The sequence below is a fragment of the Lysobacter sp. Root916 genome, assembly GCF_001429785.1.
GTDB lineage: Bacteria > Pseudomonadota > Gammaproteobacteria > Xanthomonadales > Xanthomonadaceae > Lysobacter.
The window spans coordinates 509,821-623,474 of the sequence record NZ_LMJF01000012.1; the positions used below are offsets into that span (position 1 = coordinate 509,821).

The following is a 113,654-nucleotide window of genomic DNA, read 5'->3' on the forward strand; positions in this document are numbered from 1 at the left end:
TGACCCTGGAGGGCGGCGATCAGCCGGCCCGCCTGCGCGCGCATGCGTTCGCGCGCGAGCTGCACGCACGCTACAACCTGCCGGTGGTGCTGGTGGACGAGCGCTTGAGTTCGATCGAGGCCGCGCAGCGTTTCGCCGCCGACCGCGCCGAGGGCCGCAAGCGCCGGCGCGACGCCGAGGCGCTGGACGCGGTCGCCGCGGCGGTGATCGTCGAGCGCTACCTGGCCGCCCCCGACGACGCTCTCGACCTGAACCAACTGCCCGCCGCATGAACTCGACGTTTTCGCATACGCCGCCGGCCGCTGCGCCGCGCCATCTGTTGACCCTGGACGGAATCTCGCACGAGGCTCTGACCGCGCTGCTAATCCGCGCCCAGGCCTTCGCCGAAGGCCACTACGACCGCCGCGCGCTGGACGGGCTGGCGGTGTGCACGCTGTTCTTCGAGCCGTCCACGCGCACGCGCATGAGCTTCCAGCTCGCGGCCCAGCGCCTGGGCGCGCACACGATCAACTTCGATGCCTCGACCTCGTCCACGCGCAAGGGCGAGACCGCGCTGGACACGCTCAAGAATCTGGAAGCCATGGGCGTGCGCGGCTTCGTGATCCGCCATCACGAGGACGGCGCGGTCGCGGCGCTGGCCGGGCACGCCAACCCCGGCACCAGCCTGGTCAACGCCGGCGACGGCCGCAGCGCGCACCCGACCCAGGGCCTGCTCGACATGCTGACCCTGCGCCAGGCCAAGGGCACCGATTTCTCCGGCCTGCGCGTGCTGATCGTCGGCGACCTGCGCCATTCGCGGGTCGCGCGCTCGGACCTGCACGCGCTGCGCGCGCTGGGCACCGGCGAAATCCGCGTCTGCGGCCCGGCCGCGCTGCTGCCCGACGCGGCGACCCTGCAGGGCTGCACGGTGTCGCACGATCTGGACGCCGCGCTGGAAGGCGTGGACGCGGTGATGATGCTGCGCCTGCAGCGCGAGCGCATGGAGGAGGGCCTGGTGGCGTCGCTGGAGGACTACCACCGCGATTACGGCCTCACCGCCGCGCGCCTCCAGCGCGCCGCCGCGGACGCGATCGTGATGCACCCCGGCCCGATCAATCGCGGCGTCGAAATCACCGACGAGGTCGCCGACGGCCCGCAGTCGCTGATCCTGACCCAGGTCGCCAACGGCGTCGCCGCGCGCATGGCCGTACTCGAAGCCCTGCTCAAGGGTTGAACCCATCACCAGCCGCGACGCCCTCGGCGCCGGCTAAGGACACCGACGCATGATCGTGAAAGACAGCAATGGCACCGCGCTCGCCGACGGCGACTCGGTGTTGGTGATCAAGGACCTGAAGGTCAAGGGCACCTCGGTGACGCTCAAGCGCGGCACCCTGTGCAAGAACATTCGCCTCACCGACGACGAAGAGCTGATCGAGTGCAACGTCGAGAAGGTCAAGGGACTGGTGCTGCGCACCGAGTTTCTGAAGAAGGCTTGAGCGGGTAGAAGCGAATCCCGCCTAATAGCGGGTAGAGCAAATCCCCCTCAATCCCCCTTTTTCAAAGGGGGAGGAAGCGTATGGCTGACCGGTCCCAGCGTACGCTTGTCTTCTTTTTTGAATAAGGAAGCAAGCTCAACAAGGCGCATCGCGCCCCGCTTGTCTTCCCCCTTTGAAAGGGGGATTGAGGGGGATTTGCTGTTGCTGTTGCTCCGAGCCTTCCGCCTCAGTGCCGCCGCTGCTGCCACAGCCAAGACCACAGCGCGTCGCCGGCATACGCCGGATCCCAGGCGTTATGCGCGACGCCCGCGAACTCGGTGTAGCGCACGTCGCCGCCGGCCTGCTTGAGCGCCTCGGCCATGCGCCGCGACTGCTGCACCGGTACCGACTCGTCGCGGTCGCCGTGGAAGATCCAGGTCGGCAGGCGGTGCAGGCGCTGGGCCGCGATCGCGAACGGGTCGTCGTCGGTGGCCACGCCGCGCACGTACAGATCGCCCAGTGCGCCGGGTGCGGTCACGCCGCCGCAGATCGGCACCAGCGCGGCGAAGCGGTCGGGTTGCAGCAGCGCCAGTTCGTAGACGCCGTAGCCGCCGCGCGACAGCCCGGTCAGCGCGACCCGGTCCGGGTCGCCGTCGAACTCGCGCATCGCCGCATCCAGCGCCGCCAGCGCCATGCGCGCGGTGCCGTCGGTCCAGGATTCGTCGGCGGGCGACTGCGGGAACACCGCGATCGCGGGGAACTCGTCCTGGACGCGGCGGATGTGCGGCGCCAGGCCCACCGCGAGCTGACGCTGGTTGTCGTCGCCGCGCTCGCCCGAGCCGTGCAGGAACAGCAGCACCGGCGGATGCCGGCCGCCGGCCGCGCGCGCGGGCACGAACACTTGATAGCGATAGGTCTTGCCGTCCAGGTCCAGGCTGCGTTCGACGAAGGCCCCGTGTTCGCGGGCCGCGGGCGTGTGCGTGCAGGAGGCCGCGATCATCACGGCCAACGGCAGCAGGATCGCCCACAGGCGAACGGTAACGGGTCGCAGCATCGTGCTGTCCACGGCATCCTTGTTGATCGCATCATTCCGTGCGATTTCAGCGCTGTCCATGCGCGATCCTGCGATTTGTCGCGACCGCCACATTGGGAAAAGTCGTTGTTCACGTTCGTGGATCCCGTTCAGCGAGCGCGGTGATGCGCAGCACGATCCACGTGTGCGCCGCTGCGTCCGGGCGCGCTCAGCGCAGCAGGATCAACGTGGCCAGGCCGAGGAAGCTCAGGAAGCCCATCACGTCGGTCAGCGTGGTCAACACCACGCCGCCGGCCAGGGCCGGGTCGAAGCCCAGGCGCTTGAGCGTGACCGGCACCAGCACGCCGCCGGCCGCGGCGGTGAGCAGGTTGATCGTGAGCGCGGCGCCGATCACCAGCGACAGACCGGGCTGGCGGAACCACAGCAGCACGATCAGGCCCAGGCCGATGCCCAGCACCACGCCGTTGATCAGCGCGACCGACAGCTCCTTGCGCAGCAGCACGCCGACGTTGGACGCGCCGATCTGGCCCAGGGCCAGGCCGCGGATCATCAGCGCCAGCACCTGGGTACCGGCGTTGCCGCCCATGCCGGCGACGATCGGCATCAGCGCCGCCAACGCGACCAGCTTGGCGATGGAGTCCTCGAACTGGCCGACCACGCTGGCGGCCAGGAAGGCGGTGCACAGGTTCACGCTGAGCCAGATCAGGCGGCGCCGGAACGCGCGCCGGACCGGGCTGAACAAGTCCTCGTCCTCGTCCAGGCCGGCCGCGCTCAAGGCCTGGTGCTCGGCCTGGTCGCGGATGATGTCGACCACGTCGTCGATGGTGATGCGGCCGAGCAGGATGTTGTTGTCGTCAACGACCGGGGCGCTGATCCAGTCGTGGTCGGAGAACTGGCGCGCGACTTCGCTGTCGGTCTCGGTCACGTCGATCGCCGGCTGCTCGTCGTCGATCAGCTCGTTGATCGGCGTGCCGGGCTCGTGGGTGAGCAGGGCGGCCAGGGCGATCCGGCCCAGATACTGGTGGCGGCGGCTGACCACGTACAGGTGGTCGGTGTGTTCGGGCAGCTCGCCGCGCAGGCGCAGGTAGCGCAGCACCACGTCGATGGTGGTGTCGGCGCGCACCGTCACCACGTCCGGATTCATCAGGCGGCCGGCGGTGTCCTCCGCGTACGACAGCACCTGCTCCAGGCGCTCGCGGTTCTCGCGATCCATCGACTTGAGGACTTCGTCGATGACCGTGTCGGGCAGATCCTCGACCAGATCGGCGAGGTCGTCGATGTCGAGGTCCTCGACCGCGGCTACGATCTCGTCGGTGTCCATGTCCGCCAGCAGGCTTTCGCGCACTTCGTCGCCGACGTGGACCAGCACCTCGCCGTCGTCCTCGGGATCGACCAGGCCCCAGACCACGACGCGCTTGCCGGGCGGCAGCGATTCGAGCAGGTTGCCGATCTCGGCGGGCGAAAGGGTGTTGACCAGACGCCGGACCGGCCCCAGACGACCGCTGTCGAGCGCGTCGGAAAGCAGTCGCAGCTGACGTGCGGTCTTGTCGTGGCGGACGGCTTCGGCCATGCGGTACTTCCGTTGGCGCGTCGCGGCCACGAGGGCGGCGACTGGGTTAGGCGTTCATGCGGTCATTATCGCCCGCGGCGGCGGCAAAGCCCAGAGAAATCGGCTTGCCGACGCGACAGCGTGGCCTACGCCGTATCGCCGGACGCATCCAGGCACGCGCATGCCTGCGCGTGCGCGACCGGCCCGCCGCAAATTCGGCGGACAGTCCGGTGGCGCATTCGAACGGCGCGCGCGTGCCGGCGACAATGGCGGGGCGCGCACTCGCGTATTCGACGCGAGTGCGGACCGCAGCGGGCCAGCCCGGGGGAAACGAAGATGAACATCAGAACGTGGGCCCTGATCGGCCTGCTGCTGGCCGCCGGCGGCGCGCGCGCCGAGCAGGGCTGCCCGGACGGACTCTATCCCGGCGGCAGTTCGGCCGGACAGTTGTGCATCCCGCTGCCGGGCTACGGCATCAACGGCGGCAACAAACCCGCGCAGTCGGCCCCCGACGGCGATCCGCAGGCGATCAAACACGAGTACAAGGCCTGGGCCGCGATCGCCCACGATCCGGTCAAGCGCAGCCTGGGCATGGCCGGACAGGACAACGGCATCAGCGAACGCAAGGAAGCCGAGCGGGGCGCGATCGAGGCCTGCCGCGCCAACGGCGGCGGCGCCGACTGCAAGGTCCTGCTCGCCTATCGCGCCGAGTGCGCGGCGATCGCGGTGGGCATGGGGCCGGACGGCAACGCCAGCCTGTTCGCCGACAAGGGCCGCAGCGAGGAGCAGGCGCTGGCGACGGCGCTGGCGCGCTGCGGCAAGGGCGCGCAGATGTGTCAGAAGATCAGCAGCAACTGCGTGACCGGCAGCTTCTACTTCGACGGCTGGAAGTAGACCGGCCGTCGCCGCCGCGCTTCAGTTCGCGCGCAACCAGGCCTCGATCGCCTTGCGGTCGCGCGCACGCAGCAACGCCGGCGCGCGCGCGCGCAGCGCACCCAGGTCCATGCCGCGGATCGCGCGCCGCAGCTCCAGCAGGGTCGCCGGGTGCAGGCTGAATTCCTCCAGCCCCAGGGCCAGCAGCAGCGGCGCGAAGGCCGGGTCGCCGGCCATCTCGCCGCACACCGCCACCGATTTTCCGCGCGCGCGCGCCAGCCGGATCACGTCGCGGATCAGGCGTAGCACGGCCGGGTGCAGCGGCGTATAGAGCTCGCCCAGGGCCTCGTTGTTGCGATCGGCGGCGAGCAGGTACTGGATCAGGTCGTTGGTGCCGATCGACAGGAAGTCGATCGCGCCGATGAAGCTGGGCAGGGCGATCGCGGCCGCGGGCACTTCGATCATCGCGCCCAGGGGCACGTGTTCGGCGATCTCATGGCCCTCGTGGCGCAGATCGGCGGCGACCTGGTCGAGCATGCGCTTGACCCGCCGGATCTCCTCGCGCGAGCTCACCATCGGCACCAGCACGCGCAGCGGACCGTAGCCGGAGGCGCGCAGCAGCGCGCGCAACTGGGTTTCGAGCAGGCCGTCGCGCGCCAGCGACAGGCGCACGCCGCGCAGGCCCAGGGCCGGATTGGGTTCGTCGCGCAAGGCCAGGCCGGTGCGATCGGCCTTGTCCGCGCCCAGATCCAGGGTGCGGATGGTGACCGAACGGCCGGTCATGCCCAGCACCACGTCGCGGTAGGCGCGGAATTGTTCTTCCTCGGTCGGCAGTTCGTTGCGCTGCAGGAACAGGAATTCGGTGCGGTACAGGCCGACGCCGGCCGCGCCCAGGGCATGCGCCTCGGCCACGTCCTCGCGCGATTCGGCGTTGGCGTAGAGCTTGATGTCGACGCCGTCGGTCGTGCGTGTGGGCTCGCGGCGCAGGCGGTGCAGCTGCTTGCGCTCGCGCGCGTGCTCGCGCACCCGGCTGCGGTGCGCGCGCAGGTCGTCGGCGTTGGGTTCCAGGATCACCGTGCCGCTGCTGCCGTCCACGGTCAGCGCGTCGCCGTCGTTGATCTTGAGCAGGGCCTGCGCGGCGCCGACCACCAGCGGCAGGTGCAGGCTGCGCGCCAGGATGGCGCTGTGCGAGAGCGCGCTGCCGGCGGAGGTCACGATCGCCAGCACGCCCTGGGTCTGCAGCTGCGCCAGTTCGGCCGGGGCGACGTTGTCGGTGATCAGGATCTCGCCGGCCACGCCCTGCATCTCGCCGGCGCGGCGGTGCAGGGCGGCGTGGATGCGGCCGATGACCTGGTCGATGTCGTCGACGCGGCTGCGGAAGTAGGCGTCGTCCATGGCCTCGAACACCGAGGCGATGCGGTCGCGCTGCAGGCGCAGGGCGTAGTCGGCGGCGTAGCGGCCGGTGCGGATCAGCTCGTCCAGGCCGTGCAGCAGTTCGGGGTCGTCCAGCAGCAGGGTGTGCAGGTCGAGGAACTCGCCGACCTCGTGCGCGAGCGCGCCGTGCAGGCGTTCGCGCAGGGCATGCATTTCCCCGCGCACGGTCTCGATGGCGGCGTGCAGGCGCGCCAGTTCGGCCTCGACCTGTGCCGGCGAGATCCGTTCCTCGGCGACTTCCAGCGCGTGCGGCAGGCGGACCCGGGCACGGCCCAGCGCGCTGCCCCGCGATGCGCCATGTCCGAAGAACGCTTGCCTCATCGAGTCTCTCTCATGGACGCGCCCTCAACTCAGCTGTCTTCGTCGAAGCGGCGATCGAACAAGGCGATCACGGCATCGACCGCGGAGGTTTCGTCCTCGCCGTCCACGCGCAGCTTGACCGATGTGCCTTGGCCGGCGGCGAGCAGCATCACGCCCATGATGCTCTTGGCGTTGACCTCGCGGCCCTTGGCGGTGAGGGTGGCGCTGCTGCGGAAGCCGGACAGCACCTGCACCAGCTTGGCGGTGGCGCGGGCGTGCAAGCCCAGTCGGTTGGAGACGGTCAGTTCGCGTTCGATCATTGCGGGTTCCTCAAAATCCGTCTCGGTGTTGCGGTGTCGCGTTGCGGTCTGGGGTTGGACATCAGGCCTCGTCGATGATCACGCCGTTGCGCGCTCCGGCCGCGGCGACCGCGGGGAGTTCGTCCAGGTCGAGGTCGGAATAGTTCAACACCCGCAGCAGCATCGGCAGGCTCAGCGCCGACACGCGGCGCACCGGCGTGCCCAGACGGGCGACGCGGGCGGCGAGGTTGCTGGGCGAGGCGCCATACAGATCGGTCAGCACCAGCACGCCCTGGCCGCCGTCGACGCGGCGCAGCGCGGCGCTGGCCATCGGCAGCAGCAGGTCGTGGTCGGCGTCGAACGGCACTTCCAGCGCTTCCAGTTTCAGCGGCAACGGCCGCATCAACCGGCTCGCGACCGCGACCAGCGCATTGCCGATGCCTTCGTGGGTGATGAGGAGGATGCCGACGCTCATGCGGCCAACTTAACAGACCGCGGTGACAGCCCGGAAGCGCCGGAAGCGCCGCGTTTGCGATTTTGCGAGGGCGGTTGGCGACGCTCGCGGCAAGGGCGGCCCGGAGGCCGCCCTTGCGGGATCGAGGGGCGGGCCCTCAGTGCGCCGGTGGCTGCTTGGCGTCGGTCTTGGCCTGGTCCGGCGGGGTCTGGTTGGAGCGGCCTTCGACCGGCGGCGGCACGCCGGTGTCGGTCGCCGGCGGCGCGGTATCGGCCGGCGGCGGTGCCGTGTCCGCGGGCGCTGCCGGCTCGGTGGTCGGCGGCGGCATTTCCCCGGCCGGCGGCTCGGGTTTGCTGCAGGCGGTCAACGCGGCGCCGGCCAGCAGGGCGCTCAAGGCCAGGGCCAGCGGGCGGTGGGCATGGGTGTTCATGACGGTCTCCTAATGTCTGGGCCGGTTCGCGATCGCGCCGCGCGGCGCCGCGGTCGCGGCGTCCGGCTTACTTGCGCTTGTCGGTCTCGCGCTCGGCGGCGCCGGCTTGGTATTCGACCTCGCTCAGCGCGCCGTCGCGGTTTTCATCGCGCGTGGCGAAGTGGCGGCTGAGTGGGCTGTCGATCGCGGCTTCGGCCTGGCGGATCTGGCCGTCGCCGTCGACATCGAATCCGGCGAAGGCGGGCGTCGCGCGGGTGGCGGCCGGGCTCGTCGGCTCAGCATCGCCGCCGGTCGTCGGCGACGGATCCTGCGGCATGGACGGGGATTGCGCGAACGCCAGCGGTACCGCCAGCGCGGCGGTCAGTGCGAGCAGGACGGGCAGCGGATTGCGTATGCGATGGGTCATCGTCGGTGCTCCGGAGGGTGCGGAGTGCGCCGGAGAGCGCGTATCCACCGTAGCGGCGCCGACGTAGAGCAGCGGTACGAATGCGCAAAAGTTTCGTAAGACGCGCGCGAAGTCGGCGGCGATTCGCCGCCACGACGCGGCGATGGATGCGACAGGCGGAAGTCGCGACCGCGCGCTCAGTCCAGCTCGCGATGGTGCACGGCGACTTCGTTCCAGCCGCGTTCGCGCGCATGCTCGGCCAGACGCTCGGCCAGATAGACCGAGCGATGGCGGCCGCCGGTGCAGCCGAAGGCGATGGTCGCGTAACTGCGCGTGCTGTCGGCCTGCAGGCGCGGCAGCCAGGTGTCCAGGAATTCGCCGATCTGGCCTACGAACTGCTGCACATAGGGCTGCGCCTGCAGGTAGTCGCGCACGCCCGCGTCGCGGCCCGACAGCGGGCGCAGCGAGGGGTCCCAATGCGGGTTGGGCAGCGCGCGCGCATCGAACACGAAATCGGCGTCGGCGGGCACGCCGCGGCGGTAGGCGAAGGACTCGAACAGCAACGACATCCCGGTCTCGCCGCCCATGCCGAACTCGGTGATCACGTACCGGCGCAGCTGATGCACGTTGAGGTCGCTGGTGTCGACCACTGCGTCGGCGATCTGACGCAGCGGGCGCAGCACCTGGTGTTCCAGCGCGATCGCGTCGGCCAGGGCCAGGCCGAGCTGGCTGAGCGGATGGCGGCGGCGGGTGTCGGCGTAGCGCTTGAGCAGGACCTCGTCGCGCGCGTCGAAGAACACCAGCTTGGGGTCCACGCCCAGTGCGCCCACGGTCGATAGCCAACCCGGGATATTGGCCAGGTCGCTATGGCGGTTGCGCACGTCGATGCTGACCGCGAGCTTGGCCGGCGCGCCGTCGTCGGCCTGGACCACGCTGCGCACGAACTCGGGCAGCAGCTCGGCCGGCAGGTTGTCGACGCAGTAGTAGCCCAGGTCCTCGAAGGTGTGCAGGGCCACCGACTTGCCCGATCCGGATAGGCCGCTGACGATGATCAGGACCGGTTCCACGCTCTGATTCATGATTCGCCGCGCTCGAGGAAATTGCTGTGGCGCGCGATGAAGGCCGCGGCCGGATCCAGCCCCTTCATGCGCAGGCTGTGCAGACGCGTCGCGGCCTCGGTGAGCACCGCCAGGTTGCGGCCGGGCATCACCGGCAGGGTGATCATGGGCACGTCCAGATCCAGCACCCGGCGCAGGCCGGTGTCGCCGGTGAGGCGTTCGATGCCCGAAGGCAGCGGCTCGGTCATGGGCTTGGTCAGGTGCACGATCAGGCGCAGGTACTTGTTGTTCTTGACCGCGGTGTCGCCGAACATCTGGCGAATGTTGAGCACGCCCAGGCCGCGCACTTCCAGCAGGTCCTGCAGCATTTCCGGGCAGGTGCCGTCGAGCACGTCGGGCGCGATCTGGGTGAACTCGGGCGCGTCGTCGGCGACCAGGCGGTGGCCGCGGGTGACCAGCTCCAGCGCTAGCTCGCTCTTGCCCGAGCCGGATTCGCCGGTGATCAGCACGCCGATCGAATAGATCTCCATGAACACGCCGTGCATGGTGATGCGCGGCGCGAGCGTGCGCGCGAGGTGGTACTGCAGGTGGTTGAGCAGTTCGTGGCCGCGACGCGGCGAGACCCACAGCGCGGTGCCGCTTTCCTCGGCGGCCTGGCGCAGGTCCTCGGGGCAGGCCTGGTTCTTGCTGATCACCAGCGCCAACGGGCGGAACTGGATGATCTTCTCGATGGTTTCCCAACGCAGGCGCGAGTCCAGCCCATCCAGCCAGGACAGTTCCTCGCTGCCCAGGATCTGCACCTTGTTGGGATAGATCGCGTTGAGGTAGCCGGCCAGGGACGGGCGCCGGGCGACCGTTTCCACCGCCGCGACCACGCGGTCGTCGCCGCGCTGGCCGGCCAGCCAGCGCAGGTCCAGGCGTTCGCGCTGCTGCTCGAACAGCTCGCCGGCGCTGATGCTGGTGGTCATGCGCGCGCTCCGCTGCGCAGGGCGGTGCCGCCGAGCAGGCGCCAGCCGAGTTCGTCGACGTCGGCCGCGCCGCGCAGGGCGGCGCGGAAATCGGCGTCGCCGAAGCGTTCGGCCAGTTCGGCCAGCAGCTGCAGATGCTGTTGCACGTAATGTTCGGGCACGGTCATGGCGAGCACCAGATCGACTTTTTCACCGTCGGCGGCGCCGAAGTCTACCGGTTGTTCGAGGCGCAGGAAGGCGCCGCGGCTGTCGTCGAACAGGGCGCTGCGCCCGTGCGGAATGGCCACGCCGTGGCCGATGGCGGTGCTGGCCAGGCGTTCGCGTTCGCGCAGGCTGTCGCCGATGGCGCGGATCGCCGCCGGCGTGCCGTCGCCCAGCAGGCGCGCGGCGGCGTCCAAAACGGCGTCGCGATCGCCGGATTCCTCCAGGATCGCGACCCGTTGCGCGCTCAGCAGTTCATGAAGCGGCATCGTTCAACACAGCGTCGGGAGGCGCCGCATTATCCCCGAACGATCAGCCGAATTCGCCGTTCCGGGCGAGACTTTCTCCGCGGTGATGGTCGACGAGCTTGCTCTTGTGCTTCATCAGCAGGCGGTCCAGCTTGTCGGCCAGCAGGTCGATGGCCGCGTACATGTCGACGGCGGCGGCGTCGCAGTGGAGGGTGCGGCCGGCGAGGTTCACGGTCGCTTCGGCGCGATGGTCGGGCTTGTCGAGGCTGAGTTGGGTGCGGATGTCGAAAGGCTGTTCGTAATGACGTTGCAGCCGCGCCAGCTTGGTTTCGACGTAGTCACGCAGGGCGGTGGTGACTTCGATCTGCTGGCTGTGGGTTTCGATACGCATCGGAGGCCTCCTTACACGTTGCAGGGAATGCGGCTCCGTAGCCGGAGCCACGAACCCAGCATCGCACGCTGAGGCGTGGGCGCAAGGGGTGGACGACACGAAATCTGGCGGCTGGGGTGAAAAGCGTTGATCCGATGGGGGTTTCGCGTGGACTGCGACCAAAGTCGGGTGGGCGGGTGAAAACGAAGTTAATAAATCGCTGCGAAAATGTTCCACGCGCGGCGGCGATGCTCCACGCGCGAGCGGGAGAGGGGCCAAAGCGAGGCGCGCTTGATCTCCCTTCTCCCGCCTGCGAGAGAGGGGTGAGGTGAGGCGCACTTGATCTTCCTTCTCCCGCCTGCGGGAGAAGGTGCCCGAAGGGCGGATGAGGGTGACGAGTGAGGTGGGAGCTTGCGGCTTGCGGCGCGCCCTCACCCCAACCCCTCTCCCGCGAGCGGGAGAGGGGCTACAGCGAGGTGCTCTTGATCTCCCTTCTCCCGCCTGCGGGAGAAGGTGCCCGAAGGGCGGATGAGGGCGACGGGCGAGGCGGGAGCTTGCGGCCTGCGGTGCGCCCTCACCCCAACCCCTCTCCCGCGAGCGGGAGAGGGGCTAAGGCGAGGCGCACTTGATCTCCCTTCTCCCGCCTGCGGGAGAAGGTGCCCGAAGGGCGGATGAGGGCGACGGGTGAGGTGGGAGCTTGCGGCCTGCGGCGCGCCCTCACCCCAACACCTCTCCCGCGAGCGGGAGAGGGGCTAARGCGAGGYGCACTTGATCTCCCTTCTCCCGCCTGCGGGAGAAGGTGCCCGAAGGGCGGATGAGGGCGACGGGTGAGGTGGGAGCTTGCGGCCTGCGGCGCGCCCTCACCCCAACCCCTCTCCCGCAAGCGGGAGAGGGGCTAAAGCGACGCGCACTTGATCTCCCTTCTCCCGCCTGCGGGAGAAGGTGCCCGAAGGGCGGATGAGGGCGGCCTGAGGGGCTTCGGGCTAGGCCCAAGCCACAACCTGGCCCTCAGGCCATCCGCACCCGATCCTGCGACGACGGGATGCTCATCGCCTCGCGGTACTTGGCTACCGTACGGCGCGCCACCGGCACGCCGGTGGCCTTGAGGGTTTCGGCCAGGCGCGCGTCGGACAGCGGCTTGCGCGGGTTCTCGGCCTCGATCAGGCGCCGGATCATGGCCTGGATCGCGGTGCTGGAGGCCTCGCCGCCGGAACCGGTGTCGATGCCGGAGGCGAAGAAGGCGCGCAGCGGCACGGTGCCGCGCGGGGTGCGCGCGTACTTGCGCGAGATCGCGCGCGAGACCGTGGATTCGTGCAGGCCGATCTCGTTGGCGACCTCGCGCAGGGTCAGCGGGCGCAGGGCGCTGTCGCCGAATTCCAGGAACGCGGCCTGCTGCTTGAGCAGGCAGCGGGTGACCTTGAGCAGGGTGTCGCCGCGCGCTTCCAGGCTCTTGAGCAGCCAGCGCGCCTCCTGCAGGTGGCCGCGCAGATAACTGGCGTCGGCCGCGCTGGCGTGGCGGATCATGCCCTCGTAGCCGCGGTGGATCGACACCCGTGGGCGCATGCCGTCGGCCAGGGCGACCCGCCACAGCCCGTGCTGGCGCCAGATCACCACGTCGGGAGCGACATAGGTGTCGGCCGCGATCGCGCCGATCTGGGCGCCCGGGCGCGGGTCCAGCGAGCGCAGCAGTTGCACCGCGGTCTCGACCTCGGCGACCTCGAGCTTGAGTTCGGCCGCCAGCCCGGCCACGCCGACCTTGGGCAGGCGCTCCAGCGGCCCGTTGGCCAGGCTGTTGGCGAGCTCGCGTCCGGGCGTCTCGGCGGGCAGCTGGCTCAGCTGCAGGCGCAGGCACTCGCCCAGCGAGCGCGCGCCGACCCCGACTGGGTCGTAGCGCTGGATCTGGTGCAGCACCGTGGTCAGCTCGTCCACGCCGGCGTCGATCGCCGGGCCCAGCGAGGCGGCGATCGCGTCCAGCGGCTCGCGCAGGTAGCCGTCGTCATCGATGGCCTCGATCAGGGATACCCCGATCAGGCGGTCGCGCGCGGTCAGCGGGCTCAGGTGCAGCTGCCACAGCAGGTGGTCGTGCAGGGTGTCGGCGTCGGCGACCTGTTCGGCGACCGGGCCGTCGTCGTCCTGATCGGAGGGGCCGATGCGCTGGTACCAGGGCTCGCCGTCGCTGGTGCCCCAATCGGCCTCCGGCGGCAGGGCGTCGCGGTGGTCCTCGCCGGAGGACTCCGGCGCGCTCTCGCGCTCGTCGCCGACGCTGCCGCCGTCGGCGCCGTTGCTGACGCTGATCGCGGTCTCGGTCCAGTCCAGCAGCGGATTGCTCTCCACCGCGGTGACCAGTTCGGCTTCCAGTTCCACCGCCGATAGCTGCAACAGACGGATGGCCTGACGCAATTGCGGCGTCATCACCAGCTGTTGACCTAGCGAGGCTTGGAGGCGGGGCTTCATGCTCGGTGTCTAACGCGACCTGATAGGGCGGACGGCCGCACGCGTGTTCCAGAATGTGGCGGAAACGCCGACTGGAACCCTGCGCAATCGAGCTAAGGTTACAGGCGGAAGGTTTCGCCCAGGTATACGCGACGGACGTCGGGATTGGCCAGCAGCGCGTCCGGAGCCCCCTGCGCGAGCACGCCGCCTTCGTTGAGGATATACGCCCGGTCGCAAATGCCCAAGGTCTCGCGCACGTTATGGTCGGTGATCAGCACGCCGATGCCGCGATTCTTGAGGTGGCGCACGATTCGCTGGATCTCGCCGACCGAAATCGGGTCGACGCCGGCGAAGGGCTCGTCCAGCAGCATCAGCCGCGGCTTGGCGGCCAGCGCGCGCGCGATTTCGACGCGGCGGCGTTCGCCGCCGGACAGGCTGGCGCCGATCTGCTCGGCGACGTGGCTCACCTGCAGCTCGTCCATCAGGTTGGCCAGCTCGCGCTCGCGGCCGTTGCGGTCCAGGTCCTCGCGCAGTTCCAGCACCAGGCGCAGGTTGTCGGCCACGCTGAGCTTGCGGAACACCGAGGGTTCCTGCGGCAGATAGCCCACGCCGTACTTGGCGCGCGCGTACATCGGCTCGCTGGTGATGTCCTTGCCGTCCAGCACGATCTGGCCGGCGTCGGCCGGGACCAGGCCGACGATCATGTAGAAGCAGGTGGTCTTGCCGGCGCCGTTGGGGCCGAGCAGGCCGACCACTTCGCCGGCGTCCAGCGTCAGGCCGAAATCGCGCACCACTTCGCGCGAACGGTAGGCCTTGCGCAGGCCGCGGGCGACCAGCATCAGCGGCCTCCCTTGGCCGGCGCGGCGGGCTTGCCCTTGGGCTGCAGGCGCAGGTTCACGCGGCCGCCGGTGCCGCCGCTCTCGATCTGGCCGGTCTTCATGTTGTAGACGATGCGCTCGCTCTTGATCGTGTCGCCGGCCTTGTCGACATAGGCGTTGCCGGTGAGGATCACGGTGTCCTTGGGCATGTCGTAGTCGACCTTGTTGGCGCGGCCGTTGAACGGCGAGCCGTCGTCGAGCTGCTGCTTCAAGGTCACCTGCGAGCCGGTCAGGGCGACGTAGCTGATATCGCCGTCGGCGCGCTTGATGTCGGCCTTGGCGGCGTTGATGACCAGGGTGCCCTGGACGATCTTGACGTTGCCGGTGAGCACGCAGGGGCCGGTGTCGCTGGCGACCGAGCAGTTGCTGTGGTCGGCGCCGACGTCCATGGGCTGGTTGCGGTCCGAAGAACGCGCATGCGCCGCGGCGGCCGCCAGCAGGGCGACGATCAGGCACAGCACCTGCTTAGCGGGCTTTCGCTTCATAGCGGACCTTGACGTTGGGGATGTTGACGTTCTTGGTATCGAGATCGGCCTGCAATCCCGAGCCGGTCATTATAGTGCCCGGCTGAACCACCTTAACCGGAACCGCCGAAGTCGCCTTGTTCGTGTCGGGGAACACGTTCAGTTCTTCGGAGGTGATGCTGATCGGCTTGCCGCCGGCATTGGTGCTGTCGGCCTTGACCGCCCCGCGCAGGCGCACCTCGTCGGCCTTGGCGCTGACCCAGGCGGCCTTGGAGCGTACTTCCCAGGCGCCGCCGCCGGCTTCGCCGGTGGGCGGGATCAGGAAGGTCGGGGTGGCGATGTCCATGGTCTTGACGTTGGGATCGCGCGTCAGCTTGGGCGCGCGCAGGGTGAAGGATTCCTTGCCCTGTTTGTCCAGCACCACCACTTCGAAATCGTTGAGCACGTAGTCCGAGCGCCCGCCGGCGGCCGGACCGCCGTGGTCCTTGTTGCGCTGCGACCACAGCGCCCAGCCGCTGGCGAGCGCGCCCAGCACCAGGAAGGCGGTGATCAGGCCGCGCCAGCTCATTCCAGCACCTGCGCCAGCAGGCGCTCGGCGTGGCCCTGCGCGGCCAGCAGCAGGTCGCACAGCTCGCGGCCGGCGCCGCAGCCGCCCAGGGCGCCGGTGCGCCAGTGCACGCGCTCGCGGACCCAGGGGTGGGCGTTGGCGGGCGCGACCGCGAGGCCGACGTGGGCCATCGCGCGCAGATCGGGCAGGTCGTCGCCCATGAAGCTGACCTCGTCCAGGCCCAGGCCCAGGCGCTGCGCGATCTCGCGCACGCAGGCCAGCTTGTCGGCGACGCGGGTATGCGCCTCCAGGCCGAGTTCGGCCGCGCGCTGCTCGGCGATGGTGCTGGCGCGCGCGGTCACGAAGGCCACCGCGATGCCCGCCTTGCGCAGCAGCACCAGGCCCTGGCCGTCGTGGACGTGGAAGGCTTTGAGTTCGCGGCCCTCGCTGTCGAAGATCAGGCGGCCGTCGGTCAGGGTGCCGTCGACGTCGAAGCAGGCCAGCCGGATCCGGGCGGCGCGTTCGCGGATTTCGGCGGGGTAGTCGTTGAGGTGGCTATAGGGCATCAGAGCAGGGATTCGGGATTTGGGATTCGGGATTGGGCGAGCGTCATAGTGGAATGTGATCGGTTGGCGAATCCCGAATCTCGAATCCCCAATCTCAGCCTTTAAACCACTCTAGCGCGCAACAAGTCATGAATATTGAGGGCGCCGACCACGCGTTGTTCAGCGTCCACCACCAGCAGGCCACTGATCTTGTGGGTTTCCATGAGCTGCGCGGCTTCCACCGCCAGGGCCTCGGGGCCGATGGTCTTGGGCGCGCGGGTCATGACTTCGACGATCCGGGTCGAACGCAGGTCCACGCCCGGGTCGTCGAGGGTGCGGCGCAGGTCGCCGTCGGTGTACAGACCGAGCAGGCGTCCGCCGTCGTCGACCACCGCGGTCATGCCCAGGCGCTTGTGGCTCATTTCCACCAGCGCCTCGCTCACGCTGGCGTCGGCTTTGATGCGCGGCACGTCGTCGCCGGCGTGCATGATGTCGGTGATGTGCAGCAGCAGGCGGCGACCGAGCGCGCCGGCCGGATGCGAGCGGGCGAAATCGTCGGCGGTGAAGCCGCGCGCTTCCAGCAGGGCGACCGCGAGCGCGTCGCCCATCGCCAGCGAGGCGGTGGTGCTGGAGGTCGGCGCCAGCGCCAGCGGGCAGGCCTCGGCCGGCACGCTGACGTCCAGGTGCACATCGGACTCGCGCGCCATGGTCGACTGGGCGCGGCCGGTCATCGAGATCAGCTTGTTGCCCTGGCGCTTGAGCACCGGCAGCAGCATCAGCACTTCGTCGCTCTCGCCCGAGTAGGACAGGGCCAGCACGATATCGGCGTCGGTGATCATGCCCAGGTCGCCGTGGCCGGCTTCGCCCGGGTGCACATAGAAGGCCGGGGTGCCGGTGGAGGCCAGGGTGGCGGCGATCTTGCGCGCGACGTGACCGGACTTGCCCATGCCGGTGCAGACCACCCGCCCGCGCGCTTCCAGCATCAAGCGGCAGGCCGCGGTGAAGGCGCCGTCGATGCGCGCGGCGACCGCGGCCAGGGCCTGCCCCTCGATCTCGAACACGCGCCGGCCGCTGGCGGCCAGGCCGGCGTCGGAGACCGGGTGCGGGGCGGGCGCCGCGCTGAGGGGGGAGATCGTCATCGGGACATTCGCTCTGGGGCGGGGCGGCGGGGGCGCTCCGGGTCGGAAAGGGGCCGGCGGGTCGCGGCGCGCAGGCGGGCCTGGCTCGCCGGGGCGCGTGGCCGACAGGTCGGTGGGACGGGCCGTTCCCTTGCCGCCATTCCGGACCGCGGGGCTTTCCGCTAGGCTAATCCGTGAATTCTATGCGGTTCGTCCGCTGAATGCCCGTCTAGCCGGGCGTCGCAAACGCCCAGCTAGCGCGGCCAGGGACTGGCCGCGTCGGCGAAACCCGCGCGCAAGCGCAGGAATCGCCGCGAGCGCGTCCGGGCTGGTCCCGGGCTGGCGACGCGAGGGGCGCCCCGGACGGGCGCGCTTCGACCTCCGACAGGCGGGCCGCCAGCGGCACCCTCACCCCTCCACGGCTCGCCGGGCCGCGCGCAGCATCGCGCCGACCGTCGTGCCGTCGTCCTCCGACCGACCCCAAGGCTGTGCCCCAGACGTGAACGCCGAAACCATCCAATCCTTGATCGAACAGGGCCTGCCCGGCGCCCGCGCCGACGTGCGCGGCGACGACGGCGTGCATTTCGAAGCCACCGTCGTGGCCGAAGCCTTCCGCGGCAAGCTGCCGCTGGCCCGCCACCGTCTGGTCTACGCCACCCTGGGCGAGCGCATGGGCGGAGAAATCCACGCCCTCGCGCTCAAGACCCTGACCCCCGAAGAGGCCGGGAATCGGGAATAGGGAGTCGGGAATCGGGCCGCGCCTGTCGCGCTCCGATTTCGCCGCGACCTTCAATCCTATCGCCCGCTCTTAACCATTCCCGATTCCCCATTCCCGATTCCTGGCGGAAAAACATGCAGAAGATCGTGGTCGAAGGCGGACAACCGCTGAACGGCGAAGTCCAGATTTCCGGCGCCAAGAACGCCGTGCTCCCCATTCTGTGCGCGACCTTGCTGGCCGACGCGCCGGTGACCATCCGCAACGTGCCGCACCTGCACGACGTGGTCACCACCGCCAAGCTGCTGGGCGAGCTCGGCGCCGGCGTGGTCACCGACGGCGCCACCATCACCGTCGATCCGACCACGGTCAACAGCCACGTCGCGCCCTACGAGCTGGTCAAGACCATGCGCGCCTCGGTGCTTGTGCTGGGCCCGTTGCTGGCCAAGTACGGCGAGGCCGAAGTCTCGCTGCCGGGCGGCTGCGCGATCGGTTCGCGTCCGGTCGACCAGCACATCAAGGGTCTGCAGGCCCTGGGCGCGCAGATCTCGGTCGAGAACGGCTACATCAAGGCCCATCGCAACGGCCGCCTCAAGGGCGCGCGCTTCGTCTTCGACGTGGTCAGCGTGACCGGTACCGAGAACGTGCTCATGGCCGCGGTCCTGGCCGAGGGCACCAGCGTGCTCGAAAACGCCGCGATGGAACCGGAAGTGGTCGACCTGGCCGACTGCCTTAATGCGCTGGGCGCGAACATCGAACACGCCGGCAGCGGCCGCATCGTCGTGCACGGCGTCGAACGCCTGCACGGCGGCAGCCACGACGTGCTGCCCGACCGCATCGAGACCGGCACCTTCCTGGTCGCCGCCGCGATGACCGGCGGCCGCGTCACCACCACCCGCAGCCGCGCCGACACCCTCGATGCGGTGCTCGACAAACTGCGCGACGCCGGCGCCGTCATCGAAGTCGACGGCGACCGCATCACCCTGGACATGCAGGGCCGCCGCCCGCGTTCGGTCGACCTCACCACCGCCCCGTACCCGGCGTTCCCGACCGACATGCAGGCGCAGTTCATGGCGCTCAACTGCATCGCCGAAGGCGCGGGCGTGATCAACGAAACCATCTTCGAAAACCGCTTCATGCACGTCAACGAACTGCTGCGCCTGGGCGCCGACATCCGCGTCGATGGCCACACGTCCGTGGTGCGCGGCGTGGCCAAGCTCAGCGGCGCCCCGGTCATGGCCACCGACCTGCGCGCCTCGGCCTCGCTGATCCTGGCCGGGTTGGTTGCTAGCGGTGAGACCACGATCGATCGCATCTACCACCTGGATCGTGGGTACGAGAACATTGAGGCGAAATTGTCGCAGTTGGGGGCGAAGATTCGCCGGATTGGTTAAGCGCTCCGCGCTTGAACATGAGAGGCCCGCTCGATGCGGGCCTTTTCTTTGGCCGCCCTGCGAAAAGCGCCGCGCGCACAAAGAGTCCGCGTGCGCGGAGCCTTTACGATGAGGCACTGGCTAAACTTGAAGCTGCCGATGGTGGTGCTTACGGTGCATTCTGTCCGATATGAACGCTAGAGACGCACTAGATCTGGAACGAGGAGTTGCCAGGCTCGACGGGTTTCTCGCGGGATTGGCCGCCATGAATGGAGGGCTGCGCGACTATTCGTCATTCTGCTACATCGTTCGGATCGATGATGGGCAGTCCATAGATAGGGCTATCAAGGACTATTGCCACTGGTTTCCTCAGCTGCGATTTTCCTCGGTGATACGGTTGGAAAGAGGGGCGCGGGATCTGGAACATTCACTCCGCCCGTATCTGGTCAGGGATGCTCCGAAGACAAGTCAGGGTGACCTGCTCAATCTGCGGCATCACTTGTCGTTCAAGGTCATGGACATGATATCGGCTGTCTTCGAGGGGCCCTGCCAGCTCGAAGTTTTTGAGCTGCATTCGGAGTCAAGGCCTCGTAGTTCGAAATGCGTCTACTACGGCGTTTGCGCGCGAGGCGTAGCGGTTGTTCTGCAGTTCAATGACGATCGCAACTTCGAGAGTGTTACAGGAGACTAGAGAGGCCGAAAACAGGCTGCAGAGTGGGCTTTCTCAGTGGCGGGCGACAACGGCTGCCTACTCCTTCTTTTCGCCCTTGAGCGACGGCGTTGCGGCTCCCGTCCGCTTCCCTCCGCCGTTACTTGCACGCTCACCAACACCACATCGTCAATGCCCTCCAAAATTGGCGGTGGCGATGCCGGTTGCGCGTCGCCTGCCGGCTGATGTGCGGCGGGGTTCGCGCGCTAGGTACACTCCCTGGGCCGATGCCGACGAAGGCTCGCACTTTCAGGTGAGCGGTGCGGCGTTTACGGTAGGGGAACGATCACGGAACGCCATCGCCTGGCCTCGATGCGGCCGGCGCGGCGTATGACGCACGCCTTTTGACGGAGACGATATGGACCTCGATACGCTCGTACGCGGCGGTGCCGGCCGTGGCGATTACAGCCATCTGCTGCCGTTCGCCTGGATGCTGCCCACCTATTACGCGGCGCCGGCGGGCAAGGCGATTCCCTCCTGCGGCGCACCGCTGCTGCAATTGCCCGATCCGGACCTGCAGGCCCGAGCCCAGCGTCTGCTCAACGTGCTGTATTGGACGGCGCAGCGCCATGCCAATCTCGACGGCATGGTCGACGAGCAGACTTTGAAAGTCTTCCTGGCGCCAGAGTTCCTGTTCCGGAAAGGGACGCAAGCCGCCACCGCAGCCACCGATGCCGGTTTCGGCGCCTATCCGGAATCCCTGCGCCACGAGTTGGCCGGAGCCCTGTATAGCGCGATTAATGGGACGCCGTTGTTCAAGAACTGGCTGCTGGTAGCCGGCAGCCTGTGCGCGTCGCTAACGCAGCGAAGGGGCTTGCTCAACACCACCTTTGTGCTGCGCGGCCAGCGCGCGCAGATGGATGCATCGCCGCCGTACGTGCTGCTGGAAAAGCTGTACCGTCCGCGCCTGGACGACGCCGCTGCAGCGCGCCTGGCCGACGCCGACCAGAGCCTGGCCAGCCGCTACGCCTTGGACCCGGAGCAAAGCCTGGACAACCTGATTCGCTGGGACGGAATGATGCTGGGCGTGGAGTTGGGCCTGGACCACGGCCAGCAGACCCTGCGCAACGATATGAACTACTTGGGCCGCGTGCTCGGGCCGGAGGTGCCGGGCCTGGACCTGCAGCTGATCGCATCCTGCGGCACGTCCATCATCGATCCCTCCTGCGCGGTCAAGGACGGCGGGCTAGTCGTTCTGGCCGACGGCCACCACACCGCCAGCCAGGCTTCGATCGAGCCGCGCTTCCAGATCGGCCGCTACGACGCGCAACGCGGCGTGTTGGTTCCCTTGCCGTCCAGCGATATCGTGTTCAGCGAGCTGCCGCGTGGCGACGATTCCCAGATCGATTACATGCGAGGACGCTACGCCCAGCTCGGGCGGCGGCAAGGGGTGTGGTCCTGCAAGGCGAAAATCCCGCTGCAGGGGTGAGGATATTCGCGCCGGCCGCGGAGGACGGCATCGACAGGCCAGTCGAACCTCGTGCGTCCTAAAACGAAGAGCCCCGCGATCGCGGGGCTGTCGTTGTCGTTCATCGGGAGAGAACGGACTTCAGCGCACGCCGCGCACGCGCAGATCGATCGCGTCCTGGCCCTTGTCGCGTTGCAGGATGCGCGCGGGCACCGGCATGCCGTCGACGACCCAGGCGATGGTCTGCTTGTCGCCGTTGCTGCTGATCAGCTTGGTCGCGGTCTGGCTCTTGCCGCCGATGTCGATGCTTTCCTTGCCGACCACGGTGTAGGTCAGTTGCTTGACGCGGCCGTCCTCGACCATGCGGTAGCTGATGGGCTTGCCGGCGCCGGCGTCGCGCACCAGGGCCAGGTTGATCAGCAGCGCGTCCATGTCGCCGGCGAGCAGCGGGATCGGGCCGGCGCGGTTTTCCTTGACGTCGCCGGTCCAGGTGGCCACGCCGCGGTTCCAGTCGTAGTTCGCGTTCTTGACCTGCTTGCGGGTCAGTACCTTGCTCGAGTCGCTGCCCGAGATCGGGCGCCACTGGCCGCCCTTTTCCTCGAACACGGTCGACTGGCTGAGGTTGGCCAGCGGGCTGCTGACTTCCAGGCTGTACTTCCAGCGGCCGGGGCCGGCCGCGGCCAGGGTCATGCGGCCGTTGCCCTGCATGCCCATGTAGCTGGCCGTGTAGTCGGCGCTGAAGGGCTTGATCGCGAGCGCGGGCAGGCTGGTCAGCGCCAGTGCGCCGGCCAGCAGCCAGGGCGACAGACGCGGCGACGGGACCTTGGGGGTAAGGGCCATCAGTTCACTCCTCGGTATTCGACCAGACGCAGGTCGTAGGTATCTTGACCGTTTTCGCGTTGAAGAATGCGAACGGGGGTCGGAACGCCTTCCACGACCCAGATCACGGTCTCTTCGTTGCCGCTTTGGACCCGGTTCACGCGCATGGCGTTGTAGCCCATGTCGGCGACCGACACGCTTTCCAGTTCCTGCGCGACCACGTACTGATGCGGGCGCACGCGGCCGCCATCGACGAAGCGGTAGGCCAGGGTCTTGCCGGGCTGGGCGTCGCGTATGACGGCCAGATTGATCAGCAGGCCGCTCATGTCGCCGTCCTGCAGCGCGATGGGCTTTTGCCGGCTTTCCTTGACGTCGCCGGTCCAGCGCGCGCTGCGCTTGTTCCAGTCGTAGGTGCCGATCACCTGGCGCTTGGAGAACACCACCTTGCGCACCAGCGCCTGGCTGAGCGGGCGGTAGGTGTCGCCGACCAGGTCGAACACCGTGCTCTGCTGCGCGGCCGCGCCGGCCAGGCCCATCATGCCGTGCTCGGCGCGGATATCCAGGTCGATGCGCCAATGGCTGCCGGAGGGCACCACCTGCATGGTCGCGTCGCCCAGCACCTTGCCGCTGTTGTAGACCTGGTAATCGGCCACGAACGGCTCCAGCGCGCAGGCGCGTCCGGGGAGCAGCGCGCCGAGCAGGACGGCGGCGAGCAGGGGCAGCGATGACTTCATGGCGGGAGCGGGGTCCTTGGGGCGCGAGGGCGTCGACGGACGAGTAGGGCGGAAGGGCGCGTATGCGTATTGGACCGGGCGTACGCGCTCGGGTTCAGGGCTGCAGCGTGTGTCCGGCGGAATCTAAACGCAGGGGGGTAAATAGCGGATGACCATCCAGGGTCACGGTTGCGCCCTGTTCAGCAATCCGGCCCGCGACCGCCAGCTGCAGCGTGGCCAGCAGCAGCGGGTGTTCCACCGAAAGTACGCGTGCGGCCAGGGCCTCGGGGTCGTCGCCGTCGGCGATCGGCACCACTGCCTGCGCGATCACCGCGCCGGCGTCGAGTTCGGGGATCACGAAGTGCACGCTGGCGCCGTGTTCGCGGTCGCCGGCCTCGATCGCGCGCGCATGCGTGCGCAGGCCGCGATGAAGCGGCAGCAGCGAGGGGTGGATGTTGAGCAGGCGGCCGCGGAAGCGTTGGACGAAATCGGCGCCGAGGATGCGCAGATAACCCGCGCACAGCACCCAGTCCGGCCGGCTGGCCGCGACCGCGTCGCCTAGCGCGGCGTCGAAGGCCTCGCGCGAGGCATAGCCGCGCGGATCGTCGCTCCAGCGCAGCGCGGCCGGCACCCGTTGCAGTGCCGCCGCCCCAGGCTTGTCGGAACACACCCCAACCACCTCGGCGGCCAGCCGGCCGTCGGCGATCGCGTCCAGCACCGCCTGCAGGTTGCTGCCGCGTCCCGAGGCGAGGACGGCGATGCGGGGAAGCTGGGGCATGCGGGCGGGATTCGGGTGCGGGCCCGCATTTTAGGCGATCCGCTGCGCTGGGCGCGGTTCGGGCCGCGATTGCGCTGTCTCGCGACGGTCGCGCTCAGGCGCCCACGTGCGAGCGCAGGCGCGCGACGTCCGCGCACCAGTCCTCGTAGTCCTCGGTCTCTTCCCAAAGCTCGCGCAGTTCCGATTCCGGGGCCAGGATGCGCTCGAGCGCGCGCAGCGCCTCCGGCACCAGGCTGGGGTCGCCCTGCAACTGCAGCTCCGCCAGCCAGGCCTGGAATTCGGCCTCGTCCTGGATCGCGGCGGTGGGCCGGCCCAGGGTTGCGGCCAGCACTTCGATCGCGGCCAGCGCTTCCACGGCCAGGTCCGAATCCAGGTAGTCGTCCTCCGCCAGCACCTGCGCGATCGCCGCGCGCATCGGCGCGAGATCCTCGCCTTCGATCAGGTCCAGCAGCCAATCGCTGGCGTGGTCGTTGTCGAACGAACCGATGCCCCAAGCGCCCATGCGTCCTCCGTGACGGCGGGCCGAACGCCGTGTGGGTGAGTCGGCGCGGGCGCGGCCAAGCCGCCTGCGAGCGCGCAGTGTCGCAAGAAACCTGGGGTGGCGCGCGTTCTCGGCGCTTTCAGTCCGCGCCGGGCTCCAGCGCCAGCAGGGCTTCGTGGGCGGTGACGGCGTCGGCGCCGCCTTGCGCGGCGATGGCTTCCAGCACCGGGCGCATGGCGCGCGCCTGGCGCGCCAGCTCGGGCGCCAGCGCCTGCTGGTCGCGGTCGGGCTCGAACGACAGCGCCAGGTCGAAGAAGGCCTCCAGCGCCGTGCTGCGCGCCCAGCCCTGGCCGTGGCGCATCAGTTCGCCCAGAAACGGCAGCACCGCCAGCGCGATCGCGTGGTAGGTGCCGGCGTGGTTGTTGCCCACCGCGTACAGCACGGCGTGATAGGCGCGCTCGCTGCTGGTGCGGTCGTGCGCGTGCAGGGCGTCGGCCAGCGCCGCGCGTACCTGCGCGGCGTCGCTCCATTGCGGGCGCTCGTAGGCGTCCCAATCGACCGCGGCGACGCGGCGCTCGAAGTCCTGCAGGGCCGGCGGCAGCGCGACGGCGTTCATGCGCGGGCGCGGCGGCGCGGCCAGGCCGCGAGCGAACCCAGGGTGGCCAGGAACATGTCGGTGTGCGCGTCCCAGACGTCGCCCTGCTGGCCGTTGTAGGACTCGGCGGCTTCCGGCGACATGCCCAGCGCGATCGCCCATTCGATCCATTCGTAGATCAGGCTGGTGCACATGATCGCGGCGACTGCGAGCACGAAGGCCTGGCGCGCGCTCAGCGCCGGCCAGCGCTGGCGGAAGTACTCGCGCGCCGCTGGCGTGAAGCACACGCCGTAGAGGAAATGGATCAAGCGGTCGAAGTGATTGCGTTCGAAGCCCAGCGCGCGATCCAGCGACCAGCCGCCGGTCAACCACTGGATCCAGCGGTCGTAGGGCACGTAGGAATACAGCCAGCGCGCGGCCACGCAGTGGGCGATCATGAACACGCAGATCGCGATGAAGTGGCTATCGCGCATCGGCCAGCGCCGGTTGTGCAGCCACAGCCAGACCAGGCCGACCACGGTCAGCACACTGTGCATGCCCTGCTCGAAAGGGCTGGTCGGCGCGATCCAGCTGATCGCGAACACGGCCAGGACCACGGCCAGCGCCGCCTTCTTGATGGCGTTCATGGCTTGGAGCAAGAAGTGAGCGTGGAGTAGTGAGCAGCGAGCGAAAGCGCCCGCGTCGCAGGGGTATTGCTCCTACTCACTTCTCTCTCCTCTAAGCTCACTCCTGCTTCAACCGATATGCACGCGTTCGCCGTCGGCGTGCGCGACCACCCGGCCGATGCGCCAGTTCGCCAGCGCCATGCGCTCCAGCTCGGCTTCGATCTCGGCGGCGTCTTCCGGCGCCACGATCAGCACGAAGCCGATGCCGCAGTTGAAGGTGCGCCACATTTCTTCCTGGGTCACCGCGCCTTCGCGCTGCAGCCACTGGAACACCGGCGGCAGTTCCCAGGACGCGGCGTCGATGTCCAGGCCTAGGCCGTCGGGCACCACCCGAATGATGTTCTCGGTCAGGCCGCCGCCGGTGACGTGGGCCATGGCGTGGATCTTGTGGGCGCCGTCGTTGGCGCGCAGCAGCTCCAGCACCGGCTTCACGTACAGGCGGGTCGGCGCCATCAGCGCATCGATCAGCTTGACCCCGCCCAGGTCGGTGTCGGCCGGACGGCCGGCGCGGTCGTAGATGCGACGGATCAGCGAATAGCCGTTGGAATGCGGGCCGCTGGAGGCCAGGCCGATCAGCAGATCGCCCTCGCGCACGCGGCTGCCGTCGAGCAACTGCGACTTCTCGACCGCGCCGACGGTGAAGCCGGCTAGGTCGTATTCGCCCGGCGGGTACATGTCGGGCATCTCGGCGGTCTCGCCGCCGATCAGGGCGCAGCCGGACTGCTCGCAGCCGGTGGCGATGCCGCTGACCACGGCCGCGGCGGTGTCCACGTCGAGCTTGCCGGTGGCGAAGTAGTCGAGGAAGAACAACGGCTCGGCGCCCTGCACCAGCACGTCGTTCACGCACATGCCGACCAGATCGATGCCGATGCTGTCGTGGCGGCCGAGCTGCTGGGCCAGCTTCAGCTTGGTGCCCACGCCGTCGGTGCCCGAGACCAGTACCGGCTCGCGGTACTTGCCCGACAGGTCGAACAGCGCGCCGAAACCGCCCAGCCCGCCCATGACTTCGGGACGGAAGCTGCGCTTGACCATCGGCTTGATGCGTTCGACCAGGGCGTTGCCCGCGTCGATATCGACGCCGGCATCGCGGTAGGTCAGGGGAGTGGGAGCGTCGGGGATGGAAGCGGTCACGGCGGCTCCGGCGGGCGCGAGTAAGAGGACAAGCCCGACATTTTACCAGTCGCGGAGCGCGCGAATGGACGTTCCGGCCCCACTACGGCACCATTTCATCCATTACGCACCTATCTAGGGACAGCGATGGTTCGGGCAATCCGCGTTTTACTGGTCGCGACCCTGCTGCTGGCGAGCTCTGCCGCCTGGGCGCAGCGTGTCGAAGGCGATCGTGCCAAGGCCGAGGGCGTTTACGCGGCCGAAGTGCCGGTCAACGGCCAGGGCGAGGCTGAGCGCAACGCGGGCTTCGCGCGCGCGCTGGCGCAGGTGCTGGGCAAGCTGTCCGGCGACCGCGGCGCGGCCGCGCGCCCGGGCGTGGGCCAGGAATTGCGCCGCGCCAAGGACTACGTGGCCGGCTACGACTACCGCCAGGACGAGGGCGTGGGCCCGACCGGGGCGCCCAGCTACCGCACCACCCTGGTGGTCAATTTCGACCAATCCCAGGTCGACAGCCTGGCCTCGGTGCTGGGTTTGCCGGTCTGGCCGACCCCGCGCCCCAAGCCGGTGCTGTGGCTGGCCATCGACGACGGCAGCGGCCCGCGCCTGGTCGGCCTGGCCCAGGCCAACGCCGCTCGCTCGACCCTGAACCGCGCGATCGAGCGCGGCTACCGCCTCGGCCTGCCCACCGGCAACGCGGCTGAACAGGCCGCGGTCGGCGCGATCTGGCGCGGCGACAGCGCCGCGGTCGCGCGCGCCTCGGCCCGCTACAGCCCGCCGATGCAGCTGATCGGCAAGCTCTACCGCTCCAAGGCCGGCTGGAAGGCCGACTGGATCTTCGTCGACAGCGGCAAGGTGCTGTCGACCTGGACCAGCGAAGAGGCCGACGCCCGCCGCGCCTTGTCCGGCGGTGCGGACGGCGCCGCCGACGCCCTGATGCGCCGCTACGCCAAGCGCGGCACCGCCGCCGGCCCGCCGGGCAACTACCGCGTGACCTTCACCGGCATCACCAGCAGCGACGATTTCATCCGCCTGTCCGGCTACCTGCAGCGGCTGGCCGTGGTGCGCCGGATCACCCCGGTACGCGCCAGCCCCAGCGGGGTCGAGTTCGAGCTGGAGCTGATCTCCGGCCTGCAGGGCTTCAAGCGCATGACCGAGGGCGACGACGTGCTCGAGGCGCAGGAAGGCCTGGAAGGCCAGCCGCCGGTCTACCGCCTGCGCTGACCGGCTAGGCTGGGCCCTCATGGCGACGCGCCGTTCACCGGCGCGCCGCCCGCTCGCAACCCATAGGATCCGCGGATGGAAACCACCCCCCTGCACGACATCGCCCAATTCCTGCGCCGCCTGCAATGGGCCGCGCTCGGCCTGGGCGCGTGCTGGCTGCTGTGGCTGCTGGCGCCGATCCTGACTCCGTTCGTGGTCGCCGCCCTGCTGGGCTGGCTGGGCGACCCGCTGGTCGACCGCCTGGAACGCGCCGGGCGCTCGCGCAACGTCGCCGTGACCCTGGTGTTCACCGCCATGGCCTTGCTGGTACTGCTGGTGCTGGTGATCCTGGTGCCGCTGATCGAGCGCCAGATCTCCACCCTGATCGCCTCGCTGCCCAGCTACCGCGACTGGTTCATGAACACCGCGCTGCCGTGGGTGGAAATGCGTACCGGATTCGAGATCACCACCTGGCTGGATCTGGAGCACATCAGTCAGCTGGTGCGCAGCAACTGGGAGCGCGCCGGCGGCGTCGCCAGCACCCTGTTGGGCTATCTGTCGCGCTCGGGCTTCGCCCTGGTCGGCATGGCCGCCAATATCGCGCTGCTGCCGGTCATCACCTTCTTCTTCCTGCGCGATTGGGACCTGATGGTCGCGCGCGTGGCCTCGCTGGTGCCGCGCAACCACCTGAGCACCGTCGGCCGCCTCGCGCGCGAGTCCAGCGACGTGCTCGGCGCCTTCCTGCGCGGCCAGTTCCTGGTGATGCTGATCCTGGGCGTGATGTACGGCCTGGGCCTGTGGGCGGTGGGCCTGGATCTGGGCATCCTGATCGGCCTGATCGCCGGCCTGCTGACCTTCGTGCCCTACCTGGGCCCGGCCAGCGGCATCGTCCTGGGCACCATCGCCGCGCTGGTGCAGTACGGCGACTGGAAATACGTCGCCGGCGTGCTCACCGTGTTCGGCATCGGCCAACTGATCGAAGGCTATTGGCTCACGCCCAAGCTGGTCGGCGACCGCATCGGCCTGCATCCGGTCGCGGTGATCTTCGCCGTGCTCGCCGGCGGCCAGTTGTTCGGCTTCCTGGGCATGTTGCTGGCGCTGCCGGTGGCGGCGGTGGCCAACGTGCTGCTGCGTTACGCGCAGGAGCGCTACACCCGCAGCCGTTTGTACGCGGGCACGCCGTCGTCGATCCTGCTGGAGCCGGGCCCGCTCGTCGTGCCGGCGTCGGCCGAACGCGAACCCGAGTGAGCCGGCTGCGATCCGCGATGAGTCTGCCGCGATGAACCTGCAGCGATGAGCGTGCCGCAGCTCCCTTTGGCGCTGCGCTACCCGCCGGACCAGCGACTCGACACCTTCGTCGCCGCGCCGGCAGGAGCGATCGCGCAACTGCGCGCCTTGGCCGAGCGGGCCGGCGGCGATTGGCTGTACCTGGCCGGCCCCGCGGGCGTCGGCAAGACCCACCTGCTGCTCGCCGCCTGCGCCGCCGCCGAAGCCGGCGGACGCCGCGCCGCCTACCTGCCGCTGGTCGCGGCCGCCGGGCGCCTGCGCGACGCGCTCGAAGCGCTGGAAGGCAACGACCTGCTGGCACTGGACGGCCTGGACGTCATCGCTGGCACGCGCGAGGACGAGATCGCCCTGTTCGACGCCCACAACCGCGCGCGCGCCGCCGGCGCGGCGGTGATCTACGCCGCGCGCGAAGCCCCCGACGGCCTCGCCCTGAGCCTGCCCGACCTGCGCTCGCGCCTGTCGCAATGCGCGCGCATCGCGCTGTCGCCGCTGGACGACGATGGCCGCGCCGAAGTGCTGCGCCAGCGCGCGCAACGCCGCGGCCTGGTCCTGGAAGAGGCCGCGCTGGATTGGATGCTCAAGCGCGTCGACCGCGACCTGGCCGGCCTGACCGCGCTGCTGGACCGCCTCGACCGCGCCTCCCTGGCCGCGCAGCGCCGCATCACCGTGCCGTTTCTGAAGCAGACGCTGGAGCAGCGTTGAGGCGCGGATACCACCCTGACCTGTCCGGACGTCGGTCGGATGGGCGATGCTTAGGACAGGGCTTGAACACGTGCATCGATCATGCGAGATGATCGGGCGGCGAGCGACCTGTTTCGGGAGCTTTGCGTGTCGTATGAATTCTGGAGCTTTGTCGGATATATCCCGGCGTTGGTGTCGGCGGGCTTGACCGTGGCAGCTCGCAAATCCTGGGCTGTGTTCGCAACTGTTGGAGTCGCGTTGCTGATCGCGTCGACCGCACTGGCTATCGTCAAACCTTCTTTGACCGTAGGGCGAGTGAGCCCGATCTGTCTGATTGGCTATGAAACCTGGGCAGTGATCGCGTGCATCGCGGTCAGCGCATGCGTGGTAGGCATCTGGCGCCACATAACCCGTCCCGGCATCGCGACCGCGATCGTTGCGACCGCGCCGTCCTTTATTGCCCTGTACATGGGTGCCTGGATTTCTTAAGGCGATAACAGGAAACGGCGCTCCACCTGGCAAGGTCTGCACGGTTTGCTTCCTGTAGGAGCGGCGCGAGCCGCGACCGCGACACCGGCTTGCGTCGAATGTGTATGTCGCCGCGCTAACGCAATCGCGGCTCACGCCGCTCCCACAGGAAGCAGGGCTGCGCGCGCCTGTGTGCACGATTGTGGTTGTGGTCATCGCAAGTTTCGCCGTAGCGACGCACCCACCACTGTGGGAGCGGCGTAAGCCGCGATCGCGGAACTCGCTTGCGTCGTGAGTGGGGTGCCAAGTGGTGGTCGCGGCCTGCGTCGTTGTCGCAGTGGCGCGGTCGCGGCTTACGCCGCTCCTACCCCAAAGCCTCAGACGGGACGTCGAGCGAATGGCTTAACGCCCGCAGCGCGCATACCCCGGCACGTTCAAGCCCAGCACGATGTCGCGCTGCACGCGCCAGCCACTGCGCGCGTCGCCTTGCGGATGGGCGATGCCGTTGCCGCCGTAGGCCAGTTGCTGGCGCGCGCGGCGGTCAGGCGCGGGTCGTCGTCGAACAGCACGTCGCCCAGGTAGTACGTACAGCGCCCCGGCTCGGGGTTCGGCCGCTCGAGCGCTTGCGAGGGCGCCGCATAGCAGCAAGGCATGCAGGCAGGCGGTGGCGACTCCACGCATGATCCGCTCCCAATGAACGATGCCCGCGGACGCAGGGGTGGGCGGACTCCTCCTAACCGCCGCGAGCCGGGTCCCGATCGGGCTCGCCGGCCAGCAGCGCGCTGCGCAGCGCCGGGTCCTGCACCTCACCGCCCCAGGCGTTGGCATGCACCAGATCCTGCAGCGGCAGGCGCGAGCGCCAACCGCGCGTTTCCAGCTCCGGTCGCTCCAGGAACTGGCTGACATAGCCCAGACACAGGTAAGCGAGCGGTTCGACGCCCTCGGGCAGACCGAGCACGCGCGCCAGTTCGCGGGGTTCCAGGATGCTGACCCAGCCCACGCCGATGCCCTCCGCGCGCGCGGCCAGCCACAAGTTCTGCACCGCCAGGCAGGCGCTGAACAGGTCCGCGTCCAGCATGGTGTTGCGACCCAACACATGTTCGCCGCCGCGGCCGCGGTCGCAGGTGATGCACAGATTGATCGGGCTTTCGACGATCCCTTCCAGCTTGAGCTGCCGATAAAGTTCGGCGCGTTCGTCGCGGTAGTTGTGCGCGGCCTGCGCATTGGCTTGCGCGTGCAGAGCCTTCACTTCGTGCTTGACCGCCGGATCCTCGACGACGATGAAGTCCCAGGGCTGCATGAATCCCACCGACGGTGCATGGTGCGCGGCGCGTAGCAGGCGCTCAAGTACGTCCGCGGGAATCGGGTCGGGCAAGAACTGCGAACGCACGTCGCGGCGCTCGAAGATGGCGCGGTAGACGCCGCCGCGTTCCGCGTCGGAGAAACGGTGCCCGGCGCTCATGCGCCCATGCTCCTGTGGTGGCGTCGCGTTGCGGGCGCCGGCCTCATGTCTGCGCCGGCCATTCGATGAATTCCGCCGGCACCGTATCGGTCAGCCACACGCCGTTGTCGGCGCGGAAGAAGGCGAACCCACGCGCATGCATTTCACCGGCGCGCACGTGCAGCACGACAGGCCGGCCATGACGGCTGCCGACCTTGAGCGCGGTATCGCGATCGGCCGACAGGTGCACGTGCTGGCGGCTCTGCTTGCGCAGGCCCTCGGCGCGGATCGCCTCAGCGTGGCGAGTGGCGGTGCCGTGGTACAGCAAGGCCGGCGGCTCGATCGGGGTCAGGGCCAGATCGATATCGATCGAGTGGCCCTGGTTGGCGCGTATGCGATCGCCGTCGTCGCTGAGCTTGAAGCGCTGCTTGTCGTTGTCGCGCACCAGCTCCCGCAGCAGCTCGCGGTCGTAGCGTTTGCCGTGCGCGGCGGCCTTGGCGATGAGTTCGTCCACGTCGGCCCAGCCTTCCGCGTCCAGTTGCAGGCCGATAGCCTCGGGTTCATGGCGCAGGATCAGGCTGAGGAATTTGCTGAGCGGTTTGTGTCGGTCGGTCATATCGCCGCGCATGCTAGCAGTTCGTCGGACGATGCCTGGCGCTCAGCCCGACAGCGCCGCGTCCAGGTCGGCCAGCCGCTGCGGCGTGCCCACGTCGGTCCAGCGGCCGCGGTGGTGTTCGCCGCGGATGCGGCCGTCGGCCATGTGCGCGCGCAGGATCGGCGCCAGACGGAAGCGCGGCGGAGTGTCGTCGGCGCCGGCATCGCGGCTGTGCGCACGCCACCCGTCCAGCAATTGCGGGCGATACACGCCGAGGCCGGCGTAGGTGAGGCGGTGCGCGCCGTCGCTGCGCACCAGTCCGTCCTCGTCCAGCGCGAAATCGCCCTGGGTGGCCTGCGGCGGCCGATCGACCATCACCAGATGCGCCAGCCCCTCGGGCTCGTGCGGCAGGCGCGCGAAGTCGAAGTCGGTCCAGACGTCGCCGTTGACCAGCAGGAAGGGCGCGTCGCCAAGGAGGGGCAGGGCATGCAGCATGCCGCCACCGGTTTCCAGCGGCGTGGCGCCTTCGTAGGAATAGACGATGCGCAGCCCCCAGCGCGCGCCGTCGCCGAGCGCGCGCGGAAACTGTTCCGCCAGCCAGGAGGTGTTGATCACGACCTCGCGCACGCCGCAGGCCGCCAGTTTCTCCAGATGCCATTCGATCAGCGGCTTGCCGGCGACCGCAAGCAGGGGCTTGGGCGTGGTGTCGGTGAGCGGGCGCATGCGCTCGCCCAGTCCCGCCGCGAAGATCAGCGCCTTCATGCCGCGAGCCTCGCCAGCGCCGGACGGATGCGCGTGTCCAGCAGCTCCGCCAGCGGCTGCAGCTCGGGATAGCGCGGCAGCACTTCGTCCAGATAGGTGATGAAGCGCGGCGCGTCGGGCAGGTACTTGGTCTTGCCGTCGCGGTAGTGCAGGCGCGCGAAGATGCCCAGGATCTTGAGGTGGCGCTGCACGCCCAGCCAGTCGGCGTCGCGACGGAAGCGCGCCAGCACCGGCACCGGCACGCCCGCGGCGACGGCGCGCTGGTGGTAACGCGCCAGCCAGGCGTCGACGCGGTCCAGCGGCCAGCTCAGGAACGCGTCCTTGAACAGACTGATCGCGTCGTAGGCGACCGGGCCGCGCACGCAGTCCTGGAAGTCCAGCACCGCCGGGCCCGGCTGCACCGGCATCAGATTGCGCGGCATGAAATCGCGATGGGTGAGCACCTGCCGCTGCGCGAGCGCGTTGTCCATCAGGCGACGCTGCACCAGCTCCAGACGGTCGGTGTCGTCGCAGTCGAGTTCCAGGCCCAGATGACGGCGCAGGAACCACTCCTCGAACAGGCCGGCGTCGCGCTGCAGCAGGGCCTCGCCGAACTCGCCCATGCCCTCGGGCGGGGCGATCGCCTGCAGCTTCAACAACTGCTCGATCGCGGCATCGAAATAGGCATCGGCGCTGTCGGCGTCGATGATCTGGGCCAGGGTCGGGCCGCCCAGGTCTTCCAGCAGCAGGAAGCCGTGTTCGGTGTCCTCGACCAGCACGCGCGGCACACGGACGCCGCCGCCTTCGAGCAGCGCGCGCATGCGCAGCCAGGGGCGTACGTCCTCCAGCGTCGGCGGCGAGTCCATGACGATGGCGCTAGCGGGCATGCCGGCCGCATCGGGCGCGGCGCGCCAATAGCTGCGGAAGCCAGCGTCGACCGAGGCGCGCTGCAGTTGCAGGCGGCTGTCGCCGGTGGCGCGGCGGGCCCAGGCGAGGCGCTGGTCGGCGCGCTCGTCGGCGTGAAGCTGGGTCATGCGATCTCCGCGCGGCCAACGGGGCCGCGAGCGCACAGGGTAAACGCCCCGGTGCGCGCGGTGAATGGCGGGTCGCGGATTGGGCGCGGGGAGCGCTGTGGGAAGGCGCGAGTAAGGCGATCGCGGCTCACGCCGCTCCCACAGGCAGCGGGGCTCAGGCCGCCACGCTGTCTTCCTGCGCCAGCGCGGCCAGCCATTCGTCGTCGGAGCCTTCGGCCACGCCTTCGAACAGGAAGGTGGAGAGGTAGCGCTCGCCGGTGTCGGGCAGCATCGCCAGCAGCACGCTGCCGGCCGGCGCTTGCTCGGCGACCTGGAGCGCGGCGGCGACGGTGGCGCCGGCGGAGATGCCGACGAACACGCCCTCCTCGGCGGCCAGGCGGCGCGCGGTGTCGCGCGCGAGCACGTCGTCGACCGGACGGATCTCGTCGGCCACGCCGCGGTCCAGCACCGCCGGCACGAAGTCCGGGGTCCAGCCCTGGATCTTGTGCGGCTGCCAGTCCTTGCCGCTCAGCAGCGAGGCGCCGGCGGGTTCGGAGGCGATGATCTTCAGATCCGGACGCGCGAGCTTGAGCACCTGGCCGGCGCCGCTGAGGGTGCCGCCGGTGCCCCAGCCGGTCACGAAATAGTCCAGGCGCTTGCCGGCGAAATCGCGCAGGATCTCCGGGCCGGTGGTGCTGCGGTGGTAGGCCGGGTTGGCCGGGTTCTCGAACTGGCGGGCCAGGAACCAGCCGTGCTGCGCGGCGAGTTCGGCGGCCTTGCGCACCATGCCGCTGCCGCGCTCGGCGGCCGGGGTCAGGATCACCTTGGCGCCGTAGGCGCGCATCAGTTTGCGGCGCTCGACCGAGAAGGTTTCGGTCATCACCGCCACGAAGGGATAGCCGCGCGCGGCCGCGACCATGGCCAGGGCGATGCCGGTGTTGCCGGAGGTCGCCTCGACGATGGTCTGGCCGGGCTGGAGCGCGCCGCTGCGTTCGGCGTCCAGCACGATCGCCAGCGCCAGACGGTCCTTGACCGAACCGCCCGGGTTGAAGGATTCGACCTTGGCGTACAGCGAGACATGCGCCGGCGCGATCCGGTGCAGTTTGACGATGGGCGTGTTGCCGATGGTGTCGAGGATGCTGTCGTAGAGGGCCATGGCGGGTCCTGATTCGGAAAAGAGGGAGGGGCGGACTCAGGCCGCGGCTGCCAGCGCCGGCGCGTGGCGCAGCGGCGCCGCGCCGTACCAGTGCAGGCGTTCGGCCAGGCCCGCGACTTCGCCCAGGATCAGCAACGCCGGCGAGCGCACGTCGTGCGCGAGCGCGGCGTCGGGCAGTTCGGCCAGGGTGCCGACCACGGTGCGCTGGTTCGCGCGCGAGCCGTTCTCGATCAGCGCGAACGGCGTGCCCGGGGCGCGACCGTGGGCGATCAGACGATCGCGCAGGCGCTCCAACCCGGCCACGCCCATGTACACCGCCAAAGTCTGGCGTTCCTGCGCCAACGCGGCCCAGTCCAGTTCGTCCTCCGAGTCCTTGCAGTGCGCGGTCACCAGGCGCACCGACTGGGCGTGCTCGCGATGGGTGAGCGGCACGCCGGCGTAGGCCGCGCAGGCCAGGGCGGCGGTGATGCCGGGCACCACTTCAAAGGCGATGCCGTGCGCGCGCAGCACTTCGATTTCCTCGCCGCCACGCCCGAACACGAACGGGTCGCCGCCCTTGAGCCGGACCACGCGCTTGCCGGCGCGCGCATGTTCCAGCATCAACTCGTGGATGCGGTCCTGGGTGGTGTGATGATCGCCGGCCTGTTTGCCGACTTCGATGCGTTCGGCGTCGCGCCGCGCCAGCCGCAGCACTTCGGCGCTGACCAGACGGTCGTGCAGGATCACGTCGGCTTCGTTGAGCGCACGCAGGCCGCGCAGGGTCAGCAGGCCCGGATCGCCGGGGCCCGCGCCGACCAGCACCACCGAACCGCGCGGGGTGCGCGGTTCGCGCGTTTCCAACGCCTGCGCGAACGCGCGTTCGGCGGCGCGATGGCGGTGTTGGCGCAGCAGCGCCGGCAGCGGGCCGTCGAGCAGGCGGTCGAAGAAGCGCCGTCGCGCGCCCAAGTCGGGGTAATGCGCGCGGATGCGCAGGCGTTCGCGCCCCAATAATTCGGCCAGTTCGCCCAGCGAGGGATCGAGCTGGGTTTCCAGGCGTTCGCGCAGATGGCGCGCCAGCATGGGTGCGCCGCCGCCGCTGGAAATCGCGATCTGCAACGGGCCGCGCTCGATGCGCGCGGGCACGTGGAAGCTGGACGCCTCGGCATCGTCGACGACGTTGACCCAGACCCGCCGCGCTTCGCCGGCGGCGGCGACGGCGCGGTTGACCTGCGCATCGTCGGTGGCCGCGATCGCCAGCCAGACCTCGTCCAGCCAGTGCTCGGCGAACTCGCCGCGCAGATGCCGGATGCGTCCCTGTTCGGCTAACTGGACCAGCGAAGGCTGCAACGCGGGCGCGCCGACCCGGACCTGCGCCCCGGCCTCCAGCAAGGCCTCGACCTTGCGCTGCGCGACCGCGCCGCCGCCCACCACGAGAACGGCGCGGCCGCGCAGGGCGGCGAACAGGGGGAAAAGACCGGTACTCATGTTCAGTGGCGGGGCGCGCAGGGCCGAAGACGTTGAGGCGAACCTACAAACCCCGGCCCGGCGGGGGAAATGACGCCCCCGCCTGTGCCCATGCCCTAACGGCATGAGCGCGGGGCCGCCACCGGGCCGACACTACTGGACAGCGGCCGCGGGCCGGCTTAGGCTATAAATCCTTCTATCCGTATAGAGAGATAAAAGTGGACACGATGTCGTGCCGGATGCCCGGGTGTTGCCGCGCCGTCGCCTGCCGCCGTCCTCTCGTCTCCCTGTTCCGGATTCCGCCGTTATGACTCTCACCCAGTTGCGCTACCTCGTCGCGATCGCCGACTCCGGCCTCAACATCACCCTGGCCGCCGAGCGCGTGCACGCCACTCAGCCCGGTTTGTCCAAGCAGCTCAAACAGCTGGAGGACGAACTGGGCTTCCAGTTGTTCGTGCGCAAGGGCCGCAGCCTGGAAGCGATCGCGCCGGCCGGCGAGCGTGTGCTCGCGCATGCGCGCCGCATCCTCGACGAGGCCGGCAACATCCGCGCCTACGCCGCCAACGAGCGCGGCCAGCACGCCGGCCGCCTGGTCCTGGCCACCACCCACACCCAGGCGCGCTACGTGCTGCCGCCGGTGATCGCCAACGTGAAGCGCGGTTTCCCGCAGGTCAGCGTGCATCTGCAGGCGACCGCCGACGGCGAGGTGCTGGAGCATCTGTCGCACGGCAACGCCGACCTGGCGGTGATCAGCACCGCCGGCGCCGCGCCCGAAGGCGGGCTGGCGGTGCCGCTGTTCCGCTGGCGCCGGGTGGTGCTGGTGCCGCGCACGCATGCGCTGGCCTCGCTCAAGCGTGCGCCCACGCTGGCCGAACTGGCCGCGCATCCGCTGATCAGCTACGAGTCCTCGACGCGCCCGGAATCCTCGCTGCGCCGCGCCTTCGCCGCCGGCGGGGTCGAGCCGCAGTTGGCGATGACCGCGCGCGACGCCGACCTGATCAAGACCTACGTGCGCGCCGGCCTGGGCGTGGGCGTGCTCGCCGAAATGGCGGTGACCGGCCGCGACGAAGACCTCAAGGCGCTGACCGCGCCCGATGCGCTGCCCGAATGCGTGACCTGGGCGGTGATCCCGCGCGCGCGCGTGCTGCGCGACTACGCGCTGGAACTGCTGCACGGCCTGGCCCCGCAGATCGACCGCCGCGATCTGCGGCGCGTGCTCGAGGGCAACCTCGAGGCGCAATGGCCGCGCGCGCCCAGTTGGGAAGAATTGATGCGTACGGCTGCGGTCTGAGCGCAGCGTTCGGGCTGGCTCGCGACACCGTCGCAGGCGCTGTGCATCGGCTTCGTTCGGACGAATGGAGCGAAAAGCAAATCCCCCTCAATCCGTCCGGCCAGCGGGCATAGCCCGCTGGCGTTCAGTCGCGCACGAACCTGCGGTTCGTAAACCGCGCGCCCTCACCCTTTTTCAAAGGGGGAGGCAGCGCGCATGCAAGCGTGGAATTGCGGTGTCCTTCCATCGAAGTTCCCCCTTTCCTTCCGTCGGAGTTCCCCCTTTGAAAAAGGGGGGTAGGGGGGATTTGCTTCTGCGCAAGCGCGCCTTAAGCCGCCTGCTCGGCCGCGCCTTCGTCGTCGAAGTGCAGCCCGCACTCGCGCTTGAGTCCGAAGAAGCGCGTGTCTTCCTCGCGCATGCCGTCCTCGAGTTTGCTGGTGGTGTGGACGTCGCCGATCGACACATAGCCGTCGTGCCACAGCGGGTGATAGGGCAGGTCGTGCGCCTGCAGGTACTGCCAGACGTCGCGGTCGTTCCAATCGGCCAGCGGATGCAGTTTCCAGCGGCCGTCGCGCAGGCTCAGGAAGTCGAGATTGGCGCGGGTACTGGACTGGCTGCGGCGCAGGCCGGCGATCCAGGTGCGCACGCCGAGTTCGTTCAAGGCGCGCTGCATCGGCTCGACCTTGCGCAGGCGGTTGTAGCGTTCGATCCCGTCCACGCCCTGTTCCCAGATCTTGCCCATGCGTGCTTCCATCCAGGCGATGCCGATCTGTGGCCGATAGACCTTGAGGTTCAGATCCAGGCGCGTGCTCATCTCGTCGATGAAGCGGTAGGTCTCCGGGAACAGATAGCCGGTGTCGATCAGGACCACCGGAATTTTCGGCGCCTGGCGCGTGACCATGTGCAGCGAGACCGCGGCCTGCGCGCCGAAGCTGGACGACAGCGCGTGTTCGCCGGCGGTGTTCTCCAAGGCCCAGGCCACACGATCCTGTGCGCTCATACCTTCCAGCCAGCGGTTGAGATCGGCCAGCGCGCGCGGCGATTCGGCGGCGGTGATGGGATCGGGCGGGCTCATGCGCGGACCTCGGTGGCGACGACGGCGATCGGAATGCTGGGACGGATGGCGTGGGGCGGGATGGCGACGGTTTCGCTGCGCAGCAGGTAGTCGCCGAAGCCTTCCTCGGCCTGGCGCTGCGCGGCGTAGTCGGCGAACAGCGGATTCAGCGCGGCCAGGATCTCGGGTTCGGCGATGTTTTCGCGGTACAGGGTGTTGAGGCGCTGGCCGCGGTGATCGGCGCCCAGCATCAGGTTGTAGCGGCCGGGCGCCTTGCCGACCAAGGCGATCTCGCCCAGGTAGGGGCGCGAGCAGCCGTTCGGGCAGCCGCTGATACGCAGGTGGATCGGGGCATCGCCGATGCCGTGGTTCTGAAGCAGGCCTTCGACCTTGCCGATCAGTTCCGGCAGATAGCGTTCGGCCTCGGCCATGGCCAGGCCGCAGGTCGGCAGGGCCACGCAGGCCAGGGCGTTGCGGCGCAGCGGGCTGGCGTCGCGGTAGCCGTCCAGGCCGTATTCCGCGATCAGCGCATCGACGCGCGCGCGCAGCGCCGGCGCGATGCCGGCCACGGTCAGGTTCTGGTTCGGGGTCATGCGGAATTCCGCGCCCGCGCCGTCTTGCTGCGCGCTCAGCAACTGCGCGAGCTCGCGCAGCCCGCTGAGGTGGCGCACCTGCGAACCGTCGGCGGACTCTCCATCGACGATGCGGCCGGCCGGGATGCGCAGGGTCAGATGCGCGCGCCCGTCCTCGCCCTCGACCCAACCGAAGCGGTCGCCGTTGTGGGCGAAGGCGAACGGCCGCGCCGGGGGGAGAGGGAACCCGGCGCGGCGTTCGACTTCGGCCTGGAACCAGTCCAGCCCATGGTCGTCGATGGTGTACTTCAGGCGCGCGCGCTTGCGCACGGCGCGGTTGCCGTGGTCGCGCTGGGCGGTGACCACCGCCTCGCCGACCGCGATCACCTGCTCGGGCGTGACGAAGCCGATCACGTTGCCCAGGCGCGGATAGGTCTCGGGATCGCCATGGGTCGCGCCCATGCCGCCGCCGACGCTGACGTTGTAGCCCAGCAGTTCGCCGGCCTCGTCGAGCACGGCGATGTAGCCCAGGTCCTGGGCGAACACGTCGACGTCGTTGTAGGGCGGCACCGCGAAGCCGATCTTGAACTTGCGCGGCAGGTAGACGTTGCCGTAGATCGGCTCTTCTTCGCCGCCGCTGCCGGCCACGCGTTCTTCGTCCAGCCAGATCTCGTAGTAGGCGCGGGTGTTGGGCAGCAGGTGCTCGGACAGCGCCGCGGCCTGGGCGTACACGGCCGCGTGCGTGTGCGAGCGCAGCGGGTTGGCGGCCACCGCGACGTTGCGGTTGACGTCGCCGCAGGCGGCCAGGGTGTCGATCAGCGTGGCGTTGATCGCCTGCATGGTCGGCTTGAGTTCGGTCTTGATCACGCCGTGGAACTGGAACGCCTGGCGGGTGGTGATGCGCAGGCCACGCTCGGCGTAGGTGGTGGCGATCGCATCCAGCTTCAGCCACTGCGCCGGGGTGACCACGCCGCCCGGGGTGCGGGTGCGGATCATGAAGCTGTAGGCCGGCTCCAGCTTGGCCAGGCGGCGCTCGTCGCGGATGTCGCGATCGTCCTGCTGGTAGCTGCCGTGGTACTTGATCAGGGTCTGATCGTCCTCGCGCAGGCTGCCGGTGACCGGGTCGGCCAGGCTCTCCAGCAGGCTGCCGCGCAGGCGCGCGCTGGAGCGCTTGATGTCTTCGACGGAATGCGCGCTCATCAGTACACGTCCCGCGCGTAGCGGCCCTGCTGCTGCAGGCCGTTGAGATACTCCTCGGCGTCTTCGGCGCTCTTGCCGCCGTGCTCGGCGATCGCCGCCAGCAGCGCGGCGTGCACGTCGCGCGCCATGTGGGTGGCGTCGCCGCAGACGTACAGATGGGCGCCGCCTTCCAGCCAGTCGTAGAGATCGCGACCGGCCTGGCGCAGGCGGTCCTGCACATAGATCTTGTGGGCTTGGTCGCGCGAGAACGCCAGGTCCAGGCGCTGCAGCTGGCCCGCCTTCAGCGCCGCCTGCCATTCGGTCTGGTAGAGGAAGTCGCTGCGGAAATGCGGATTGCCGAACAGCAGCCAGTTGCGGCCGCTGGCGCCGTCGGCGGCGCGCTCCTGGACGAAGCCGCGGAAGGGCGCGACGCCGGTGCCGGGGCCGATCATGATCACGTCGCGGGCGCCGTCGCGCGGCAGGCGGAAGCGCTCGTTGTGTTCGACGAACACCGGCAGGCGCGCGCCTTCCTCGCTGCGCGCGAGCAGGTGCGAGGCCGCGCCCCAGCGCGTGCCGCCGGCGCTGGCGTATTCGACATGGGCGACGGTCAGATGGACTTCGTCGCCGACCAGCTTCTGGCTGGACGCGATCGAGTACAGGCGCGGCGTGAGCGGGCGCAGCGCGGCCACCAGTTCCTCGCCCGACCAGGCGCCGTCGTAGCGCTGCAGCAGGTCGATCACCTGGGTGTCGGCGAGCAGGCGGGTGAACGCGGCCGCGTTGTCCGGCGCGAGCAGGCGATTGAGTTCGTCGCTGCGCGCATGCGCGGCGTGGCTGGCCACGAACGGGCGCGCCAGCTTGGTCAGCTCGCGCTTCTCGCCCAGCCACTGCCGCAACGGCAGGCGCTGGCCGCCGTGCTCGACGTCGCTGTCGCCGTCCAGTTCCAGGGTCTGCAGCACCGCCTCGACCAGGGCCGGCGGGTTGCGCGGCCAGAGGCCGAGCGCATCGCCGGGCGCGTAGCTCAGGCCCGAGCCTTCCAGCGACAGTTCGATATGGCGCACATCCTTGTCGCTGCCGCCCACGGTCAGGCGCTGGTTGACCAGCAGCTCGGCCGCGAACGGGGATTCGCGGGTGTAGGCCGGCGCGGCCGGCAGCGGACGCAGCGGGGTGACGGTGGCCAGCGGCGCGCTCGGCTTGAGCGCGTCCTTGGCCGCGCTCAGGGCCTGCTGCAGCCAAGGCGTGGATACCGTTTCGAAGTCCAGATCGGCGTCGCCGCGCGCGAGCAGGCGGGTCGCGCCGAGTTCGGCCAGGCGCTCGTCGAGCTTGGCTCCGATCGCGCAGAACTGCGGGTAGCTGGAGTCGCCCAGGCCGAGCACGGCGTAGTGCAGCTGCTTTAGCTCGGGCGCGCGCTTGCCGGCGATGAACTCGACCAGGCCGCGGGCGTCGTCGGGCGGGTCGCCGTCGCCTTGGGTGCTCACCACCAGGTAGAGGTGGCGTTCGTTCTTGAGCTCACGGGTGGGGTAGGCGTCGGCGCGCAGCAGGCGCACCGACAGGCCGGCCTGCTCGGCCTGGGCCGCGAGCTGCTCGGCCAGGCGCTTGGCGTTGCCGGTCTGGCTGCCGTAGACCACGGTCAGGCGTTCGCCGCTGCGCGCCTCGGGCGCCAGTGGGACCGGCGCCAGGGCGCCGCCGGCGGTGCGTGCGGCCAGTCCGGCGGCGTAGCCGGACAGCCACCACAGGCCGTCGCGGTCGAGGTCGTCGGTCAGACGCAGCAGCGCGGACAGCCGGTCCTCGGTCAGCGGAGTGGCAAGTAGCGCGGGCGCGGGCATGGCGGAGGGCGGGCTCGGGGCAGGGAACGGCGAGGTTCGGAGCCTGCAGGCTAGGCCCCGCGCGAGGCGCGCGGAAAGGATGCTGCGTTATGCGTTCATGCCCTGCGCTCATTTCCGGGCACGCCGGCCGGGGCGGCCTAATGGCGGCCCGTTCGCAGGTGCGTCGCCGCTGGCATGTCTCCCGATTCCCTTCTGTGGTCAGATAGTCCCGGTCGCGCCGGGCCCCGGCGCGGCGCCTACGCACGCCCCGCAGCCACGAGCCCGACCTTGGACCTGAGCCACCTAGACCGCCTCGAAGCCGAAAGCATTCATATCCTTCGGGAAGTAGCGGCCGAATTCCGTAACCCGGTGATGCTGTACTCGGTGGGCAAGGACAGCTCGGTGCTGCTGCACCTGCTGCTCAAGGCCTTCCATCCGGCGCGCCCGCCGATCCCGCTGCTGCACGTGGACACCGGCTGGAAGTTCCGCGAAATGATCGCCTTCCGCGACCGCCGCGCCGCCGAGACCGGCGTCGACCTGCGCGTGCACACCAACCCCGACGGCCTGGCGCGTGGGATCGGTCCGATCAGCCACGGCGCCAGCGTGCACACCGATGTGATGAAGACCCAGGGCCTGAAGCAGGCGCTGGATGCGGCGCGCCACGACGCCGCGATCGGCGGCGCGCGCCGCGACGAGGAGAAGTCGCGCGCCAAGGAGCGCATCTTCTCGTTCCGCAACGAACAGCACCGCTGGGACCCCAAGAACCAGCGTCCCGAGCTGTGGAATCTCTACAACACCCGCATCCGCAGCGGCGAGAGCGTGCGCGTGTTTCCGATCTCGAACTGGACCGAGCTCGACGTGTGGCTCTACATCTACCGCGAGAAGATCCCGGTGCCGTCGCTGTACTTCGCCGCCGAACGTCCGGTGGTGGAGCGCGACGGCGCCCTGATCCTGGTCGACGACGAGCGTCTGCCGCTGCGGCCGGGCGAAACCCCGCAGCTGCGCAAGGTGCGCTTCCGCACCCTGGGCTGCTATCCGCTGACCGGCGCGATCGAGTCCGAGGCCGAAACGCTGGAGCAGATCATCGCCGAGATGCTGGTGGCGACCACCTCCGAGCGTCAGGGCCGGGTGATCGACCACGACCCCTCCGCCTCGATGGAGAAGAAGAAGCAGGAGGGCTATTTCTGATGAAGCCGGGATTCGAGATTCGGGATTCGGGATTCGGGAAGGCTGGAGCAGGTTCGGATACGGGGACCGCTGTTGCGAATCCCCAATCCCGAATCCCCAACCCCGTCGGCGACAAAGTCGTCGAGTACCTGCGCCTGCACGAATCCAAGGGCCTGCTGCGCTTCATCACCTGCGGCAGCGTCGACGACGGCAAGAGCACCCTGATCGGGCGCCTGCTGCACGACACCCGCCTGCTGTTCGACGACCAGCTCGCCGCGCTCAACGCCGACAGCCGACGCCACGGCACCCAGAACGGCGAGATCGATTACGCCCTGCTGGTCGACGGCCTGGCCGCCGAGCGCGAGCAGGGCATCACCATCGATGTCGCCTACCGCTATTTCGGCACCGAGCGGCGCAAGTTCATCGTCGCCGACTGCCCGGGCCACGAGCAGTACACCCGCAACATGGCCACCGGCGCTTCCACCGCCGACCTGGCCGTGGTGCTGGTGGACGCGCGCAAGGGCCTGCTGACCCAGACCCGTCGCCACACCTACATCGCCGCGCTGCTTGGTATCCGTCACGTGCTGCTGGCGGTCAACAAAATGGACCTGGTCGGCTACGACCAGGCGGTGTTCGAGGCCATCGTCGCCGAGTACCGCGAACTCGCGGCGCAACGCGGCATCGCCCAGGTCACGGCGATTCCGCTGTCGGCGCTGCGTGGCGACAACCTGCTGCAGCGCTCGCAGGCCATGCCCTGGTACGACGGCGTCAGCGTGCTCGAGCATCTGGAAACCGTGGATGTCGCGCGCGACGAGGTCGAGGTCGGCTTCCGTCTGCCGGTGCAATGGGTGAATCGCCCGAATCAGAACTTCCGCGGCTTCGCCGGCACCGTGGCCGCGGGCGTGGTGCGGCCCGGCGACGAGATCGCGGCGCTGCCCTCGGGCCGGCGTTCCAGGGTTGCGCGCATCGTCACGGCCGGTGGCGATCTCGAGGTCGCCGGCGTCGGCCAGGCGGTCACGCTGACCTTGGACGACGAGCTCGACATCAGTCGCGGCGACGTGATCGCCTCCGCGGACGCGCCAGCCCAGGTCGCCGACCAGTTCGCCGCCCACCTGCTGTGGATGGGCGAGAGCCCGCTGCTGCCGGGCCGTCCGTACTGGCTCAAGATCGGCACGCGCACGGTCAGCGCCACCGTCACCGAGATCAAACACAAGATCGACGTGAACACCCAGGCCCAGCTCGCCGCCAAGCATCTGGAACTCAACGAGGTCGCCTACTGCAACCTCAACCTCGATCAGCCGGTCGCGTTCGAGGCCTACCGCGACAATCGCGCGCTCGGCGGTTTCATCCTGATCGACCGCGAGGACAACGCCACCGTCGCCGCCGGCACCCTCGATTTCGCCCTGCGCCGCGCCGGCAACATCCATTGGCAGCACGTCGATGTCGACAAGGCCGCGCGCGCGCGCAGCAAGGCGCAGACGCCGCGCTGCGTGTGGTTCACTGGCTTGTCGGGTTCGGGCAAATCGACCATCGCCAATCTGGTCGAGAAGCGCCTGCACGCACTCGGCCATCACACCTACATCCTCGACGGCGACAACGTGCGCCACGGCCTCAACAAGGACCTGGGCTTCACCGACGAGGACCGCGTCGAGAACATCCGCCGCGTCGCCGAAGTCGCGCGCCTGATGACCGACGCCGGCCTGATCGTGCTGGTCAGCTTCATCTCGCCGTTCCGCGCCGAACGCCGCATGGCGCGCGAATTGTTCGGGCCGGACGAGTTCGTCGAGGTCTACGTCGACACGCCGCTGGCGGTGGCGGAGGGGCGCGACGTGAAGGGGCTGTACGCCAAGGCCCGCGCGGGCAAGATCCCCAACTTCACCGGCATCGATTCGCCCTACGAGGCGCCGGAAGCGCCGGAGCTGGTGTTGAACACGGTGGAGCAGGTCGCCGAGGACCTGGCGCAGCGGGTGATCGATCGCTTGTTGGGCTGACGCGCAGTGCTTCCCGGCCATCGGCCTTCCACGCTTAAGCCCCTCTCCCGCCTGCGGGAGAGGGGTTGGGGTGAGGGCAGCCGCGCCACTCCCACTTGATCCCGCTGCCCTCATCCGCGCTGCGGACACCTACTCGGCGTTGCACTTTGGGCTGACGCGCAGCGCTTGCCGGCCATCGGCCTTTCCCGCTTAAGCCCCTCTCCCGCCTGCGGGAGAGGGGTTGGGGTGAGGGCCGCGCCACTCCCACTTGATCCTGTTGCCCTCATCCGCGCTGCGGACACCTACTCGGCGTTGCACTTTGGGCTGACGCGCAGCGCTTCCCGGCCATCGGCCTTCCACGCTTAAGCCCCTCTCCCGCCTGCGGGAGAGGGGTTGGGGTGAGGGCCGCCGCGTCACTCCCACTTGATCCCGCCGCCTCATCCGTCCCTTGGGCACCTACTCGGCGTTGCACTGCCTGCAGTCGCCGCAAGCGGGAGCAGGGGCATCGAGGATCTGGGTGCTCACCCCCAAACGCAAACGCCCCAGCCGAAGCCGGGGCGTCCTCTCGCACGACCGACGCCGGATCAGCGTTTCGCCGTCTTGCTGCGGATGATCTCGTAGAGGAACAACAGCACGATGGCGCAGATGATCGAGACGATAAAGCCGGTTATTGCGCCACCGAGTCCCAGCATCCCAGAGATGTAACTACCGACATATGCGCCGGCGATGCCCAGCAGGATGGTCAGGATCCACCCCATCGGATCGGCGCCCGGTTTGAAGAAACGAGCCAGCACACCGATGACCGCACCGATGATGATCGTATAAACGATACCGCCCATAGCGTTCCCCTCCTCAGGGTCGTGGTGACGCCCGGGAATCCTAGCAGTCGTGGCGGTGAGCGCCGTGTCGCGGCGCAGCAGGGGCGCTGCGGAGGGGCCGGACGATACTGCCTAGGGCCGGGAGCGGCGGCGGCCACGCCGCCAGGCACGCAAGACGCTGTCGGAATCCGGCCGGTCGCAGCGCGCGGCGCCAAGCATGACGATGGCGTCGTGCGCCGCGTCCGTGGTCCGTGTACGACGGGCCGGATCGTCGAGATCCGGCCCGTGACCTGCGCGATCAGCAGCAGCCGTGATCGCCGTGCTGCTCGCCGCCGGCGACCGCGGCCACGCCGCTGGTTTCGCCGCGCTGACTGGCGGCGTGATGTTCGGCCACCACGCGCGCGACACAGGCGGTTACGCGCTTGCCCATCGGGATGTGCAGGAACTCGTTCGGGCCGTGCGCATTGGAATGCGGGCCGAGCACGCCGGTGATCATGAACTGCGCGCCGGGGAACTTCTCGCCGAGCATGCCCATGAACGGAATCGTGCCGCCTTCGCCCATGTACATCGCCGGCTGGCCGAAGAAATCGCGGCTGGAGGCGTCGATCGCGCGGGTCAGCCAGGGCGACTGCGCCGGCGCGTTCCAACCGGTCGAAGCCTTCTCCAGTTCCATCGTCACCTGCGCGCCGTTGGGCGGGTCGCGTTCCAGCACTTCCTTCAGCAGCTCGCCCGCGCGCTTGCCGTCCAGGGTCGGCGGCAGGCGCAGGCTGAGCTTGACCGAGGTGTGCGGGCGCAGCACGTTGCCGGCCGACGACAGCGGCGGCATGCCGTCCACGCCGGTCACCGACAGCGCCGGGCGCCAGGTGCGGTTGAGCACCAGCTCCGACAGTTCGCTGGCCATCGGCTTCATGCCCGGCAGGAACGGGAACTTGTCGTAGACCGCGTTGCCCAGCACCTTGGCGGCCTGGCGCGCCTGCTCCAGGCGTTCCTCGGGCACGTCCACGTACAGGCCTTCGACCAGGATCTTGCCGCTGGTCTCGTCTTCCAGGCGCGACAGCAGTTGACGCAGCAGGCGGAAGCTCGAGGGCACGATGCCGGAGGCGTCGCCGGAGTGCACGCCTTCGCTGAGCACCTTGACCGTGAAGTTGCCGCCGGCCAGGCCGCGCAGCGAGGTCGTGCACCACAGCTGCTCGTAGTTGCCGCAGCCCGAATCCAGGCAGACCACCAGCGACGGCTTGCCGATGCGCTCGGCGAGGTGATCGACGTAGGCCGGCAGGTCGTAGCTGCCGGATTCCTCGCAGGCCTCGATCAGGATCACGCAGCGCGCGTGCGGCAGCTGCTGTTCCTGCAGGGCCATGATCGCGGCCAACGAGCCGAAGATCGCGTAGCCGTCGTCGGCGCCGCCGCGGCCGTACAGGCGGTCGCCCTTGATGACCGGGGTCCAGGGGCCGAGGTCGGCGTCCCAGCCGGTCATCTCCGGCTGCTTGTCGAGGTGGCCGTAGAGCAGCACGCAATCCTCGTCGCTGCCGCCGTGCGCGGCCGGGATGTCGATGAAGATCAGTGGGGTGCGGCCTTCCAGGCGCACCACCTCGACCTGCATGCCCGGGATGGTCTGGGCGCGCGCCCAGGACTCCATCAGCTTGACCGCGTCGTCCATGTAGCCGTGCTGGACCCAGTCCGCGTCGAACATCGGCGATTTGTTGGGAATACGAATGTATTCAACCAGTTGCGGGACGATTTCGTCGTCCCATTTTTCGCCGACGTAGCGGTCGACCTTGCTGGCGTCCATCGAAGGGCCTCGAGCTGGGGGTAAGACCCGCAAGTTTACGCCTCCCGGCCCTGTAGGACTTTTCCTACCCTGCGACGCGGCATCCGCTGGCTTTTTCCGCAATGCCGCGGCGATACGCTGACCCCATCGAGTCGCGGAGACCGAATCCCCCGGCGGACTCTCCCACCGCCCGGTATCGGAACGGAATCCACTCCATGGAGCTGAACAAGATGAACGTCCTCGCGCTCGCCCTCCGTGCGCTGCTGCTGTCGCTGCTGTTCGCCGGCAGCGCCCTGGCCGCCGAACAGGTCAATATCAACAGCGCCGACGTCGCCACCTTGGACCGCGTCCTGCTCAATGTCGGCGCCTCCAAGGCCGAGGCCATCGTCGCCTACCGCAAGGCCAACGGCGCCTTCCGCAGCCCCGAACAGCTGGCCCTGGTCAAGGGCATCGGCCTGAAGACCGTGGAAAAGAATCGCGACCGCATCGTCATCGGCGAGGCAGCACCGGCGCGCAAGCCCGCTGCGCCGGCCGTCGGCGGCGGCAGCGCACAGCGCGCGGCCAACCGCCGCTGAGGAACCGTCGGTCCCGCAGGGATGCGGTGGCTGACAACGCACGGGCAGGACGCCCGACGAATGCAGGGGGAGAGCCCTGGACAAGGATGTGAGCCGCCCGTCCACGGAAGGATCCGTGGGCGGCGGCGCTATTTGTGGCGCGCCGCCGCGGTGGCGCGCCGTGAGCGGCCCGGTCGCGGTGCCGGCTCACGCTCGAAATCGTCGACACCGTCTGCCGCGGCCCGCGCGCGGTCGCCGTGCTGGTTAGACTTTGCGCCATCCAGGCCGACCACAGCGATGGCGATGACAGACGAAACGGATACCGCCCAGGGCGGGCGTTGTTGGGCGATCCCGGCCAACGAATACCGGCGCGAGCGCTGGCGCAACCAACTCGGCTGGACCCGCGAAATCCTGCGCCTGGACGCGGCGGCGCGCCCGGCGGACGGCGAGGACTGGGATTGGCGGCTGTCGATCGCCGAAATCGAGCGCGACGCCGCGTTCTCGGCGTTTCCGGGCATCGACCGCGAACTGGTGCTGCTCAGCGGCAACGGCCTGCGCCTGCGCTTCGACGACGGCGAGCTGCACGAACTGCTGCCGCCGCACGACAAGCTGCGCTTCGCCGGCGAGCGCGTCGTGCACGGCGAACTGATCGACGGCACCACCCACGATTTCAACCTGATGTGGCGGCGCGAGCGCGTGCAGGCGCAGCTCTGGCATCGCCCGCTGGTCGGGCCGATGGTGATCTTCGCCGAGCCCGGCCAGACCTGGGCCGTGCACCTGATCGCGGGGCAAGCCCGCTTCGCCGACGACACCGGCCTGCCGCCGCTGGCGGCGGGCGATACCGCGGTGCTGGCGGCCGGCGCTGCGCGTTTGCGCGCGGTGCTGGAGGGCGGTGGCGAGGTGTTGCTGGTGAGGGTGGCGCGGGTTGTCGAGTGATGCGTTCGCTTGGTGCGCTGCCTGAGCTGTTCGTGATGAGCTAGTCGAGCCGTGAGTGGCGAAGCTGCGCGGTCTTAAGAGCAAATCCCCCTCAATCCCCCTTTTCCAAAGGGGGAGGAAACGCGGGGCGGCGTAATGAGACGAGCCATGCAACGACACGAGTGGCGCAACGTCACGAGCCGTTGGTGGTGAACTAGTCGAACCATGGCCGACGACCCGCGCGAACCGCGCGACCCCAGTAGCCAACAACCGACGCGCCACTCCACCGGGCTAGGCGCCTGAGCGACTCAGTACACGTCGCGCCTGTAACGCCCATCCAGCGCCATCGCTTCCAACGCCTCCAATCCCACGATCTCGCGCAGCACCGCGTCCACCGCCGGCGCCATGCCTTCCAGGCTGCCGCAGACGTAAACCGCCGCCCCGCCGTCCAGCCATTCGCGCGCGCGCGCGCTGTGCTCGCGCAGGCGCTGCTGCACGTACATGCGTTCGCTGCCGTCGCGCGAGAACGCCAGGTCGATGCGTTCGATGGCGCCATCGCGCAGCCAGGCTTCGAGCTCGTCGCGGTAGTGGTAGTCGTGCGCCGCGCTGCGTTCGCCGAACAGCAGCCAGTTGCGCGTATGCCCGGCGGCGACGCGGGCCTTCAGCAGCGCGCGCAGGCCGGCGATGCCGGTGCCGTTGCCGATCAGGATCAGCGGCCGCGCATCGGCCGGCGCGTGGAAGGAGGGATTGGCGCGGATGCGTAGGTCGATACGTTCGTCGATGCCTGCGTGGGCGGTCAGCCAGCCGCTGCCGCTGCCCAGGCGTCCGTCGGGCTGGCGCATCTGCCGCACCAGCAACTGCAGGCTGCTGTCGGCAGGCAGCGAGGCGATCGAATACTCGCGATGCGGCAAGGCCTGCAGCGCATCGGCGACGGCCTGCGGCGCCAGTGCCTGCATCGCGGTCGCGTCCGGCAAGCGCGAGCGCCGCAACAGCGCGGCCAGCGTGTCGGCTTCGCCGTCCGCGTCGACCGTGGCCGTGCCGTCCTGATTTGCGGCAGCCAGCCACGCGGCCACATCGGCCTCGCCGTTGCGCGGACCGATCTCGGCGATATCGCCGGCCTGCCATCGCAGATCGGCGGCGTGTTCCGGCGTGAGCGCGAGATGGAAAGCGGGCCCGCCGAGGCTGCCGGGATTGAGCTGCGTGCGTGCGCTTAGTCGCCACGGTCGGTAGGCGGGCGCGCTCCAGTCCGGCAGTTCGGTATGCCCCGCGAGCAGGCCCAGATGATGCTGCCAATGACGCAGCGCGCCGGGGTCGCCGTCGTCGACTTCGACCAAGTCGAACATCGGGTCGGCGCCGGCATGGCGCAGCCAATGGTCGAGGCGGTGGCCGAAGCTGCAGAACTGCTCGTACTGACGGTCGCCCAGCGCCAGCACGCCGTAGCGCAGGCCTGTCAGGGCGGCGGGGGTACCCAGCACGAGGCGTACGAAGCGTGCGGCGGTGTCCGGCGCGTCGCCTTCGCCGGTGGTGCTGACCACGAACAAGACCTGGCGGTAGCGCGCGAGCGCGGCCGCATCCAAGCCGCCCAGCATGCGGATATCGGCGCCGATGCCGCTGTCGGCCAGGGTCTGCCAACTGCGGCGCGCCAGGAATTCGGCATGGCCGGTCTGGCTGGCGAACGCGATCAACCACTCATGGGCGGCGTGCGCGGAGGCCTGCGGCAGCGCTTGCGCACGCGCGCGACGCGCGCGCACCCAGGCGACGCCACCGACGAAGGCGGCATACGCCGTCGCCAATCCCGCCGCCCACAGCAGACGCGTGCGCTCCGGCGCGAGCCAACGCACCGGCTCGGCCTGCCAGCGCAGCAGCAGATAAGCCAGCACGATCAGGGCCAGCAGCACCAGCGCATTGCCGACGGTGCTGGCGTCGATACGCCTTGTGGTGGACGAGGATTCGGAAACAGACATAGGCGATTCGTGCGCGCTCAAGCCGCGCGCTGGCGCGCGATGAAGGCCGGCGTCATCCGGGTCAGGAAACCGTCGCCGTCGTGCAGCACGAACATCGCCGCGAGCTGGCGACGGTTGGCGTAGGCCATGCCGGCCTGCGGGCCCAGCACCGCGAGCACGGTGGCCAGGCCGTCGGCCTGCATGCACTGCGGATGCAACACGCTGACCGAGGCCAGCGCATGCGTCACCGGCCGGCCGCTGCGCGGATCGACGGTGTGCGAGTAACGACGGCCATCGTGATCGAAGTAGCGCCGATAATCGCCCGAGGTCGCGATCGCGAAACCGTCCAGCGCCAACACCGCGGCACCCTCGTCGCCGGCGTCGTCGTCGGGGCGTTCGACCGCGATCCGCCAGGCGCTGCCGTCGGGCTTGCGGCCGCGGCCGTAGAGTTCGCCGCCGACCTCGACCAGAAACGCGTCGATGCCACGCTCGCCCAGCCACTGCGCCACGCGATCGACACCGTAGCCCTTGGCGATCGAAGAGAAATCCAGATAGCTGCCGCCGGCCTGGGTGGCGGTGCGCGCGTGCGGATCGAAGCCGACCCGTTGCCAGCCCACGCGCGCCTGCGCCTGGGCGATCTGCGCGTCCGACGGTGCCGACTCGCGCGCGCCGTCGGGGCCGAAGCCCCACAGATTGACCAGCGGCCCGATCGTGGGGTCGTAGGCGCCGCCGCTGTCGGCGGCGAGTTTCAGCGCCGCGTCCAGCACCGCGTGGAAACCGTCGGGCAGGGTCTGCACGGTGCCGGCCTCGGCGCGGTTGTAGCGGCTGAGGTCCGAGTCCGCTTCCCAGGTGCTCATCTGGGCCACGACTTCGTCCAGACAGGCCTGGATGCCGCGCTCCAGTTCCGGCAGCGCGGCGGCATCGGCGACCAGCTTCACCGACCATTGCGTGCCCATGCTGTGGCCCGCGAGCGCGTGCACGGCGCGCGCGGCCGGCGCGCTGCCGCCCCAGCTCGTGCCGCTCCAGCTCATGCGGATCTCAGGCGGTTGCACGTCGGCCGATTTACTGCGACAGCACTTCGAACACGGCGACGTAGCTCAGACGGCGCTGCTTGGCGTCCGGCAGCGTGGTCTTGGCGTCCTCGCTGGCGGTCTCCAGCCAGTACATGCCGGCCTGCGGCCAGTTCACTTCGAACTTGCCGTCGGCGCCGCTGGTCAGGTGGATCTCGTTCTGCTGATCGCGGTAGCGGGTCGCGCCCGGCACCACTTCGATCTTCAGGCCCGCGGCCGGCTTGCCGTCTACGAGCAGCTGGAAGGTGGCCTTCTCGCCGGCGAACAAGTCGTTGGGGTGGGTCACCGGCACCAGCTCGATGCCCTTGCCGCTGGCCTTGAACACGGTGGTGGTCGGCGAGCCGACGGTGGCGAAGGTCTCGACCCGGCCCAGGCTTTCCGAGGCGCTGATTTCGGTCGCGCCGGCCGGGATGCCGGCTTTGTAGTCCTCGGCCTTGCCGCGCCAGCGCTTGGCTTCGCCGCCGAGCTTGTAGCTGGCGAACATGCCCTCGTTGACCATCGCGATCTTGTAGGTGCCTTCCTGCGCCAGCTCGACGTCGAACACGCTGCGCAGCTTGCCGGTGGACGCGTTCTGCGCCTGCACCGCGCTGCCGTCCGGCGCGGTGATGCGCAGACGTTCCAGCGGCAGCGGCACGTGGTTGAAGTAGAACAGGTCGTTGGACACGGCCGCGTCGACCGTGAGCCAGGCGCCCTTGTCGGAGAACACGGTCTGCGACGGCTGCAGCCAGGCCTTGTGCGCCTGCGCCGAGGTGGCGAAACCGAGCGCGGCGATCGCGGCGGCGGCGATGAGTTTGATTTTCATGGTTGAAATCCGGGATTGGAGATTGGGGATTCGGGATTCGTAACAGCGATGGCGTGGAATGCGGGTCGAAACCGGGAGCGCGATTTAGCGCTTACACGAATCCCGAATCTCGAATCCCGAATCTCAAGGCTTGACCGCCAGACGCACCGCGCCCAACTCGGTCTTGCCCTGGGCCGACAGGGTCTGCGCGCCGCCCTTGGCCGGCCACTGGAACGGAATGCTCAGCAGTTCGCGGCCGCCGACTTCGCGGGCGGCTTCGACCACCAGGGTGTACTGGCCCGGCGCGAGACCGGCCAGCGGCTTGCTGCCGCCCTTGAAATTCAGGCTGTGCTGACCGACCGCGCGGGTCGCGCCGCTGACGCCGTCGACCGGCATCTTCAGGCTGCGGCCGCTGCGCCGCCACCACTGACGGATGTCCTTCAGCCACTTGGTGCCTTCGCCGTTCTTCATGTCCACGTCGTACCAGACCGCCAGATCGGCGGCGACGCTGTTGTCGGGACGTTCGATCCAGGCCGCGACGTAGGGACGGTGGTATTCGGCGACCTTCAGGCGCGGGATTTCGATGCTGAGGCCGAGGTCGGCGGCGAACGCCGACACCGGCATCGCCAGGGCGACGATCAGTGCGGTGCGGGGCAACAACTTCATCGCGGTCTCCAGGGGTTCAATGCATGAAAAGGACGATCAGCAGCGCCGGTATCGCCACGCCCGCGGCGACCAGCGGCCAGGTCTTGCCGCGCTGGCGCGCATGCAGCTGCAGCAGCCACAGGCCGGTGAGCGCGAACAGCAGGCAGGCGACCGCGAACAGATCGATGAACCAGCGCCAGACCGCGCCGGTGTTGCGGCCCTTGTGCAGGTCGTTGAGCCAGGCGATCCAGCCGCGGCGGGTGAGTTCGTATTCGATCGCGCCGCTTTCGCGGTCGATGCTGAGCCAGGCATCGCCGCCGGGACGCGGCAGCGAGATGTAGACCTCGCCGTCCGACCATTCCACGCTGCGGCCTTCGGTATTCACGCCCAGCTGGGCCTCGATCCAGTCGCGCGCGCCGGCCGGCAGCGGCGCATCGGCCGCGCGTTCGCCTTGCAGGCCGCGCAGGGCGCTGGCCGGCAGGGTGTCCTTTACCGTGACCACCTGCGGCTCGGCTTCGATCTGGGCGGCATGGTTGAGGGTGATGCCGGTGGCGGCGAAGATCAGCAGCGCGAACAGGCTCAGCGCCGCGCTGATCCAGTGCCAGCGGTGCAGGGTCTTGAGCCAGTACGCGCGCCGGTTCGGATCGCCGGCCTTGGCCGTGGAGTCGCGCGCGCGCGCGGCGGCGTCGTTGGCGCTCAAGGCTCGCTCCAGCGACGCAGCAGGTTGTGGTACACGCCGGTCAGCTGCACCAGCGCCGGATGCTCGGGCACGTCGGCGGTGAGGCGGCGGATCGAGACGTCGAGTTCGAACATCAGCCGGCGTTGCGCGTCCTCGCGCAGCAGGCTCTGGATCCAGAAGAACGAGGCCAGGCGCGCGCCGCGCGTGACCGGGGTGACCTTGTGCAGGCTGGTGCCGGGGTAGAGCACCAGATCGCCGGCCGCCAGCTTGATGCTGTGGCTGCCGTAGGTGTCCTCGATCACCAGCTCGCCGCCGTCGTATTCCTCCGGCGCGCTCAGGAACAGAGTCGCCGACAGATCGGTGCGCACGGTGTCCATGCCGCCGCGGCTGCGGTCGTAGCGGATGGCGTTGTCGACGTGGAAGCCGAAGGCCTGGCCGCCTTCGTAGCGGTTGAACAGCGGCGGGAACACCCGCTGCGGCAGGGCCGCGGAAAAGAAGGTCGGGTTCTTGGCCAGGGCGTCGAGGATGATCGCGCCCAGCTCGCGCGCGACCGGGTCGTTCTCCGGCAGCTGCGCGTTGTCCTTGGCCTTGGCCGACTGGTAGCCGGCGGTGATGCGGCCATCGGCCCAGCCGGCCTGCGCCAGCCGCTCGCGGCAGTGCGCGACCTGTTCGGGGCTGAGGACTTTGGGCACGTGCAGCAGCATGGTCTTCCTCAATGCGGCCGCCCGGGAGGTCCCGGGCGGCGCGCGCGGACTATGGAAGTCCGGATTAGAACGTGAAGTTGGCGCTCAATACCACCTGGCGCGCCTCGCCCGGCGTCGCCCAGCCGTTGTTGCGGATGCGGGTGTAGTACTCCTCGTCGGCCAGATTGCTGACGTTGAGCTGGAGGGCGGCGTTGCGGTTGATCTTGTAATTGACCATCGCACGGTGGGTCCAATAGCTGTCCGCGGTCACCAGCGGGCCGTTGAGGTTGGTCGCGCTGTGCTGGGTCAGCCAGATCTTGCCCTGGTAGGTCGCGCCGTAGCCGATCTGCCACTTCGGCGACAGGTCGTAGGTGGTCCACAGGCTGAAGGAGTGCTCCGGCACGTTCAACAGGCGATCGCCCTGGGTGTAGTCCAGGCCCAGGCCGGCCTGACGGTCGGACACGCCCTGCAGCACTTCGCTGTCCAGGTAGGCGTAGTTGGCGTAGACCGCCCAATGGTCGGTGAGCAGGCCGGACACGCCCAGCATCGCGCCGTCGACGCGCGCGCGGCCGTCGAGTTGCTGCGCGCCGGTCGGATTGTTCGGGTTGCCCGGGTCGGAGACCTTGTAGTTCTCGCGGTCGTTGCGGAACAGCGAACCGGTCAGCGCCAGACGACCCTCGAACAGATCCCACTTGGCGCCGATTTCGTAGTTGACCGCGGTTTCCGGATCGACTGTGCAGTTGGCGGTGCCGGTGGTGCTGGTCAGGGTGCAGGAACCGTTGACCGAGGCCTTGGACGGCGTCTTGGAGTTGCCGTAGGCGGCGTACACGCTGACGTTTTCGACCGGCTTGTAGACCAGGCCGGCGCGGTAGGAGAACAGGTCGTCGGTGTTCTTGGCCGGCACGCCGTAGCCGGTGACGGTGCCGATCGGCTGCGCCGGCAGCGGCGCGCCCACGGTGGTCGGCGCCAGCACCACGGTGGCGGTGTTGGTCTTGCCTTCGTTGTGCTCGTAGCGCGCGCCCAGGCTCAGCAGCCACTGCTCGCTGAACTTGATCGTGTCGAAGACGTAGACGGCCTGGTTGTCGAGTTCGCCTTCGGTGCGGCCGGTCAGGGTGCGGTTGATCGGGCCGCGGTAGACGTTGTCCGGATGGAAAATGTCCATCGTCGGCAGGCCGTTGATGTACGGGTTGGTGCCGTCGGCGTTGCGAAAATCGCTGGTGGTGTCGAGGTCGAAGCTCTCGTGCATCACCGAGAAGCCCGCGACCAGGGTGTGCTGCACCGAGCCGGTGTTGAACTCGGTGGTCAGGTCGGTCTGGGTGTAGAGGGTGGTGTTGCGGGTGTCGCGACCGAAACCGCGCGGGCCGCTGGGCAGGTAGCGGCCCGGGGCCACGCCGGCCGGGCAGGCGACGCCGAGCGGAGTCAGGCCGTTGGGCATGCACCAGGTGCCCTGCACCGCGTCCACCAGCGAGAACTGGTCGACCTGCTGCCAGCGCGTCAGGTTGCGCACCTTCATGGTGTCGCTGAAGCGGTGCTCCAGGATCGAGGTCAGCGAGTCGTACTCGATTTCCTGCTGGTCGATGTTCTTGTAGCCGTAGTAGGTCGACGGATCGACGCCGGGCAACGGGCCGCCGTTGAAGAACGGCACGCCGTACTCGGGGATGTTGTCGTCTTCCTGGTGGACGTAGTTCAAGGTCCAGGTGGTGTCGCTGCCCAGGCCGAAGCTCAGCGAGGGCGCGATGCCCCAACGCTCGTTGCGCTCGACGTCGCGGCCCGGGATGTCGTTCTGGTGCGCCATCACGTTGATGCGGAACGCGCTGCTTTCGCCCAGCAGGAAGTTGCTGTCGGCGGTGACGCGGGCGTAGTCGTCGGTGCCGGCGGCGATGCTGGCGCGGTTGAATTCGGTCGCGCCGGCGGACTTGCTGACCAGGTTGATGGTGCCGGCCACCGAGCCCGCACCCGAGTAGACCGAGTTGGCGCCGTTGATGACTTCCACCGATTCCAGGTTGAACGGATCGGTGCGGCTGTACAGACCGCTGTCGCGCACGCCGTCGACGGTGATGTCGTTGCTGGCGTCGAAGCCGCGCAGGTTGATCTTGTCGCCGAAGCCGCCGCCGCCTTCGCCGGCGCCGAAGGTGATGCCGGGCAGGGTCGCGAGGATGTCCTGCAGCGACAGCAGGTTCTGGCCGTCGATGGTGCTGCGGTCGATCACGGTGATCGTCTGCGGGGTGTCGCGCAGCGGCGCGGTGTACTTGCCCGAGCTGGCCTTGAGCACCTTCACGCCACGGACTTCGACGCCGTCCAGATCCTTGGCTTGGGGATCCGGCGCCGGCGCCGCGATGGCGGGAACGCTGAGGGCGAGGGCAAGTGCACCGGCGAGCGGCGACACGACGAACTTCGTGGTCGACATGGGGGGTCCAGGGCTGACGATGGGGGAGCGGGCCAATCAGGACCGCGTTAACCGGGAATATTAATGAGAGCGATTCGCATTTGCAACGAAAAGTGAATGCGGCGTTCGCAATTTGCGTGTGCGCTGGTCGGGAACGGCGCAGCGGGCGCGGCGGGACGACCGCAGGCGGGCCTTGGGGCCGTCGGGGATCGGTCGCTCGCGCGAGGCCGCGCGGGCGGCCGTTGGACAGGGGATTGGGACGATGCTCAGGGCGAGGAAAGCGCCCTACGCCGCCTCAGGCGCGGTCGTCGCGGGTCCAGACCCCGTCGTTCTCGACCTTGACCGGGAACTTGGTCACCGGGCTGTAGGCGGGCGCGCACAGCGGGCGGCCGTCGCGGATGTCGAACTTGGCCCCGTGCAGCACGCACTCGACCGTGGCTTCCTCGCCGTCGTAATTGCCGGCCGAGAGCTCGAAGTCCTCGTGCGAGCACTTGTCTTCCAGCGCGTAGTAATCGCCGTCGTAGTTGCAGACCAGGATAGGCGTGTCGCCGTCCCAGGCCACGGTGGATTCGCCCGGCAGCAACTGCGAGGTAGCGCAAACGAAGACCCAGTCGCCCATGGTTTCAAATCCGAGATTGGGGATTCGGGATTCGGGATTGGAAAGAGCGGCTCTTGCGAATCTCTAATCCCCAATCCCAAATCCCAGTTCTTAAAACAATTTTTCCAGAACTTCGAAACGCAGATCGTCGCGCTTGGGCAAGCCGAAGCGCGCGTCGCCGTAGGGGAACGGCTTGATGATGCCGGTGCGGCGGTAACCGCGGCGCACGTAGTACGCGATCAGTTCCTCGCGGGCGTCGATCACGGTCATGCGCATCGCCGGCAGCTTCCAGTCCTCGCGCGCGATGCGCTCGGCCTCGTTGAGTACGATCTTGCCGATGCCGCCACCCTGCAGGTTCGGGCGCACCGAGAACAGGCCGAAGTAGCCGGCGCCATCCTCGACCGCGACATGCGCGCAAGCCAGCAGCTCCGGCGCGTCGCCGTCGGCGCTGGCGCGCTCGGCGATCAGCAGCACGCTGTGCGCGCGGTCGATGCACTCGGAGATGTCGTCGGCGCCGGTGCGGCGGCCGCCGAGCAGGTCGGCCTCGGTGGTCCAGCCGACCCGGCTGCTGTCGCCGCGATAGGCGGACTCGACCAGCGCGATCAGGGCGTCAGTATCGGCATGAGTGGCGGGGCGGAAACTCAGGGGCGTGTCGTTCATGCGAGCAGCGTGCGTACCTTGGTCAAAGCGGCGACGAAGGCGTCGACCTCGTCGAACGTATTGTAGTAAGCCAGCGAGGCGCGGCAGGTCGCCGGCACCCCGAGATGATGCATCAGCGGGTGGGCGCAGTGATGGCCGGAACGGATCGCCACGCCTTCCAGGTCGAGCAGGGTGGCCAGGTCGTGCGCGTGCGCGCCCTCGACCAGGAAACTGATCACCGCCGCCTTCTCCGGCGCGCGGCCGAAAATGCGCAGGCCGGGCACCTCCGACAGCGCGCGGGTGGCGTAGTCGAGCAGGGCCCGCTCGCGCGCTTCGATGTGGTTCATGCCCAGCGCCGACAGGTAGTCCACCGCCGCGCCCAGGCCGACGAAGCCGGCGATGTTGGGGGTGCCGGCCTCGAACTTGTGCGGCGCATCGTTGAACACCGTGCCTTCGAAGCGCACTTCCTTGATCATCTCGCCGCCGCCGAGGAAGGGCGGCATCTGCGCCAGGTGCTCGCGGCGCGCCCACAGCGCGCCGGTGCCGGTGGGGCCGTTCATCTTGTGACCGGTGATCGCATAGAAATCGCAGCCGATCGCGGCGATGTCTAGCGCGCGGTGCGGCGCGGCCTGCGAGCCGTCGATCACGCTGACGATGCCGCGCTTGCGCGCCTCGCGGCAGATTTCGCGCACCGGATTGACCGTGCCCAGCACGTTGGAGACGTGGGTCAGGGCCAGCAGCTTCACTTCCGGAGTCAGCAGCGAATACAGCTGGGGCAGATCGAGCTGGCCCAGGTCGTCGATCTCGGCGACCTTGATGGTGGCGCCGGTGCGCTGGGCGACCAACTGCCAGGGCACGATGTTGGCGTGGTGCTCCATGCGCGTGAGCACGATCGCGTCGCCGGGCCGCAGCCGCGGCAGCGCCCAGGAATAGGCGACCAGGTTCAGCGCGAAGGTGGTGCCGCTACACAGCACCAGCTCGTCGGCGCGCACGTTGAGGAACTTGGCCAGCTTGGTGCGCGCGCCCTCGTAGGCCTCGGTGGCCTCGGTGCCCAGCGCGTGCACGGCGCGGCTGACGTTGGCGTTGTGGCGGCGGTAGAAGTCGTCGACCGCCGCGATCACCGCTTCCGGTTTCTGGCCGGTGTTGGCCGAGTCGAGGTAGATCAACGGCTTGCCGTGGACTTCGCGCGTGAGCAGCGGGAAGTCGGCGCGTACGGCGTTCCAGTCGATGGCGACGGCGGGGGCGTTCATGCGCCAGCGCTCTCGTCGAGGCAGTTCAAGGCCGCGTCCAGACGCGTTTCCAGGGCGGCGCGTAGCTCGGCGTCGTCGAACACGGACAGGGTTTCGCGACAGAACGCCGCCGTCAGCAGGGAGCGCGCCTGCTCGGCGGGCAGGCCGCGCGAGCGCAGATAGAACAGGGCGTTGGCGTCGAGCTGGCCGACGGTCGCGCCGTGCGCGGCCTGGACCTCGTCGGCATGGATCTCCAGCACCGGCTGGGTGTCGATCTCGGCGCCTTCGGACAGCAGCAGGTTCTTGTTCGACAGCATCGCGGCGGTGCCGTCGGCGCCTTCGCGGATCAGGATGCCGCCGTGGAAGGCGGCGCGCGAACGGCCGGCGGCCATGCCGCGCCAGACCAGGTCGCAGCGGCTGTCGCGGCCGACGTGGTCGATGCCCAGGCGGGTATCGAGGTGACGCTTGCCGGTCGCCAGCAGCACGCCGTTGGCATGCAGCTGCGCGGCTTCGCCGTGCAGGGCGACGTTGAGTTCGTGACGCGACAGCGCCGCGCCCAGTTCCAGATCGAGGCGGCGATAGACCGACTCGCGCGAGAGCACGGCGTCGGTGCGCGCGATCGACACGGCGCCAGTGGCTTCGTCCTGCACCCGCGCATGCGCGAGCGTCGCGCGCGGCGACAGATGCACGTGACTGAGGCTGTTGCCCAGGTGGCTATGCTCGCCGCCGCCGAGCTGATGCTCGATCACGCTCAGCGAAGCGCCTTCCTGCAGTTCGATCAAGTTGCGCAGATGCCAGGCCGCGTCGCCGCCTTGCGCCGGCGCGCCCACGAATACCAGTCGTACCGCGCCGCCTTGCGCGCCGCTAGCGACCTTGAGCACGGCGCCGTCTTCGGCCAGTGCGGCATTCACGCGGGCGAAGACTTCTTCCGGACGTTCGTAGCGGCGTTCAAGAAAGTTGGAGGCGCGCGCGTCCTCGTCCGCGAGCAATTGCGACAGCGGCTGCAGCGAGACCCCGGCGGCCAGACCGCTCAGGTCGGACAGCGCGGCGTCGTAGCGGCCGTTGTTGAACACCAGGCGCGGCGCCGGAATCGTCGCCAGCAGGGCGGCATCGAAGACGCCGGGCTGCGGTGCGGCGTAGCGGCGGCGCTCCAGGTTGCGCAGCGGGGTGTACTTCCAGGCTTCGCTGCGCGCATGCGGCAGGCCGGTCTGGAGCGCGGCTTCCATCGCCTGCACGCGGCGCAGGCCGTGGTACTGCTGGCGCGCCAGCAGCGGCGTCAGAGCGTCGGAGAAGGAGTCGAGCAGGGCGCTCATGTCAGGCCACCGCGGTCGGCGCGATGCGGTCCTTGAGCCAGGCGTAGCCGTGCGCCTCCAGCTCCAGCGCCAGCTCCGGCCCGCCGCTCTCGACGATGCGGCCGTCGGCGAGCACATGCACCACGTCAGGCTTGATGTAGTCCAACAGCCGCTGGTAGTGGGTGATCACCAGGAAGGCGCGGTCGGGCGCGCGCAGGGCGTTGACGCCCTCGGCCACGTTCTTGAGGGCGTCGATGTCCAGGCCGGAGTCGGTTTCGTCCAGGATCGCCAGCTTGGGCTCCAGCACCGCCATCTGGAAGATCTCGTTGCGCTTCTTCTCGCCGCCGCTGAAGCCTTCGTTGACGCCGCGGTTGAGCAGTTCGTCCTTCAGGTGCAGCACGGCCAGCTTCTGGCGCACCAGCTTGAGGAACTGGATCGAGTCCAGCTCGGTCTCGCCGCGGGCCTTGCGCTGGGCGTTGAGCGCGGCGCGCAGGAAATAGGTGTTGTTGACGCCGGCGATCTCGACCGGGTACTGGAACGCCAGGAACACGCCTGCGGCGGCGCGCTCTTCCGGCTCCAGCGCCAGCAGGTCGCGGCCCTGGAAGGTGACCGAGCCCTCGACCACCTCGTAGCCCTCGCGCCCGGCGATGACGTTGCCCAGGGTCGACTTGCCGGCGCCGTTGGGCCCCATGACCGCATGCACCTGGCCCGGCTGCAATTCCAGCGAGAGGCCCTTGAGGATGTCCTTGCCGGCGACGCGGACGTGGAGGTTTTCGATCTTCAGCATCTTTTCGTATCCAGTGGTTGAGCGGCGCCCCGATTGCCGAGAGGCCGCTTTTAGCCCCTCTTCCGCTTGCGGGAGAGGGGTTGGGGTGAGGGCCGCGGGGTCCGCTTGCCCTCATCCGCCCTTCGGGCACCTTCTCCCGCGGGCGGGAGAAGGGCAAAGCAACATCGTCAGCCGACCGAACCTTCCAGGCTCACTTCCAACAACTTCTTGGCCTCCACCGCGAACTCCATCGGCAGTTCCTTGAACACCGACTTGCAGAAGCCGTCGACGATCATCGAGACAGCGTCTTCCTCGCCGATGCCGCGGCTGCGGCAATAGAACAGCTGGTCGTCGCTGATCTTGGAGGTGGTGGCCTCGTGCTCGACGGTGGCGTTGGGGTGGCGCACCTCGATGTAGGGGAAGGTGTGTGCGCCGCATTTCTTGCCGATCAGCAGGCTGTCGCATTGGGTGTGGTTGCGCGCGCCTTCCGCGCTGCGCTCTACCTTGACCAGGCCGCGGTAGGTGTTCTGGCCGCGGCCGGCGCTGATGCCCTTGCTGACGATCTTGGACTTGGTGCGCTTGCCGACGTGGATCATCTTGGTGCCGGTGTCGGCCTGCTGGCGGTGGTGGGTCAGCGCGACTGAATAGAACTCGCCGCTGGAGTCGTCGCCCAGCAGCACGCAGGACGGGTACTTCCAGGTAATCGCCGAACCGGTCTCGACCTGGGTCCAGCTGATCTTGCTGCGCGCGCCGCGGCATTCGCCGCGCTTGGTGACGAAGTTGTAGATGCCGCCGACGCCGTTCTCGTCGCCCGGGTACCAGTTCTGCACCGTGGAATACTTGATCTCGGCATCTTCCAGCGCGACCAGCTCGACCACCGCCGCGTGCAGCTGGTTCTCGTCGCGCATCGGCGCGGTGCAGCCTTCCAGGTAGCTGACGTAGCTCTTGTCCTCGGCCACGATCAGGGTGCGCTCGAACTGGCCGGTGCCCATGGCGTTGATGCGGAAGTAGGTGCTCAGTTCCATCGGGCAGCGCACGCCCTTGGGGATGAACACGAAGCTGCCGTCGGAGAACACCGCCGAGTTGAGCGCGGCGAAATAGTTGTCGTGGGTGGGGACCACGCTGCCCAGGTACTTGCGGACTAGGTCCGGGTACTCGCGGATGGCCTCGGACATCGAGCAGAACACGATGCCCTTGTCGGCCAGTTCCTTGCGGTAGGTGGTGCCGACCGAAACCGAGTCGAACACCGCGTCCACCGCGACGCCGGCCAGCTTGGCGCGCTCGTGCAGCGGCACGCCGAGCTTGTCGTAGGTGTCGATCAGCTCCTGCGGCACCTCGTCCAGTGAGGCGTACTTGGCCTTGGGCGCGGAGTAGTAGCTCACGCCCTGGAAGTCGATCGGGGCGATGTTGAGCTTGGCCCAGTGCGGCATCGGCATGGTCAGCCAGTGCCGGTACGCGGCCAGGCGCCATTCGGTCATCCACTCCGGTTCGTCCTTCTTGGCCGAAAGCGCGCGGATGATGTCCTCGTTCAGGCCCGGCGGCAGGCTGTCGGATTCGATGTCGGTGACGAAACCAGCCTCGTAGCGGCGGCCCAGCTGCTCGTGGATCTCGCGGTTGGCGAGGTCCGCGGCGGGCGCGGCGGAGGTCTGTTCGATGATGTCGGTGGCCATGGGGGCTGCCTACTGTCTATGCGTTGGCCAGGCGCAAAGCGATGCGCCTGGTGTCGGGTTCGGGCGGGGGCACGGGCGGGGCCAGCATCTGCGCCAGGGTCACGCTGCGCAGGGCCTCGACCACGACGTCGTTGATGCGGCGCCAGTTGGCGCGCACGCCGCACTGCTGTTCGATGCCGCAATTGCCGGCGTGGACGCTGCACTCGGTCATGCCGAGCGGACCTTCCATGGCCTCGACGATCTCGATCAGGCCGATCTGTTCGGCCGGGCGGGCCAGGCGGTAGCCGCCGTTGGCGCCGCGGAAGCCTTCGACCAGACCGGCCTGGGCCAGCGGCTTGAGCAGCTTGCTCACCGTCGGCGTCTCCAGGCCGGCGCGCTCGGCCAGCTCGGAAGCGCTGAGCACGGCATCGGGCACGCCGTCCAATTGGGCGGCGAGCACGGTCAGAACGACCGTCGCGTAGTCGGTGAGCTTGGTGACGCGGAGCATCGGCGTGGGTGTCGGTTTAATCCGTACCGGAATTGTACGGTTTCCGGCCCGACGGGGCCAGCGCCCGCATTCAGGCGGTTCAGGGGCGGGGGCGCGCCCCTTGCCGGACGGGGCGTTGGGGCGCTCCGGGCGGGCAGACCGGTTTGGGCGGGTTGCAGCGGGGCGGGACGTGGCGGGGCGAGGGGCGATGGAGCGGCGCTGGGACGGAGATCCGTTCGCGCCAGGTAGGGCGGCAAGCGCGCGTCGAGGCGGCGCAGCCGGGGCTTGCGGCGGCCTTGGGGATATCGACCTGGTCGATGCGACGCGGCGTCCCGCGCGGGAGGCGACTCCACGGGGCCGCGCAATGCGGCTCGCGTCGCGTTCGCGCACGCGTCCGCGACCACGATGGCCGCGGACGCGCGTTTGCGGTCAAAATGCGCGGACGTCTCTTCTGGATTACCGCATGCCGCGCAAGATCGCCGCCCGTCGTTCCGCCATCCACGGCAACGGCGTATTCGCCGTCACCCCGATCGCCAAGGGCGAACGCGTAATCGAATACAAAGGCCGCCGCCGCACCCACGAGGAGGTCGACGCGGGCGATTCGGGCGACACCGACTCCGGCCACACCTTTCTGTTCACGCTCAACGACGAGTACGTGATCGACGCCAACTTCGAAGGCAACAGCGCGCGCTGGATCAACCACAGCTGCGCGCCCAACTGCGAAGCCGTGCTGGACGAGGACGAGGGCGACGACCGCCGCCAGGACCGGGTCTTCATCGAGGCCATCCGCGCGATCGCGCCGGGCGAGGAGCTGTCCTACAACTACGGCATCACCCTGGCCGAGAAGCACACCAAGCGCCTGAAGCAGATCTGGGAGTGCCGCTGCGGCTCGGACAACTGCACCGGCACGATGCTGCAGCCGAAGAAGGACAAGAAAGACAAGAAGAAAAAGAAGAAGGACAAGGACAAGAAGAAAAAGAAGGACAAGAAGAAGTCCAAGAAGGATTGAGTGGCGCCCGCGTCAGCCGGCCTTGCCTGCTTTGGGGTAGGAACGGCGTCCCTCAGGGATTTCCTTCGGTCATGAGCCGCGACCGCGCCTCCTGACCAGCGACGAAAGCGCGATGTCGCGCCGGCACCCATGCCTGTGACGCGTTCGCGGTGTCGTGATCGCGGCTCGCGCCGCTCCCACAGGAAGCGCGATCGCCTGGCGCCGCTCCCACAGGAAGCGCGTCCGCCTGGCGCCGCTCCCACAGGAAGCGCGTTCGCCTGGCGCCGCTTCTGTAGAAAGCAGGCCTCGTTCCTGCGCCGGACACGTCCGCGGCGCGGGGCCGGCCGGCTGGTACCAATGGCCGATGGCCGCCCGCGCCGCGCTCGCGGGACACTGCGGTCCCGCGCCGCAACGCCGCGATAACGCAGGGCGGCGACAATGGCCGCTTTCGCGTCCGCTGCCGGCGCGCCCCCATCCGCATTCCCAGGAGTCGTCATGAGTTCGATCCAAGGCCAGGTCGCCGTCGTCACCGGAGCCGCCAGCGGCATCGGCAAGGAAATCGCCCATGAGCTGGCCCGCGCCGGCGCCGCGATCGCGATCGCCGACCTCAACCAGGCCGGCGCCCAGGCCGTGGCCGACGAGATCGTCGCCGCCGGCGGCCGCGCGATCGGCGTGGCCATGGACGTCACCGACGAGGCCGCGGTCGACGCCGGCATCGCGCGCGTGGTCGCCGAACTGGGCGGCGTCGATATCCTGATTTCCAACGCCGGCATCCAGATCGTCAATCCGATCGAGAACTACGCCTTCGGCGACTGGAAGAAGATGCTGGCGATCCACCTGGACGGCGCCTTTCTGACCACCAAGGCGGTGCTGCCGCACATGTACCGGGGCGACAAGGGCGGCACCGTGATCTACATGGGCTCGGTGCATTCGCACGAGGCCTCGCCGCTGAAGTCGGCCTACGTCACCGCCAAGCACGGCCTGCTCGGGCTGGCGCGGGTGCTGGCCAAGGAAGGCGCCAAGCACGGCGTGCGCAGCCACGTGGTCTGCCCCGGCTTCGTGCGCACTCCGCTGGTCGACAAGCAGATCCCGGAGCAGGCCAAGGAGCTGGGCATCAGCGAGGACGAGGTGATCCGCAAGGTGATGCTGGGCAACACCGTCGACGGCGTGTTCACCACCGTCGAGGACGTGGCCAAGACCGTGCGCTTCCTGTCCGAGTTCCCGAGCGCGGCCCTGACCGGGCAGAGCATCGTGGTCAGCCACGGCTGGTACATGCAGTAAGGTCGCCCGATGGCGAGTCCCCCGGGCAAGCGTTCCTCTTCGGCGCCGCGCAAGACGGCGTCGCGCAAGCGCGCGGCAAAGCCGGCCGGGCTGCCGCCGCCACAACGCCGCCCCGAACGCACCGCTCTGGTGCTGCAGGGCGGCGGCGCCTTGGGCGCCTACCAGGCCGGGGTCTATCAGGGCCTGGACGAGGCCGGCATCGCGCCGGACTGGCTGGCCGGCATCTCGATCGGCGCGTTCAACACCGCGATCGTGGCCGGCAATCCGCCCGGGCGGCGGGTCCAGGCGCTGCGCGAGTTCTGGGACACGATCTCGCAGCCGACCCTGCTGCCGGCGACCACGCTGGGGCAGGAAGCGCGTTACGCCGGTCTCGGCGACGACCTGCGCGCCTGGCTGGACACCTGGGAAGCCTGGCGCGCGCTGGTCGAGGGCCAGCGCGGCTTCTACCGGCCGCGCGGCTGGGATCCGCTGGCGGCCTCGGGTCCGGCCACGGCCAGCTGGTACGACACCGCGCCGATGATCGCGACGCTGGAGCGCATGGTCGATTTCGACCGTCTCAACGACGGCGGCATCCGGGTGTCGGTGGGCGCGGTCAATGTGCGCACCGGCAACCTGGAGTACTTCGACAACACCCAGATGCGCCTGGACGCCCGGCACATCCTGGCCTCGGGCGCGCTGCCGCCGGCGTTTCCAGCGGTGGAGATCGACGGCGAGTACTACTGGGACGGCGGCCTGGTCTCGAACACGCCGCTGTCGCAAGTGCTGGCCAGCGAGCCGCGCCGCGACACCCTGGTGTTCCAGGTCGACCTGTGGAGCGCGCAGGGCGAGCTGCCGCAGACCCTGCTGGACGTGGCCGAGCGGCAGAAGGAGATCCAGTACTCCAGCCGTACCCGCCTGATCACCGACATCCAACGCGTGCAGCAGCATTACCGCCGGCTATTGCGCGAGCTGCTGGAGGAGATCCCCGAGGACGTGCGCCGCCGCAACCCTTGGGCGCTGTACGCGGCCGAACTGGCCTGCGACCGCCGCTACAGCGTGATCCATCTGATCTATCGCGAACGCGCGCGCATCGGCCACTTCAAGGACTATCAGTTCGGCCGGGTCGCGATGCGTGAACACTGGCTGTCTGGTCAAGCCGACATCGCGCGTGCGTTGGCGCATCCGGAATGGCTGGAACTGCCGACCGGCGAGGTCGCGTTCGTATCCCACGACGCCACCGCGCCTTGAAACAAGCGCCCGCGCTCGCGCGCACCGCGACGAGGCAGGATCCGTGCCAACGACGGATGCGCAAACCCTGCCGATGGTTGCCATGACTTTTGCCATGCGGTAACCCGGCGCACGCCGTCTAGGCTTCGCCACGCTCGGGCTGCGCAACCGCCAGGGCCAGCACCACACGCAACCTTTCGGCAGGCGTTCGCATCCCATCGATGCCCGACGCCCGCGCTGCGGTTTGCGGCGGCCAACCCCATCAGTATCGAGGCATCCGCCATGCGCGCACCCCTGACCCTGGCCATCCTCGCCGCGCTCGCCGGCGCCGCGCCACTGGCGCAGGCGGTCGAAATCGACGGCCGCCTCGATCCCGCCGAGTGGGAGGGCGCGCAGCGCATCACCGACTTCCGCCTGACCCAGCCCTTGTCGCGCGCGCCCGCGCCGCAGCCGACCGAGGCGCTGCTGCTGGCCACGCCCGAGGGCCTGGCGATCGGCTTCCGCAACACCCAGCCCAGCAGCATTCCGCGCCGGCGCCAGTTCGCCCAGCGCGACCAGGGCGGGCCGATGGACCGGGTCAACCTGTACGTCGATTTCGACGGCGACGGCCGCAACGGCTACAACTTCACCGTGCTGCTGTCCAACAGCATCATCGACACCACCCTCACCAACGAGAACCAGTTCAACGACGACTGGGACGGCGACTGGCGCCACGCCACCAGCGAGGACGAACAGGGCTGGTACGCCGAGATGCTGATCCCCTGGCATATCGCGCCGATGCGTGCGCCCAGCGACGGCAAGCGCACGATCGGTGTGTCGCTGGACCGCGTGATCGGCGCCACCGGCGAGCGCGCCTCGTGGCCGGCGGTGGGCTACACCGAAAGCCGCTTCCTGAGCGCGTTCGAGCGCGTCGAGGTGCCGGCCTACAGCCAGTCTCTGCTGGCGATCACGCCCTACGTGTCCGGCGTCTACGACGCGGTCGGCAAGGACAACGACTTCGACGGCGGTGTCGACCTGTTCTGGAAGCCCAACGGCCGCTTCCAGCTCAGCGCCACGCTCAATCCCGACTTCGGCCAGGTCGAGAGCGACGAGCTCACGGTCAACTTCAGCGCCACCGAGACCTTCTTCAGCGACAAGCGCCCGTTCTTCACCGAGAACCAGGGCTTCTTCGACGTGCCCTTCGGTTCGCTCAACAACAACAGCCGTCTGATCTACACCCGTCGCGTCGGCGGCCGCAACGACGACGGCGTCGGTTCCGGCGACGTCACCGCCGCGATCAAGGTCAACGGTAGCGCCGGCGGCTTCAACTACGGCGTGTTCGCGGCCAACGAGGCCGACGAGGTCGGACGCGACTTCTATGCGGTGCGCGCCACCCGCGACTTCGCCGAACAAGGCGTGGGCGCGATGGTCACGCGCGTGAACCGGCCGTTCCTGGACCGCGGAGCAACGGTGTACGAGTTCGACCACCGCTGGACCCCGAATTCGCAGTGGTCGATCCGCAGCACTCTGGTCGGCTCCAACGTCGATCAGGGCGGCGTCGGCGTGCGCGACAGCGGCGCCCAGTTGCGCATGGATTACGACATGGGCAATAGCTGGCGCCACCAGCTGTATATGGTGCACCTGGGGCGCGACCTGCAGCTCAACGACTTCGGCTATCTCGAGCGCAACAACTTCAACTACCTGCGCTACGACCTCGGCCGGCGCGTGACCGACCTGCCGGCCTCGTCGCCGTACGCCGGCCACGACTGGCACTACGCGGTCTCGCGCCGCTACAACGACCAAGGCGTGCACATCGCCGATGCCGGCGCGATCAACCGCCGCAGCGATCTGCGCGACGGCGGCAACCAGTTCGTCGAGATCGCGGCCTGGAGCGCCGGTCACGACGACCTGATCACGCGCGGCAACGGCGTGGTCGACGTGCCCTCCAAGCTGTACCTGTACTTCGAACGCTTCCGCCCGCGTCAGAACGACGGGCGCTGGGCCTTCTACGGAGAAGCCCAATACGCGGCCGAGGGCCTGGGCGGCATGGACGAGGGCAAGTCGCGGCTGTACTTCGAGCCGCGCTATCACGTCAACGACCGCCTGAGCTTCTTCAGCGGCATGGAGATCTCGCACAACCCGGATTGGTTGCTGTGGCGCGGCGGCAATCTGCTCGGCAGCTTCCGCTCCGACATGATTTCGCTGAACGCCGGTTCGGTGTGGCTGATCGACGACAAGCAGGAACTGCGCGTGCGCCTGGAGGCGATCGGCCTGGACGCGCACAGCCGCCAGGCCTATCGCGTCGCCGCCGACGGTCGCCCGCTCAAGGTCAACGAGTCGATTCCGAACTTCAACCTGCGCAATCTGGGCTTCCAGATCCGCTACCGCTACGAGCTGGCGCCGCTGTCGCACCTGTACATCGCCTACGTGCGCGGCGGCGATCTGTTCGAGGAAGGCCTGAATCTGCAGGGCAGCGCCGGCAGCGAGTTCGGCGACGCCTTCGACCTGCGCGACAGCGAGCAGTTGCTGATCAAGCTGTCGTACCGCTTCGAGATCTGAGGCCCCGTCCTCAGGGCGCGGGTGCGGCCGGCACCGGCTTCACCCGCAAAGCCCACAGCACGCCGGCGATCAACAGACCGATGCCCGCCAGGGTCAGCGGGCGCGGCATCGCGCCGCGCAGGATGAAGGCGTAGGCCAGCGCGAACAGGGTTTCGAATACGATCAGCTGCCCGGCCAGCGCGGTCGGCAGGCGTTGGCTGGCTTCGTTCCAGCACAAGGTGCCGACCCAGGACGCGAGCAAACCGATCGCGACCATCAGGCCGATGAAGAACGCCGGCCGCGGGCCGAACGGCATCGCGAAGTCGCTGCCGAGCGCCGCGCTGCCGCCCCACAGCGCGGCGTACCCCAGCAAGGCCAGGGGCAGGGTCGCCAGGCCCTGCGCGGTCGCCCAGGTGCGGGGGTTGCGGCCCGGATGCGCGCGCAGCCAGTCGGCGTTGCGCAGCGGGTACCAGGTCCAGCAGATCAGCGCGCCGATCGCGAGCAGGCCGCCGCTGAGATAGCGCGTGAGGTCGGCGTCCGTATCGCTGAGCAGTGCGTCGAGTTCGACCTGGTTGACGCAGGCGATGCCGGCGCCGATCAGCAGCAGCGACGGTGCCAGCCGCGCCCACGGCAGGCGGCCGTCGCGTTGCGCGTTGCGGCGATTGGCGGCGATCGCGATCACCACCGGCAAGGTGCCGATGATCATGGTCGGCAAGGGGCCGCCCGCGCGCTGGATCGCGCTGGCCAGGCACAGGTAGTAGAGCAGGTTGCCGACCGCGCACAGCTTGAGCGCCTCGATCCAGTCGGAGCGGCCGAGCTGGCGCAGCGCTGCGCGGTCGAACCAGGCCAGGGGCAGGGCGATCAGGCCGAAGGCCAGATAGCGGCCGACCGACTGCAGGGCGGCCGGGTACTCCGGCAGCAGCAGCGGGCCGACGAAGACCAGGCCCCAGATCAGGCCGGCCAACAGCGCGTAGAGGGTTCCGATCAGCATGGCCGCAGCATGGCGCGCGCGGGCCGGCGATTCTTGTACGAGATTGCGCCCGCGCTCAGCCGCGCAGTTGCCTGCGATAGCGCGCCGGGGTGATGCCGTAGCGGCGCACGAAGGCGCGGGTCAGGTGGGCCTGGTCGGCCAGGCCGGTCTCGGCGGCGACCTGGGCCGGCGCGATGTTCTCGGCCAGCCGGCGCTTGGCCTGGTGCAGGCGCAGCGCCATCAGCATCTGCTGCGGGGTGACGTGGTAGTGGTCGCGGAAGCGGCGCAGGAAGTGGAAGGGGCTGAGGCCGGCGACGGCGGCCAGTTGTTCCAGGCTCAGGCGTTCAGCCAGATGGCAGCGCAGGTAGTCCAGCACCGGCGCGAAACGCGGCGCGGCCTCGGCGCGCTCGCGCTGCGGCACCCGCGCGTGCGCGCGGAACTCGTCCAGCAGGGCCGCCAGCTGGCTGTCGAAGGCCAGCGGCTCGCGCGCCTGCCACAGCGCGTCCAGGCGCGCGCCGATGCGGCGCGCGCGGGCGGGGTCGTGGCGCACCGCCTCGTCGAACCACCAGCCGCTCTCGCCGGTGACCTCCGCGGCCAGGTCGGGGTCGATGTAGGCCATGCGGTAGCGCCAGCCGCCTTCGGTTTCGGCGCGGCCGGTGTGCAGCACGTCGGGGTTCATCAGCACCAGCGAATCCGGCGGCGCCAGGTGATCGCTGCCGCGGTAGCGGAAACGCTCCACGCCCGACTCGATCGCGCCCAGGCCGTAGGCTTCGTGGGTATGCGGCTCGAAGGCGTGGCGGACGATGTGGGCGCGGTAGAGCTCGATGCCGCGGCGATGCGCGGGCTGCCGGAATTCGGCGGCATCGTGGGCGTGGACGAATTGCTCGGGTACGCCTTGCATGGGGCGAGTATCGCATGCGCCGTCGCGGCGGCGCCGCGCAGCTAGGCGCGCGCGCTGCGGAACGCGTCCACCCCGGCCCAGGCCTGCGGCGTCATGATCTCGAACAGGCCGGCGCGCGCGTTGCGACGGCCGAGCACGGTCAGCGCATGGTCGCGGCTGAGCAGGCAGCTGGCATCGGCGGCGTGGGCCAGTTCGAGGAATTTCTGATCGTCGGGGTCGGCGCAGCGCGGCAGCGCGCGCTCGGGCGGCGGGCGTCGCTCGCTGTCGGCCAGAACGCGCACCACGGCGTCGTAGGCGCGCAAGGCCTGCGCCTGCGTCTGCGCATCCAGGCCGAGCTGGGGATAGGCGAGCACGCGCTGCCATTCGTCGCGGCAGTCGGCGTCGCTGACCGCTTCGACGCGGCCGCTGGCGAGCGCGTCGGCGAGCGCGGCCGCGTGCGGGTCGCGAAACACGAACAGATCGAGGCAGACGTTGGTGTCCAACACCAGCCGCGGTCGCGGCGTCGTCATCGCGTGCGCCACCGCTTACAGATCGTCTTCGCCCGGGAACGAGACCGACAGTTCCGAGATCACGATCCACTGGCCCTGCTCGGGGTACTTGGGATCGTCGCTGGAATACGTGCCTTCGCCGACCGGCGTCTTGCCCTGCGGCACGCCCTGATCGCCGTTGTCGCGCAAGCCCAGGCTGGCGCTGCGCCCGACCTGTTCGTCCTTGCGCGCATCGAGCTTGCCGCCGTGGTAATCGACGATGGTGCCGCCGTAGTCCCACTCCAGCCCGTAGAACGAAATCGGTTTGCCGTTGAGGGCGACCATCTCGGGCAGCGGCATGCCCACGCGCAGGCCGTTGTCCAGCGTCCACTTCGATTGCGGACCGAACACGCGCACCAGCGACAGGCCCTGCAGGCTCTGCTCGTTCTGGAAGTACAGATAGGCGCGACGGGTCGGATCGTCGGGGAACAGGATCACGCCGGAGAATTCCTCGCCCTCGGCGCCGGGCACCTTGCCCAGGCGCACATTGGCGGCGCCATAGCGCTTGCGCAGTTCGTCAGGGCCGGTGTCGGGCGCGAAATCGCCGGGCAGCACGAAGTCGGCGGCGGTGGCGCTGTCGGCCGCTGCGCTCGCGGCTTGTCCGCTCGCGGGCGCGGCCGCGGCCGGCGCGGGCTTCGCGTCGGCCTGCGCCGCGGGCGCGTTCGCGGTCGGCGCGGCACGCTCGCAAGCGCTCAGCGCCACCAGCAGCAAGGACGGGACCAGCAAGGTGCGCAGCTTCATGGCTTCACTTCCCTCAGATCGGCGCTGCCGATGCGCCAGGCGCGTTGCTCCGGGCCCGCGCCGTCGACCACGGCGCGGCGCAGTACATAGGCGCCGACATACTTGCGCTGGCTGCCGTCGCGCTGGCTCGCGGTCAGCGCCACCGGCACTTCCAGATACCGCGAGCCGGCGGCGGCATCGACACGGCCCGGCGGCAGGATCTCGACCGATACGCCGGTGGTGTCGGCGAAACCGTCGGCGAACTGCTGCGGCGACTGGCCGCTGGCGCGGCCGCCATCGGACCACAGCGCATGGGCGCGGGCGTAACTGCGTGCGTTGATCGCGGCGTAGTAGTCGCGCACCACGGCGACCGCGTCCTGCGGTGTGGGTTCGCCGGGCACGGCGGTGCCGTCCTCGACCAGCGGCGTGCCGTCGTCGGCGATCGGCAGGCTGCCGTCTTCGGGCGTGGCCGGCAGGATCGGGTTGCCGTTCTCGTCCAGCACCGGCTCCTCGACGATGGCGGCGCTGGGCGGGCCGACCTGGCCCGGTCCCGGCTGCGAGGGCATGCCGGTGACGCCGCCGCTGGCGCCCTGCGGCGCCGGCAACAGCTCGCCGGCCTCGCCGTTGGCGGTGCCGGCCTGGGGATCGTCGTGCTTGCCGCAGGCGCCTAGCGCGAATACGAGCAGGCAGGCGGCGAGCAGGCGGTGGTGGCGGGATGCGCGCATGTCAGCGATCGAGGTGGACGACGACGCGGCCGTGTTCGATCTGGGTGCTGCCGATGCGGCGCGAACCCAGCTTGTCGAGCAGGCTGTTGTCGAAGCGGTAGACGGGTTCCTGGCGCGCGTAGTCGCCGAGCCAGGCGTTGAGCAGTTCGCGCGAGGCGCCGGTCATCACGCCGCCCAGCTGCGGCACGTCGACGTAGTCGATGCGCGGGTCGCGCAGGTGCAGGCCCTGGGTGGCGGCGTCGTAGCGCAGGGCGCTGGTCAGGGTGAAACGCCCGGACGGGCGCTGCGAGGAACCGCTGCCGAGCGCGGCCAGGCCGATGTCGAAGTCCAGGCGCAGGCGGTCGCCGTCGTCGGGAATCGACAGGCGCGGGTTCATCAGGGTCACCGCCACCAGGCCGCCCAGCTTCTCGTAGCGCTTGGGGAAATTGCGGTTCAGGGACTGCTGCAGTTGCGGCGCGGTGAACGCGACCTCGTTGCCGAGGTAGGCGCTGACCGCATTGAGCGTGGAGCAGGCCGCCAGCGTCAGCAGCGCGGCGGCCAGCAGCAGGGAGCGCACTAGAGTGGGGCGGAGGCGGGCTCGGGCGGACATCGGCAAGTTCCGTGGGCGATGCGCGCACGATACCCGGACCGCATGAACGGCGACACAGGGGGATGGCGTGGCCCATCCCCACCCCCGGGTAGGAGCGACGCAAGCCGGCGCCGCTTGCTTTGGCGACGCAGGCGCTCGGTCGCGGCTTGCGCCCGCTCCTACCGCAGGGTTCTTGGGGCTCAGCCCTCGCGCGCGTCCTGCAGTTGCGCTTCCAGGCGCGCCTTGAGGGCGTCGTCGATCTTGAGCTGGCGCGCCAGCTCGTCCAGGTAGGCGCGTTCCATGAAGCTCTGCTCGTCGGCCGCGAGCAGGCTGGCCAGATACATTTCCGAGGCCATCTCCGGGGAGGTGGCGGCACGCGCCACTTCGGCCGGATCCAGCGGCTTTTCGAGCTCGGCGTGCAGCCACTGACGCAGGTTCGGGTCGTTGTCGATGCGGGTGAACTCGCCTTCGATCACTTCGCGTTCGCGCGCGTCGATATGGCCGTCGGCCTTGGCCGCGGCGACCAGGGCCTGGAGGATGGCCTGGCTGTGCAGCTCGGCCTGCGGCGGCGGCAGACGGTCCACGGTCTGCGGTTCGGCGGTGCTGCCGTCCTGTTGCTTGCGGTACTCGCCGTAGGCCTTGTAGGCCAGCACGCCGACCGCGGCCACGCCGCCGTACAGGGCCAGCTTGCCGCCCATCTTGCGCATCTTCTTGTTGCCCAGCAGCAGGCCGAGCGCGCCGCCGGCGAGCGCGCCCTTGCCGAAATCCGCATTCAATAGGCCGCGCTTTTCTTCCTTGCCCTCGTAACGCGCCGGCGCTTTGCCGCCGCCCAGCAGACTCTCGAGCCCACCGCCGCCAAGGCTGCTCTGGGCGGTCTTCAGCAGCTGGTCGAGCAAGCCCTGGGTTTTCATGCGCGCAACTCCGTCGTTAAGGTCGTGAATTCACGACCTGAGGGCGCAGGGTGCGGGCTTCAAGCGCGCCGGCGGCGGCCGGCGCGGCGCGGTTCACCTCAGCCGCGTTGCTGCACCGCCAGGCGCAGGCCCAGGGCGATGAACACGCTGCCGGTCACGCGCTGCTTCCAGCGCCCGGCGCGGGTGGAGAAGCGCCGGCCGAAGCGGCCGACCGCGAAGCTCAGCATCAGGCTGTGGCTGAAGCCGATCAGCGACAACAACGCGCCCAGCACCAGGAACTGTAGCCAGACGTAGCCGCGCTCGGGGTGCACGAACTGCGGCAGGAAGGCCAGGAAGAACAGCGCGACCTTGGGGTTGAGCACGCCGGTGATCACCGAGCGCAGGTAGATGTTGGGCTCGGCCACCGCCGGCGCATCGCTGTCGGCCGCGGGCGCGGTCTCCGCCGGCGCGCGCCAGGCCTTGATGCCCAGCCAGATCAGATAAGCGGCGCCGGCATACTTGAGCACCTCGAAGGCCATCGCCGAGGTCGCCAGCAGCGCCGACAGGCCCAGGCTCGCGGCCAGGGCGTGGATCAGGGTGGCGGTCTCCAGCCCGAACGCGGCGCGCACGCCGCGCGCGGTGCCGCCGGTCGCCGCCTGGGTCAGGATCCAGGCCGTGCCCGGGCCCGGAATCAGCACCAGCACGGCGGCGGCGACCAGGTAAGCGGCGAGGGTGGCGGTGTCGAACATGGCGGCGGCGTTGCGGGGCGGAATCGCAGTCTGCGCTGTGCGTGGGCGCGCGCCAAGTGCGCGCGGCGGCTTGACGCAGGACTCAGCGTTGCGCACGCCGTACGTCTGTGGGGTAGGAGCGGCGTAAGCCGCGACCATGCGAGCCAGCGCAGGTTCGGTAGCCGGCGTAGGTTCGCGGTCGCGGCTTACGCCGCTCCTACCCCAAAGCGGGTGCGGCTAGCCGGTGGCGGCGGTGGGTTCGGCCGCGCGCTGCTTCTCGATCGCCGCGACGAAGGCGTCGGGCCCCGGCCATTGGCCGATGCGCCCCAGTTTCCTGGCGCCGCGGAACACCAGGAAGGCGGGGACGCCATGCAGGCCGAAGCGCGTGCCCATCTGCGGGTCTTCGTAGACGTTGTCGTGCAGCCACTCGATATCCGGCCAACGGAAACGCTCGGGCGCCAGCAGGATCTGGCCCTTGGCGATATCGCAGTTCGGGCAGTCCTTGCCCCACAGGAACAGGATGCGCAGGCGTTCGTCCTCGGCCAGCGCTTCGTCCAACCGCGCCTCGCGCACCAACCGCATCGGGAAGGTCCAGAAGAAGCGCGGGATGGTGGTGTCGCTCACGGGCTCATCCTACTCCCGGAATCCGACCCGCGCGCCCCGCCTAGGGCACCGCCAGTTCGATGCCCTGGGCGCGGAAGTCGGCCAGGGTGGCGTCGTAGATGTCCGACAGCAGGGCGTGCTGGCCGTTCTCGATGTCGGCGATCCACAGCTGCGCTTCCAGCACGATGCCCTTGTCGGTGACGGTGCTGACGTAGACCCCGGGTTCGGGCGTGCGCAGCACGCGCGGCTGGGCGGCGACCGCGCGCAGGAAAATGGTGCGCGCGGCCACGGTGTCGGTATCGCCCTTGACCAGCAGGGTCGAGGTCAGACGCACGTTGCGGTCCGACCACGACTGATTGAGGATGGTGTTGCCGGTCAGGGTGTCGTTGGGAACGATCGCTTCCAGGCCTTCGCGGGTGCGGATCACGGTGTAGCGCACGGTCATGCGCGTGACCTTGCCGGTCACGCCGCCCACGGACACGTTGTCGCCTACCCGCACCGACTGCTCGAACAGGACGATCAAGCCGCTGACGTAGCTGGCCGCCAGCTTCTGCAGGCCCAGGCCCAGGCCGATGCCGAGGGCGCCGCCGAACGCGGCCAGCGCGGCCAGATTGATGCCGCTGACGCTGAAGATCAGCATCAGCGCGACCAGCCACACCAGCACGCCGGCGATGCGCGACAGCGCCAGGATGTGGTTGGGCGCCAGGTGCGGGCTGCGCTGGATGGCCTTGTCCAGGGTCCGCGTGGCCCAGTACGAAACGATCACGATGATCACGCCGACCACCAGGCCGCTGACCACGTCCTCGGTGCTCAGCGTGATGTTGCCCAGCGTGAGCTTGGAGGCGAACAGCTTGGCGACCAGCGGGTAGCGCGCACCGAACACCGCCAGCATGGTCATGGCCCAGGCCAGCACCGTGGCCACCCGCATCAGGACCTTGAGCAAGGGCGTCGGCCGGAACAGCAACTCGACCAGGGCGCCGGGGATGCGCACCAGCACGAATACGCCCAGGGCCAGGAACACCAGCGAGATCGCGGCGCGGCCGAATTCGTTGACGATGCCCAGCGGCCCGGGGATGGCCAGCAGCAGCAGCGCCAGCGTGGGCGTGAACAGATAGTCCAGCAGGATGCGCAGGCGCGGCCGGTCGCTCAGGCGCGGGCGCAGGCGCTGTTTCAGGTAGTGGGACAGCAGCAGCGCCGCGATCACCAGCGCCAGCGCGATCACCGCCTCGACCGGGTGCGCGGTCACGGACAAAGCCGTGTCCAAGGTCTTTTCGAGCTCTGGATCGACCGCCGCGGCGGGGGTGTCGGGCTTCATGCGCAGGCTCGGCTGGGGGAGGGGGCCGCGCGCGAGGCAGCGCGCGGCCTGCGGCGATTGTGAACATCGCCAGCGTCCCGCGCCAGCGCGCGGGAACGCCAGGGGGAACGCGCGCTCAGTCCTCCTCGGCCCGCGGTTTGAAGGCCTCGACCAGCTTTTGCTGCACGTTCGCCGGTACCGGCTCGTAGTGGCTGAAATCCAGCGAGTAGCGCCCGCGCCCGGCGGTCACCGATTTCAGCTCGGCCGCGTAGCCTTCCAGTTCCGACAGCGGCACCTGCGCCTTGACGATGATCTCCTGGCCGCGCGCGGCATCCGTGCCGTTGATGCGCGCGCGCTTGCTGGCCAGGCCGCCGCTGATGTCGCCCATGTGCTGCTCGGGTGCGTTGACCTCCAGGTCGACGATGGGCTCCAGCACTTGCGGGCGGGCCTTGCCGATGGCGTCGAGGAAGGCCTTCTTGCCGGCGGCCACGAACGCGACCTCCTTGCTGTCGACCGGATGGTGCTTGCCGTCGTAGACGATCACGCGCACGTCCTGCATCGGATAGCCGGCCAGCGCGCCCTGGTGCAGTACCTGGCGCACGCCTTTCTCCACCGCCGGCAGGAACTGGCCGGGGATGGTGCCGCCCTTGACCTCGTCGACGAACTCGAAGCCGCCGCCGCGCGGCAGCGGTTCGACGCGCAGGAAGACTTCGCCGAACTGGCCGGCGCCGCCGGTCTGTTTCTTGTGGCGGTGATGGCCCTCGGCCTTGCCGCTCACGGTTTCGCGGTAGGCGATGCGCGGCGGGCGCGACTTCACTTCCACGCCGTACTTGTCCTTCAGGCGGTCGATGTTGATGCGCAGGTGCAGGTCGGACAGGCCGCGGATCACGGTTTCGTTGGTCTCGGTCTCGTGCTCGACGTGGAAGCAGGGGTCCTCTTCCGACAGCTTGTGCAGCGAGGTCGCCAGCTTCTGCTCCTGGCCCTTGCTGGCCGCTTCCACCGCCAGGCCGAACATGGGCTTGGGGAAGTTCAGCGGGGCCAGATGGATATGATCCTCGTCGTGGCTGTCGTGCAGCACCGCGTCGAAGTGCAGTTCCTCGACCTTGGCCACCGCGGCGATGTCGCCGGGGATGGCCTGCTCGATCTCGACGTGGTCCTTGCCCTTGAGCTTGAACAGATGCCCGACCTTGAACGGCTTCTTGCCGTCGTCGACGAACAGCTGGGTGTCGCGCTTGAGCGTGCCCTGATAGACGCGGAACACGCCGAGCTTGCCGACGAAGGGGTCGTTGACGATCTTGAACACGTCGGCGATCACGTGCGCCTTGGGATCGGGCGCGGCCACGATCGGCTGTGCGTCCTCGCCCACGCCCTTCACGAACGGCGGCGGATTGGCCTCGGCCGGATTCGGGAACAGCGCCTCGGCCGCGTCCAGCAGTTCCTTGACCCCGACCCCGCTGCGCGCCGAACAGAACAGCACCGGCACCAGATGGCCTTCGCGCAGGCATTGCTCGAAGGCGTCGTGCAGCTCCGCGCTGCTCAGGCCGCTTTCGCCCAGGTCCAGGTAATGCTCCATCACCGTTTCGTTGATCTCCACCACCTGGTCGATGATCTTCTGGTGCCAGTCGCCGACGGTGCCCAGGTCGCTGCCCTCGGCGCTGCCGGCCGCGGAGGCGGCGTAGCAGTCGAGCACGCGCTGGCCGCGGTCGGCGGACAGGTTCAGGGGCAGGCATTCGGGGCCGAAGCTCTCGCGCAGGTCCTCGAGCACGCGCGCCGCATCGGCGCCTTCGTGGTCGATCTTGTTGACCACCAGCACCCGGCAGAGGTTGCGCGCCTTGGCGTGCTCCATCATCCGGCGGGTGCCGTACTCGACCCCGGTATCGGCGTCGACCACGATCGCGACCGTCTCCACCGCCGCCAACGCCGACAGGGTCGGGCCGCGGAAATCGGGATAGCCGGGGGTGTCGATCAGGTTGACGTGGATGCCCGCGTGATCGGTGCTGGCGATGGCGGCGTCCAGCGAATGGCCGCGCTGTTTCTCGATCGGGTCGAAGTCGGAGACGGTGCTGCCGCGTTCGATGCTGCCTGCCGTCTGGAGTGCGCCGCCGGCCTGCAGCAGGGCTTCGAAGAGCGTTGTTTTGCCGGCGCCGGGGTGGCCTGCCAAGGCCACGTTGCGGATGGATTGAGTGCTGTAGGACATGAGCGGACTTCTCCCTGGGTGAGGGTGGGAAGGCCGTCATGGCTGTCCGCGCTGCGCGCCCGAGCGTGGAGCGCTCGGCGGGCGGTCATGGCGGGTGCCGGCTTTCGGGGGGCCGGGAATCAAGACTCCCGCAGGCGAGGGGGCGGGTCAAGCCCGGCTTGGGTTGCGTTGCAACATGGGTCGCAGAAGCAAATCCCGTCGATCCATCCGGCCAGCGGGCACAGCCCGCTGGCGCTCAGTCGCGCACGAACCCGCGGTTCGTAGGCCGCGCGCCCTCACTCTTTTCCAAAGGGAGAAGACCCGCCGTTGCAAGGCAGATCAGTCTCCCCACTTCGTTGCTGGCTGTTCCCCCCTTTGCAAAGGGGGGCTAGGGGGGATTTGCTCTTAGCCGCAATACAGAACTAACACCCCCGCAGTTACCCTGACCGCCCTTCATCCTCCGGAGTCCACTCATGGGTATTTCGCGACACGCCACCGCGCATTGGGAAGGCGATCTCAAAAGCGGACAGGGCCGTCTCAGCAGCCAGAGCGGCGTGCTGGACAACACCCGCTATGCCTTCAACACCCGCTTCGGCGACGAGAAGGGCACCAACCCGGAAGAGTTGATCGCGGCCGCGCACGCGGGCTGCTTCACCATGGCGCTGTCGGCCAAGCTGACCGAGGCCGGGCATCCGCCGGCGCGCCTGGACACCCGCGCCGAGGTCGATCTGTCGATGGAAGGCGGCCCGAATTTTTCGCAGATCCGGCTCAAGGTCAGCGCCGACGTGCCCGGCATCGACGCCGCCAAGTTCCAGGCCATCGCCGAGGACGCCAAGGCCAACTGCCCGGTGTCGAAGGCGCTGAGCGCGGTGCCGATCAGCCTGGAAGCGACGCTGGCTTGAGTCGGCGCGCGACGCCCGCCGACGCGCGGTCTGCGTTGATGTCCGCGCGCGAACCCATCCGCCACGTCCTGCTGATCCACGGCGCGGGCGGCGGCGCTTGGGAATGGAACCGGTGGTGCGAGGTCTTGCGCGCGCGCGGCTTCGATGCGCATGCGCCGGACTTGCAGGCCACGGACGCCGGTTTGGCCGCGACCGGTTTCGACGACTATGCGGCGCAGGTGCGCGCCGCGTTCGTGCGCCTGCCGCGTCCGCGCGCGCTCATCGGCGCCAGTCTCGGCGGGCTGCTGGCCTTGCCTTGCGCCGACGCGGCCGACGCCCTGGTACTGATCAATCCGTTGCCGCCTGCGCCTTGGGCGGCGCGCCTGCCTGCGCGCGCATGGCCGCCGATCGTGCCTTGGCATCGCGACGCGCGCCTGGCCTCGACCCGGCGCGCGCTGCCCGACGCCGACGAAGCCACCGCGCTTTACGCCTACCGGCGCTGGCGCGACGAGTCCGGGGCGGTGCTGCGCGCCGCGCAGGACGGGATCGCCGCCGTCGCGCCGAGCTGCGCCAGCTTGTTGGTCGCATCGGCGCAAGACGAGGATGTCCCGCCCGAGCTCACCGCCGAATGGGCCGCGGCCTGGGGCGCCGACTGCCTGCGCGCGCCGTCGCCCAGCCACGTCGGCCCTCTGCTGGGGCGCGGCGCGGCCGAATTGGCGGGGCGCGTCGCCGACTGGCTGTCGGCCAGGTAAACGCCGCCAGGGCCGGCACCGAAACCGGGCCCGGATTCAGCCGGCGTTGACCGCGCCGACCCGACGATGCGATCCACGCCATCCCGGCGTGTGGAGCCCGCCATGAAGCGCCTGTCCGTCACCGCCCTTAGCCTGGTCCTCGCCGCCGCCACCGGCGTCGCCTCGGCGCAGTCCTATCCGCAGAACGGCTACGGTTCGGCCTACCCGGACAGCTATCCGGCCTCTACCGGTTCGCAGGTCGACTATGCGCGCGTGCTGCGCGTCGATCCGGTGTTCGATTCCTACAACAGCGGCCAGTACGGCGCGCAGCGTTGCTACGAGCGTCCGACCTACGTCAACGGCGGCGGCACCTACGACGGCTACGACGACCGCGGCTACGACGACAACTACCGCCGCGACGACGGCTACACCGACCAGTACGGCAACTCCCGCCGCTCGGCCGGCACCGAAACCGGCCGCACCGTGGCCACCGTGATCGGCGGCATCCTCGGCGCCGCGGTCGGCAGCCAGGTCGGCGGCGGCAGCGCGCGCTACGCGACCTCGGCGGTCGGCTCGATGGTCGGCGGCATGGCCGGCCGCAGCGTGTACGAACAGAGCAAGCGCAACAGCAACCGCGACCGCGTCGGTTCGGTGCGCGTTTGCGACCCGGTCCAGAACACCGGCTACGGCAACACCGGCTATGGCGGCGACGATCGCGCGGTCAGCGCCTACGACGTGACCTACGAATACGGCGGCCGCAGCTACCGCACCCGCACCAACTACCACCCCGGCGACAAGATCCGCGTGCGCGTGGACGTGCGTCCGGAGTAAGCGTTTTGAGCAAGCAACTCGCGATTATCAATTTTCGCCTAGCTATGAATGCAAAGAGCCCGCGAAAGCGGGCTCTTTTTCTTGCTCGCGACTATGTCCACCAGTCAAGCGCTATGGCGAGCGTCTGTAACGTCGCACGAAGTAGTCGACTTGTGTAACGAAAACTTCGGTGTCGAGATAGTAGTTTGGGTATGAGTCGCGGATTGACCTGAATGACTCTGCGCCGACCAGCACTGCCTGCGCTCCAGTGTAGTTCTCCAGATCAGGGAATAGAGGGAGCTGGTTTCGGCTGCTATACAGTGGGATTAGGCGCTCAAAGCGCTCATACTCCTTTAACGCCAGATCGCTTTGCTGTCTCGTGTACGTGAAGATCTGAAGCTCTGGTTGCTCAGGTAATAGCACTAGTAGGAAATACGCAGCCTTCTTTTTGTCTGCCCGCTCAGTAGCCCTTAGGGCCTGTCGATAGGCGGTGAGCTTCTTTCCGACCTGGAGGCGCTTGTCGAGGGCTGCGAGCTTTCTAGCGATTCCGCCCAACGAGTGTGGGGTGATGGTGGAGAAGATTGGGCGTTCGCTATGTTCTAGTGCAAGCGATGCGAACTGAAAATACTCAAGCCACTCGGCCTCGCCCTCGCTTGATTTTAGTGCTTGGCCGCTCATTGCTCCAACGGTTTCGACTGCGGTTGCCCATGCGTGCTGAGCTGTCGTTCGCAGTTGAATTTCTAGCAGCAGACGATCGTACTCCGGATACCCTTTGCTGCGAAATCGATAGACTAGATGCAAGCTTCGATATCCCGACTGCTTCGGGTGTCTGATGTAGTCATCGATGCTGACAAGTTCGTGCTGCGATTTGCCACGCAAATACATGTTCTTGACGTCGTAGACGGCGTCAATAGAGTTTAAAACTGCGCGACATCCGCCGATATCCTGCATTTGCGTGAGGCGCATGCTGGACTCTTTTGTGAGCTTGGAAATTATGGATCGTGATCGTTTTAGGCGTCGTACTACTTGAGCGAGTGAATCTATCCGGTCAGCCTTCTGTTTGAGATCTACAGTGATCGTGTTCAGTGGAAAGCTGTGGAATGATCGCCAGTTATTAAGCTTGGAGATAGCATCTTCAATTGAGAGGTCTGTTTCATTCTCTCGTGTAAGAGATGCCCCTGCTTGGTCGATGGCTCGGCGACTATATCCCAGCTTGTTGTGCGCCACTTTCCTCTCCGGACCAGTTAGCGTATTGAGGATTTCAGAAGTGCTGTGGTTGCTGTGGATGTTAAGCTCAATTGCCAGGAAACATTCTGCAGCTATTTTTGCTTATTGGCTTGTCGCAGAGATGGCTCAGTAACACTTATCGAGTGTCCCGGCGGATGAATTGAAAGGTTGTCAGCCGGCTCACCAATCGATATGCCCGCTCACGATCGGATGCACCTGACCGCCCGACCAGACGTCGCCGTCGGCATCCACGCGCAGTTGCAGGCGCGCGTCGAAACCGACTTCGCGGCCCTGGCTGACGGTGTAGCGGCCGTCGCGGCCGGGCAGGGCGCGGTTGTGCTGCAGCCAGGCGGCGAGGGTGGCGTTGGCGGCGCCGGAGGCGGCGTCCTCGAACTGCGCGGGCGCGCCGACGAAGGCGCGCACCACCAGGTCGTAGTCGTTGCCGGCGTCGGCGCGCGCGAACGCGCACAGGCCCATGCTTTCGGTGGCTTCGGCGAGCGCGCCGATCGCGGCCCAGTCCGGGCTGGCGTTGCGCAGTGCGGCTTCGTCGCGCAGTTCGGCCAGCCACCAGCGGCGGCCGCCGTCCATCAGCGCCGGCGGCAGCGCGCCCAGGGGCAGACCGTTGAGGGCGGCGCTCAGGCGCGGATCCTCTGCGCCGGCGGTTTCCAGCACGCGTGCGCGCGGCGTGCGCACCGCGATCGTGCGCGCGGCGCCTTCGCCGTCCACCGCCAAGGGCAGCAGTCCGGCCACGCCTTCCTGCAGCAATCGGCCGTCGACGGGCGCGGCCAGTCCGGCGTCCAGCACCACGTGCGCGGTGCCGACGCTGGGATGGCCCGCGAACGGCACCTCGCGGCGCGGACTGAACATGCGGATGCGGTAGCTCGCGCCCGGCGCGGTCGGCGCGAACACGAAGGTGGTCTCGGGCAGGCGGGTCCAGCGCGCGATCGCCTGCATGGCGGCCTCGTCCAGACCTTCGGCATCCAGCACCACCGCGAGCGGGTTGCCGGCGCCGGGACGGTCGGCGAATACGTCCAATTGCAGGTAGCGGCGTTTCATTGTCGGATCGCGTCGCGGCGTGGGGTCCGCTGGGTCGCGCAGCTTACCAATCGGCGCGGCCGCGGATAACCGCCTGGACCCGGCCGCCGATCCAGATCTCGCCCTGCTCGTCCAGGGCGACCTCGACCCGGCCGTCGCGGCCGAGCTCGCGGCCCTGGCTGGCCACATAGCGCGTGGCCCCGCCCGGGAAGCCGCCGTCGGCGGCGAGCTGGGCGCCGATCGCGGCGTTGACGCTGCCGGTGACCGGGTCCTCGGGGATGTTGTCGGCGGGGCAGAAGGCGCGCACCGCGAGTTGGTGGTCGGGCGCCTCGGCAGGCGCGTAGACCGCCAGGCCGACCGCGGCGCAGGCCCGGGTCAGGGTCGCGATCGCGGGCAGGTCCGGCTGCAGCGCGCGCACCGCAGCGGCGTCGGTTAGCTCCAGCACCCACCAACGCGCGCCGTTGTCCCATAGCGTCGGCGCTCGCGCGCCCAGCGGCAGGGGGGCGCTCACCACGGCCAGCGCGGCCTCGATCGCCTCGGGTTCGCCCAGGCTGGCGATCTCGATGCGCTGCGCGCGCGGCGCCCGCACCGACACCAGCGCACGCGCGCCGCTGCCGGCCACGCGCACCGGCAGCAGGCCGGCCGCGCAGTCCTGGATCAGGGCACCGTCGCGGGGGCTGGCCAGGCCGGCGTCGATCGCGGCCCAGGCCGCGCCCACGCTGGGGTGGCCGGCGAACGCCAGTTCCTGGCGCGGAGTGAAGATGCGCACCCGGTAGTCGGCGCCCTCGACCGGCGGCAGCAGGAAGATGGTTTCGGACAGGTTGGTCCAGGCTGCGAAAGCCTGCATCGCCGCCGTGTCCAGGCCGTCGGCGTTCAAGACCACGCCCAGCGGATTGCCCGCTCCCGGCCGGTCGGCGAATACGTCCAGTTGCAGATAGCGGCGCAGGGTCATGGCGATCTCGTACGCGGGGCGGGCGGGTCAGTAGAACCGTTCCGCCACGGTCCTTCCAGTGTTGCGCGCGCCGCCGGCCTGCGCCGGTGCTTTCCCGTTTAGAATCGCAGCTTCATGCCCGCGGCGCGGGCGAGCGCGACGCTTGAGACCCGGCTTCGGCACGTCCGTGGGCCTGGTCGTCGCGCCCGGCGGCCGCGGCATGGTTCCCAAACACACGCCCGGCCGCGGCCGGGCATCGATCAGAGCGCGACAACAGACCGGAGACAGTGGCGGTGGCGGAAGCATCTCGTTGGGTAGTACTCAAGTTCGGCGGCACTTCGGTGTCCCGCCGCAACCGTTGGGACACCATCGGACGCCTCGCTTCCAAACGCATGCACGAGGACGGCGTACGCGTCGTGGTCGTGGTCTCGGCCCTGTCGGGCGTCACCAACGAACTGCAGGCGATCGCCAGCGCGCCCGAAGGCGCGCAGGACGAGATCGCGGCGCGCGTGCAGGCCCTGGTCGAACGCCATCGCGCGTTCTGCGCCGAACTCGACCTGGACGCAGACGCGGTACTCGGCGAGCGCCTGGCCGCGCTGCAGGCGCTGGCGGTCGATCCGCGCATGGCCAGCCGCGCGCTGGATTGGCAGGCCGAGGTGCTGGCCCAGGGCGAACTGCTGTCCTCGACCATCGGCACGGCCTATCTGCGCAGCCAGGGCCACGATTTCGGCTGGTGCGACGCGCGCGATTGGCTGGACGCGGTCTCGCTGCCGAATCAAAGCGCCTGGGCGCGGCGTTTGTCGGTGAACTGCCGGCGCGAACCCGATCCGGAGTTCGCCGCGCGCTTCGCCCGCCAGGCCGCGCCCATGCTGCTGACCCAGGGCTTCATCGCCCGCCACGACGACGGCGGCACTGCGATCCTGGGCCGCGGCGGTTCGGATACCTCGGCCGCCTACTTCGGCGCCCTGCTCAAGGCACAACGGGTCGAGATCTGGACCGACGTGCCCGGCATGTTCAGCGCCAACCCGCGCGAAGTGCCGGACGCGCGTCTGCTGACCCGTCTGGACTATGCCGAGGCGCAGGAAATCGCGACCACCGGCGCCAAGGTCCTGCACCCGCGTTCGATCGCGCCTTGCCGCGACGCTGGCGTGCCGATGGCGATCCTCGATACCGAGCGCTTCGATCTGCCGGGCACCCGCATCGACGCCAGCGCGGCGACCGTGCCGGGCGTCAAGGCGATCAGCCGCCGCAACGGCATCGTGCTGGTGTCGATGGAAAGCATCGGCATGTGGCAGCAGGTCGGCTTCCTCGCCGATGTGTTCGAACGCTTCAAGCGCCACGGCCTGTCGATCGACCTGATCGGTTCGTCGGAAACCAACGTCACGGTGTCGCTGGACCCCAGCGAGAATCTGGTCAACAGCAACGTGCTGGAAGCGCTGTCGGCCGATCTGGCCGAGGTCTGCCGGGTCAAGGTGATCGCACCCTGCGCGGCGGTCACCCTGGTCGGGCGCGGCATGCGTTCGCTGTTGCATCGCTTGTCGGATATCTGGGCCGCGTTCGGTCGCGAGCGCGTGCACCTGATCTCGCAGTCCTCGAACGACCTCAACCTCACCTTCGTCATCGACGAGGCCGACGCCGACGGGCTGCTGCCGCATCTGCACCACGAGTTGATCCGCGGCGGCGCGATGCCGGTGCGCGACGACAGCGTGTTCGGCCCGAGCTGGCGCGAGATAGCGCACGGCAAGCCCACGCGTGCGCCGGCCTGGTGGCGCGGCGCGCGCGAGCGTCTGCTCGACGTCGCGACGGCCGGCACCCCGCGTTACGTCTACGACCTGGAGACCGTGCGCGCACGCGCGCGGTCGCTGCGCGATACGCCGGCTATCGATCGTTGCTACTACGCGATCAAGGCCAATTCGCATCCCGAGATCCTGCGCGCCATCGCCGACGAAGGCTTCGGCCTGGAATGCGTGTCGCTGGGCGAGATCGAACGCGTGTTCGAAACCCTGCCGCAGCTCGATCCGGCGCGCGTGCTGTTCACGCCCAGCTTCGCGCCCAAGCGCGAGTACGTCGCCGCGTTCGCGCGCGGGGTCACCGTCACGCTGGACAACCTCGAAGCCTTGCAGAACTGGCCCGAGGTGTTCCGCGACCGGTCGATCTGGCTGCGCATCGATCTGGGCCACGGCGAAGGCCATCACGAAAAGGTCCGCACCGGCGGCGTCGCCGCCAAGTTCGGCCTGCCGATGTCGCGTTTCGACGCCTTCGTCGAGCAGGCGCGCCGTCTCGGCGTGCGCATCGCGGGCCTGCACGCGCACCTGGGCAGCGGCATCGACGATCCGCGCCACTGGCGCGGCGTGTACGCGCAACTGGCCGGACTGGCCGACGGCATCGGCACCATTGAGACCATCGACATCGGCGGCGGCCTGCCGATCGCCTACACGCCGGAGGCGCCGGCGTTCGATCTCGCCGCCTGGCGCGCCGGCCTGGCCGAGATCAAGGCCGCGTACCCGCGCTACGGCTTGATCGTCGAGCCGGGCCGCTACCTGGTCGCCGAGAGCGGCGTGTTGCTGTTGACCGTCACCCAGGTGGTCGAGAAGGACGGCGTGCGCCGGGTCGGCGGCGATGCCGGCATGAACGCGCTGATGCGTCCGGCCATGTACGAGGCCTACCACGGCATCCACAACCTCAGCCGCCTGGACGACGCCGACAACGTCGCCTTCGACGTGGTCGGCCCGATCTGCGAGAGCAGCGACGTGCTCGGCCGCGGCCGCCCGCTGCCGCGCGCGACCGCCGAGGGCGACGTGCTGCTGGTCGCCGACGCCGGCGCCTATGGCATGGCGATGGCGCATACCTACAACCTGCGGGCGCTGCCCGCCGAGCAAGTACTGCAAGAAGGTGATCTGTAATGACTGATTGGCGTTTCCAGCGCGATGCGATCCGCGCGTTCCGTTTCGTGCGTTGCGGTTTCGACGCGGCGAGCGGCGTGGCGCAGCTGGTCTACGCGTTCGACGACGGCCCGGAGCTGATCGAAACGATCACCGTGCCGGGCGCGCCGTTCCAGTTGGACACGCAGCGCGCGGCCGCGGTCGAACGTGCGCTGCGGCTGCTGCATCTGATCGCGGGCGTGAGCTACTACAAAGCGGCGGTGCCCGAGGACATCCGCATCGATTCCTACGAGATCGATGCCGACACCGCGGCGCTGCTGGAGCTCATCTACGTCAACGGCCTGGGCGAGTTCGCCTATCGCAACGGTCTGAACCTGCACGGCCGCATCCGCTTCCCGCATACCACGGCGGCGACGCCGGTGGCGCTGTCGCTGGGCCTGAGCGCGCACGCGCTGGTCGCGATCGGCGGCGGCAAGGATTCGCTGGTCAGCATCGAAGCACTGCGCAGCCTGGGCGTGGAGCAGACCGTGACCTGGATCGGCGGTTCGCAGCTGATCGCCGCCTGCGCGCAGCGTACCGGCCTGCCTACGCTCAACCTGGGCCGCGCGCTCGCGCCGCAGTTGTTCGACTACAACCGCGAAGGCGCCTGGAACGGCCACATCCCGGTGACGGTGGTGAACTCGGCGATCATGGTGCTGGCGGCGCTGCTGCACGGCGTCGATCAGGTGGTGTTCTCCAACGAACGCTCGGCCAGCTACGGCAGCCTGATCGAAGGCACCGGCGAGGTGAATCACCAGTGGTCCAAGGGCTGGGCCTGCGAGCAGGCTTTCGGCGACCACGTGCAGCGCCAGGTCGCGGCCGACCTGCAGTACTACTCGCTGCTGCGTCCGCTCAGCGAGCTCGCGGTCGCGCGCCAGTTCGCGCGCAGCGACCGCTACGACGCCCACTTCAGCAGCTGCAACCGCAACTTCCATATCCTCGGCGAACGCCCGGCCAACCGCTGGTGCGGCGTGTGCCCGAAATGCCACTTCGTGTTCCTGGCGCTCGCGCCGTTCATGCCCAAGCCGCGCCTGGTCGGTATCTTCGGCCGCAACCTGCTTGACGATGCCGGCCAGATCGGCGGCTACGACGCGCTGCTGGAGTATCAGGACCACAAACCCTTCGAATGCGTGGGCGAAGGCCGCGAATCGCGCGCCGCGATGGCCGCGCTGAGCGAACGCCCGGAATGGCGCGAGGACACCTTGGTCGAACGTTTCGCGCGCGAGATCCGGCCGCAGTTGGATGCGCAGGATCTGCGCATCGAACCGCTGCTGGTGCTGGACGAGGAACAGCGGCTGCCGCCCGCCTTGTGGGAGCGCCTGCGTGCGCATTTCGCAGCTTGACGGACGCCGCGTAGCGCTTTGGGGCTGGGGCCGCGAAGGCCGCGCCGCCTACCGGCTGCTGCGCGAGCGACTGCCCGAGCAGACCCTGACTCTGTTCTGTTCGCAGGACGAGGCCGCCGATGCGCGCGCGCTCGGCGATACGCGCCTGCTGATCGAGACCGCCGCCAGCGCCGAGCGCCTGGGCGCGTTCGAGTTCGTGATCAAGTCGCCGGGGATCAGCCCTTACCGCGCCGAGGCCGTGGCCGCGACCGAACAGGGCGCGCGCTTGCTCGGCGGCACCGCGCTGTGGTTCGGCGAACACCCCGAAGCGCGCACGGTCTGCGTGACCGGGACCAAGGGCAAGAGCACCACCACCTCACTGTTGGCCCATTTGCTGCGCGCGGCCGGTCATCGCACCGCTTTGGCCGGCAACATCGGCCTGCCGCTGCTGGAGCTGATGGCGCCTGAGCAAACGCCGGAATTCTGGGCGATCGAGCTGTCCAGCTATCAGACCGGCGACGTCGCCGCCGGCGGCGTGCGGCCCGAGGTCGCGATCGCGCTCAACGTATTTCCCGAACACCTGGACTGGCACGGCTCGCATGCGCGCTATGTCGAGGACAAGCTGCGCCTGTTGACCGAAGCCAAGCCGCGTATCGCCGTGCTCAACGCCAACGACGCCACCCTGGCCGCATTGGCGCTGCCCGACAGCGACGTGCGCTGGTTCGGGCGCGAGGACGGCTGGCACCTGCGCGGCGATGCGTTGTATCGCGGCGATGTCGAGATCATGGATACCTCGGCGCTGCCGCTGCCGGGGCGCCACAACCGCGGCAATCTGTGCGCGGTGCTGACCGCGATAGAAGCGCTGGGCCTGGACGCGGCGCCGCTGGCCGCGCACGCGGCGAGCTTCCGTCCGCTGCCGCACCGTCTGCAGCCGATCGGCACGCGCGACGGCATCGCCTACGTCAACGATTCGATCAGCACCACGCCGCACGCCAGTCTGGCCGCGCTGGACTGCTACGACGGCCGTCGCATCGCGATCCTGGTCGGCGGTCACGACCGCGGGGTGGAGTGGGGCGTGTTCGCCGATGCGATGCGGCGCAAGGCGCCGGTGGCGATCGTGACCATGGGCGAGAACGGCCCGCGCATCCATGCCTTGCTGTCGCCGCTGGCGGCGCAGGCGGATTTCCGCCTGAGCGCGGCACAGGACCTGGCCGAGGCGATGGCGCAGGCGCGCGCGGCCCTGGCCGGCGAGGGCGTGATCCTGCTGTCGCCGGGCGCGCCCAGCTTCGGTCCCTATCGCGATTACGTCGCGCGCGGCCGCCATTTCGCCGAGCTCGCGGGTTTCGACCCCGACGCGATCAGCTCGATCCCGGGCCTGGGTGTGGCTTAGGGCAGGAGTGAGGAGTGAGGAGTGAGGAGTGAGGAGTGAGAAAACCAGGGCGCGAACGCTTTGGCTCCCGCTCACTACTCACTTCTCTACGCTCACTGCTCGCTTGCCCCCTTTCTCCCGATCGTCACGCCGAAGCACTACGCTGCCCGGACACCCGTCCAGGAGCCCCGCCATGCGCCGTCGTCTCGTAGCCGCTATCGTCCTCGTCCTGTGCGCCTCGCCGGCGCTGGCCGCGATGCAGGCCAAGCCGGTGAAGTGGAAAGTCGGCAAGGAGGCCTTCACCGGGGTGCTGGTCTACGACGACGTCAACGCGATCAAGCGCCCGGGCCTGGTGATGGTGCCGAACTGGAAGGGCGTGACCCCGGCCGCGATCGAGCGCGCCAAGCTCATCGCAGGCGACGACTACGTGGTGTTGGTCGCCGACGTCTACGGCAGCAAGATCCGGCCCAAGAACGACAAGGAGGCCGGCAAGGTCGCCGGCCCGCTGCGCGCCGACCGTCCCAAGTTGCGCGCACGCATCCAGGAAGCGGTGAAGGTGCTCAAGGCTCAGGCCGGCAAGGCGCCGGTGGACGCGGCCAAGATCGGCGCGCTGGGCTACTGCTTCGGCGGCAGCACGGTTTTGGAACTGGTGCGCGGCGGCAGCGAACTGGCCGGTGTGGTCAGTTTCCACGGCGGCCTGTCCACCGATCTGCCGGCCCAGGACGACGGCGCGCGCACGCCGGTGCTGGTGCTCAACGGCGCCGACGACCGCGGCATCACCGATCAGGACATCGCCAGCTTCGAGAAGGAAATGGACGCGGCCGGCGCCGACTGGCAGTTCGTCAATTTCAGCGGCGCGGTGCATTGCTTCGCCGAGCCGGAAGCCAACAATCCGCCCGGTTGCGTCTACAACGAACGCGCCGCCAAGCGCGCCGAGCGCATGATGCGCGACTTCTTCGCCGAGCGTTTCGCGGCGGAGTGAGTGGTGTGCGGGTAAGGGGGGCCTTCGAGCGGAAAGCAAATCTCCCCTAACCCCTCTTTTGCAAAGAGGGGGACTGCATTCGAAAGAGGGGGCGCACTCGAAAGAGGGCTGCATTCGAAGCGGGATGCGTACGAAGCGGAGCTGCATTCGAAGCGGGACTGCATTCGAAGCGGGACTGCATTCGAAGCGGAGCTGCATTCGAAGCGGAAGCCGCGCGCGACGGTATCGAAGCGCACCGCTCTTAACCTCCCCCTTTGAAAAAGGGGGATTGAGGGGGATTTGCTTCTCCCCCCAGCGGATTCAATGATCGCGGCTGACCGCGTACCTCGCCAGCCCGCGCAGCGCCGCCGTGTAGTCGTTCTCGTCCAGGCCTTCCAGTGCGGTCTCGGCGGCGTCGGCGTAGTCGCGCGCGCGCTGGCGGCTGTAGTCCAGGCCACCGGTGGCCTGGATCGCGGCCATCACGTCCGGCATCGCGTCGGTGTCGCCGTGCTCGACCGCCGCGCGCAGGCGCGCGCGCGCCGCGTCGTCGCTGTGCGCGATGGCGTGGATCAGCGGCAAGGTGGCCTTGCCCTCGGCGAGGTCGTCGCCGAGGTTCTTGCCCAGGGTCTGCGCGTCGGACGCGTAGTCGAGCACGTCGTCGGCGATCTGGAAGGCGTAGCCCAGGGCCATGCCGTAATCGTGCAGGCGCTGCTGGGTGGCCGGGTCGGCGCCGGACAGCAGCGCGCCCAGGCGGGTCGCAGCGGCGAACAACACCGCGGTCTTGCGCTCGATCACGCGCAGGTAGGCGCCTTCGTCGGTATCCGGGTTGCGCACGTGCAGCAGCTGCAGCACCTCGCCCTCGGCGATGGCATTGGTGGTGTCGGCCAGGATCTTCATCACTTCCATCCGGTCCAGTTCGACCATCAGCTGGAAGCTACGCGAATACAGAAAGTCGCCGACCAGCACGCTGGCGGCGTTGCCCCAGACCGCGTTGGCGGTCTTGCGGCCGCGGCGCAGGTCGGATTCGTCGACCACGTCGTCGTGCAGCAGGGTGGCGGTGTGGATGAACTCGACCACCGCCGCCAACTGGTGCGCGTCCGGGCCGCGGTGGCCCAGGGCGCCGGCCGCCAACAACAGCAGCATCGGCCGCAGGCGCTTGCCGCCGGCACCGACGATGTACTCGGCGACCTGGTTGATCAGGACCACGTCCGAGGCCAGCCGGCGCCGGATCAGGGCATCGACCGCCGCCATGTCGTCTCGGGCCAGGGATTGGATGGTCGCCAGGTCAGGGACGGACAGGGACGGTGCGCTGGAGGGCATGGGACGGCCGATGCGGTGGGGATGGAAAGTATAGGGCGCGGCCGTGTTCGGCCGAATGCCCGGTGTTTTCCAGCGTAGGTCGGATGGGCGCATCGGGGACGAGGGGGCGCCCTGCTAATACGCATAAAAATCACACTTTATATGTGCGTTTTGAGCCACGCACTTTGCGCAATCAGTGGTTTATAGGGAGTTTCCCTATTCAATAAGTCACAAAAGTGACGTACAACGGCGGCATCTGACCTGTACGCCTGGCACACCTGACGGTGACTCCAGCGGAAGGTTAGTGTGCGCTTGGTTGCAGGTGTTGTGTGATGGATGGCACACTATTTGCAACGTACTCCCGGAAGCCAAGGCCGACGGGGGCGCGTAGTGCGGAAGGGGAGACAGGGACAGGTCGCTCATTGCGTCCGCGCGAACCGGGGCTCAGGCAAAGGGCTGAGCACGGAATTGGCACATGTTGGGTACCTATTTGGTACCTGGGGGCTTCAACCAAAGTCACGCAGCTCGAGTACGCACGACGAGGAGTCGGGCGTGGTCGGCGCGATGGCGCGCAGCGCACGAAATCTCATGACCGAAGCAATGCCTACTTGCGTCGTAACGCGCGACAGCGCCCGCCGCATCCGTCGTTCGCTCGCGCTATGCGCGTCGTGGGCCTTGCTGTGGGTCGCCGGCTCGGTATCCGCCGCGACTACCGGCACTTGGGCGACGCCCGGCAACTCGGCCAACGCGACCGCGGCGGGCGTCACCGTGAACTGGGCCGGTGCGATCGGCGGCGGCAGCCCCTACGGCAACGACACGTTCAACACCACCAACTTCTGGAACAACCCCTACACGGGTACGGTCGCCGGCGCCAACGCGCTGCTCATGACGATCCCTCCCAACACCTACACCATCACCGTCACCTTCAGCAAAGCCGTGGACAACCCGGTGCTGCATATGGACCGCATCGGCGGTTCCTCGGGCGGCCTGAACAACTCCTCCTTGTGGACCCTGAGCAGTAGCGTGTCCACCGGCGGCACCGTCGGTCTGACCCGACTCAGCGGAAACTCGGTATTCACCGTTACCGGCAACAGCTTCCAGCGCACGACCGGTGGCGTCGCCGCCGCCAGCATCGAATGCAGCACCACCGCCGCCAACGGCACCGGTTGCGGTTCGATCCGTTTCGACGGCACCGGCATCACCAGCCTGACCTTCACCGTTTCCGCCATCGATCCGGGCGGCGGCAGCGGCGGCGACGGCCTGGAAGTGATCTGGTCGCTCGCCGGCTCCGACCTGCGCATCGTCAAGCAGACCCTGGCCAACACCGGCAGCTTCCCCTTCACCGGTACCAATGGCGTGGGTTCGCCGACGCTCAATACCGCGACCCTCAATCCTCAGACCTCGGCGGTGTTCCCGATCACCAATCACGCCGCGGCGATCAGCGTCACCGAAACCGCGGTGGCCGGCTTCGTTCTGCAGTCGGCGACTTGCCGCGATCAGAGCAACGCGGTGGTGACCTCGTCGCTGGCCGGCAACGCGCTGACCATCGCCACCGCCAACTACCGCGCCAACCAGAACATCACCTGCACCTTCGTCAACGCGACCACGTCCGATCTGACGATCGCCAAGAGCGATGTCGCCACCAGCTACACGCCGGGCGGCACCACCAGCTACACGCTGATCGCGCGCAACTTCGGCGCGCTGACGATCACCGCCGCACAGATCGCCGACACGCTGCCTGCCGGCGCGACCTTGTCGGGTCCGTGGAGCTGCGCCGCCAGCGCGGGTTCCAGCTGCAGCGTCGCCAACGGCGGCGCCGTCGGCGGTAACACCGTTTCGCTCACCGTGAACCTGCTTGCCAACGGCACGGCCACCATCACCGTACCGGTGGCGTTCAACGCCAACGCCGGCGCTTACTGACCCTGTCTGGGCCTACGCATGAAGACTGCCAACACCCGCCCGCTCGCTCGCCCGCTGCATAACCGCCGCGAGGAGGGCGTGGGAACGCGTCTGTCCCGGACCGTGTCGCGTATCGCACTCGCCGCGATGCTGCTGTTCGCGGCCCCGCTGGCGTTGGCCCAGGTCTTCCCACCGTCGCTGAGCAACACGGCGTCGATTTCGCCACCCAGCGGCGTCACCAACAGCGGCGCTTCGTGCACCGGCGCCGGCCGCAGCTTCAGCGCCGGCGTCTGCTCTTCCACCGACACCAATACCCTGGCGGCCTCGTCCGATCTGGCGATCAGCAAGACCGGCACCGCCGCCGTCAATCAGGGCGGCACGGTCACCTACACGATCCGCGCCTGGAACAACGGCCTCAGCGGCTCGCTGGCCGCAACCATCGCCGACACCGTGCCGGCCAATCTGACCTCGGTCAGCTGGACCTGCGCCGGCACCGGCGCGGGCTCTACCTGTAGCGCGGCCAGCGGCACCGGCAACACCATCAGCCTGACCGCCAACCTGCCGGTCGACACCGGCGCGACCACCACGCCGGACACCGCTTTCGTCACCGTCACTGTCACGGGCACCGCGACCACGCCGGGCGCGATCACCAACACCGCGACGATCGCCGCGCCGGCCGGTGCCACCGACCCGACCCCGGGCAACAACAGCAGCTCCGCCAATACCACGATCACCGCGCTGAGCGATCTGGCGATCAGCAAGACCGGTACCGCCACCGTCAATCAGGGTGGCGCGGTCAGCTACACCATCCGCGTCTGGAACAACGGCCCGAGCGCCGTCACCGGCGCCAGCATCGCCGACACCGTGCCGGCCAATCTGACCTCGGTCAGCTGGACCTGCGCCGGCACCGGCGCGGGCTCCACCTGCAGCGCGGCCAGCGGCACCGGCAACACCATTGCGTTGACCGCCAACCTGCCGGTCGACACCGGCGCGGCCACCTCGGCCGACACCAGCTTCGTCACCATCACCGTGACCGGCACGGCGACCACGCCGGGTGCGATCACCAATACCGCGACGGTGGCGGCCCCGGCCGGCACCAGCGATCCGACCGCCGGCAACAACAGCAGCGCGGCCAACACCACCATCGTGGCGCTGGCGGATCTGGCGATCACCAAGGGCGTGTCCAACAGCACCCCGGCCGTGGGCACCAACGTCACGTTCACGCTGACCGTCACCAACAACGGCCCATCGGCCGCGGCTGCGGTGTCGGTCGCCGACCTGCTGCCGGCCGGCTACACCTATGTGTCCGATAACGGCGCGGGTGCCTATGTGTCCGGCACCGGCGTGTGGACCATCGGCTCGCTCAACAACGGCGCCAGCGCTTCGTTGCAGATCGTGGCGACCGTGCGCGCGACCGGGCCCTACGCCAATACCGCGACGGTCACCTCGACCACCAGCGATCCGACCCCGGGCAACAACACCGCGACCTCGACGCCGGTCCCGGTGGCCTCGGCCGACCTGTCCATCATCAAGGGCGTGTCCAACAGCACGCCGGTGGTGGGCAGCAACGTCACGTTCACCCTGACGGTCACCAACAACGGCCCGTCCGCCGCCGCCGCCGTGTCGGTCGCCGACCTGCTGCCGGCCGGCTACACCTATGTCTCGAACAACGGTGGCGGCGCTTATGTGCCGGGCACGGGCGTCTGGACCATCGGTACGCTCGCCAACGGCGCCAGCGCTTCGCTGCAGATCGTGGCGACGGTGCGCGCGACCGGGCCCTACGCCAACACGGCGACGGTGACCTCGATCACCAACGACCCGACGCCTGGCAACAACACCAGTACCTCGACGCCGGTGCCGGTCGCTTCGGCCGACCTGTCCATCGTCAAGGGCGTGTCGAACAGCGCGCCGGCCGTGGGCACCAACGTCACGTTCACCCTGACGGTCACCAACAACGGTCCCTCGGCCGCGGCCGCAGTGTCGGTCGCCGACCTGCTGCCGGCCGGTTACACCTACGTGTCCGACAACGGCGGCGGCGCTTATGTGTCCGGCACCGGCGTCTGGACCATCGGCACGCTGGCCAACGGCGCCAACGCATCGCTGCAGATCGTCGCGACCGTGCGCGCGACGGGCCCCTACGCCAATACGGCGACCGTCACCTCGACCACCAACGACCCGACCCCGGGCAACAACACCAGCACCTCGACGCCGGTGCCCGTGGTGTCGTCCGACCTGTCCATCGTCAAGGGCGTGTCCAACAGCACCCCGACCGTGGGCAGCAACGTCACGTTCACGCTGACCGTCACCAACAACGGTCCGTCGCCCGCGACGGGCGTGTCGGTCGCCGACCTGCTGCCGAACGGCTACACCTATGTGTCCGACAACGGCGCGGGCGCTTACGTGTCCGGCACCGGCGTGTGGACCATCGGCAACCTGGCCAACGCCGCTTCGACTTCGTTGCAGATCGTGGCGACCGTGCGCGCGACGGGCACCTACGCCAACACGGCGACGGTGTCCTCGACCTCCAACGACCCGACCCCGGGCAACAACACCAGCACTTCGACGCCGACCCCGGTGGCTTCGGCCGACCTGTCCATCGTCAAGGGCGTGTCGAACAGCACGCCGGCCGTGGGCACCAATGTCACCTTCACCCTGACCGTCACCAACAACGGTCCCTCGGCCGCGGCCGCGGTCTCCGTCGCCGACCTGCTGCCGGATGGCTACACCTACGTGTCGGACAACGGCGCGGGCGCTTATGTGCCCGGTACCGGCGCCTGGACCATCGGTGCGCTCGCCAACGGCGCCAGCACCTCGCTGCAGATCGTCGCGACCGTGCGCGCGGCCGGCCCGTACGCCAACACGGCCACGGTCAGCTCGACCACCAACGACCCGACCCCGGGCAACAACACCAGCACCTCGACGCCGGTGCCGGTGGCCTCGGCCGACCTGTCCATCGTCAAGGGCGTGTCCAACAGCACGCCGGTGGTGGGCAGCAACGTCACCTTCACCCTGACGGTCACCAACAACGGCCCCTCGGCCGCCGCGGCTGTTGCCGTCGCCGATCTGCTGCCCAGCGGTTACACCTATGTCTCCGACAACGGTGCGGGCGCGTACGTGTCCGGCACCGGTGTGTGGACCGTCGGCAGCCTGGCCAACGGCGCCAGCGCTTCCTTGCAGATCGTGGCCACCGTGCGCGCCACCGGCACCTACGCCAACACCGCGACCGTGTCGTCGACCACCAACGACCCGACCCCGGGCAACAACACCTCGACCTCGACGCCGACGCCGGTGGCCTCGGCCGACCTGTCCATCGTCAAGGGCGTGTCGAATAGCACGCCGATCGTGGGTACGAACGTTACCTTCACCCTGACCGTCACCAACAACGGTCCGTCCAGCGCGGCCGCTGTGTCGGTCGCCGACCTGCTGCCGAACGGTTACACCTACGTGTCCGACAACGGTGGCGGCGCATACGTGCCGGGCACCGGTGCCTGGACCATCGGCACGCTCGCCAACGGCGCTAGCGCTTCGCTGCAGATCGTGGCGACCGTGCGAGCGACGGGCACCTATGCCAACACCGCAACGGTCACCTCGACCACCAATGATCCGACGCCCGGCAACAACACCAGCACCTCGACGCCGACGCCGGGCGCCTCGGCCGACCTGTCCATCGTCAAGGGCGTGTCGAACAGCGCGCCGGTCGTGGGTACGAACGTTACCTTCACCCTGACCGTCACCAATAACGGTCCGTCCAGCGCGGCTGCGGTGTCGGCCGCCGATCTGCTGCCCAACGGCTACACCTATGTGTCGGACAACGGTGGCGGCGCATACGTGCCTGGCACCGGTGCCTGGACCATCGGCACGCTCGCCAACGGCGCCAGCGCTTCGCTGCAGATCGTGGCGACCGTGCGCGCGACGGGCRCCTAYGCCAACACCGCAACGGTCACCTCGACCACCAACGATCCGACACCGGGCAACAACACCAGCACCTCGACTCCGGTCCCGGTCGCTTCGGCGGACCTGGTCATGGTCAAGTCCGTCGACAATGCGACCCCGACGGTAGGTAACAACGTCGTGTTCACGCGGTAACAACGTCGTGTTCACGCTGACGGTCACCAACAATGGTCCGTCCGCCGCGACGGCCGTCTCGGTCGCCGACCTGCTGCCGAGCGGCTACACCTACGTCTCCGACAACRGCGCRGGYGCTTACGTCTCCGGCACTGGCGTGTGGACGATCGGTAGCCTGGCCAACGGCGCGTCTGCTTCGTCAACCTGGCCAACGGTGCGTCGACCTCGTTGCWGATCACCGCAACGGTCAAYGCSACSGGCRCCTACGCCAACACCGCRACRGTCACCTCGACCACYAACGATCCGACGCCGGGCAACAACACCAGCACCTCGACGCCGACCCCGGTCGCGTCCGCCGACTTGGTCATGGCCAAGTCGGTCGATAATGCGACYCCGACGGTRGGTAACAACGTCGTGTTCACGCTGACGGTMACCAACAACGGCCTGTCGGCTGCGGCTGGCGTCTCGGTCGCCGACCTGCTGCCGARCGGCTACACCTACGTCTCCGACAACGGYGCGGGYGCTTACGTCTCCGGCACTGGCGTGTGGACGATCGCAACCTGGCCAACGGTGCGTCGACCTCGTTGCTGATCACCGCAACGGTCAACGCCACCGGCACCTACGCCAACACCGCGACGGTCACCTCGACCACCACCGACCCGACCCCGGGCAACAACACGTCGACCTCGACCCCGACCCCGGCGGCTTCGGCCGATCTGGCGATCGTCAAGGGCGTGTCGAACGCCAACCCGAATGTCGGCGACAGCGTCACCTTCACCCTGACCGTCACCAACAACGGTCCGTCCGCCGCCACCAGCGTGTCGGTGACCGACCTGCTGCCGGCCGGCTACACCTACGTGTCCGACGACAGCGCGGGCGCGTACGTGCCGGGCACCGGCGCCTGGACCATCGGCAACCTCGCCAACGGCGCCAGCGTCGCGCTGAACATCGTGGTCACCGTCAACGCCGCCGGCCCGTACGCGAACACCGCGACGGTGACCTCGGCCACCAACGATCCGACCCCGGGCAACAACACCAGCACCTCGACGCCGGGCCCGGTCCCGACCGCCGACCTCGCCATCGTCAAGGGCGTGTCGAATGCGAACCCGGTCGTGGGCACGAATGTCGTGTTCACGCTGACGGTCACCAACAACGGCCCGTCGCCGGCGGCGGCGGTGTCGGTCGCCGACCTGCTGCCGAACGGCTACACCTACGTCTCCGACAACGGTGCAGGCGCTTACGTGTCCGGCACCGGTGTGTGGACCATCGGTAGCCTGGCCAACGGTGCGTCGACCTCGCTGCAGATCACCGCGACGGTCAATGCCACGGGTACCTACCTCAACACCGCGACCGTTTCGTCCACCACCAACGATCCGACCCCGGGCAACAACACCGGTACGGCCACGACCACGCCGGTCGCCTCGGCGGATCTGGCGATGGCCAAGTCGGTCGATAACGCGACCCCGACGGTGGGCACGAACGTGGTGTTCACGCTGACGGTGACCAACAACGGTCCGTCGGCCTCGGCCGGCGTCTCGGTCGCCGACCTGCTGCCGAACGGCTACACCTACGTCTCCGACAACGGTGCGGGCGCTTACGTATCCGGCACCGGCGTGTGGACGATTGGCAACCTGGCCAACGGTGCGTCGACCTCGCTGCAGATCACCGCGACGGTCAACGCCACGGGCACGTATCTGAACTCGGCGACGGCAACCTCGACCACCAACGATCCGACCACGACCAACAACACCGGTACGGCCACGACCACGCCGGTCGCCTCGGCCGATCTGGTCATGGCCAAGTCGGTGGACAACGCGACCCCGACCGTCGGCACGAACGTCGTGTTCACGCTGACGGTGACCAACAACGGTCCGTCGGCCTCGGCCGGCGTCTCGGTCGCCGACTTGCTGCCGAATGGCTACACCTATGTCTCCGACAACGGTGCGGGCGCTTACGTGTCCGGCACCGGCGTGTGGACCATCGGCAACCTGGCCAACGGCGCCAACGCTTCGCTGCAGATCACCGCGACGGTCAACGCCACGGGTACCTATCTCAACACCGCGACCGCTTCGTCCACTACCAACGATCCGACCACGACCAACAACACTGGCACGGCCACGACGACCCCGGTCGCCTCGGCCGATCTGGTCATGGCCAAGTCGGTCGATAATGCGACCCCGACGGTGGGCACCAACGTCGTGTTCACCCTGACGGTGACAAACAACGGCCCGTCGGCCTCGGCCGGCGTCTCGGTCGCCGACTTGCTGCCGAATGGCTACACCTATGTCTCCGATAACGGTGCGGGCGCTTATGTCTCCGGCACCGGCGTGTGGACNAACGCGACCCCGACCGTSGGCACGAACGTCGTGTTCACSCTGACGGTGACCAACAACGGTCCGTCGGCCTCGGCCGGCGTCTCGGTCGCCGACTTGCTGCCGAATGGCTACACCTATGTCTCCGATAACGGTGCGGGCGCTTATGTCTCCGGCACCGGYGTGTGGACSATYGGYARCCTGGCCAACGGTGCGTCGACCTCGCTGCAGATCACCGCGACGGTCAACGCCACGGGTACCTACGCCAACACCGCGACGGTGACCTCGACCACCAACGATCCGACCACGACCAACAACACCTCGCTGCAGATCACCGCGACGGTCAACGCCACGGGTACCTACGCCAACACCGCGACGGTGACCTCGACCACCAACGATCCGACCACGACCAACAACACCGGYACGGCCACSACSACSCCGGTCGCCTCGGCCGATCTGGTCATGGCGAAGTCGGTCGATAACGCGACTCCGACGGTGGGCACGAACGTCGTGTTCACCCTGACCGTCACCAACAACGGTCCGTCGGCCTCGGCCGGCGTCTCGGTCGCCGACTTGCTGCCGAATGGCTACACCTATGTCTCCGATAACGGTGCGGGCGCTTATGTCTCCGGCACCGGCTCGCTGCAGATCACCGCGACGGTCAACGCCACGGGTACCTACGCCAACACCGCGACGGTGACCTCGACCACCAACGATCCGACCACGACCAACAACACYGGCACGGCCACCACGACCCCGGTCGCCTCGGCSGATCTGGCGATGGCCAAGTCGGTCGATAACGCGACCCCGACCGTGGGCACGAACGTCGTGTTCACCCTGACGGTGACCAACAACGGTCCGTCGGCCTCGGCCGGCGTCTCGGTCGCCGACCTGCTGCCGAATGGCTACACCTATGTCTCCGATAACGGTGCGGGCGCTTAYGTSTCCGGCACCGGCGTGTGGACCATCGGCAACCTGGCCAATGGCGCCAGCGCTTCGCTGCAGATCACCGCGACGGTCAACGCCACGGGCACGTATCTGAACTCGGCGACGGCAACCTCGACCACCAAYGATCCGACCACGACCAACAACACCGGCACGGCCACGACGACCCCGGTGGCTTCGGCCGACCTGTCGATCGACAAGGACGATGCCGGCGCCTCGGTCGTACCGGGCAACAATGTGGTCTACACGATCACCGTCGCCAACGCCGGTCCTTCGGCGGCGTCCTCGATCGTGGTCAGCGACGCCATCCCGGCGGGTCTGAACTTCGTCAGCGCAAGCGGCGCCGGCTGGGCCTGCGTGAACAACGCCGGCACCGTGGAATGCTCGCGTCCGACCCTGGCCGCGGGCGCCAATGCCGCGATCACTCTGACCCTGGCGGTGCCGTCCAACTACGGCGGCGCGTCCACGATCAGCAACACCGCTAGCGTCAGCAGCGCCACCACCGATCCGAACGGCGGCAACGACAGCGATACCGAGACCACGCCGGTTTCGATTTCGATCGACGCAGTCGACGACTCGGCCGCGGTCCTGCCGTTCGCAGGCGGCACCGTGCCGAACGTGACCGTCAACGACACCACCAACGGCGTCGCCGTCGCGATCGGCGTCAACGCCACCGCGCCGACCGTCGTCAGCAACGGCGGCCTGACCGGTCTGATCGCCAATCCGGACGGCAGCTTCACCGTGCCGGCCGGTTCGACGCCGGGCGCCTACACCGTCACCTACCGCATCTGCACGCTGCCGGCCACCTCGCCGGCCACCTGCGACGATGCCAGCGTGCCGGTCGTGGTCGGCCCGGATGCCGTGGACGACACCGCCACCACGCCGCAGAACACCACGCTCAACGCCACCGTCACCGGCGGCGACAGCGCACCGGTGGGCTCGGCCTACGCACTGGTGACCGGTACCAGCAACGGCACGCTGACCTTCAACGCCGACGGCAGCTACACCTACGTGCCGAATGCCAACTACAGCGGCCCGGACAGCTTCAGCTACCGTCTGTGCCTGCCGGCGCCGAACGGCTCGGTCTGCGATATCGCGACCGTGTCGATCACCGTCGGTGGCAATGCCGTCACCGCGCTCGACGACAGCGCCAGCACGCCGCAGAACACGCCGGTGGGCATCAACGTGATCGGCAACGACACCACCACCGGCGCGCCGCTCAATCCGGCCTCGGTCAGCATCGTCACGGCACCGACCAACGGCAGCGTGACCTGCGACAGCGCGGGTCTATGCACCTACACGCCGAACGCCGGCTTCAGCGGCAGCGACAGCTTCGTGTACCGCGTCTGCGACGTCTCGACGCCGACCCCGGTCTGCGCCAACGCCACCGCCACGGTGACCGTGGCGCAGGCGGTGATCGCGGCCAACGACGACGACTACAGCGGCGCGCCGGTCAACGGCGCCACGGGCTCGGCCAACGTCGGCAACGCGCTGACCAACGACAGCCTCAACGGCGGCGCGGTCGATCTGGCCTTTGTGACCTTCACCGTCAACGACCCGAACACGGGCGATGGCGTCTCGGTCGCGGCCGACGGCACCGTCTCGGTCGCCCCGGGCACCCCGGCCGGTACTTACGTGATTCCGTACCAGCTGTGCGAGACCGCGCGTCCGAGCAACTGCGACACGGCCTCGATCACCGTGGTGGTCGGCGCCGCGCCGATCGACGCGGTCGACGATCCGGTCGCCACCCCGGTCAACGGCAGCACCGGCGCGACCGCCGTGGTCAACGTGCTCGGCAACGACACCCTCAACGGTGGCGCGGCCACGACCAGCAACGTCACCTTGGCGCCGGTCACCAGCGGCCCGCTGACGGTGAATGTCGACGGTACGGTCGATGTCGCGCCGAACACCCCGGCCGGCACTTACACCGTCACCTACCGGATCTGCGAAGTCCTCAACCCGAGCAACTGCGATACCGCCACGGTCACCGTGACGGTCAACGCCGCGCCGATCGACGCGGTCGACGACACCGTCGCCACGCCGATCAACGGCACCACGGGCGGCACCGGTGTGGTGAACGTGCTAGGCAACGACACCCTCAACGGTGGCGCGGCCACGACCGGCAACGTCACCCTGGCGCCGGTCACCAACGGCCCGCTGACGGTGAACGCCGACGGTACGGTAGACGTCGCGCCGAACACCCCGGCCGGTACCTACACCGCGACCTATCGGATCTGCGAAGTGCTCAACCCGAGCAACTGCGATACCGCCACGGTCACGGTCACGGTCAACGCCGCACCGATCGACGCGGTCGACGACACCCTCGCCACGCCGGTCAACGGCAGCACCGGCGGCACCGGCGTGATCAACGTGCTCGGTAACGACACGCTCAACGGCAGCACCCTGAACCCGGCCGACGTCAGCCTGACGCCGGTCACCAGCGGCCCGCTGACGGTGAACGCCAACGGTACGGTCGATGTCGCGCCGAACACCCCGGCCGGCACCTACACCGTCACCTACCGCATCTGCGAAGTGCTGAACCCGAGCAACTGCGATACGGCCGTGGTCACGGTCACCGTGGTCGCTCCCGCGATCACCGCCACCGACGATCTGGTCGGCGGCGGCCGCGGCGTCACCCCGCAGAACACGCCGATCATCACCAGCGTGCTGACCAACGACACGCTCAACGGCGCGCCGATCGATCCGGCCCTGGTCAACATCACCATCGCCAGCAACCCGGCGAACGGCACGGTCGTGGTCAACGGCGACGGCACCGTGACCTATACGCCCAACCCGAACTTCAGCGGCAACGACAGCTACACCTACACGATCTGCGAGAAGCTCAATCCGGCCAACTGCGCCACCGCCACCGTTTCGGTGCTGGTCCAGCCCAACCGGGTCGACGCCGTCGACGACGTGACCAGCACCGATCAGCAGGTGCCGGTGACGATCAGCGTCCTCACCAACGACAGCGTGCTCAGCGCGCCGCTGGATCCGGCCTCGGTCAGCGTGACCGTGGCGCCGACCAACGGCACGGTGAACTGCGTGGCGGGCGTGTGCACCTACACCCCGAACCAGTTCTTCGCCGGTACCGACAGCTTCACCTACCGCGTCTGCGACACCTCGGTGCCGACCCCGGTCTGCGACACCGCCGTGGTCACCATCACGGTGAACGCCAACGCCCCGGTGCTGCGCCTGACCAAGCAGGCGGCTCAGCGCTCGGTGAAGATCGGCGATCTGATCCGCTATACGGTGATCGCCGAGAACGTGGGCGACTCGCCGGCGCGCAACGCGACCCTGGTCGATACGCCGCCCGCGGGCTTCACCTACGTCGACGGCTCGCTCAGCGTGGACGACGAGGACGACGCCGCCAGCGTCGGCGGCACCAATCCGCTGCGCATCAACGGCATCGACGTGGCTATCGGTCAGCGCGCCACCATCGTCTACTTCCTGCGCGTCGGCGCCGGCGTGGGCAAGGGCGTGCACACCAACAGCGTCACCGCGCTCGACGTCAACGGCACCTCGATCGGCAACGTCGCCACCGCCGATGTCGACATGGCCGGCGATCCGCTGCTGGAAGACAGCCTGATCATGGGTACGGTCTACGACGACCGCGACGGCGACGGCTGGCAGGATCCGGCCAAGGCCGGCGGCGTGCGCGTGCAGGGCGGCTTCGCCCCGGGGGCCTACGTCGCGGGTTCGACCACGGTCGATCGCGGCACCGGCCCGCAGCCGGAGCCCGACGCCAGCGCGCCGCTGCTGCACGGCATCGCGATCGGCGACATCGCCGGCCGCAGCTCCAGCGCCGACAGCGCCCAGCGCCGTCAGGTGGTGGTGCGCCAGACCCTGCGCTCGCTCGACTTCAGCGACGACTTCGTCCTGACCACCGACGAGGGCAGCACCGTGCGCATGAACGCCGCCGGTCAGACCACGGTCGAACGCACCCGCGGCGACGCGGCCAAGGGTCTGACCGCGCAGGACCTGCAGGTCACGCGCAAGGTCAGCCAGGTCGCCGACGGCTACGAGGTCTCTTACGTGATCCGCAACGAAGGCATCGACGAACGCGGTATCCCCGGCGTGCGCATCGCCTCGGTGGAAGGCCTGATCATGCAGACCGACGCCTACGGCCGTTACCACCTGGAGGGTATCTCGGGCGGCGACACCGCACGCGGCCGCAACTTCATCCTCAAGGTCGACCAGGCCACGTTGCCGCCGGGCTCGGTGTTCACCACCGAAAACCCGCGCGTGCGCCGCGTGACCCAGGGCGTGCCGACCCGCTTCGACTTCGGCGTCAAGCTGCCCGCCGGCGAGATCCGCGGCGGCAGCAGCCAGACCGATGTCGAGCTGGGCGAGGTGATGTTCGAGGCCGGCAGCGACCAGGTGAAGAGCGATTACGCGCCGATGTTCGGCAAGATCGCCCAGCGCCTGCGCGATGCCGACGGCGGCAGCGTCACCATCACCGCTCAGGCTGAAGGCGAGGCGCTGGCGTTCGCCCGCGCCCATGCGGTGCAGGCGGCGCTGAGCAAGGAACTGGAACCGGACCTCGCCGAAAAGGTCCGCATCGACGTGGTCGCGGGCACCGACGCCACGGCGCTGGTCAGCCTGGACCAGGCGATCAAGCTCGGCGAGCTGCTGTTCGACACCGACCAGGCCACGATTCGTCCGCAGTACCGCGGCCTGATCTCGGAAATCGCCAAGACCCTCAACCGCGAAGGTCGCGGTGTGATCGGTATCGTCGGCCGCGCCGATCCGCGCGGCGCCAACGCCTACAACGTCCAGCTCGGCATGCGCCGCGCCAAGGCCGTGTACGAGGCGATATCGGCCGAGCTCGAGCCGAAGGTGAGACAGAAGGTGCGAGTGGACATAACTGACGATACCAACGCCCCCGTCGGCGTGGGCGGCCGCTGAGGACATGGCCATGAAGATGAAAATGAAGCTTCTGGACATGACCCTGATCGGCCTGCTCTCGGCCGGCGCCGCCGGCCCGTCGCTGGCTCAGGACGCGGCACCAAAGTCGGAAGGCGAGGGCGCCGCGGCACGTTGCGACGGCGGCGAATGCCGCAGCGACGAAGGCCTGCTGTTCCGCGTGCGCACCCGAGGCGAAGAGCGCCCGGTCGCGCAGGGCGAGGACGCCGACGCGTTGCAACGCAATCGTCGCGTCGATGTGGTGCGCGAGGACGTGCTGCCCGGCAGCGCCAAGATCGCCGGCCGCTTCAGCATCGACCTGCCTAACGGCGGCGTGATCTGGGCCACCGAAGATCCCACCCTCGGCCGCCCCGTGCTCGACGTGCAGGGCGGTTCGACCGTGCCCTTCGAGAACGGCCGCATCGCCAAGCCGCTGCGCTTCCACGGCTACACCAACTACGCCTCGTTCATCGACAAGATCGAAGTCACCGTGTACCGCGGCAGCGACGCCGACCTGGTCACGCCGCTGGCCAAGATCGACCTGCCGGTGGCCAACGTCACCGACCAGGAATGGGATGGCGCCCTGCCGGCCGATCTCAACCTGCAGCCGGGCGACGAGCTGATTTACGTCGCCCGCGCCTACGGCAAGGACGGCACTTTCGACGAAACCGTCGGCAAGCGCGTGCAATTGGTGCGTCCGGAAGACTACGAGCGCGGTATCCAGGTGCTGCGCGACGAAAACCAGCGCTCGCTGGGCAAGGCGCTGGACATCGAGGACGCCGAGTCGCAGGGCATCGAGAACGCGATCTACGGGCGCAGCTCGCTGCGCATCCAGAACATCCCGATCTACGGCTCGCGCGTGCGCATCTACGGCCGCGACATCCCGCGCGATACCCAGCTCACCATCAACGGCGAAACCTTCCCGATCGACCTCGAGCGCAAGTTCGTGGCCGAGTTCCTGGAGCCGATCGGCCGTCACGGCTACGACGTAGCGGTCAAGCCGCGCGGCGGCGCGCCGTTGCAGCACCGCCTCGACGTCGACGTCACCGGCAAGTACGCCTTCCTGGTCGCGCTGGCCGATGTCACCGTGTCCGAGAACAACGTCAGCGGCAACATCGAACCGCTGGCCGGCGACGAACGCTACGACAAGGACTTCATCAGCGAAGGCCGCCTGGCGTTCTATTTGAAGGGCAAGGTCAAGGGCAAGTACCTGATCACCGCCCAGGCCGACACCCGCGAGCGCGAGATCAAGCAGCTGTTCAACGGCTTCTTCGATGCCGACGCCCAGGACGTGTTCCGCCGCCTCGACCCGGACCTGTACTACCCGGTCTACGGCGACGACTCCAGCACCTACCGCGACGTCGATACCCAGGGCCGTTTGTACGTGCGCGTGGACTGGGACCAAAACCAGGCGTTGTGGGGCAACTTCAACACCGGCATCACCGGTACCGAGTACGGTCAGTACGACCGCTCGCTGTACGGCGCGGCGCTGTCCTGGCGTTCGCGCGCCACCACCCAGCTCGGCGCGCCCAAGAGCGAAGTGCGCGCGTTCGGTTCCGAAGCGCAGAGCGCCTACGGCCACACCGAGTTCCTCGGCACCGGCGGCAGCCTGTACTACCTCAAGCACACCGACGTGCTGCCGGGTTCGGACAAGGTCACCCTGGAAATCCGCGATCGCACCACCGGCCGCACCGAGAGCCGCGTGGACCTGCAGCGCGGCGCCGACTACGAGATCGATGAGCTGCAGGGTCGCCTGATCCTGACCCGTCCGCTGGCCCAGGTCACGCGCGAGAACGTGCGCACCCTGACCCGCGACAACCCGCTCGACGGCTACACCCAACTGCTGCTGGTCGATTACGAATACGTGCCGGTCGGCTTCGATGCCGACGACGTCAGCGCCGGTTTCCGCGGCAAGCAGTGGTTCGGCGAGCACGTCGCGGTGGGCGGCACCTACATCGACGAGAACCGACGTGGCGACGACTACACCCTGAAGGGCGCGGATCTGACCCTGCAGGCCGGTCGCGGCACCTACCTGAAGCTGGAACAGACCCGCAGCGAATCCACCGTCGCGCCGATCTTCTATTCCGACAACGGCGGTCTCAGCTTCATCCAGCGCAATCCGACCACCGCTGCGCGCAGCGGCGAAGCCAAGGCCGTCGAGGCGCGCGCGAACTTCAAGGAGCTGGGCTGGACCGATCGCGATTGGAGCGTGGGTGCCTGGTGGCGCGACGTCGACGCCGGCTTCTCGGTCTCGCGCGCGGACACCGGCCTGGATATCGAGGAATACGGCGCCGAGTTCCTGGGCTACTTCACCGACAACTTCAGCCTGTACGGCAAGTACTCGCGCGCCGAACGCGGCGCCGAGGCCCTGGAGCAGAGCCAGCTGACCGCCGATTGGCGCATCACCAACGACACCCAGCTGGGCGCCGAGCTGCGTCGCGTGCGCGAAGAGCGCCTCAGCGGCACCGCCGACGCCCTGTTGGCGGCCGTGAGCTACCGCCGCCGCTTCGGTTCCTCGCTGGAGCTGTACGGCGTCGGCCAGTTCACAGCCGACGACGACAATGGCGCCTACGACCGCAACAACCTGATCACCCTGGGCGGCAAGTACCTGTTCGGCGATCGTTCCAGCGTTGGCGCCGAAGTCAGCGGTGGCAGCCGCGGCCACGGCGGCAAGGTCGAGGCCGAGTACCGCCTCAAGCCCGACCACACGATCTACGGCGCCTACAGCTACAGCACCGACACCACCGCCACCGATCCGCTGTTCAACCGCGATCTGCAGAACGGTTGGACCCTCGGCCAGCGCTGGCGTCTGAGCAACCAGGTCAACCTGTTCAACGAAAGCCAGTTCCTCAAGGACCCCAGCGACAACAGCCAGGGCATCGTCCACACCTACGGCATGGACTTCTATCCGTCCGAAGGCTGGAACATCGGCTTCACCATCATGGACGGCGAACTGGACGCCACCACCGGTCGCGTCGACCGTCGCGCCTACAGCGTCAGCGGCGGCCGCACCGACGAAATCGCCCAGTGGAACAGCAAGCTGGAGTACCGCAAGGACACCGGTGCCGAGCAGCGCGAGCAGTGGGTCACCACCAATCGCCTGTTCTACAAGGTCAACGAAGACCTGCGCCTGGCCCTGCGCGCCAATTACGCCGATACCCAGGACGACCTCAATCCGGCCGAAAGCGCCAAGCTGGCCGAAGCCAACCTCGGCTTCGCCTACCGCCCGCACGACAACACCCGCTGGGGTCTGTTCGGCAAGTACACCTATTTGTACGACCTGGCCACCCTCGGCCAGGACGGCGGCGCCACTTACGACCAGCGCTCGCAGGTGCTGTCGTTCGAAGGCGTCTACCGCATCGACGACAAGTGGGAGGTGGCCGGTAAGCTTGCCAGCCGTTGGGGCGACTACCGCATCGGTCGCGGCGAAGGCCAGTGGCTGGACAGCCGCGCCGACTTCGCCGCCGGCCAGCTGCGCTATCACCTGATCGCCAAGTGGGAAGGTCTGGTCGAGTACCGCTGGCTGCAGGTCAAGGACGGCGGCGACAAGCGCGGCTGGCTGATCGGCCTGGATCGCCAGCTCGGCGACAACTTCAAGGTCGGCGTGGGCTACAACTTCACCGACTTCAGCGACGACCTGACCGATCTGAAATACGACAACAAGGGCTGGTTCTTGAATCTGGCGGGTTATTACTGACCCGCCGTCTTCGGAGGCTCCAACAAACGCCGCGGCCTCCGCGGCGTTTTTTTTGCTCCAGGCAGGGGCGTGGGGCCTGCGATGCCAACCCAATGGACGCGACGCCAGCGCTGTGGGAGCGGCGAGGGCCGCGACCGCCCCGTTCGCGGCGAATGCTGGAGCGCACCGGCGTGGCGCATCGCCCCGAATGCGTCGGCCGTTTCATTGACAAGGCGCAATGCCCACCGGACCATCGCCGCAACGGCCGCTTAGGGCCGTACTCGGCCGTGGCATCCAGGGGGGGCATCCGTGCTCAAGACGCTTTGTATCGCAGCGACGCTCATATTGTCGCTTAGCTCCGCGGCGTATGCCGGCAAGTCCCGGCACGCGACCGCCAATGAATTCTCCAGGCTCACCGTCGCGGGCATGAAGTACGGACTGGCGAAGAGCCACCCGGCCATGGCGACCTGCGTCGGCAAGATCAGCGACTACGCTCTCAGCGAAGCCTATCAATCCGTCATCGTCCGCACGATGCCCGCGGCCGACATCGTCAAGTTGGATTCCTTCTTCGGCACTTCGCTCGGCACGCGTTGGACCGACGACAACATCCGCTTCGGACAGACAGGTGGCGCCTCCCATAGCGAATTCAGCAAGGACGAACTGAAGCAGATCACACCCATCGTCAGCATGCCGTCCTACATCAAGCTGCAAGAGGTCGCGGCGTCGGGGGATCCGGTGGTCCAGAAGGCCGCTATGAAAGCGCTGGATCCATGTCAGTGAACCTACGTACGCCGACCTCCGCTCTGGCGCGGATGGGTTGACAGCCTTCGAGCGCCGGTCCGAGTATTGAGCGCGGCGCCCCGATGCGGGGCGATTCGCGTCGGCAAACGTCGATGTTGGAGGCGATATGTGCAGGAATATCCGGACGCTGTACAACTTCGAGCCGCCGGCCACGCACGAGGAGATTCGTGCGTCGGCGTTGCAGTTCGTTCGTAAATTGAGCGGATTCAATGCCCCGTCGAAGGCGAACGAAGAAGCCTTCAACCTGGCCGTGAAGCAAGTCAGCGAGGCTGCGGCCACGCTCATCAACTCGTTGACCACGTTCAGCCCGCCCAAGAGCCGCGAGATCGAGCGCGGCAAGGCCGCGGAGCTTTCGGCCAAGCGCTTTGGCGCGCCCAAGCCGTCCGGCGATCCATTCAAGTCGAAGTCGCGCCGGGGCGCGGCCTAGGCCGAGCGTCCGGGCGCCAGGGGAAGCGCATGAATCGAACGACGACGGCGTAACGGGCATGACGGCTGTTTCCATTCGTGACAGGGTTCTCATGAAACGGATCGCCTTGATCGCGCTGATCGCCGCGGCTCACATCGCCTTTCTGTACGGCTGCTACGGCGCCAGGTTCTTCGGCCTGCCGCTGTCTTACAACGCGACGATGGCGGTTTGGCTGGGCGTCTCCACCATCGCGGCCGGTATCGCTTACGCCAGGGCGGCGGCAGGGCTGGCTTGGTTCTCGGGCCGCACGCCTCTACGCCATCTGTTCGCTATCGCGGCGGCGGGGATTTCCTTGTACGCCGGGGTGTTCTGGGCGTTCAATGCCTTCGGCACCTGAGGCTGCGGCAGTGAGCGATCCGTCCGGACGCAGCCCTGCCAGCGGCTCGATTCGCGCCCTGATGAGGCATGCGCGGTGAAACGTCTTCTGTCTTCGCTGTTGTTCGGACTGGTGCTGCCTTGGGTAGGCGTTTCCGCGATCCTGGGTTGCGTGCTGTTCTTGATGTACGCCACGGGCTTCGTCTTCGTGGTCGTGCTGTGGCTGCTGGCCTGGGCGGGGTTCTTGCTGGTGCTGCTACTGCGACGGGTCGAAGCTCCCAGGCCGTTAGCCTAGGGCGCTTCGGCGTTCGCTGGCTTCGGGTCGAGCGATGAGTCGGCTC

The 113,654-nt window shown here is 68.8% G+C and carries 98 protein-coding genes and 3 pseudogenes (2 of these 101 only partly in view); 35 read left to right on the forward strand and 66 right to left on the reverse strand.

The genetic code is table 11. The features are described 5' to 3' along the window. The 3 genes and pseudogenes from ruvX to ASE35_RS11845 form a co-directional block, all read left to right on the forward strand. Positions 1-272 carry the 3' portion of a Holliday junction resolvase RuvX gene (gene ruvX, locus ASE35_RS11835; protein ID WP_056182780.1) on the forward strand. It extends 223 nt beyond the left edge of the window, so 272 of the gene's 495 nt are visible here — the last part of the coding sequence; its start codon lies beyond the left edge, outside the window; it ends in the stop codon at positions 270-272. Next, complete coding sequence (locus ASE35_RS11840) at positions 269-1,213, forward strand: aspartate carbamoyltransferase catalytic subunit (protein WP_057163928.1); 945 nt, start codon at positions 269-271, stop codon at positions 1,211-1,213. The genes ruvX and ASE35_RS11840 overlap by 4 nt, the downstream gene beginning before the upstream one ends. A 52-nt stretch (positions 1,214-1,265) precedes the next feature. Further along, positions 1,266-1,475, forward strand: a pseudogene (locus ASE35_RS11845) (alkylphosphonate utilization protein); the annotation flags it as partial. Positions 1,476-1,701: 226 nt separating this feature from the next. On the opposite strand, the gene ASE35_RS11850 reads toward ASE35_RS11845, so the two are convergent. Together ASE35_RS11850 and mgtE are read right to left on the reverse strand one after the other, a co-directional pair. Continuing rightward, positions 1,702-2,568, reverse strand: a complete 867-nt coding sequence (locus tag ASE35_RS11850) for a PHB depolymerase family esterase (protein WP_235570053.1) — start codon at positions 2,566-2,568, stop codon at positions 1,702-1,704. Between the two features lie 127 nt (positions 2,569-2,695). After that, positions 2,696-4,057 (reverse strand): magnesium transporter, encoded by a 1,362-nt coding sequence (gene mgtE, locus ASE35_RS11855; RefSeq protein ID WP_056182786.1) that lies wholly within the window; start codon positions 4,055-4,057, stop codon positions 2,696-2,698. Between the two features lie 315 nt (positions 4,058-4,372). On the opposite strand from mgtE, the gene ASE35_RS11860 reads away from it, so the two are divergent. Further along, a complete protein-coding gene (locus tag ASE35_RS11860) occupies positions 4,373-4,930 on the forward strand; it encodes a DUF4189 domain-containing protein (RefSeq protein WP_056182789.1) in 558 nt (185 codons plus the stop codon). 21 nt (positions 4,931-4,951) lie between these two features. Here ASE35_RS11860 and ptsP read toward each other — a convergent pair whose 3' ends face one another. The 15 genes from ptsP to ASE35_RS11935 all read right to left on the reverse strand — a co-directional run bounded on the left by ptsP (position 4,952) and on the right by ASE35_RS11935 (position 17,062). Then, positions 4,952-6,664, reverse strand: a complete 1,713-nt coding sequence (gene ptsP / locus ASE35_RS11865; RefSeq protein ID WP_056182793.1) for a phosphoenolpyruvate--protein phosphotransferase — start codon at positions 6,662-6,664, stop codon at positions 4,952-4,954. A 29-nt stretch (positions 6,665-6,693) separates the two neighbouring features. Further along, positions 6,694-6,963 (reverse strand): HPr family phosphocarrier protein, encoded by a 270-nt coding sequence (locus tag ASE35_RS11870; RefSeq protein WP_056182795.1) that lies wholly within the window; start codon positions 6,961-6,963, stop codon positions 6,694-6,696. Positions 6,964-7,024: 61 nt separating this feature from the next. Further along, positions 7,025-7,417 carry a PTS fructose IIA subunit family protein gene (locus ASE35_RS11875; RefSeq protein WP_057163929.1) on the reverse strand — a complete coding sequence of 131 codons (393 nt, stop codon included), beginning with the start codon at positions 7,415-7,417 and terminating at the stop codon, positions 7,025-7,027. A gap of 136 nt (positions 7,418-7,553) precedes the next feature. Beyond that, positions 7,554-7,826, reverse strand: a complete 273-nt coding sequence (locus tag ASE35_RS11880; RefSeq protein ID WP_057163930.1) for a hypothetical protein — start codon at positions 7,824-7,826, stop codon at positions 7,554-7,556. 67 nt (positions 7,827-7,893) lie between these two features. Continuing rightward, the gene (locus tag ASE35_RS11885) at positions 7,894-8,232 is read right to left on the reverse strand and encodes a hypothetical protein (RefSeq protein WP_057163931.1); all 339 of its coding nucleotides are present in this window, start codon (positions 8,230-8,232) and stop codon (positions 7,894-7,896) included. A 176-nt stretch (positions 8,233-8,408) separates the two neighbouring features. Next, positions 8,409-9,290, reverse strand: coding sequence for an RNase adapter RapZ (gene rapZ, locus ASE35_RS11890; protein WP_057161764.1), 882 nt, complete (start codon positions 9,288-9,290; stop codon positions 8,409-8,411). After that, on the reverse strand, positions 9,287-10,237 hold the full coding sequence (gene hprK, locus ASE35_RS11895; RefSeq protein WP_056182810.1) for an HPr(Ser) kinase/phosphatase: 951 nt from the start codon (positions 10,235-10,237) through the stop codon (positions 9,287-9,289). Before hprK ends, rapZ begins: the two co-directional genes overlap by 4 nt. Further along, the gene (locus ASE35_RS11900; RefSeq protein WP_057163932.1) at positions 10,234-10,707 is read right to left on the reverse strand and encodes a PTS sugar transporter subunit IIA; all 474 of its coding nucleotides are present in this window, start codon (positions 10,705-10,707) and stop codon (positions 10,234-10,236) included. The genes hprK and ASE35_RS11900 overlap by 4 nt, the downstream gene beginning before the upstream one ends. 43 nt (positions 10,708-10,750) lie before the next feature. Beyond that, positions 10,751-11,077, reverse strand: a complete 327-nt coding sequence (gene raiA / locus ASE35_RS11905) for a ribosome-associated translation inhibitor RaiA (RefSeq protein WP_056182815.1) — start codon at positions 11,075-11,077, stop codon at positions 10,751-10,753. Positions 11,078-12,064: 987 nt separating this feature from the next. Beyond that, positions 12,065-13,510, reverse strand: coding sequence for an RNA polymerase factor sigma-54 (locus ASE35_RS11910; RefSeq protein WP_056182818.1), 1,446 nt, complete (start codon positions 13,508-13,510; stop codon positions 12,065-12,067). Positions 13,511-13,608: 98 nt separating this feature from the next. Further along, a complete protein-coding gene (lptB, locus tag ASE35_RS11915; protein ID WP_056182821.1) occupies positions 13,609-14,328 on the reverse strand; it encodes an LPS export ABC transporter ATP-binding protein in 720 nt (239 codons plus the stop codon). Continuing rightward, positions 14,328-14,852, reverse strand: coding sequence for a lipopolysaccharide transport periplasmic protein LptA (gene lptA / locus ASE35_RS11920; protein ID WP_056182824.1), 525 nt, complete (start codon positions 14,850-14,852; stop codon positions 14,328-14,330). Before lptA ends, lptB begins: the two co-directional genes overlap by 1 nt. Beyond that, on the reverse strand, positions 14,833-15,399 hold the full coding sequence (gene lptC / locus ASE35_RS11925; RefSeq protein ID WP_057160023.1) for an LPS export ABC transporter periplasmic protein LptC: 567 nt from the start codon (positions 15,397-15,399) through the stop codon (positions 14,833-14,835). Before lptC ends, lptA begins: the two co-directional genes overlap by 20 nt. Continuing rightward, complete coding sequence (locus ASE35_RS11930; protein ID WP_057163933.1) at positions 15,396-15,944, reverse strand: HAD hydrolase family protein; 549 nt, start codon at positions 15,942-15,944, stop codon at positions 15,396-15,398. Before ASE35_RS11930 ends, lptC begins: the two co-directional genes overlap by 4 nt. A 101-nt stretch (positions 15,945-16,045) precedes the next feature. Continuing rightward, positions 16,046-17,062 (reverse strand): KpsF/GutQ family sugar-phosphate isomerase, encoded by a 1,017-nt coding sequence (locus ASE35_RS11935; RefSeq protein ID WP_056182834.1) that lies wholly within the window; start codon positions 17,060-17,062, stop codon positions 16,046-16,048. Positions 17,063-17,540: 478 nt separating this feature from the next. Between ASE35_RS11935 and ASE35_RS11940 the strand changes: the two genes are divergently transcribed. The 3 genes from ASE35_RS11940 to ASE35_RS11950 all read left to right on the forward strand — a co-directional run bounded on the left by ASE35_RS11940 (position 17,541) and on the right by ASE35_RS11950 (position 21,267). Next, complete coding sequence (locus ASE35_RS11940; protein WP_056182837.1) at positions 17,541-17,780, forward strand: BolA/IbaG family iron-sulfur metabolism protein; 240 nt, start codon at positions 17,541-17,543, stop codon at positions 17,778-17,780. Positions 17,781-17,893: 113 nt separating this feature from the next. Next, entirely contained in the window at positions 17,894-19,150 is a 1,257-nt protein-coding gene (murA, locus tag ASE35_RS11945; protein ID WP_057163934.1) for a UDP-N-acetylglucosamine 1-carboxyvinyltransferase, read from the forward strand. A gap of 1,046 nt (positions 19,151-20,196) precedes the next feature. Beyond that, entirely contained in the window at positions 20,197-21,267 is a 1,071-nt protein-coding gene (locus ASE35_RS11950; protein ID WP_057163935.1) for a hypothetical protein, read from the forward strand. Between the two features lie 120 nt (positions 21,268-21,387). Here the strand turns inward: ASE35_RS11950 and ASE35_RS11955 are convergent, their stop codons facing one another. The 7 genes from ASE35_RS11955 to purM form a co-directional block, all read right to left on the reverse strand. Further along, a complete protein-coding gene (locus ASE35_RS11955) occupies positions 21,388-22,086 on the reverse strand; it encodes a DUF3108 domain-containing protein (RefSeq protein ID WP_057163936.1) in 699 nt (232 codons plus the stop codon). Beyond that, positions 22,086-22,799 carry a DUF3108 domain-containing protein gene (locus ASE35_RS11960; RefSeq protein ID WP_082611237.1) on the reverse strand — a complete coding sequence of 238 codons (714 nt, stop codon included), beginning with the start codon at positions 22,797-22,799 and terminating at the stop codon, positions 22,086-22,088. The genes ASE35_RS11955 and ASE35_RS11960 overlap by 1 nt, the downstream gene beginning before the upstream one ends. A gap of 94 nt (positions 22,800-22,893) precedes the next feature. Further along, positions 22,894-23,556, reverse strand: coding sequence for a phosphoribosylglycinamide formyltransferase (gene purN / locus ASE35_RS11965; RefSeq protein ID WP_057163937.1), 663 nt, complete (start codon positions 23,554-23,556; stop codon positions 22,894-22,896). A 94-nt stretch (positions 23,557-23,650) separates the two neighbouring features. Next, positions 23,651-24,058 (reverse strand): DUF4259 domain-containing protein, encoded by a 408-nt coding sequence (locus ASE35_RS11970; protein ID WP_057163938.1) that lies wholly within the window; start codon positions 24,056-24,058, stop codon positions 23,651-23,653. A gap of 118 nt (positions 24,059-24,176) precedes the next feature. Further along, entirely contained in the window at positions 24,177-24,653 is a 477-nt protein-coding gene (locus ASE35_RS11975; RefSeq protein WP_057163939.1) for a hypothetical protein, read from the reverse strand. Further along, positions 24,650-25,258, reverse strand: a complete 609-nt coding sequence (locus tag ASE35_RS11980) for a DUF2238 domain-containing protein (RefSeq protein WP_057163940.1) — start codon at positions 25,256-25,258, stop codon at positions 24,650-24,652. Before ASE35_RS11980 ends, ASE35_RS11975 begins: the two co-directional genes overlap by 4 nt. A gap of 108 nt (positions 25,259-25,366) precedes the next feature. Then, complete coding sequence (purM, locus tag ASE35_RS11985; protein ID WP_200956239.1) at positions 25,367-26,395, reverse strand: phosphoribosylformylglycinamidine cyclo-ligase; 1,029 nt, start codon at positions 26,393-26,395, stop codon at positions 25,367-25,369. A gap of 159 nt (positions 26,396-26,554) precedes the next feature. Here purM and ASE35_RS11990 point away from each other — a divergent pair, with 159 nt between their 5' ends. The 4 genes from ASE35_RS11990 (at position 26,555) to ASE35_RS12005 (ending at position 30,064) form a co-directional block, all read left to right on the forward strand. Then, on the forward strand, positions 26,555-27,628 hold the full coding sequence (locus ASE35_RS11990) for a DUF2066 domain-containing protein (protein ID WP_056182862.1): 1,074 nt from the start codon (positions 26,555-26,557) through the stop codon (positions 27,626-27,628). A gap of 75 nt (positions 27,629-27,703) precedes the next feature. Further along, a complete protein-coding gene (locus tag ASE35_RS11995; RefSeq protein WP_057159909.1) occupies positions 27,704-28,855 on the forward strand; it encodes an AI-2E family transporter in 1,152 nt (383 codons plus the stop codon). 45 nt (positions 28,856-28,900) lie between these two features. Next, complete coding sequence (gene hda / locus ASE35_RS12000) at positions 28,901-29,596, forward strand: DnaA regulatory inactivator Hda (RefSeq protein ID WP_057163941.1); 696 nt, start codon at positions 28,901-28,903, stop codon at positions 29,594-29,596. A gap of 126 nt (positions 29,597-29,722) precedes the next feature. Next, the gene (locus tag ASE35_RS12005; protein WP_157489423.1) at positions 29,723-30,064 is read left to right on the forward strand and encodes a hypothetical protein; all 342 of its coding nucleotides are present in this window, start codon (positions 29,723-29,725) and stop codon (positions 30,062-30,064) included. Positions 30,065-30,445: 381 nt separating this feature from the next. Here ASE35_RS12005 and ASE35_RS21190 read toward each other — a convergent pair whose 3' ends face one another. The 7 genes from ASE35_RS21190 to cysG form a co-directional block, all read right to left on the reverse strand. After that, positions 30,446-30,724, reverse strand: coding sequence for a hypothetical protein (locus tag ASE35_RS21190; protein WP_157489424.1), 279 nt, complete (start codon positions 30,722-30,724; stop codon positions 30,446-30,448). 52 nt (positions 30,725-30,776) lie between these two features. After that, complete coding sequence (gene bluB / locus ASE35_RS12010; protein ID WP_056182873.1) at positions 30,777-31,505, reverse strand: 5,6-dimethylbenzimidazole synthase; 729 nt, start codon at positions 31,503-31,505, stop codon at positions 30,777-30,779. Positions 31,506-31,548: 43 nt separating this feature from the next. Beyond that, positions 31,549-32,100 (reverse strand): RNA 2'-phosphotransferase, encoded by a 552-nt coding sequence (locus ASE35_RS12015; RefSeq protein ID WP_057164047.1) that lies wholly within the window; start codon positions 32,098-32,100, stop codon positions 31,549-31,551. A gap of 42 nt (positions 32,101-32,142) precedes the next feature. Further along, entirely contained in the window at positions 32,143-32,841 is a 699-nt protein-coding gene (murU, locus tag ASE35_RS12020) for an N-acetylmuramate alpha-1-phosphate uridylyltransferase MurU (protein WP_057163943.1), read from the reverse strand. Then, complete coding sequence (locus ASE35_RS12025; protein WP_057163944.1) at positions 32,838-33,854, reverse strand: phosphotransferase; 1,017 nt, start codon at positions 33,852-33,854, stop codon at positions 32,838-32,840. Before ASE35_RS12025 ends, murU begins: the two co-directional genes overlap by 4 nt. A gap of 154 nt (positions 33,855-34,008) precedes the next feature. Then, positions 34,009-34,989 (reverse strand): cysteine synthase A, encoded by a 981-nt coding sequence (gene cysK / locus ASE35_RS12030; RefSeq protein WP_057163945.1) that lies wholly within the window; start codon positions 34,987-34,989, stop codon positions 34,009-34,011. 36 nt (positions 34,990-35,025) lie between these two features. Next, positions 35,026-36,453, reverse strand: a complete 1,428-nt coding sequence (gene cysG / locus ASE35_RS12035) for a siroheme synthase CysG (RefSeq protein ID WP_057163946.1) — start codon at positions 36,451-36,453, stop codon at positions 35,026-35,028. 286 nt (positions 36,454-36,739) lie between these two features. Between cysG and ASE35_RS12040 the strand changes: the two genes are divergently transcribed. Continuing rightward, positions 36,740-37,723 carry a LysR family transcriptional regulator gene (locus ASE35_RS12040; RefSeq protein WP_056182892.1) on the forward strand — a complete coding sequence of 328 codons (984 nt, stop codon included), beginning with the start codon at positions 36,740-36,742 and terminating at the stop codon, positions 37,721-37,723. 307 nt (positions 37,724-38,030) lie between these two features. Here ASE35_RS12040 and ASE35_RS12045 read toward each other — a convergent pair whose 3' ends face one another. Genes ASE35_RS12045 through ASE35_RS12055 form a run of 3 tightly spaced genes read right to left on the reverse strand, consistent with a single transcriptional unit; the run spans position 38,031 to position 42,330 of the window. Next, positions 38,031-38,777: a phosphoadenylyl-sulfate reductase gene (locus tag ASE35_RS12045; protein WP_057163947.1), complete on the reverse strand. Its 747-nt coding sequence runs from the start codon at positions 38,775-38,777 to the stop codon at positions 38,031-38,033. Then, the gene (cysI, locus tag ASE35_RS12050) at positions 38,774-40,528 is read right to left on the reverse strand and encodes an assimilatory sulfite reductase (NADPH) hemoprotein subunit (protein ID WP_057163948.1); all 1,755 of its coding nucleotides are present in this window, start codon (positions 40,526-40,528) and stop codon (positions 38,774-38,776) included. The genes ASE35_RS12045 and cysI overlap by 4 nt, the downstream gene beginning before the upstream one ends. Further along, positions 40,528-42,330 carry an assimilatory sulfite reductase (NADPH) flavoprotein subunit gene (locus tag ASE35_RS12055; protein WP_057163949.1) on the reverse strand — a complete coding sequence of 601 codons (1,803 nt, stop codon included), beginning with the start codon at positions 42,328-42,330 and terminating at the stop codon, positions 40,528-40,530. Before ASE35_RS12055 ends, cysI begins: the two co-directional genes overlap by 1 nt. Before the next feature lie 174 nt (positions 42,331-42,504). On the opposite strand from ASE35_RS12055, the gene cysD reads away from it, so the two are divergent. Continuing rightward, the gene (gene cysD, locus ASE35_RS12060) at positions 42,505-43,497 is read left to right on the forward strand and encodes a sulfate adenylyltransferase subunit CysD (protein ID WP_082611238.1); all 993 of its coding nucleotides are present in this window, start codon (positions 42,505-42,507) and stop codon (positions 43,495-43,497) included. Beyond that, positions 43,497-45,467 carry a sulfate adenylyltransferase subunit CysN gene (gene cysN / locus ASE35_RS12065; RefSeq protein ID WP_082611239.1) on the forward strand — a complete coding sequence of 657 codons (1,971 nt, stop codon included), beginning with the start codon at positions 43,497-43,499 and terminating at the stop codon, positions 45,465-45,467. The genes cysD and cysN overlap by 1 nt, the downstream gene beginning before the upstream one ends. 563 nt (positions 45,468-46,030) lie before the next feature. On the opposite strand, the gene ASE35_RS12070 is transcribed toward cysN, so the two are convergent. Further along, positions 46,031-46,285, reverse strand: a complete 255-nt coding sequence (locus tag ASE35_RS12070; protein WP_057163951.1) for a GlsB/YeaQ/YmgE family stress response membrane protein — start codon at positions 46,283-46,285, stop codon at positions 46,031-46,033. Positions 46,286-46,562: 277 nt separating this feature from the next. Next, entirely contained in the window at positions 46,563-48,053 is a 1,491-nt protein-coding gene (locus ASE35_RS12075; RefSeq protein WP_057163952.1) for a M20 family metallopeptidase, read from the reverse strand. A gap of 194 nt (positions 48,054-48,247) precedes the next feature. Here ASE35_RS12075 and ASE35_RS12080 point away from each other — a divergent pair, with 194 nt between their 5' ends. Both ASE35_RS12080 and ASE35_RS12085 read left to right on the forward strand, forming a co-directional pair. Next, positions 48,248-48,607, forward strand: coding sequence for a helix-hairpin-helix domain-containing protein (locus tag ASE35_RS12080; RefSeq protein ID WP_235567278.1), 360 nt, complete (start codon positions 48,248-48,250; stop codon positions 48,605-48,607). 282 nt (positions 48,608-48,889) lie between these two features. After that, on the forward strand, positions 48,890-49,522 hold the full coding sequence (locus tag ASE35_RS12085; protein ID WP_056183220.1) for a HutD family protein: 633 nt from the start codon (positions 48,890-48,892) through the stop codon (positions 49,520-49,522). A 287-nt stretch (positions 49,523-49,809) separates the two neighbouring features. Here ASE35_RS12085 and ASE35_RS12090 read toward each other — a convergent pair whose 3' ends face one another. From ASE35_RS12090 to ASE35_RS12155, 14 genes are all read right to left on the reverse strand, one after another. Further along, the gene (locus ASE35_RS12090; RefSeq protein WP_057163953.1) at positions 49,810-51,465 is read right to left on the reverse strand and encodes a sulfite reductase subunit alpha; all 1,656 of its coding nucleotides are present in this window, start codon (positions 51,463-51,465) and stop codon (positions 49,810-49,812) included. A gap of 17 nt (positions 51,466-51,482) precedes the next feature. Next, the gene (locus ASE35_RS12095; protein WP_057163954.1) at positions 51,483-52,475 is read right to left on the reverse strand and encodes an FAD:protein FMN transferase; all 993 of its coding nucleotides are present in this window, start codon (positions 52,473-52,475) and stop codon (positions 51,483-51,485) included. A 31-nt stretch (positions 52,476-52,506) separates the two neighbouring features. Beyond that, positions 52,507-53,316, reverse strand: a complete 810-nt coding sequence (locus ASE35_RS12100; protein ID WP_056182916.1) for a DUF4198 domain-containing protein — start codon at positions 53,314-53,316, stop codon at positions 52,507-52,509. Positions 53,317-53,439: 123 nt separating this feature from the next. Beyond that, positions 53,440-53,961 (reverse strand): DUF2271 domain-containing protein, encoded by a 522-nt coding sequence (locus ASE35_RS12105; RefSeq protein WP_057163955.1) that lies wholly within the window; start codon positions 53,959-53,961, stop codon positions 53,440-53,442. A 16-nt stretch (positions 53,962-53,977) separates the two neighbouring features. After that, positions 53,978-54,640, reverse strand: coding sequence for a PepSY-associated TM helix domain-containing protein (locus tag ASE35_RS12110; protein WP_082611240.1), 663 nt, complete (start codon positions 54,638-54,640; stop codon positions 53,978-53,980). Further along, positions 54,637-55,323, reverse strand: coding sequence for a Fe2+-dependent dioxygenase (locus tag ASE35_RS12115; RefSeq protein ID WP_056182921.1), 687 nt, complete (start codon positions 55,321-55,323; stop codon positions 54,637-54,639). Before ASE35_RS12115 ends, ASE35_RS12110 begins: the two co-directional genes overlap by 4 nt. A 64-nt stretch (positions 55,324-55,387) precedes the next feature. Next, positions 55,388-57,709, reverse strand: a complete 2,322-nt coding sequence (locus tag ASE35_RS12120) for a TonB-dependent siderophore receptor (protein ID WP_057163956.1) — start codon at positions 57,707-57,709, stop codon at positions 55,388-55,390. Positions 57,710-57,983: 274 nt separating this feature from the next. Beyond that, positions 57,984-58,307, reverse strand: coding sequence for a non-heme iron oxygenase ferredoxin subunit (locus ASE35_RS12125; protein ID WP_056182927.1), 324 nt, complete (start codon positions 58,305-58,307; stop codon positions 57,984-57,986). Positions 58,308-58,397: 90 nt separating this feature from the next. Continuing rightward, a complete protein-coding gene (locus ASE35_RS12130; protein ID WP_057163957.1) occupies positions 58,398-58,946 on the reverse strand; it encodes a GNAT family N-acetyltransferase in 549 nt (182 codons plus the stop codon). Continuing rightward, positions 58,943-60,175: a cysteine desulfurase gene (locus ASE35_RS12135; protein WP_057163958.1), complete on the reverse strand. Its 1,233-nt coding sequence runs from the start codon at positions 60,173-60,175 to the stop codon at positions 58,943-58,945. Before ASE35_RS12135 ends, ASE35_RS12130 begins: the two co-directional genes overlap by 4 nt. Then, positions 60,172-61,380, reverse strand: coding sequence for a Fe-S cluster assembly protein SufD (sufD, locus tag ASE35_RS12140; RefSeq protein ID WP_235570067.1), 1,209 nt, complete (start codon positions 61,378-61,380; stop codon positions 60,172-60,174). Before sufD ends, ASE35_RS12135 begins: the two co-directional genes overlap by 4 nt. A gap of 88 nt (positions 61,381-61,468) precedes the next feature. Continuing rightward, entirely contained in the window at positions 61,469-62,233 is a 765-nt protein-coding gene (gene sufC / locus ASE35_RS12145; protein WP_056182938.1) for a Fe-S cluster assembly ATPase SufC, read from the reverse strand. A 167-nt stretch (positions 62,234-62,400) separates the two neighbouring features. Further along, on the reverse strand, positions 62,401-63,882 hold the full coding sequence (gene sufB / locus ASE35_RS12150) for a Fe-S cluster assembly protein SufB (RefSeq protein ID WP_057163960.1): 1,482 nt from the start codon (positions 63,880-63,882) through the stop codon (positions 62,401-62,403). A gap of 16 nt (positions 63,883-63,898) precedes the next feature. Continuing rightward, a complete protein-coding gene (locus ASE35_RS12155) occupies positions 63,899-64,369 on the reverse strand; it encodes an SUF system Fe-S cluster assembly regulator (protein WP_056182946.1) in 471 nt (156 codons plus the stop codon). A gap of 442 nt (positions 64,370-64,811) precedes the next feature. Between ASE35_RS12155 and ASE35_RS12160 the strand changes: the two are divergent. The 4 genes and pseudogenes from ASE35_RS12160 to ASE35_RS12175 all read left to right on the forward strand — a co-directional run. After that, a pseudogene (locus ASE35_RS12160) lies at positions 64,812-65,276 on the forward strand (SET domain-containing protein-lysine N-methyltransferase); the annotation flags it as partial. 555 nt (positions 65,277-65,831) lie between these two features. Further along, positions 65,832-66,617 (forward strand): 3-hydroxybutyrate dehydrogenase, encoded by a 786-nt coding sequence (locus tag ASE35_RS12165; protein ID WP_057163961.1) that lies wholly within the window; start codon positions 65,832-65,834, stop codon positions 66,615-66,617. 9 nt (positions 66,618-66,626) lie between these two features. After that, positions 66,627-67,844 carry a patatin-like phospholipase family protein gene (locus tag ASE35_RS12170; RefSeq protein ID WP_056182953.1) on the forward strand — a complete coding sequence of 406 codons (1,218 nt, stop codon included), beginning with the start codon at positions 66,627-66,629 and terminating at the stop codon, positions 67,842-67,844. A 261-nt stretch (positions 67,845-68,105) separates the two neighbouring features. Next, complete coding sequence (locus ASE35_RS12175; RefSeq protein ID WP_057163962.1) at positions 68,106-70,361, forward strand: DUF5916 domain-containing protein; 2,256 nt, start codon at positions 68,106-68,108, stop codon at positions 70,359-70,361. A gap of 10 nt (positions 70,362-70,371) precedes the next feature. Here the strand turns inward: ASE35_RS12175 and ASE35_RS12180 are convergent, their stop codons facing one another. The 11 genes from ASE35_RS12180 to fusA form a co-directional block, all read right to left on the reverse strand. Next, positions 70,372-71,331 carry a DMT family transporter gene (locus tag ASE35_RS12180; protein WP_057163963.1) on the reverse strand — a complete coding sequence of 320 codons (960 nt, stop codon included), beginning with the start codon at positions 71,329-71,331 and terminating at the stop codon, positions 70,372-70,374. Positions 71,332-71,386: 55 nt separating this feature from the next. Next, the gene (locus tag ASE35_RS12185; RefSeq protein WP_057163964.1) at positions 71,387-72,211 is read right to left on the reverse strand and encodes an AraC family transcriptional regulator; all 825 of its coding nucleotides are present in this window, start codon (positions 72,209-72,211) and stop codon (positions 71,387-71,389) included. A gap of 41 nt (positions 72,212-72,252) precedes the next feature. Further along, the gene (locus ASE35_RS12190) at positions 72,253-72,720 is read right to left on the reverse strand and encodes a putative toxin-antitoxin system toxin component, PIN family (protein WP_057163965.1); all 468 of its coding nucleotides are present in this window, start codon (positions 72,718-72,720) and stop codon (positions 72,253-72,255) included. Positions 72,721-72,735: 15 nt separating this feature from the next. After that, positions 72,736-73,479, reverse strand: coding sequence for a hypothetical protein (locus tag ASE35_RS12195; protein ID WP_057163966.1), 744 nt, complete (start codon positions 73,477-73,479; stop codon positions 72,736-72,738). Then, a complete protein-coding gene (locus ASE35_RS12200) occupies positions 73,476-74,183 on the reverse strand; it encodes a hypothetical protein (protein ID WP_057163967.1) in 708 nt (235 codons plus the stop codon). Before ASE35_RS12200 ends, ASE35_RS12195 begins: the two co-directional genes overlap by 4 nt. Before the next feature lies 1 nt (position 74,184). Next, the gene (locus tag ASE35_RS12205; protein ID WP_056182974.1) at positions 74,185-74,772 is read right to left on the reverse strand and encodes a DUF1439 domain-containing protein; all 588 of its coding nucleotides are present in this window, start codon (positions 74,770-74,772) and stop codon (positions 74,185-74,187) included. A 179-nt stretch (positions 74,773-74,951) separates the two neighbouring features. Beyond that, the gene (locus tag ASE35_RS12210; RefSeq protein ID WP_056182977.1) at positions 74,952-75,662 is read right to left on the reverse strand and encodes a tellurite resistance TerB family protein; all 711 of its coding nucleotides are present in this window, start codon (positions 75,660-75,662) and stop codon (positions 74,952-74,954) included. A 98-nt stretch (positions 75,663-75,760) separates the two neighbouring features. Next, on the reverse strand, positions 75,761-76,390 hold the full coding sequence (locus tag ASE35_RS12215; protein ID WP_057163968.1) for a LysE family translocator: 630 nt from the start codon (positions 76,388-76,390) through the stop codon (positions 75,761-75,763). Between the two features lie 216 nt (positions 76,391-76,606). After that, a complete protein-coding gene (locus ASE35_RS12220) occupies positions 76,607-76,993 on the reverse strand; it encodes a thioredoxin family protein (RefSeq protein WP_200956237.1) in 387 nt (128 codons plus the stop codon). Positions 76,994-77,033: 40 nt separating this feature from the next. Further along, positions 77,034-78,287, reverse strand: a complete 1,254-nt coding sequence (locus ASE35_RS12225; RefSeq protein WP_057163969.1) for a mechanosensitive ion channel domain-containing protein — start codon at positions 78,285-78,287, stop codon at positions 77,034-77,036. A gap of 115 nt (positions 78,288-78,402) precedes the next feature. Then, positions 78,403-80,463, reverse strand: coding sequence for an elongation factor G (gene fusA / locus ASE35_RS12230; RefSeq protein WP_057163970.1), 2,061 nt, complete (start codon positions 80,461-80,463; stop codon positions 78,403-78,405). A 452-nt stretch (positions 80,464-80,915) separates the two neighbouring features. Here fusA and ASE35_RS12235 point away from each other — a divergent pair, with 452 nt between their 5' ends. The 3 genes from ASE35_RS12235 to ASE35_RS12245 all read left to right on the forward strand — a co-directional run bounded on the left by ASE35_RS12235 (position 80,916) and on the right by ASE35_RS12245 (position 82,885). Further along, positions 80,916-81,344: an OsmC family protein gene (locus tag ASE35_RS12235; RefSeq protein WP_056182992.1), complete on the forward strand. Its 429-nt coding sequence runs from the start codon at positions 80,916-80,918 to the stop codon at positions 81,342-81,344. Positions 81,345-81,382: 38 nt separating this feature from the next. Beyond that, positions 81,383-82,075 carry an alpha/beta fold hydrolase gene (locus ASE35_RS12240; protein ID WP_057163971.1) on the forward strand — a complete coding sequence of 231 codons (693 nt, stop codon included), beginning with the start codon at positions 81,383-81,385 and terminating at the stop codon, positions 82,073-82,075. 102 nt (positions 82,076-82,177) lie between these two features. After that, positions 82,178-82,885 carry a hypothetical protein gene (locus ASE35_RS12245; protein ID WP_057159942.1) on the forward strand — a complete coding sequence of 236 codons (708 nt, stop codon included), beginning with the start codon at positions 82,178-82,180 and terminating at the stop codon, positions 82,883-82,885. Positions 82,886-82,996: 111 nt separating this feature from the next. On the opposite strand, the gene ASE35_RS20750 is transcribed toward ASE35_RS12245, so the two are convergent. The 3 genes from ASE35_RS20750 to ASE35_RS12260 form a co-directional block, all read right to left on the reverse strand. After that, positions 82,997-84,091, reverse strand: coding sequence for a RelA/SpoT domain-containing protein (locus ASE35_RS20750; protein ID WP_162259053.1), 1,095 nt, complete (start codon positions 84,089-84,091; stop codon positions 82,997-82,999). Between the two features lie 180 nt (positions 84,092-84,271). Beyond that, complete coding sequence (locus ASE35_RS12255; RefSeq protein WP_057163973.1) at positions 84,272-85,147, reverse strand: PhzF family phenazine biosynthesis protein; 876 nt, start codon at positions 85,145-85,147, stop codon at positions 84,272-84,274. A gap of 43 nt (positions 85,148-85,190) precedes the next feature. Next, positions 85,191-86,078 carry a PhzF family phenazine biosynthesis protein gene (locus tag ASE35_RS12260; protein ID WP_057163974.1) on the reverse strand — a complete coding sequence of 296 codons (888 nt, stop codon included), beginning with the start codon at positions 86,076-86,078 and terminating at the stop codon, positions 85,191-85,193. 272 nt (positions 86,079-86,350) lie between these two features. Between ASE35_RS12260 and ASE35_RS12265 the strand changes: the two genes are divergently transcribed. From ASE35_RS12265 to ASE35_RS12280, 4 genes are all read left to right on the forward strand, one after another. Further along, complete coding sequence (locus ASE35_RS12265) at positions 86,351-88,960, forward strand: bifunctional aspartate kinase/diaminopimelate decarboxylase (RefSeq protein ID WP_235570054.1); 2,610 nt, start codon at positions 86,351-86,353, stop codon at positions 88,958-88,960. Next, positions 88,960-90,321: a UDP-N-acetyl-alpha-D-muramoyl-L-alanyl-L-glutamate epimerase gene (gene murL, locus ASE35_RS12270; protein WP_057163976.1), complete on the forward strand. Its 1,362-nt coding sequence runs from the start codon at positions 88,960-88,962 to the stop codon at positions 90,319-90,321. Before ASE35_RS12265 ends, murL begins: the two co-directional genes overlap by 1 nt. Then, on the forward strand, positions 90,302-91,690 hold the full coding sequence (murD, locus tag ASE35_RS12275; protein ID WP_057163977.1) for a UDP-N-acetylmuramoyl-L-alanine--D-glutamate ligase: 1,389 nt from the start codon (positions 90,302-90,304) through the stop codon (positions 91,688-91,690). Before murL ends, murD begins: the two co-directional genes overlap by 20 nt. Positions 91,691-91,862: 172 nt before the next feature. Further along, the gene (locus ASE35_RS12280; RefSeq protein WP_057163978.1) at positions 91,863-92,651 is read left to right on the forward strand and encodes a dienelactone hydrolase family protein; all 789 of its coding nucleotides are present in this window, start codon (positions 91,863-91,865) and stop codon (positions 92,649-92,651) included. 300 nt (positions 92,652-92,951) lie between these two features. On the opposite strand, the gene ASE35_RS12285 is transcribed toward ASE35_RS12280, so the two are convergent. Then, on the reverse strand, positions 92,952-93,950 hold the full coding sequence (locus ASE35_RS12285; protein ID WP_057163979.1) for a polyprenyl synthetase family protein: 999 nt from the start codon (positions 93,948-93,950) through the stop codon (positions 92,952-92,954). 567 nt (positions 93,951-94,517) lie between these two features. On the opposite strand from ASE35_RS12285, the gene ASE35_RS12290 reads away from it, so the two are divergent. From ASE35_RS12290 to ASE35_RS21200, 8 genes and pseudogenes are all read left to right on the forward strand, one after another. Continuing rightward, on the forward strand, positions 94,518-95,849 hold the full coding sequence (locus tag ASE35_RS12290; protein WP_157489426.1) for a DUF11 domain-containing protein: 1,332 nt from the start codon (positions 94,518-94,520) through the stop codon (positions 95,847-95,849). An 18-nt stretch (positions 95,850-95,867) separates the two neighbouring features. Further along, positions 95,868-99,914, forward strand: coding sequence for a DUF11 domain-containing protein (locus ASE35_RS12295; RefSeq protein ID WP_057163981.1), 4,047 nt, complete (start codon positions 95,868-95,870; stop codon positions 99,912-99,914). Positions 99,915-102,229: 2,315 nt separating this feature from the next. Beyond that, positions 102,230-108,058: pseudogene (locus ASE35_RS12305) on the forward strand (Ig-like domain-containing protein); the annotation flags it as partial. Between the two features lie 10 nt (positions 108,059-108,068). Beyond that, positions 108,069-111,752: a hypothetical protein gene (locus ASE35_RS12310; RefSeq protein ID WP_235570056.1), complete on the forward strand. Its 3,684-nt coding sequence runs from the start codon at positions 108,069-108,071 to the stop codon at positions 111,750-111,752. 288 nt (positions 111,753-112,040) lie between these two features. Beyond that, the gene (locus tag ASE35_RS12315) at positions 112,041-112,511 is read left to right on the forward strand and encodes a hypothetical protein (RefSeq protein ID WP_157489428.1); all 471 of its coding nucleotides are present in this window, start codon (positions 112,041-112,043) and stop codon (positions 112,509-112,511) included. A gap of 127 nt (positions 112,512-112,638) precedes the next feature. After that, a complete protein-coding gene (locus ASE35_RS12320; RefSeq protein WP_057163984.1) occupies positions 112,639-112,959 on the forward strand; it encodes a DUF2277 domain-containing protein in 321 nt (106 codons plus the stop codon). 58 nt (positions 112,960-113,017) lie between these two features. Continuing rightward, a complete protein-coding gene (locus tag ASE35_RS12325) occupies positions 113,018-113,335 on the forward strand; it encodes a hypothetical protein (protein ID WP_057163985.1) in 318 nt (105 codons plus the stop codon). Positions 113,336-113,410: 75 nt separating this feature from the next. Then, positions 113,411-113,608: a hypothetical protein gene (locus tag ASE35_RS21200; protein ID WP_157489429.1), complete on the forward strand. Its 198-nt coding sequence runs from the start codon at positions 113,411-113,413 to the stop codon at positions 113,606-113,608. On the opposite strand, the gene ASE35_RS12330 is transcribed toward ASE35_RS21200, so the two are convergent. Then, positions 113,605-113,654: the 3' end of an MIP/aquaporin family protein gene (locus ASE35_RS12330; RefSeq protein ID WP_057163986.1), read on the reverse strand. The gene runs 661 nt beyond the window's last position; only the last 50 of its 711 coding nucleotides appear in the window; its start codon lies off the right edge, out of view; it ends in the stop codon at positions 113,605-113,607. The two genes, ASE35_RS21200 and ASE35_RS12330, sit on opposite strands and share 4 nt — an antisense overlap.

What these genes read in the sequence shown, in the direction of transcription:
- ASE35_RS11840 (WP_057163928.1), top strand. Translation starts at nt 269, where the DNA reads ATGAACTCGACGTTTTCGCATACGCCGCCGGCCGCTGCGCCGCGCCAT.
- ASE35_RS11850 (WP_235570053.1), bottom strand. Translation starts at nt 2,568, where the DNA reads ATGGACAGCGCTGAAATCGCACGGAATGATGCGATCAACAAGGATGCC.
- mgtE (WP_056182786.1), bottom strand. Translation starts at nt 4,057, where the DNA reads ATGGCCGAAGCCGTCCGCCACGACAAGACCGCACGTCAGCTGCGACTG.
- ASE35_RS11860 (WP_056182789.1), top strand. Translation starts at nt 4,373, where the DNA reads ATGAACATCAGAACGTGGGCCCTGATCGGCCTGCTGCTGGCCGCCGGC.
- ptsP (WP_056182793.1), bottom strand. Translation starts at nt 6,664, where the DNA reads ATGAGGCAAGCGTTCTTCGGACATGGCGCATCGCGGGGCAGCGCGCTG.
- ASE35_RS11870 (WP_056182795.1), bottom strand. Translation starts at nt 6,963, where the DNA reads ATGATCGAACGCGAACTGACCGTCTCCAACCGACTGGGCTTGCACGCC.
- ASE35_RS11875 (WP_057163929.1), bottom strand. Translation starts at nt 7,417, where the DNA reads ATGAGCGTCGGCATCCTCCTCATCACCCACGAAGGCATCGGCAATGCG.
- ASE35_RS11880 (WP_057163930.1), bottom strand. Translation starts at nt 7,826, where the DNA reads ATGAACACCCATGCCCACCGCCCGCTGGCCCTGGCCTTGAGCGCCCTG.
- ASE35_RS11885 (WP_057163931.1), bottom strand. Translation starts at nt 8,232, where the DNA reads ATGACCCATCGCATACGCAATCCGCTGCCCGTCCTGCTCGCACTGACC.
- rapZ (WP_057161764.1), bottom strand. Translation starts at nt 9,290, where the DNA reads ATGAATCAGAGCGTGGAACCGGTCCTGATCATCGTCAGCGGCCTATCC.
- hprK (WP_056182810.1), bottom strand. Translation starts at nt 10,237, where the DNA reads ATGACCACCAGCATCAGCGCCGGCGAGCTGTTCGAGCAGCAGCGCGAA.
- ASE35_RS11900 (WP_057163932.1), bottom strand. Translation starts at nt 10,707, where the DNA reads ATGCCGCTTCATGAACTGCTGAGCGCGCAACGGGTCGCGATCCTGGAG.
- raiA (WP_056182815.1), bottom strand. Translation starts at nt 11,077, where the DNA reads ATGCGTATCGAAACCCACAGCCAGCAGATCGAAGTCACCACCGCCCTG.
- ASE35_RS11910 (WP_056182818.1), bottom strand. Translation starts at nt 13,510, where the DNA reads ATGAAGCCCCGCCTCCAAGCCTCGCTAGGTCAACAGCTGGTGATGACG.
- lptB (WP_056182821.1), bottom strand. Translation starts at nt 14,328, where the DNA reads ATGCTGGTCGCCCGCGGCCTGCGCAAGGCCTACCGTTCGCGCGAAGTG.
- lptA (WP_056182824.1), bottom strand. Translation starts at nt 14,852, where the DNA reads ATGAAGCGAAAGCCCGCTAAGCAGGTGCTGTGCCTGATCGTCGCCCTG.
- lptC (WP_057160023.1), bottom strand. Translation starts at nt 15,399, where the DNA reads ATGAGCTGGCGCGGCCTGATCACCGCCTTCCTGGTGCTGGGCGCGCTC.
- ASE35_RS11930 (WP_057163933.1), bottom strand. Translation starts at nt 15,944, where the DNA reads ATGCCCTATAGCCACCTCAACGACTACCCCGCCGAAATCCGCGAACGC.
- ASE35_RS11935 (WP_056182834.1), bottom strand. Translation starts at nt 17,062, where the DNA reads ATGACGATCTCCCCCCTCAGCGCGGCGCCCGCCCCGCACCCGGTCTCC.
- murA (WP_057163934.1), top strand. Translation starts at nt 17,894, where the DNA reads ATGCAGAAGATCGTGGTCGAAGGCGGACAACCGCTGAACGGCGAAGTC.
- ASE35_RS11950 (WP_057163935.1), top strand. Translation starts at nt 20,197, where the DNA reads ATGGACCTCGATACGCTCGTACGCGGCGGTGCCGGCCGTGGCGATTAC.
- ASE35_RS11955 (WP_057163936.1), bottom strand. Translation starts at nt 22,086, where the DNA reads ATGGCCCTTACCCCCAAGGTCCCGTCGCCGCGTCTGTCGCCCTGGCTG.
- ASE35_RS11960 (WP_082611237.1), bottom strand. Translation starts at nt 22,799, where the DNA reads ATGAAGTCATCGCTGCCCCTGCTCGCCGCCGTCCTGCTCGGCGCGCTG.
- purN (WP_057163937.1), bottom strand. Translation starts at nt 23,556, where the DNA reads ATGCCCCAGCTTCCCCGCATCGCCGTCCTCGCCTCGGGACGCGGCAGC.
- ASE35_RS11970 (WP_057163938.1), bottom strand. Translation starts at nt 24,058, where the DNA reads ATGGGCGCTTGGGGCATCGGTTCGTTCGACAACGACCACGCCAGCGAT.
- ASE35_RS11975 (WP_057163939.1), bottom strand. Translation starts at nt 24,653, where the DNA reads ATGAACGCCGTCGCGCTGCCGCCGGCCCTGCAGGACTTCGAGCGCCGC.
- ASE35_RS11980 (WP_057163940.1), bottom strand. Translation starts at nt 25,258, where the DNA reads ATGAACGCCATCAAGAAGGCGGCGCTGGCCGTGGTCCTGGCCGTGTTC.
- ASE35_RS11990 (WP_056182862.1), top strand. Translation starts at nt 26,555, where the DNA reads ATGGTTCGGGCAATCCGCGTTTTACTGGTCGCGACCCTGCTGCTGGCG.
- ASE35_RS11995 (WP_057159909.1), top strand. Translation starts at nt 27,704, where the DNA reads ATGGAAACCACCCCCCTGCACGACATCGCCCAATTCCTGCGCCGCCTG.
- hda (WP_057163941.1), top strand. Translation starts at nt 28,901, where the DNA reads ATGAGCGTGCCGCAGCTCCCTTTGGCGCTGCGCTACCCGCCGGACCAG.
- ASE35_RS21190 (WP_157489424.1), bottom strand. Translation starts at nt 30,724, where the DNA reads ATGCGTGGAGTCGCCACCGCCTGCCTGCATGCCTTGCTGCTATGCGGC.
- bluB (WP_056182873.1), bottom strand. Translation starts at nt 31,505, where the DNA reads ATGAGCGCCGGGCACCGTTTCTCCGACGCGGAACGCGGCGGCGTCTAC.
- ASE35_RS12015 (WP_057164047.1), bottom strand. Translation starts at nt 32,100, where the DNA reads ATGACCGACCGACACAAACCGCTCAGCAAATTCCTCAGCCTGATCCTG.
- murU (WP_057163943.1), bottom strand. Translation starts at nt 32,841, where the DNA reads ATGAAGGCGCTGATCTTCGCGGCGGGACTGGGCGAGCGCATGCGCCCG.
- ASE35_RS12025 (WP_057163944.1), bottom strand. Translation starts at nt 33,854, where the DNA reads ATGACCCAGCTTCACGCCGACGAGCGCGCCGACCAGCGCCTCGCCTGG.
- cysK (WP_057163945.1), bottom strand. Translation starts at nt 34,989, where the DNA reads ATGGCCCTCTACGACAGCATCCTCGACACCATCGGCAACACGCCCATC.
- cysG (WP_057163946.1), bottom strand. Translation starts at nt 36,453, where the DNA reads ATGAGTACCGGTCTTTTCCCCCTGTTCGCCGCCCTGCGCGGCCGCGCC.
- ASE35_RS12040 (WP_056182892.1), top strand. Translation starts at nt 36,740, where the DNA reads ATGACTCTCACCCAGTTGCGCTACCTCGTCGCGATCGCCGACTCCGGC.
- ASE35_RS12045 (WP_057163947.1), bottom strand. Translation starts at nt 38,777, where the DNA reads ATGAGCCCGCCCGATCCCATCACCGCCGCCGAATCGCCGCGCGCGCTG.
- cysI (WP_057163948.1), bottom strand. Translation starts at nt 40,528, where the DNA reads ATGAGCGCGCATTCCGTCGAAGACATCAAGCGCTCCAGCGCGCGCCTG.
- ASE35_RS12055 (WP_057163949.1), bottom strand. Translation starts at nt 42,330, where the DNA reads ATGCCCGCGCCCGCGCTACTTGCCACTCCGCTGACCGAGGACCGGCTG.
- cysD (WP_082611238.1), top strand. Translation starts at nt 42,505, where the DNA reads ATGTCTCCCGATTCCCTTCTGTGGTCAGATAGTCCCGGTCGCGCCGGG.
- cysN (WP_082611239.1), top strand. Translation starts at nt 43,497, where the DNA reads ATGAAGCCGGGATTCGAGATTCGGGATTCGGGATTCGGGAAGGCTGGA.
- ASE35_RS12070 (WP_057163951.1), bottom strand. Translation starts at nt 46,285, where the DNA reads ATGGGCGGTATCGTTTATACGATCATCATCGGTGCGGTCATCGGTGTG.
- ASE35_RS12075 (WP_057163952.1), bottom strand. Translation starts at nt 48,053, where the DNA reads ATGGACGCCAGCAAGGTCGACCGCTACGTCGGCGAAAAATGGGACGAC.
- ASE35_RS12080 (WP_235567278.1), top strand. Translation starts at nt 48,248, where the DNA reads ATGGAGCTGAACAAGATGAACGTCCTCGCGCTCGCCCTCCGTGCGCTG.
- ASE35_RS12085 (WP_056183220.1), top strand. Translation starts at nt 48,890, where the DNA reads ATGACAGACGAAACGGATACCGCCCAGGGCGGGCGTTGTTGGGCGATC.
- ASE35_RS12090 (WP_057163953.1), bottom strand. Translation starts at nt 51,465, where the DNA reads ATGTCTGTTTCCGAATCCTCGTCCACCACAAGGCGTATCGACGCCAGC.
- ASE35_RS12095 (WP_057163954.1), bottom strand. Translation starts at nt 52,475, where the DNA reads ATGAGCTGGAGCGGCACGAGCTGGGGCGGCAGCGCGCCGGCCGCGCGC.
- ASE35_RS12100 (WP_056182916.1), bottom strand. Translation starts at nt 53,316, where the DNA reads ATGAAAATCAAACTCATCGCCGCCGCCGCGATCGCCGCGCTCGGTTTC.
- ASE35_RS12105 (WP_057163955.1), bottom strand. Translation starts at nt 53,961, where the DNA reads ATGAAGTTGTTGCCCCGCACCGCACTGATCGTCGCCCTGGCGATGCCG.
- ASE35_RS12115 (WP_056182921.1), bottom strand. Translation starts at nt 55,323, where the DNA reads ATGCTGCTGCACGTGCCCAAAGTCCTCAGCCCCGAACAGGTCGCGCAC.
- ASE35_RS12120 (WP_057163956.1), bottom strand. Translation starts at nt 57,709, where the DNA reads ATGTCGACCACGAAGTTCGTCGTGTCGCCGCTCGCCGGTGCACTTGCC.
- ASE35_RS12125 (WP_056182927.1), bottom strand. Translation starts at nt 58,307, where the DNA reads ATGGGCGACTGGGTCTTCGTTTGCGCTACCTCGCAGTTGCTGCCGGGC.
- ASE35_RS12130 (WP_057163957.1), bottom strand. Translation starts at nt 58,946, where the DNA reads ATGAACGACACGCCCCTGAGTTTCCGCCCCGCCACTCATGCCGATACT.
- ASE35_RS12135 (WP_057163958.1), bottom strand. Translation starts at nt 60,175, where the DNA reads ATGAACGCCCCCGCCGTCGCCATCGACTGGAACGCCGTACGCGCCGAC.
- sufD (WP_235570067.1), bottom strand. Translation starts at nt 61,380, where the DNA reads ATGGAAGCCGCGCTCCAGACCGGCCTGCCGCATGCGCGCAGCGAAGCC.
- sufC (WP_056182938.1), bottom strand. Translation starts at nt 62,233, where the DNA reads ATGCTGAAGATCGAAAACCTCCACGTCCGCGTCGCCGGCAAGGACATC.
- sufB (WP_057163960.1), bottom strand. Translation starts at nt 63,882, where the DNA reads ATGGCCACCGACATCATCGAACAGACCTCCGCCGCGCCCGCCGCGGAC.
- ASE35_RS12155 (WP_056182946.1), bottom strand. Translation starts at nt 64,369, where the DNA reads ATGCTCCGCGTCACCAAGCTCACCGACTACGCGACGGTCGTTCTGACC.
- ASE35_RS12165 (WP_057163961.1), top strand. Translation starts at nt 65,832, where the DNA reads ATGAGTTCGATCCAAGGCCAGGTCGCCGTCGTCACCGGAGCCGCCAGC.
- ASE35_RS12170 (WP_056182953.1), top strand. Translation starts at nt 66,627, where the DNA reads ATGGCGAGTCCCCCGGGCAAGCGTTCCTCTTCGGCGCCGCGCAAGACG.
- ASE35_RS12175 (WP_057163962.1), top strand. Translation starts at nt 68,106, where the DNA reads ATGCGCGCACCCCTGACCCTGGCCATCCTCGCCGCGCTCGCCGGCGCC.
- ASE35_RS12180 (WP_057163963.1), bottom strand. Translation starts at nt 71,331, where the DNA reads ATGCTGATCGGAACCCTCTACGCGCTGTTGGCCGGCCTGATCTGGGGC.
- ASE35_RS12185 (WP_057163964.1), bottom strand. Translation starts at nt 72,211, where the DNA reads ATGCAAGGCGTACCCGAGCAATTCGTCCACGCCCACGATGCCGCCGAA.
- ASE35_RS12190 (WP_057163965.1), bottom strand. Translation starts at nt 72,720, where the DNA reads ATGACGACGCCGCGACCGCGGCTGGTGTTGGACACCAACGTCTGCCTC.
- ASE35_RS12195 (WP_057163966.1), bottom strand. Translation starts at nt 73,479, where the DNA reads ATGAAGCTGCGCACCTTGCTGGTCCCGTCCTTGCTGCTGGTGGCGCTG.
- ASE35_RS12200 (WP_057163967.1), bottom strand. Translation starts at nt 74,183, where the DNA reads ATGCGCGCATCCCGCCACCACCGCCTGCTCGCCGCCTGCCTGCTCGTA.
- ASE35_RS12205 (WP_056182974.1), bottom strand. Translation starts at nt 74,772, where the DNA reads ATGTCCGCCCGAGCCCGCCTCCGCCCCACTCTAGTGCGCTCCCTGCTG.
- ASE35_RS12210 (WP_056182977.1), bottom strand. Translation starts at nt 75,662, where the DNA reads ATGAAAACCCAGGGCTTGCTCGACCAGCTGCTGAAGACCGCCCAGAGC.
- ASE35_RS12215 (WP_057163968.1), bottom strand. Translation starts at nt 76,390, where the DNA reads ATGTTCGACACCGCCACCCTCGCCGCTTACCTGGTCGCCGCCGCCGTG.
- ASE35_RS12225 (WP_057163969.1), bottom strand. Translation starts at nt 78,287, where the DNA reads ATGAAGCCCGACACCCCCGCCGCGGCGGTCGATCCAGAGCTCGAAAAG.
- fusA (WP_057163970.1), bottom strand. Translation starts at nt 80,463, where the DNA reads ATGTCCTACAGCACTCAATCCATCCGCAACGTGGCCTTGGCAGGCCAC.
- ASE35_RS12235 (WP_056182992.1), top strand. Translation starts at nt 80,916, where the DNA reads ATGGGTATTTCGCGACACGCCACCGCGCATTGGGAAGGCGATCTCAAA.
- ASE35_RS12240 (WP_057163971.1), top strand. Translation starts at nt 81,383, where the DNA reads ATGTCCGCGCGCGAACCCATCCGCCACGTCCTGCTGATCCACGGCGCG.
- ASE35_RS12245 (WP_057159942.1), top strand. Translation starts at nt 82,178, where the DNA reads ATGAAGCGCCTGTCCGTCACCGCCCTTAGCCTGGTCCTCGCCGCCGCC.
- ASE35_RS12255 (WP_057163973.1), bottom strand. Translation starts at nt 85,147, where the DNA reads ATGAAACGCCGCTACCTGCAATTGGACGTATTCGCCGACCGTCCCGGC.
- ASE35_RS12260 (WP_057163974.1), bottom strand. Translation starts at nt 86,078, where the DNA reads ATGACCCTGCGCCGCTATCTGCAACTGGACGTATTCGCCGACCGGCCG.
- murL (WP_057163976.1), top strand. Translation starts at nt 88,960, where the DNA reads ATGACTGATTGGCGTTTCCAGCGCGATGCGATCCGCGCGTTCCGTTTC.
- ASE35_RS12280 (WP_057163978.1), top strand. Translation starts at nt 91,863, where the DNA reads ATGCGCCGTCGTCTCGTAGCCGCTATCGTCCTCGTCCTGTGCGCCTCG.
- ASE35_RS12285 (WP_057163979.1), bottom strand. Translation starts at nt 93,950, where the DNA reads ATGCCCTCCAGCGCACCGTCCCTGTCCGTCCCTGACCTGGCGACCATC.
- ASE35_RS12290 (WP_157489426.1), top strand. Translation starts at nt 94,518, where the DNA reads ATGACCGAAGCAATGCCTACTTGCGTCGTAACGCGCGACAGCGCCCGC.
- ASE35_RS12310 (WP_235570056.1), top strand. Translation starts at nt 108,069, where the DNA reads ATGAAGATGAAAATGAAGCTTCTGGACATGACCCTGATCGGCCTGCTC.
- ASE35_RS12320 (WP_057163984.1), top strand. Translation starts at nt 112,639, where the DNA reads ATGTGCAGGAATATCCGGACGCTGTACAACTTCGAGCCGCCGGCCACG.
- ASE35_RS12325 (WP_057163985.1), top strand. Translation starts at nt 113,018, where the DNA reads ATGACGGCTGTTTCCATTCGTGACAGGGTTCTCATGAAACGGATCGCC.